The following is a 115,343-nucleotide window of genomic DNA, read 5'->3' on the forward strand; positions in this document are numbered from 1 at the left end:
CAGATCTACGTTAATAATGAAATTCCTCCTGTTGCCACTCTTAATACAGGGCAGTACTATGTAATTCCGGACAACAAATATCAACTTCAAGGCAGCGGTCATTACAATTTATATATTAAAACTTCAAAAAACGCGTATGTATATCAAATCCTGGCAGGTGATTCCGGTTCAGGAAATGAGACCGCAACCGGAGGTTTCAATTTTATACCGGCACTTAACTGTTATTTACCCAAACAGATTAATGAATTGGGTTTGATTAATGAAAACTTTGTCCACTCCAACAATAATCTCTCAGGAATATTAAATATCCCTACCAAATTAAATTTAATTACTGAACGAGGGGCAGTGGTTACCGTTAACGGATCTTTTCCTCCTGCCACAACGGGACCTTTCAATATGACCGGTACCAACAATTGGGTTACCTACGGAATTCCGAATGTGACCGGAACCATCACCATTGTTTCAGATAAAGCCATTACAGCAGGAATCACCGCAGGAAGTGATGCCGTAGGATATGGTGGTTTTTTCGCAGGTTTTCCTACACAACCCGTTATTTTACAGTCAGGTGGCAGCTGCGCTCCCGGAATTATCCTTACAGTAGATCCTATTATTTATGACACCTATCAATGGTATCGAAACGGGATTCTGATTAATGGAGCCACCAACTCGTCTATTTCTCCTACTGATTCCGGATATTATACATGTTCTGTAACTATGGGAAGTTGTGCACCACTGGTAACTGCACAATATAAAGTACTGAATTGCATGAAACAAAGTACGGCAACCTACGATGTTTGTACTGACAAAATAATCACTCCGGCATTTACAAATTCTGCCCAGACACCGGTTTCCTCTACAGTCGGAATTACTGTTCAGCCTACATTAGGAACTGCAACTGCAGATCCGGCAACAGGGTTAATTACCTATACGGTAGCGAACCCCGGAGTGACGGGAACCGATACTTTCACCTATACTTTCTGTGGGAATGATCCCGATTTTACCGACTGTGAAACTGTAACGGTCACCGTCCACATTGAAGCACTTATCACTCAAAATGCCACATTGACGGCCTGTAATATAAACGGCCAGGGAACATTCGATTTAACAACAGCAAACGTTACCAGCAGCACCGGAACCACCATCAGCTATTATCCTACTTTGCAGGACGCGCAAAATGAGAATGCCGCCGCATTGATCACAGTTCCAAGTGCCTATACAGCTCCTAACGGGACAATTATTTATGCTGTGGTGAAAAATAATATAGGATGTAAAACCATTGTTCAGATCACCTTGAATTTATTTAATCTTGCAGTCGTTCTTCCCAATTATAATGGTGTTTTTTGTGATGATAATTTAGATGGAACGGTTACGGTAGTTCTTTCAAATATCACTCCCATTGTCTTAAATAATCCGGGATTCTTCACCAATATCAGATATTACGCCAATTTAGCCGATGCGAATGCGGGTAATGCCAATGTTCTTCCCGACAACTGGAGTTACACTGCTACGACCATCATTTACATCCGCGTAGATTCGCCTGACGGATGCCCTCCTGTTGTCCAGCCACTAACCTTCAGTATCGGGGCGAGATTAACTCTGTTAAGAACCGGATTCAGTGACACTGTATGCGATGATGATCTGGACGCTGTAAAATTAGTGGATCTCATTCCTTTTATCACTCAGTTTACCACGGATCCATCCGTTACCTACAGTTTTTTTGCTACATTATCTGATGCACAGAATAATGTTTCTCCCATTAACAATCCGGTCAATATTTCTGGAAACCAAACTATTTATATCAGATTTGAAAAGCCCAATGCCTGTCCAGAGGTAGCCTCTATCACCATCCATATTAAAACTTCAAAAAAATCGGATATTCTTGTTGATAAAATCATTTGTCCCAAAACCCAAACCTCTCTGGATGCAGGACCTGGATTTGATGCCTATACCTGGAATACCGGAGCGACAACCCCCTCAATAGACAATGTAGGGGTAGGAAGCTATTGGGTAGACCTTACTTTCAATGGCTGTGTGTACAGGCAACACATAACGATTACAGAATCGCCGCTTCCGGTCATCACGCTCATAGATATCAACGGAAGCACAGTTACCATTGGAGTAAGCGGAGGAACTCCTCCTTATCAATATTCTCTCGATGGGGTGAGCTGGCAAAGCTCGAATGTTTTTAATAATATTCCAAGAGGCGGGCATACCGTATTCGTTAGAGATGCTCAGAACTGTGAAGATATTAAAAGGGAATTTACCATCATTAATCTAATTAATGCAATCACTCCAAACCTTGACGGCTATAATGACGGTATTGATTATTCGGGGCTAATGACCAAGGAAAATCTTGAATTCCGAATTTTTGATCGCTATGGCGCAGAGATATTCAGAGGAACCCCTGCCAATAATTTTAAATGGGATGGAAATATCAAAGACCGGCCGGTGAACACCGCCACTTACTGGTATTTTATAAGTTTCAGTGAGTTTGGATCATTAACCAAGGTAAAATACACCAGCTGGCTCCTTGTGAAAAACAGATAATAAAAATGGAAAATAAATATTGGAACATGAAAATTAAGGTCGATGGCCGGGCTTTCTGACAGGTTAATTATCAGATAGGTCATCAGGTCCTTGCATTCCATTTGATGATAAAAAGGAAGATGAAATCTCTTATATCCATCAAAATTCAGCGTATCACTTTATCTGATGAAGTGCTGTGAGAGATGAAATCGCCTATCATAACATTCATTAACATTTTAATTTAAAGTTTAATATAACTTTAACCACTTTTCACAATCAAATCGGGTATACAATGAAGTATTTCTGTGTAATTTTGCCACATTATATATGAATAAACTTATTACTCTACTGCTATTGACTTTTTTGATAAAAGTGAATGCACAATTATACTCCGGAGAAGTATTCTTAAGAGATAATTCCGTTTTATACCTTAACCAGGTATATGTTACCAATCTTAATACCCAGAGAACCGTTTTAACAGATTACAACGGCGACTTTAATATTCAGGCCAACGTCGGAGATGTTATCCGCTTCACTTCAATCGTCACTGAAAGAAAAGATGTAAAACTGACTCCTCAAATGATTGGCAACCGAAACTTTATAGAGCTTAAAATCGCCTATCATGACATCCAGGAAGTAGTCATCAGCAGATTCAAGCCCACCGGAAACCTGAGATACGATGTCAATGCGCTCCGTAAGGAAGATAAAGCACTGGCTATCAAAAAAGTGATTGGGCTTCCTGAACCGAAAGGAGATGGAAATCCGCCGGAACTTCCAGTAGCAGGTCTTCGGGATGGTGGTCTCACCTTCAGTCTTGAAAGTATTTACGATATCCTTTCCGGTGAAAGAAAAAAGAAACAGCGCTATATTGCGTATGAAAAGATGAACAGTTCTATTACTCAGATCAAAAATTACATGGGTAAAGATTATTTTACAAAATTTAAAATTCCGGAAAATTTAATTGATAATTTTCTACAGTTTGTCTATACCTCAGAAAATATTGAACCTTACATCATGACCGGTAATTTTGAGGCTGTAAAAATACCGATCGAAAAATATCTGCCAATTTATCAGAGAAGATTGAGAAACTCGCACCTTCAGGATGTTGCAAGATAATATACACTCATATTGTTTTAAAATGTGCATTATAATAAATTTGTAGTGCACATTTTTTTTATCTTTTAAAATTATCCTTACTTTTATCTCACAAAGCGGTGTTAAAAATAAAAATAGAATTATCCCGTTTATAAATTAATCACTAATAACCTCACCAAATTAAGAAGCCAAATACCTTAACCTAATATATTAGTGTGAATGAAAAAATTACTTTTACTGTTTAGTACCGCTTTATTTATAAACCTTTCTGCACAGTCAAGGGGGAAAGACTACAGCAATATTCTTAAGAGTAAAAATATATATGAAATTAATGCTTTCCTGAGAGACGCTCATCCGGATGATCCCCGACGTTCCGTTTTGAAGCCGAGAGTCATGGATATGATGAAAGATTATATAAAAAATGCCCCACCGGGAGATTCCAAAGTAAGGCAGATGCAGGACTGGCTTGCCATGCTAAAGAGAAGACCGTCAACAAAGATCTCTTTTGATGAAATGAATGCCATTATCAAACAAAAGCAAATTGCAAAATACGAAAAAGAACTTCAGGTAGGACAATCTGCAATTGTGTACACGCCCAGTGCGTCCCAAAATGTATATGCAGCCACTCCCTCCGTTACAAAAGCTGTGATTGCCGATACAGAAGCTTCAGAGTTCAATATGCTGATGGGAGAAAATCCTGTAGAGCATAAAAATAAAACCGTAAAAATATTGAATTCCCTCTTTGATAACGATCCGAATGCTAAAGAATGTATTGTAATGATTGAAAATAAGTCGGACTGTAATATTATTATGAGGATGGAAGGCGTAGGTACTACAAAATACAGACTCCCGGTTCCGGCTCACGGAGATAATGCCATTGTGGTTCAGAAAGGGGATTATCTTTTCACCAGTATAGTCTGTGGTGCTCAATATGCCTCTCAGAAAACAATCCAGAAACCTTTGATTGTTGCTTTAGGAAGTTCGGTGAATAAATAACGTGAACTCGATGAAAAAAACATGAGTTAAAGAGCTGGAAGATAGAAGCTGGAGGCTGTAAGTTTTATTGTCAAAAGAACGAAAAAGTAGCCTTTTAAGACCCAACAGATGAGGGTTGGTGAATTGTGAATCATGAATTTCTTCGAGTCAATGGTCAATCTTAACCGTGTGCAAAATTCACTTGTGCAGCAAAATTTACCATTCACCATTCATTAAATTTAACAAACTGAAAACAAGGGAAATACCATCGAGTTCACATTAAATAGAGATTTTCATCGTGCTATTGGTTTTAATAATGATCTTTCATTCTGTTTTTTCACCAAAGCAGTATAATATCCTCTATTTTTTACTATTTTTGCAGGATTTTATTTTTTAATCATGGGCAAGAATAAACTAGCAAGATTTGCTGAAAACAAAATACTACCAAACGTAATTCAACCAACAAGAGAACAAGCTTTAAGCGGTTTCGATTTAAAAGGAAAATGGCGAAAAAACTTCTTTAAAAATGATCATCCTATCGTATTAGAGTTGGGTTGTGGAAAAGGTGAATATACTGTGGGGCTGGCTAAAACTTTCCGTGAGAAAAATTTTATCGGAATTGATATTAAGGGCGCCCGATTTTGGTTTGGTGCAAAAGAGGCTGTTGATTCAGGAATGGAAAATGTTGCGTTCTTACGCTCACAAATTGAGCTTGTAGAATATTATTTTGCAGAAAATGAAGTTGATGAGATCTGGATTACTTTCCCTGACCCTCAAATCAAATACAGACGTACAAAACACAGGCTTACCCATCCTGATTTTCTTGATCGGTATAAAAAGTTCCTTAAACCCGGAGGTATTGTTCATTTAAAAACAGACTCTGAGTTTCTGCATGGCTACACCCTTGGTTTTTTACAGGGAGCAGGTTATGAGATTATTTCTGCTCATCACGACATTTACGGAGCTCTAGAATATGATCCGGACACCCCTCATCTTAGAGATATCAGAACCTATTATGAAGAGCTTTTTTCAGCCAAAGGAAAAACAATTACCTATATAAAATTTAGGATCAATTAAAATTGTCCGCACCATCAAGGCTGAAAATCAAAAGCCAGATGAGGAACATCTCGCCCTTCCTCCGCATGGCCGAGATCTTTTAGCGATTAAGATATCAAGAATCCTAAAAAAAATGTCAGGACACTAATCCTGCCCAAAAGATACAATTACTCACATTCACGAAATTATTTTAATTTTTTCGAACAGGGAATAGTTAACAATCAGGGAATAATGCTTATTACTCCCTGATTGTTATTTAATCTATCCCCTACTTAGATAAAGTATTAATAAAAATAATTTTCTGATGAAAAGACAGACTTTTATACTCTCGCTCTTTGTGATTACACTGAGTAATATGGCGTATGCACAAAAAAAATTTAACAAAATTCTCACTTCCGCCAGCATCCCTGAAATTGAAGAATTTCTCAGACTTGCGCATCCTGATGACCCCCGAAGAACTGTATTACGCCCCAAACTGACTGCCCTGAAGAACAAAGCCTGGACAAAAGGAGCAAGAAGTGCAAAACCTATGGAAATACGCCCGTTACGTGAACAGATCACCAAACCTGAATATGATGCGGAGGAATTTGAACGACATATGGCAACCACTTCTCAGAAACATACCGATAAAACCATAAAGCTTCTAAATACCCTATTCAATGAAGACATCACCAGTAAAGAAGCCATTCTACTCTATAGAAACAACTCAGACTGTAATATTATCGTAAGAATCCAAGGAAGAGAAATTTACAATCTTGCTGTTCCTGCTCATGGTGAAAACTTCACGGTCATTAAAAAGGGCGAATATATTCTCACCAGTAACGTATGTGACATTCAGTACAGTTCAAAAAAAGAAATCAGAAAAGGAATGCTCATTACTTTAAGTCATCCTATTGAAAAAAGACATAAACATTAAATATTTACTGAAAACCTCTTCCCATTGTTCTTTTTATTGTATTATATAATATTTTGTGTGCATTTTAGAGCATATTGTCACTTTTTTGCATTTAGATTGAACTCTCAACATCAAAGCACAGAGGACAATGGATTCTCCGGAAACATTAAAATATAAACAAATTTATCCAGACTCCGGGTAAAATCATACATTTACAAACTAAAAAATAAGATATGTCAAAGTTCTTAATTTCTCTTTCAGGAATTTGTTGTGCGCTCTTGACCAACAGCTGCAGCCCTACTTATCACAGAACCCCTTACCCTACTCAAAATAGCGGCAAGGTCTCCGCCAACACAGGGAATACCAATACTTCCGAAAGCCAGACAGAAAGAGAATATCAGACTTTAATAAAGACCTATAAATCGGAAACTGCAGAAGTATTGACAGATTTACTTAACGGTTCTGCAGACAGCCCGAAAACATCCATTACCGTAGAAAATAAGTCGGACTGCAATATGGTTTTAACGATCAGCGGAAATAACTATTTTAAGAAAATCCCGATTGGTGCGAATAAAATAGGTTCAGCCATGGTGATGAAAAACCAGAATTATACTTTATCGGGAACGATTTGTAATGCTGTTTATAACAAAACAAAATTTGTTACAAGTTCTTATAATATTACGCTTTCACACTAAATAAATTTTGAAATCCATAAAAACAAAAAACCGCTGAATCGTTGATTCAGCGGTTTTTCTATAGTAAAGAAAATTCTTTAATTATTCAGCATCGAAATCAGCATCTTTATCAGCAGATACTACTTCTCCTTCTTCTTTAGATTTTTCTTTATCAGCTTTTCTTTGAGACTGACCTTCTTTGATAGATTCTGAAACAATGCTCAGGATCATATCGATAGATTTAGAAGCATCATCGTTTCCTGGGATAACGAAGTCTACTTTTCTTGGGTCAGAGTTTGTATCAACAATACCGAAAACTGGAATACCTAATTTCTTAGCTTCAGTTACCGCGATATGTTCTCTCATGATATCTACAACGAAGATTGCAGAAGGAAGACGAACCATGTCAGAGATAGAACCTAAGTTTTTCTCTAAGTTAGCTCTTTGTCTGTCTACTTGTAATCTCTCTTTTTTAGATAAAGTTTCGAACGTACCATCTTTTTTCATTTTGTCGATAGAGTTCATTTTCTTAACAGCCTTTCTGATAGTAACAAAGTTTGTTAACATACCACCAGGCCATCTTTCTGTAATATAAGGCATATTAAGTTCTGCAGCGTGCTTAGCCACTACCTCTTTCGCTTGCTTTTTAGTAGCTACGAAAAGAACTTTTTTACCTGCAGAAGTTAATTTTTCCAAAGCTCCACAAGCTTCATCCAATTTAACTGCTGTTTTATGTAAGTCTACAATGTGAATACCATTTTTCTCCATAAAAATGTATGGAGCCATATTTGGATTCCACTTTCTAGTCATGTGACCGAAGTGTACACCAGCCTCTAGAAGGTCTTTTACATTTGCTTTTGCCATGTTTTCTGTTTTTGTTAGTTTACTTTCCGTTTTTTAAACAATCAACAACTTCTTTAGATGGGAGAAGCGTTTGGATGCTAAACGTAACGGGCAATTGGTGTATGGCTTTTTGCTTTGGGCAATTGGCTTTTCACCGAGATTAAGTTTAAAAAAAATTTAATAAATTCCTGAAGCCAATAGCTAAAAGCCATTCGCCAACAGCAAATCTTAACGTTTTGAGAATTGGAATCTCTTTCTGGCTTTTTTCTGACCTGGCTTCTTTCTCTCCACCATTCTTGCGTCTCTTGTAAGTAAACCTGCAGGCTTCAATGCTAATCTGAATTCAGCATTAATTTCGCAAAGTGCTCTAGAAATACCTAATCTGATAGCTTCTGCCTGACCTGTATTACCACCACCGAATACATTTACGGTAACGTCATACTGACCAACAGTTTCAGAAAGGATAAACGGCTGGTTTAATTTGTAAACCATCACGTCTGTAGAGAAATAAGTTGCAGCCTCTTTACCGTTTACTGTAATGTTACCAGTTCCTGGCTTTACATAAACTCTAGCTACAGAAGTTTTTCTTCTTCCGATTTTGTGAACTATAGACATAATTAATTATTTAAATTCGTTAACATTAATTGTTTTAGGCTGTTGAGCTTCATGTTTGTGCTCAGTTCCTTCATATAAATAAAGGTTCTTTAATAAAGCAGATCCTAATCTGTTTTTAGGTAACATCCCTTTTACAGATTTTTCTAATACTTTTAAAGAATCTTTCTTTTGAAGTTCAGCTGCAGTCATAGACTTCTGTCCTCCAGGATAACCTGTATGCCAGATATAAGTCTTATCGTTCCACTTGTTTCCAGAAAGAGTTACTTTCCCAGCGTTCAAAACGATTACGTTATCACCACAATCTACGTGAGGTGTGTAGTTCGTTTTGTGCTTACCTCTCAAAATCTTTGCAACCGTAGAAGCTAGTCTTCCTAACGGTTGTCCTTCAGCGTCTACCACAACCCATTCTTTATTAGCAGTAGCTTTGTTCGCTGAAACAGTTTTGTAACTTAATGTATTCACACGTTTTAGTTAAAGATTAAACATAATTTTCCCCTAAAAGGGTGTGCAAAGGTACAAATTATTTTCGGATTGCAAAAACTTATTTCATTTAATCCTCAGAAGCGGATTTAGGTTAAACGATTTGACAGATTTCATCTATAACAATTATCATTGGCATAAATATTGTTAAAGCAGTTCGGGATGAAAAATCAGAAGATTCTAAAAACACACTGCAAAAGAGTTTAGTCGTTAAGCTCTTTTTTTTATTTTCAAACCAATCTAACGAATATTTTAAATTATATTTAAACTTTCGATTAAATATTTTTCAAATTCAAACAAAATCAACCCAAACAATAAATTTTCTTCGTATAATTAATTATATTTGCTTTAAACCTTAAAACTATGAGCCACGGGAAATTACGGGAAGAAAAAACGTGTCTTAATTGCGGTTATCACGTTGAAGAAAGATTTTGTCCGCATTGCGGGCAGGAAAATATCGAAACCCGCCAGCCTTTTCATTATCTCTTCACTCACTTTATTGAAGATTTCACCCATTACGACGGGCAATTTTGGAAAACAATAAAATATCTGTTATTCCGACCGGGAAAATTATCCAAAGAATATCTTTCTGGAAAAAGACAGGTTTATGTTGCTCCCGTAAAGCTCTATATTTTTATAAGTTTTGTTACATTTCTACTTCCTGGTCTTCTGCCTCAACATAAAAATTCAGAAAAAGAAGAAGCAGAGAATATACGGGTAATCCAACAACATAACCAGACGAAGCCCATTGAGACTACCAAAAAAGCTGTTGATCATCTGGAAAAAGAAGGAATTCTTTCAAAAACTGTCGCCAGCAACACCCAAAATGCAATAGATTCTGTAAAAAAAGCAGACGAAAATGATGATATGATCGAAAATTCCTTCAAAAAAGAAGATGCCCCGATCATGAAAGCTCATAACCTGAAACAATATGATTCTATCCGGGCAAAAGATGGCAGCGGGATTTACAGTCTTTTAAGACCTGTTGCCAAGAAAATGTTTGAAATGAAAGAAAAAGGTCTCACCAAAAAACAGATGATTGCCAAGTATTCAGAAACCATTATTCATACGCTTCCGAAGGCTCTTTTCATTTATCTTCCGATCTTTGCTTTTTTTCTTTGGTTGTTTCACAACAAGAAAAAGTGGTGGTATTTCGACCACGGGATCTTTACATTGCATTATTTTTCATTCCTGCTTTTAGCCATACTGGCGTTAATTGTACTGAAAAATATCGTAAGTTTTTTACCGGATTACACTGTTTTGAGCCTACTCTGCTTTTTTGCTTTTACAGCACTTATAATCTATATGTCGATTTATTTTTTCATCGCCCATCATAGAGCGTATGAAAGCTCACGCACGACGAGTGTTTTCACAGGAATGCTTTTATTTATAGTAAATTTTATCGGTTTATTATTAATGTTCTTCCTGTTATTATATGTAAGTCTAATTACCATGCATTAATTACGCAGTGACTTATTTCCTCTGAAGCTTGCTAATAAATAATACGCCACAAACACAGTAGAAAATTTCATAATAGAAGGAATCGCTAATTTCAGATCAAACAATACAGCGCCCACAGCCACCAATATTGCCATGGCAACAAATGACAACCCTAATTTTTGCGGTAACGAGAAATTGGGAGTGTCCAGATAATAAGCCATTCCCCAGGCAATACCAAAAGCCAGGGCATAATAAATATCAAGACCCAGGTTTTCTGAACTGTAAAAAAAATAATTAATTAAAAAGCTTAAAACCGTTCCCAACGCAAAATAGAGCAATGCCTTTTTCATATCTTATATAATAGGATGCAAAAATAAAAAAATTTAATCTGAGAATATCATTAAGCTTAGCCTTAATCTCAATCTTCCTTTAAACGAATGTTTGTTATTTTGGATAAAGACCATTTAAACAAATTATTTAAATAATTAAAAATCAACCAATTAAAATCAAACAGCTATTTTTATTTTATTGTTATATTTGGAGAATTCAGAAATTCTCATACTATTTATGGAAACCCAAAAATATACTCCAACAAATAAAGTAAGAATCGTGACAGCCGCTTCCCTATTCGACGGTCACGATGCTGCTATCAATATCATGCGTCGCGTGATCCAGGGAACAGGATGTGAAGTGATCCACCTTGGCCACGATAAATCGGCAGAGGAAGTAGTAAATACAGCCATTCAGGAAGATGCCAATGCGATTGCCCTAACCTCTTATCAGGGCGGTCACAACGAATATTTTAAATACATCTACGATCTTTTAAGAGAAAAAAACTCTCCGCAAATCAAGATTTTTGGTGGCGGTGGCGGTGTAATTCTGCCTGAAGAAATCGAAGATATTATGGCTTACGGAATCGACAGAATTTATTCTCCGGACGACGGCCGTGAACTTGGTCTTCAGGGAATGATTGATGATTTGGTGAAGAGATCAGATTTTGCGACAGGAAAAGAAGTTACAGCTGAGGATCTAGATTCAATCAGTTTTGAAAATTCTACAAGCATTGCAAAAATCATTTCAGCAGTTGAAAATTTCTCAGAAGAAAAACCGGAACTGGTCGCTGCAATTGACGAAAAATCGAAAGATTTACATATTCCAATTATCGGTATCACAGGTACCGGTGGAGCCGGAAAATCTTCTTTGACAGACGAATTGGTAAGACGTTTTCTACGTTCCAACACCGATAAAAAAATTGCCATCATTTCGATTGACCCTTCAAAAAAGAAAACCGGAGGTGCGCTTTTGGGTGACAGAATCCGTATGAATGCGATCAACGACCCAAGAGTTTATATGCGTTCGATGGCGACGAGAGAAAATAACGTTTCAGTTTCTCCGTTCATTCATTCTGCTTTGAATGTGTTGAAATTGGCTCATCCTGATGTGATCATCCTTGAAACTTCGGGTATCGGACAATCAGGTTCGGAAGTTTCCGACTTTGCCGATGTTTCAATGTATGTAATGACTCCTGAATATGGAGCTTCAACACAGTTGGAAAAAATCGACATGTTAGATTATGCGGATTTAGTGGCTTTAAATAAATCTGATAAAAGAGGTGCTTTGGATGCACTTCAAGCCGTTAGAAAACAGTTCCAGAGAAACCATTTATTGTGGGAACAGCCATTGGATGAAATGCCTGTTTATGCCACAAAGGCATCACAATTCAACGATCATGGAACAACTGAATTATACAACAGATTGGTTTCTAAAGTCAACGATAAATTTGCTGATTTAAATCTACAAGGTTTTGTTGAACAGGAAATTACAGATGAAGTAACCATCATTCCTCCGAAAAGAGTTCGTTACCTTTCTGAAATCGTTGAAAACAACAGAATTTATGATGTCAACATTGAAAAACAGGCTGAATTAGCGAGAACAATGTATCATATTGATGGCGTTAAAAAAATTATATCCAACGAAACTTTAGACGCAGAATATCAAAAAGCTGAAAAAGAACTTCAACAAGAGAACATCGACTTTCTTAAAACTTGGGATGACACTAAAAAAGCTTTCCACGAAGAGTTTTATTCCTACTTTGTAAGAGGAAAAGAAATTAAAGTTGAAACCTCAACAGAATCTTTATCTCACTTAAGAATTCCGAAAATCGCGTTACCAAAATACACCGATTGGGGCGATTTGATCAAATGGAAAGGTCAGGAAAACCTTCCGGGAGGATTCCCTTTTACAGCGGGAATTTATCCTTTCAAAAGAACCGGAGAAGATCCGACGAGAATGTTCGCGGGAGAAGGAGGTCCTGAAAGAACCAACAGAAGATTCCATTACGTTTCTGCGGAAATGCCTGCAAAACGTTTATCTACAGCTTTTGACTCTGTAACACTTTACGGACAAGATCCAGCTTTACCACCAGATATTTATGGTAAAATTGGAAATGCCGGAGTTTCAATTGCGACGTTGGATGATGCTAAAAAACTATATTCAGGTTTTGATCTGGTGAATGCATTGACTTCAGTTTCAATGACAATTAATGGTCCTGCACCGATGTTGTTGGCGTTCTTTATGAATGCTGCTATCGACCAGAATGTTGAAAAATATATTGCTGAAAATAATCTTGAAGCTAAGGTTGAGGCTAAGCTTAAGGAAAAATTTGACGATAAAGGTTTAGCAAGACCAAAATATAACGGAGAATTGCCGCCTTCCAATAATGGTTTAGGTTTAAAATTATTAGGAATTACCGGTGACGAAATTATTCCCGCGGATGTTTACGCTGAAATTAAAGCTAAAACCATTGCAACAGTTCGTGGAACCGTTCAGGCAGATATTTTAAAAGAAGATCAGGCACAAAATACTTGTATTTTCTCGACTGAATTTGCTTTGAGATTGATGGGCGACGTTCAGGAATATTTCATTACACAAAAAGTAAGAAACTTCTACTCTGTTTCTATTTCCGGATATCATATTGCGGAAGCGGGAGCAAATCCGGTTTCTCAGTTGGCATTTACTTTGGCAAACGGTTTCACCTATGTGGAATATTATTTGTCAAGAGGAATGGACATCAATGATTTTGCACCGAACCTATCATTCTTCTTCTCCAACGGTATCGACCCTGAATATTCAGTAATCGGACGTGTTGCAAGAAGAATCTGGGCAAAAGCAATGAAACTGAAATATGGAGCCGACGAAAGAAGCCAGATGTTGAAATATCACATTCAAACTTCGGGACGTTCTCTTCACGCTCAGGAAATTGATTTTAATGACATTAGAACGACATTACAAGCCCTTTATGCAATTTACGATAACTGTAATTCACTGCATACCAATGCTTACGACGAGGCAATTACAACTCCTACTGAGCAATCGGTAAGAAGAGCAATGGCGATTCAGTTGATTATCAATAAAGAATTAGGGTTAGCGAAAAACGAAAATCCGCTTCAGGGTTCGTTTATTATTGAAGAACTGACTGATTTGGTGGAAGAAGCTGTTTATGCAGAATTCGACAGAATCACAGAAAGAGGCGGTGTTTTGGGAGCAATGGAAACAATGTACCAACGTTCAAAAATTCAGGAAGAATCAATGCATTACGAATGGTTGAAACATACCGGAGAATATCCAATCATCGGGGTAAATACCTTCTTAGGAAAAGATGGTTCGCCGACAGTGCGTCCGGGAGAAGTGATCCGTTCGACAGAGGAAGAGAAGCAGTTCCAGATTGAAATGCTTCATAATTTCCAGAATTCTAATCATGATAAATCTGAAGAAGTTTTAAAAACTTTACAACACGCAGCCATCAATCAGCAAAACTTATTCGAAGTAATGATGGATGCCGTGAAATATTGTTCTCTTGGACAGATTACCAATGCTTTGTTTGAAGTGGGTGGTAAATACAGAAGAAATATGTAAGTATTTTAAGATATGGAGAACGAAATTGAAGAACTAGAAAATTTAATCAAAGAAAGTGAAAAGACTTTGCAAAGTATTGAAAAGAAAGTAGACAAAAATACTGACGAAATTTCAAGATATTTTGATAGAATTAATGACAAACTTTTTCAATTAAATTCATTACTCTTAGGTATGAGTAGTATATTTTCTTATTTTAAAATAGCTCAATATCCTAAATGGCTCATCCTTTTATGCATATATAATTTGACTAGATTAATTTATTTAGAATATTTGAATATGGAAAGCAGGCGAAATTGGGCAAATTTAAAGTTAGAAAAAGGAGAAACTTTATCTAATAGATCTACAAAAGTTTCACTTGATGTTATATTGGTAACGATTATTTATATGGCTCTTACTTTATATAATATTTTTTTCAACTAATATTTATTATCTATTTATAAAGTAAAATCTCCCTATTTTTGGGAGATTTTTATTTTTACAATGAAACCAAAAGCTATCTTCAACTGGAGCAGCGGAAAGGATTCTGCCCTTGCATTATATAAAACTTTACAAGAAGATCAATTTGAGATTACTTCTTTGCTAACAAGCATCAATAAAGAATTTCAAAGAATTTCGATGCATGGCGTTCATGTCTCTTTATTGGAAAAACAGGCAGAAAGTTTGGGCATTCCTTTAATTAAAATGGAACTTCCCAAAGAACCATCGATGGAAGAATATCGCGAAATCATGAGTAAAATGATGAACGATATAAAATCTCAAGGCGTTACACATTCTATTTTCGGAGATATTTTTCTGGAAGATTTGAGAAAATACCGCGAAGATCAATTACAATCTATCGGAATGGAAGGCGTCTTCCCTTTGTGGAAAATCAACACAACACAGCTTATTCATGAATTTTTGGATCTTGGCTTTAAAACCATTGTAACCTGCATCAACGAAACTTATCTGGATAAAAGTTTTGCAGGACGAATTATCGATAAGGATTTCATAAAAGATTTGCCTAAAAATGTTGATCCCTGTGGAGAAAACGGGGAATTTCACACCTTCACTTTTGATGGTCCGATTTTTAAAAATCTGATCGATTTTGAAATTGGTGAAACCGTTAAAAAAACATATCCGAAACCAAAATCCGACGACAACGAAGAAAACGGAGAATATGTTTTCTGGTTTTGTGATTTGATTTTAAAGGGATAGCGCATGGATTATGTTTAAAATAATAGCAAAAAATTGGTTTAGCTTACTGCTAAAATTTAAAGACTGTATATCATTTCCAACCTTCTGTAAACAGATTTATATCATATTAACCCACCTCTTCATAAAAATCAGGAGGTTTTTTCTTATTTTTGAGATAACATAGGACTAAAAATTTATTTCTTACGACAAATGACTAGAAAAACACTTTATTTATTCGGCTTAATTTCAATTCTCATTAATTTTATTTCGTGCAAGAATGACATTCCTCCCACAATATCCGTCAATAAAAATGAAATTATAGATTCTACAATCACCGCTTTCGAAAAAAAACTTTTGAAACAACAGATAGATTCAGTTTTTAAAAAGTATCAATTTAACGGAAGCATTGCCGTTTTTAAAGATTCTGTCGAGTTATACCGAAAAGAAAATGGTTTTCTTGATTTTAAAGCTAAAACTACAATTGATGCCCACTCCGTTTTTGCAATAGCATCAGTCAGCAAACAGTTTACGGCAGTTCTGGTTTTGCTTCAGATGGAACAGGGAAAACTACATCTTGAAGATAAAGTTTCTGACTATTTGGATGATTTTAAATTGAAAGAATATGAAGATATCACCATTCATCAATTACTCAACCATACTTCTGGATTAAATACTTTTGGAGGAAAATTGATGTTTAAAAGTGGCTCCGATTTTTATTATTCTAATGATGGTTTTAATGCTTTGGGAAAAATCGTAGAAAAAACTTCAGGAAAGTCTTATGATGAAAATATCACGGAACTTTTTGCAAAAGTGGGGATGAGCCATTCTTCTACAGGAGATCTTTTTAAAGCCGGAAATTTTGCAGGCGCTCATGTTGGCAACGGAAAAAATGCTGAAAAAATTGAGAATATGCCCAAAAGATTAGGTAGTAAAGACATTGGAATCCCAGCTGGCGGACTTCTTTCAACCCTTGACGATCTTCATACCTGGAATAATGCATTATATGGCGGGAAAATTTTAAAGCCGGAGACCCTGAAGCTGTTTACGTCTAAAACTTCACAGCGAAACCACGCTATTTTTGGTAAAATGGGATACGGATACGGAATTATGACCAATCTTGGCAAGCCGTTATCCTTTTTCCACAGTGGTTATATCAAAGGTTCTCCTTCCCTGAATATTTATTATCCCGAAACGAAGACTTCAGTCATTATTTTATCCAATATCGCAGATGAACAGAGTGGAAAAGGTCTTATTTTCAGACCCCACAAAGAAGTTAAAAAAATTACGGATATCTTAGAAAATACGATTCACGAGATGAAAATCGATTCTTTAGATTCCCCGTTGAAAATTTAATGAGCCCTCTTTAAATAATTTTGAAGTTTTGTTACGGCCTTTTTATGTTCAAAGAAATTAAATAGGAAGAAAATGATTAAAACCTGTGCTGAAAAAGGAAAAATAAAAGTAAAAAGAGAGGGATAAATATGGTCAACATCCCCCATTCTCAACAACGAGTATGCATATTTACCATCTTGATTAATAACCTGAGCCATCGAAGTTACACATACAATTAGTAATCCTATATTTTTCTGATATATGGTATAGAATGTCTGCCCTTTAAATTTGAAATCTTTATTGATGTAAGGTCTCATTTTATAATTCGTAGCCAAAATGAAAAGCAGTGCCAATAAAAACATACAATTCTGTGCTCTGAAAAAAGAAGCATACGTTTCTGCATTATCTGCTAAAAAGATTAAGATCAAAGTAACCGCAAAAGAAATCAATCCTAATAAAAAAGATTTTTTGAGAATATCGGTATATCTCTCTTTTACGATTTTCTTTACAATCACAGGGATTTTTTCAAAATAAAAAGTGTAGTAAGAAGTCATTTTAAATTCATCTTTCCATGATTCCTTAGTCTTGCAAAAAGCCTCATCAAAACTTATATTTTCATTGATCTGAATATCCTGGATTTGCGAAATCATATGATCCTTCACTTCAAATAAAATATCCAAAGGAAGTTTTTGGGCAATGAGATAGTCTGTCATTAGAATTTCCTGTTCTACTGTAATCATCGTTTGAGTTTTTTAGATATTAAAAATAGCATTTAAATTAAAAAGATAACTTTTCATTTCATCCTCCTGGAGGCTTTGCTGCATTTTCCCCTTCTCCGTTAAAAGATAATATTTACGATCTCTTCCGTTTATTTTCTGTACTTCCGACATAATCATCCCCTCTGCTTCTAATTTATGTAATAGAGGGTACAGAGCGCCTTCCGTCATTTCTAATTCTCCCTGCGTAAGTTCTTTTGCACGCTGGGTAATTTGGTAGCCGTACATTTTAACCTCTTTAGAAAGCAGTTTTAAAATGATATTCTGAAGTGTTCCTTTATAAAGACTGTTCTTTTTCAATACTTATCTTTTAATACCTAGCAAATATATACATAATTTTCTTATGTATTTAAATTTATTTTAATTTTATTATTTTCAGATCATGAAAAAACTCTACTTCATCGCCATTTATCCGCCCCGGCAAATCATCGATGAAATCAAAATTTTCAAACAGGATTTAGCATTGAATTATGATAATTCCAAGGCTCTGAAAAATGATGCTCATATTACTTTATTTCCCCATTCAATAGAGAAACAGAATTTGAAAAGGATATCCATACCGCATTTGAAAAAATAGACACCCATATTTCACCGTTTGAAGTTACGTTAAACGGCTTTGGAAGCTTCCCGCATTCTAAGCATCCTGTTCTCTACATAAAACCCGAGCAAAATAATCATCTAAACGAACTTTATCATCGGGTACAGCGTGAATTTAACTTTATCAACTATTCCTTTAATCCGCATATTACCGTTGGTTACAGAAACTTAACTTTTGAAAATTATTGGAAGGCCTGGCAAATATATAAAGACAAGCATTATAAAACTAATTTTCTCGTTGATGAGATTTCGTTACTTAGACATGATGAAAATTGGAAAATTATGGCTCGGAAAAAACTATCTTTGTCCCAATGATTGCAGAGAAGATAATATTAGGAATAGATCCGGGAACCACTGTCATGGGTTTCGGACTTATTTCTGTAAAGAAAGGAAAAATGGAAATGGTGTCTATTCACGAGCTTTTACTGAAAAAATACCCTAATCATGAGACGAAGCTTAAATATATTTTTGAAAAAACGTTAGCCCTTATCGACGAATTTCATCCGGACGAAGTGGCTCTGGAAGCTCCTTTCTTTGGTAAAAATGTTCAAAGTATGCTTAAATTAGGCCGCGCACAGGGCGTTGCGATGGCTGCGAGCCTTTATAGAAATATTCCTATCACCGAATATTCTCCGAAAAAAATCAAAATGGCCATCACCGGAAACGGAAACGCGAGTAAGGAACAGGTAGCCGGAATGCTTCAAAACCTTTTAAAACTTAAGGAGTTTCCGACCAAATATCTGGATGCTTCTGATGGTCTGGCTGTGGCGGTATGCCATCATTTCAACTCAGGAACACTTAGTGATACAAAGTCCTATTCAGGTTGGGAAAGTTTTCTGAAACAGAATCCTGATCGGTTGAAATAGGCGTTAAGATACATGGCTTTTCTTCACTTACATCAACTTATCATGGTCAAGAGCTTCTGCTAAAGTCATAAAAAACAATTACTTTGACTTATACTCAGTCTCTGTTATTCTGAAATCTGCGGTCGGTTTCCCATTTTTATCATAATAAAAATACTCCAAAGTAACTCCGTTATCGCGAAACTCTTTCATATCAGGTGAAGTTCTTACGAGATGAGTAGCGCCTTCTTTTGCTGTTTTTTTAAATAGGTCAATTTCTTCTGCAGTTACACCTTCCTTCACATCATCCGTAAGAGTATAATTATACTTAAAGATTTTTCCCGGTTTTACAGAGACGCTATCCAACCGGATTCCTTTACTCAAAACCTGCGGTGTAAGCTTATTCATACTTACAGCGGCCTCTTTCAGTTCATCGTCTATTGTTTTTTCTTGTTTGCATGAGATTAGCAGCGAAGAAATAATAAGTAATGTACTTATGATTTTTGTTTTCATATAATGCATTTTAGATTTGATGATTAAAGATATAAATAATTTTAATAATAAATTTAACAACTGATTATCAACACATTAAACAAAAACACAGCAATACTTGGTAAAACATAATACTATCTTTTACATTGGTATGGTTTTTAATGCTAATTTTGTATAAATTTTCTATCATGAAAAATAATCAACAAACTATAAATCAAGTGAATCATAAAATAAATTGGTTCCAGAAGTTTCTGATGGTATGCTCCGGAGGGAACCTTCATATTCTGAGAAAAACGCCCAGCGAATGGAACAAATTTGCAGGAATCGGAGGCATCGTTCTCTTCACCGCTGTTTTTGCCACTCTATCTGCCGGCTATGCAATGTTTACCGTTTTCGATAATATCTGGGCTTCAGTTGGCTTCGGAATTTTATGGGGATTAATGATCTTTAATCTGGACAGATACATTGTTTCTTCCATTAAAAAAACGGGAACCTGGTGGAATCAAATTTTAATGGCAATTCCACGTCTGGTTTTGGCAACATTCCTTGGGATCATTATTTCAAAGCCTTTAGAGCTGAAAATATTTGAGAAAGAAGTTAATAAACAACTCAATACCATTATTCAGCGAAATAAAAAACAGCTTCAGGGTGAAATGAATGGTCGAATACTTCAACAAAGCGGACCATTTGAAACAGAAAAGAAGCAAATTTCAGAAAAGCTGGCCCAGTATCAGAAATCTTATGACTCTGCTGCAGTGGAGCTGGAAAAGGAGATTTTAGGAAAGCAATCAACATTAACCAGCGGAAAAGAAGGTTTTGGACCGAATGCCAAGCGTAAACAGGAACTGAAGGAACAAAGAAGAACAGATTTAGAAAACTATCAAAAACAAATCGCTCCGAGGCTGGATTATCTGGATAAAGAAATCTCAAAAGTATATACCAACCTAGAAAAGGAAAGAAAATCCACAGAAACGGTTGAAGATAAATTCAACGGATTTGCAGCGAGACTACAGGCTTTGGATGAATTGGGAAAAAACTCAGCAATTATTGCTCTGGCAGCAAGTTTTATCATGGGATTATTTATTTGCCTTGAGATTTCTCCTGTTCTGGTTAAGTTGATTTCTGCCGTTGGCCCCTACGATTATCTGCTGGAGAAAACAGAAAATGATTTCAGGCTCTATTCAAAGGAAAAAGTGGAAAAAGGAAATTTTCTTACCGATTTCAGAATTAAGGATTTCAAAGATCAATTAAAATAAAACAAACACTACCTTTCAGACCAGTCTGGAAGGTTTTTCTTTTTTAGGGATAAAATAGTTGATACATTTAGTAATTTTGCAGTATACAAAAAACTTATCAACATGAAAAAATTAGCTCTCACTTTGATGATGCTTTTAGGCGTCACGACAACATCAGCTTTAAAAGCCCAGGCAACAGAACCTTTTTTGGGACAGATTGCTTTTGTTCCTTACAATTTTGTTCCTAAAAACTGGGCAGCGTGTAATGGACAACTTTTACCTATCGTACAAAACACAGCCCTTTTTTCACTCTTAGGAACGACTTATGGAGGAAACGGAACAACAACTTTCGCATTACCGGATATGAGAGGAAGAGTGTTGGTACACGAGGGGCAGGCTCCCGGAGGACCTACCACATACACGATGGGACAAGCTGGCGGATCTGAATCTGTAACCTTGACCGTAACGCAAATGCCCGCCCATTCTCATACAGTTAATGCCGTTACCACTGAAGGAAATCAAAACATTCCCACTAACAGCCTTCCGGCGGACACCAAACTATTAGATAAGGAATATTCTGATGCTACAGCGAATACCACCATGAAATCAACAATGATTTCACCGACCGGAGGAAATCAGGCACATGAAAACAGGCCTCCATTTTTAACATTGAAGTGCATCATTTCTCTCACTGGTGTTTATCCTTCACAAAATTAATAAGCCATGAAATATCTTTACTTATTCGGGCTGGCTTTCGGAAGTCTGGCATTCGGACAGCAGACGATCACTTTTAATGGCTGTCATGAATTATTTGATGACCAAAACTTTGTCTTCAACAAAACTGGAGTAGATTCATTTAACAAAAACATCTATATTACAACCCCCGTAACCGGAGACCAGAACTGCGGAGGATTGGGAACATGTGAATTTAAAATCCAGTGGAATAACAGCCAAAACAGATGGGAATTTCTGGCAGATGAAGGAAACGGCACTTTCGCCAATCCAAATCTGATCTACTACAATTCTACAGGAAATGCAGCCGCAGCCAACCCTCCAAGCAATACATTCGGAACATGGGTTGAAAACACAGTGATTACTGAAGGAGAATGTGGCGGCAATCTTAATGCCGTTAACTCAACCATGACCGGAGATGTACATTCTACATTTTTGGGCACCACAGAAACTGTAAAGACTCAAATTCAGATTTTTCCAAATCCCGTTGCTGAAGTCATAACTATTTCAGGCATTAATAACGCTCAATCTGTTCTGATCTATAATATGGCAGGACAATTAGTGAAAAATGAAACTTTTGACAAAAAACTAAATGTTTCAGAATTAACTTCAGGTGTATATTTACTGAGAATAAAAACCAAAGATTCTCAAACACATGAGTTTAAATTTGTAAAAAAATAGATTTCAATTTATATTAAAATGATCTTAAGCTTTCGGATATACCGGAAGCTTTTTTATTTGAAAATCAGATTCAATTTATTTTTAATATTAATTTAAGACTTCCAAAAGCATTAATCAAATACTTATCCCTAAATTTAATACATTATTCAAAATTTATTTAACACAACAAACCACAATACTATGATATTAGAAAAAGGAACTCCCGCCCCGGAATTTGAACTTCATTCCACACCCGATCAAAAATTGAAACTTACTGATTTTTCAGGCAAGAACCTCATCTTAGTTTTTTATCCTGCAGACTGGAGCCCCGTATGTGGAGATCAGGTAGCATTATATAACGAAATGCTTAGTATTTTCCACAAATATAATGCAGATATTCTCGGAATTTCTGTGGACAGCGCGTGGTGTCATGATGCTTTTATGGCTGACAGAAAATTACATTATCCTTTGTTAGCAGATTTTAATCCGAAAGGTGAAGTTTCAAAAGCCTATGGAGCATATAATGAAGAAAACGGAACTTCAAAAAGAGCCTTGTTCGTGATTGATAAAGAAGGAATCATCCAGTGGAGTTATTTGTCTCCAGATGGTATAAATCCGGGAGCAGATGGTATTATTGATGCTTTGGAAGAATTAAATAAAAATGCTTAGCCATGTCTGTATTACGAATTCCCATCGGTAAAGAAGATCATGTATTAGGAAACCCGGACACTGCCAAAATCGTTTTGGTGGAATATGGAGATTATCAATGTCCATATTGCGGGCATGCTTTTCCTTTAGTTAAAAAATTTGTGGAAGAATACGGAAATAATGTTGCTTTTGTATTCAGAAATTTTCCATTGACTGATTCTCATGAATTTGCCATGTCCGCAGCTACAATTGCCGAAGGAGCGGGAAAGCAGGGTAAATTTTGGGAAATGCACGACCTCATTTATAGTAATCAGAATTTGTTGAGTCAGGACATGCTGAAAGAATGCGTAACCGCTTTGCATCTTGATTTTAACAAAATTGAAAACGATATAACAACTTCTGATATTCAGGATAAAATAGAAACCGATTTTGAAGGCGGAGTAAGAAGCGGCGTTAACGGAACCCCTTCATTTTTTGTCAATAATCAAAAATGGGAAGATTATGACGGAACTTATGATTCTTTTGTAGATCTTATTTCTTAGTTGAAGAGTTTTTAAATTGAATTAAAAATAAGTTTGGGCAAAAGCTAAATTCATTAAATCGTTACTGAAAGTGGGCTAAAGCCCGCTCCTATTGATAAAAAACAAGGCTACCTCAAAACGAGATAGCCTTATTCATTATATTTAATTTATTATTTACAAAGAATAATTCGGAGCTTCCTGAGTGATGATAACATCGTGAGGATGAGATTCTTTTAATCCGCTTCCTGTGATCATTACCATTTTAGTTTCAGTTTGTAAAGCGGTAACATCCTTTGCACCACAATACCCCATTCCTGCTCTAAGACCTCCAACCAACTGGAAAATAACTTCTTCCAACTTACCTTTGCTTGGAACTCTTCCTTCGATACCTTCCGGAACGAATTTCTTAGCTTCACTTTGGAAATATCTTTCTTTTCCACCTCTCTTCATTGCAGAAAGACTTCCCATTCCCTGATACGTTTTGAATTTTCTACCCTGGAAGATGATTTCCTCACCAGGCGCTTCATCAGTTCCGGCAAGAAGTGAACCTAACATTACTGCTCCTGCTCCACTTGCAATTGCTTTTACGATATCTCCTGAAAGTTTAATACCACCATCTGCAATTACAGTTACATTTTTAGACTGAGCATATTCGTAAACGTTGTAAATAGCAGATAACTGAGGAACCCCAACTCCAGCAACAACTCTCGTAGTACAGATAGAACCCGGACCAACACCTACTTTAAGAACGTTTGCACCAGCTTCGATCAAATCTTTTGCGGCTTCCGCAGTTACGATATTTCCACCAACGATATCCAAATCAGGATATGCCTGTCTAATTTCTTTAATTTTATTTAAAACTCCGATAGAATGACCGTGAGCAGAATCGATACCGATGATATCAACACCTGCTTTTACCAAAGCTTCAATTCTTTCCAATGTATCTTCACCTACGCCAACCCCGGCTCCAACGATTAATCTACCGTTTTGATCTTTATTAGCATTCGGATATTCAAGCTGATTATCGATATCTTTAATGGTAATTAAACCAACCAATTTATTTTCAGCATCCACGATAGGAAGTTTTTCCACTCTGTTTTTAAGAAGAATTTCTTTAGCCTGCTCTAGATTGGTATTTTTATCCGAAGTGATTAAATTATCTTTTGTCATGAATTCCTCCACTTTTACGTCAAGGTTTTCCTGATATTTTACATCTCTGTTGGTGATGATTCCGATCAATACATTATCAGCATCTACAACCGGAAGACCAGAGATTTTATATTTAGCCATTAAGCCTTTAGCTTCCCCTAAAGTATGATCTTTTGAAAGGGTAACAGGATCAGAAATCATTCCGTTTTCTGAACGTTTTACACGATTTACCTGTGCAGCCTGTTCCGCAATCGTCATATTTTTATGGATAAAACCCAACCCTCCGACTCTCGCCAAAGCAATTGCCAAATCAGCCTCTGTAACGGTATCCATTGCAGCGGAAACAATCGGAACATTCAGCGTAATTTTGTCGGTAAGTCTTGATTTTAATGAAACCTGGTTAGGTAAAACTTCTGAATAAGAAGGAACTAGAAGCACGTCATCGAAAGTGATGGCTGTCTCTACAATTTTGTTATGAATAGACATCTTTACTTTCTTGCAAAATTAAGACATTTTGACGACATACGAAAATTGATTTTAATAGTTTAAATAAAACTTAGTAATCAATAACTTAAATCGAATTACATTAAAAAAACCGTTCCAATGTGGAACGGTTTTATTGTACAAAATAATTAAGTATATGATATGAAGTTACTTGTCTTTAGCAAAATTGATCATTTTTGAGATGTCATCAGCCGTAAAACTTCCTCGTACATCAATAAAAACCAATTCCTTGTCTGAGTTCACGGTAAGAAGCATATTTTTAATGGCTTCCCCTTTTTGTTTCACCCTTACATTTACGTTATCCCCTTCATGCTTTATCGTGGCCCACTCTTCGTAATTATTGTCATTTAAATAATTGGCAAATTCTTTCAACATGGTTCTGTCGCCATTTTCAACAGTCAGAATTTTTATTTTTGAAACTTTTCTTACGAGTCGCATCGCTTCCTCATTGTCACCATCTTTTTTCAAAGCCCTTCTAATAATAGGTTTGGCTAAAAACATCGGAACATTAATGCTTGCAAATCTTGCTCCTTTAAAATCTCGTCCTGAATCTGAAAAATAAGCCATATTCGGTCTTTCTGAAACGATGCAGGACTGCATCAGAAACATCGCGCATACGATGATAACTATATTTTTTAAAGTTTTCATGGTCATAAATTTTAGTTGATTGGTTTTAAACTACCACCTGATGTCTTGCTGATTTTAGAATCAATCTCAGGATTTCCTTTATATTTTACCAAACCTCCCGATGAAGCTTTCACGTTTAGCTTATCCGAAACCGTTACAGATATTGTTCCGCCTGAAGTGGCTTCTGCATCTAATGTTTTAAGGACAAAGTTTTCCGCTTTACAAACTGCTCCACTGCTGATGTCGATCATTCCTGAATTCGCAAGTCCGTCTAAAACCGCATCCGAACCGCTGGAAGATTTCACATTAATCATTTTGGTTTTAATCGTAGCTTTTACATTAGAACCCGAACTTGTCTCTACGTTTGTAATATTTGAAACTTCAAAATTTCCTTTTAAAACAGAGCCTGACGAAGTATCAAGGCTCAGATTATTTTCTCTGATCGTATTTACTGCGGTAAAAGTTCCTCCTGAAGACGTTCTGATATCATTCAATCTTGGTGAAGAAACATTTACGCTGATGTTTTTAAACTTTAGATTCTTCTGACCTTTATTATCAATATAAACTTTTAGCATTCCGCCTTCCACTTTGGTGATGATATATTGAAGCTTGTCGGCATCGGCAATTACTTTTACGCTGGTCGGATTTTCCTGTTTGAAAACCACATTTACACCCGTACTTACCTGAATGGCTGAGAAATCACCTACATTTCTGGATTCACCACTTAAATAAGAAGAATTACTTTCTGAACTAATATTTGTTCTCGTATTGGTGGCCGGATTGAATTTTGTTTCGCTGGAATTGATGAGTTTATTCACATCATCCATTGATAACTTTCCATCAAGTTTTACCAAAATATTTTCACCGCCTCCGCCGTCGATACTCAATAACAGATCATCCAGAATACCATCTTTAGCTTCCGAGGAAAGAAATTTTATTTTCGATCCGGAACTATTCATCGTCATGATCTCGCTATAATTTAGATTCTTCAGATAAGATGAAATATCTCTATTTAATTCAGATAAATTGGCCTGAACTTTTTTCCCGTCTTTGCTGTTGGCATTTTCGGGATTTTCTGTAATCAAAATTCTTAGACCTTTGATTTTTGCCAAAAGAGGTTTAATCTGATCCAGTTGAGAATCTTCAATATTCAGACTGCTGAGCATTCCAAACATGGGCTTTGCAATTTTTATGGAAGTTACACCTTCTGCTTCCTGATATTTTTCAAGGAGCCTATCGAATTTGTCATCCTGGCCGTACACATTGAAGAAATGTGAAAAGGCCAATGCGAATATGATGAATATTTTTTTCATGAGTTAATTTTATTTTATCAATGATTATTAGTGCCTGATCAGGTGCATAATCTTAAAAAGGTTAATTAATAGTCGTCATCTACGACGGTTGGTTGGGCTAATTTATCACTAACGTTATTTGCAAATATCTGAAATGAGTATTTAGTTACATTAATGGCTTCTTCCACATTATCAATTCTTTTTCCGTTTACAATCACGTAAGAATCTTTGTAGCCTGTAGAATCTTTTGAAGCGTTTTTATAAGAAGAATTGCTTACATATTTTGGCTTTTTCTCCTTTTTCATTCTACCCCTTTTCGATAGAATCTGGTCTAAAACATCTTTCTCAGCTAAAGTATTTTCCTGAAAAATTGAATCTTTTTTCGCTCCCGCAATAGAATCTTCCACATGATTCAGAGCTACCTGCTGCTGATGTTCGTTATTTTCTTCGATAAAATCTTTTTTCTGTTGCTTGATTTGATTTTCAACCAACTGAGCCTGATCATTTACCGTTGAATTTGTATTATAATTAAAGAAAAACCCGATGCTTAAAAGCAATACTACACTCGCAGCCATCCAGAACCATTTCGGAAATGAAGGTTTGCTTTTCGTACCGATCGGGATAACCGGAGTTTCATTCTCGGCTTCACTCTCCTTATTTCCTTCCGCCTGGGTAAGGAAATCTTCAAAATCCCAGTCCATTTTTTCTTCCTTTAGCTGTTGGAAGACTTCGTCGCATTTATCTTGAAATTTGTCTTTGTTCATAATCCATCAATTGAGTGATTTGTTCTTTTACCTTTTGTCTTGCCCGCATAAGATTGACTCTTACGGCATTTTCTTCCATTTCCATCATTTCGGCGATCTCCGAAACGTCATATTCTTCTACATCTTTTAAATGGATAACCAACTTTTGTTTTTCCGGAAGCTGATTGATAAAACCTACAATATGTTCTTTCAAATTATTCACTTCCATGCTGTAAAGCTCTGAACGGTGAAGCTGCAGATCGGCAAAACCCTGCTTTACATCGTGATGCTTCAATCTGTTCAGGCATTCATTCCGGACGGCTTTCAGCGCGTAAGATTTTAAATTCCCGAACTGCTCCAGCTCCTCTTTTTTCTGCCAAAACTTGATCATCAAATCCTGAACCACATCTTCCGCTTCATCACTGCTCATGACAAACCTTTTCGCAAAGCGATACATCTCATTTTTGAGAATAAACACCGTACTCTTAAAAGTTTCTTGGGTCATAAGTTTTGTTTCTATAAGTAAGACAACCGGAATTTCAATTCTATTACATCAAAAATAAAAAAACTTCAAAATAAATTGAAGTTTCTATTTTTTATCGAGAAGCTGTTTAAGATAAGCGATCTCAGAATCCTTGTCTTTCAACCGTTGTTCGTACTGTTCTATTAATTTTTCCGAGGCATTAATTGTTGCATAGTTTTGTGCTATTGCTACATCATTATTATTTTGATTTACCGTAATATTATCTCCACTTAGGAAATCAAGCACACTTACTTCCAAAACTTTGGCGATATCTTCCACCTGATGAAAATCGGGTTTACTTTTATCATTCTCAAAATTAGAATACGTTTTCTGAGAAACATTCAGTACTTCTGCAAGATATTCCTGGGTAAAGTTTTTATGTATTCTCGCTTTTTTCAGTTTTTCACCTAAAGTCATGGCGCAACAATATTTTTATCAAAATTACATAAAATTTTCTTTTAGAAAAAAAGTACGGAAAGCAGTAAATTTTTACTTCATTGTATCACTTATTTTTTCACACCTTTGTAGAGTTATAAAAAATTAATATATTTAACCCATAAAAAACAAATGCTTATGACGAAAAGATTTATTTCGCGGTTGTGTTTCTCAGCAGTCTTTACATTTCTTGTACAGTCTTGTGTACATGATGAGGTTAATTCCAATACCCTGGAAACAATTGAAGCCCCTTCTTCAGCATATGCCAGTAAAAGTCTCTGGAAAGAAGATGAAAAGTACATTAAAAATGTGATGAAAGTTTTTAATGAGTATGCTGATAGAAATTATTTCACTTCTAATTTTGGAACTGTATATTGGGATTATGCACTTACATTCGGGACTTTTAATGAGAGCTACCTGGAGGTACCTGTGATTAAAAACAATAAAGTAAGCTTCATCATGGTAGTCTACAGAGAAAATGACCGGGTATTTTTTAAAAGAAAAGAAGATACTGCTTCTGATGAGTTTTTTAACGCTTTAGTCTTTAATGACCGAAGTAAATACAAAATAGAAGCTAACAACGGTGCCTTAAATACTGCGGCGAAAGGCTGTATCTCTACTGTGACCACATGGACGTGGACCAATGAAGACGGAAGCGCAGGCCCTACTTTTCAATACACTACGATCTCCTGTACTCCTGTCGGGCCGAAATTACCCTGTCAATCTGTGGATCCTGACGATGCCAACTGTGGAGGGTCTGTGGGAAATAATCCGGGAGGTGGACCAGGCGGCGGCGGCGGATATCCGTATCCTTCACAAGTTCTCCATCCTTGTCAGAAAGGAAAAGATTTATTAGACCCCGCAAAAGGAAATGTTAAAACCCTCATTACCAACGGAATGTATAATTATATTAATAATAGTAGCACGGGAGAAGCAGGTATATATTTGAAGAAAGATAGTGCAGGAAATATTACGACTGAAGTGGCTCCCTATACAGCGGGTGCAGCATTAGCTATTCAAGCGGGAGGAACCTATTATAGCGCCATACATACGCATCCTACTGACACTTATCCTATGTTTTCATGGAGTGATATTTATGCATTATATACATTAGAAATGAAAGCTGCGTCTTATAATAATGGACAATCTAGTCTTACATTGGTCTGTCAGGATGATAATGGAGTAAAGCAAACGTATGTGATTATGTTTGAGAACATCGGGCAGTATATGGAAGATATATTTAATAACCCCGAAAATATTGGATGTACACATGAGCAAATTAAAAAACGAATGGATGCCACATTAAAAGAAAAATATGAAAAAGAATCAGAAAAAACTAATCCAGATTATGAAAGTATATTTTTACAAATGAATTTTGGAACTAATGTCGGCTTATATAAAGCAAATAGCGATATCACAGGATTTAGTAAATTGCAAATAGCATCTAATATACCCAATGCGCTAGTACAATCTATTAATTGTAATTAAAAACTTATGAAAAATATATATTTAGTTTTAATGATATTAATATCCATTATTACAAAATCACAAACTGTGATAGATATAAATGATACCACCTATTCAACTTTTAATAATACATATCATAATTATTATAAGAAAGATCTTAACAACTTGTTAGATCCCTTTCAGGGAACTTACATATATACTAGTGGGAATACTACGTTCAAAATAGTGTTAAAGAAAATGATAAAACAACCAGAAGGCCTACATCATGAAGATATGATTATTGGAGAATATCAATACCTGGTGAATGGGGTTGAAAAAGTGAATACTTTATCTAATTTGGATATAGCTTATTCTAATCAATTATTAAGACATGGTATTGCAGGTAATTCAATTATATCAAATATTAATAATAGAGTGTGGAAATGCCCGCAATGTAATCCAAATGAAAAAAGAGCACGCCTAACGATCACTGATGAACTAACTAACAGATATGCTGATATGTTTTTAAGAAGAACAGTAATAAATGGACAACAGGTATTGCAAATAAAAATAGCTAATACAGATACTGTCTCATATGATGTAGAGCATGAAAGCCCTCCAGCAAATTTTTCGTTACCACTAGGTGAATTTACAATGATAAAGCAATAAAAAATAAAAATACTGTTATTTTCGTCTATAGAGGGACTAATTGCAATGTAGGTTTTGGAGAAATTAAATTAAAAAAGATAAATTCAACTCAAATTTCTTGGCAATATCGTCCCAATGACATTGTAACTACAGCAGCTAAATGCCCTCCGACATTGGATACAAAAATCTATTTGCCTGAGGCAAAGGATTTGATTTTTACTAAACAATAAACAAAACCTCTTCGGAGGCATTATAAATAAAAAATATCATGAAAAAAATAATATCAGTTATCACGTTTGTCTTTAGCTTAATATATTGTAAGGCACAGGAACAGATATTTCCCTTAACAACGATGAACAACGAGCTTCCTCCCAACTCCTATATAAAAGATACGGAAAATCAATTACCTGTTTTTGAAGGAACTTGGAAGGGAACTTCAGATAATAAAACATTTACTGTTGTTTTTAAAAAGGTAAAATTCTTTGATACACTTGCACAAAAAAATCCTTACTACAAGGATATCCTTTGGGGCAAATTTCAATTAAAGGATGCAGAAGGAAAAATTCTTTTTGACAATCTGTCTGTTGAAGATCAATATTCAAAAATACAAGGTATGCGTATCCATCCTAGCGGAAAGTATGAATTAGTGTATATAGATCCTGAATTATGTAATAAAGTAGGACTTATTATGATGGGTTTTACAGGTCCTTCTAAAAAAGAATTGAAATTTAGATACAAAGATTACCCACAACCTTTAGACTCCAGTTGTTTTTATTTTGGCAAACCCGTTGATCAACAACCCGACCCGTTACCCAAAGAAATTATTTTGACAAAACAATAAAATCAAAAACCTCCAAATCTGGAGGTTTTTATCTTTTAATACGTATCAAAAATATGTTTCATAATCGCCTTATCCTTATCCGTCAAAGCAACTTTTCTTCTTGCCATTGCCTTTTCGGCGACTTCGTAGGCTTTGTCCAGTTTAAATTTTTCGTCACCTTTAAAACCTCCCCACGAGAAATTTTCAATTAAATTGGGAGGGAAACCTTCTTTAAAAATATTGGAAGCCACGCCCACAACCGTTCCTGTGTTCAACTGGGTATTGATGGCTGTTTTAGAATGGTCGCCCATAATTAATCCTGCAAACTGAAGACCGGTATCTTCGAACGCTTTTGTTCTGTAATTCCAGAGTTTTACATGACCGTAATTATTTTTTAAGTTGGAAGAATTGGTATCTGCACCGAAATTACACCATTCCCCAATCACAGAATTTCCGATGAAACCGTCGTGCCCTTTGCTGGAATATCCAAAAATAATAATGTTGTTCACTTCGCCTCCCACTTTACAATGCGGACCAATAGTGGTCGCACCGTAGATTTTTGAACCTAAATTAAACTTCGATTCTTCACCCAAAGCAATCGGACCGCGAAGATGACAGCCTTCCATTACTTCCGCATTTTTTCCGATGTATATTTTTCCGGTTTTGGTATTTAATGTAGAAAATTCTACCTGAGCGCCTTCTTCAATAAACAAATCTTTTTTATCTCCTAAAAATCCGTTGGTAGAAGAAAGCTCTTGTGAAATTCTATCTTTAGTCAGCAATTCAAAATCAAAATCGATCGCTTCTTTATTATAGGTAAAAAGGTCGGTTGGCTTTTTAAAGAAAACTAACTCTTCTTTGATATCGGTCATTTTCTCTATCTGATTCAGAGAAAAACCTTCCATATTGATTTTTGCCGCCACCAATTCATCTTCATAAACCAATGCTTCCCCTTGATTCAAGTCTTTTATTTGTTGAATGACCGTTTCTGTAGGTAAAAAGTTGGTCACCAAAAAAAGGCTTTCCTTTTTTTCAGGTTCTGCAAATTTATCCTGCAAATAGGTTTCTGTGAAAAAAGAAATTTCTGTATTCTCTAAAATTTTCTGCCATCTTTCGGAGAAAGTAAGAATTCCACAACGCATTTCTGCAACGGGGCGGGTAAAAGTAAGCGGAAGAAAATCTTCCCAATATTGTGCATCTGAAAATACTAATTGCATCGTTCAGTTTTATGTTTTAAGTTTAAAATTCAAAGTTTAAACAAAAATACAAATAAAATTTTCCTCAATTAGTTTAAATAAAGAACAATATCGAAACTTAAAATCAAATGGATCAGTTTCAAAACTTGGGGAGAAATTCTTTAGATATTTTTTTGCCACGAATGCGCGAATATTTTTATTTCCCACGGATAGCACAGATTTACCACGGATGATATCGTTGATTTTCTTTGTTTAACCTTTGCGGTCTTTTATAGGTAGAACGGTTTGGTGAGACTTAAAACGGGAATTGTTAAAAAACTTGGGTTGGCTTCGTGTTCAATATGTAAAGTGTAAGGAAAAGAATCTGTATCATTTGCAAAATCTGCGAGAGCAAAAAATTTCATCTTACATGATCTTAACTTTTTTGCCTAGTCCCCGACTTTTGTACTTGATCCATCATTTTCAACCTTAAGAAAGACAATCATACACCATTATAGAGATATCCTAAATTATTTTGATAAAAGAAGTACTAATGCTGCCGCTGAACCTTTCAATGCCAAGATAAAAAACTTCAGAATGCAACTCAGAGGAGTCAAAGATAGAAACTTCTTTATATTCAGATTAACCAAACTTTTTGCTTAGCCCCCAACTTTTGCGCCTGATCCGAAAAAATCTGCATCATTTGCAAAATCTGCGAGAGTAACAAAAAACGTTCTGATGAGTTAAACTTTTTGCTTAGTCCCCAATTTTTGCGCTTGATCCAATCAAATTAATTTAAAAAACGAAATCCTCAATAGAAGCGCATAAAAAAAGTCTTCCGAAAACCGAAAGACTTTTAATATTTTGAATATCAAAAAATTACTTAGCGAATTTTTTGTATTTGTTCATGAACTTATCAACTCTACCTGCAGTGTCAACTAATTTAGTTTTTCCTGTGTAGAAAGGGTGAGAAGTTGAAGAGATTTCCATTTTGATCAATGGGTACTCAGTTCCTTCAAACTCGATAGTGTCTTTTGTGTCTGCAGTAGACTTACATAAAAATACCTCGTCGTTACTCATATCTTTGAAAACAACAAGTCTATAATTTTCTGGGTGAATTCCGTTTTTCATAATACAATTTTAAAAATTAAAGTTTGCTTTCGAAATAGTAATGGTATTTCTTCTGCTAAATTTTAGGTTGCAAAAATACAATATTTTTTTAAAATTGCAAATAACCAATCAATAATTTTTTCTTCATAAGAAATTTGAAGTATTTTCGTTACATTTGAAATCTATTTAAACTTTAATTTCGATGAAATTCAAATTATTACTGGCCTTTTCTTTCTGGATGCTTCTTATGGCTGTATCCTGTAATAAGGATGACATTAGTTTTGATCAGCCTTCGCAGGAGCTAAGATTCTCAAGAGATACTGTTTTTTGTGACACTGTTTATCATCAGGTTCGTTCGGAAACCTATGCGGTAAAAGTTTTTAATAATGAAGATAAAGACATCATTATCCCAAGAATCAATCTTGAAAAAGGGGCGGCTTCTTTATATAAGATCAATGTAGACGGGAAACCGGGCTATGATTTTAAAGATGTTCCGTTAAGAAAAAAAGACAGTCTTTATATTTTTGTTGAAATTGCACCACAGGCCACAGGCCCGGAAGCCATTGCCGAAGATCGCGTGATTTTCACGAGCCCAGCGGGTCAGCAGCATGTGACTTTATTCTCAGTGGTTCAGGATGCTGAATTTTTCATCCAAACGCCTACCAATCCGAATGTTATCAGCAATCATACCGTATGGAAGAATGATAAAGCAAAAATTATTTATGGTAATTTAACCGTGGATGAAAATATTTCTTTAGATATAGAAGAAGGTACGAAAGTATATTTCCATAAAAACAGCGGAATGAAGGTTTCTGCAGGTGCATTTTTAAATATCAACGGAACGCTGGATAAAGAAGTTGTTCTTCGTGGCGACAGAAATGATCCTTATTATGATACGATTCCTAAAAACTGGAATTCTATTAAAATGGAAGCCGGTTCTAATTTAAATATGAACCATGCAAGACTTTTCGGAGGTACAAAAGGATTGGAAATGAAGCAAACCAACGCAATCATTAATAACTCTTTCATTCACACATTTCAGGAGTATGGTATTTATGCCGTGAATTCTACGGTAAATGCTAAAAACTTAGTAATGAACAATTGTGGGGAATCGTGTATCGGGATTTTCAGAGGTGGAAGTCACAGCTATACCCATTCTACGATTGCCAATTATTCTAAAATAATGAGCTCTTATAACCGAAACGGAATTTTCGCGACCAATGAATGGAAAAATGAAAGCGGACAAACCGAACAGGGCGCTTTGCAACAGCTGAACTTACTGAACAGCATCGTTTATTCTGACCGAGATAACGGAATCAACTTTGAACAAACACCGGGGCAATTATTTAATTTCTTCTTTCAGAATAGTTTAATTAAATATTCCAACACTTCGGAAGCAGGATTCCAGTTTGATAATAACCCGAGCAGCATTGTTCAGTGTTATAAAAATGAAGATCCTCAGTTTGTTAATTATTTTACGGCGAAATTGAATTTAAGGGTTAACCAGAATTCTTTTGCCCGAGGAAAAGGAAGTACAGCCATCGCAGGCACTGTTCCTACCGATATCGTGAATGTTTCAAGAACAACAAATCCTACTTTAGGAGCTTATCAATAAATGGAAATTACAAATCTGCAGCAACAAGTTGATGAATGGATAAAAACCATTGGCGTTCGTTATTTTAATGAATTGACCAATATGGCAATGCTCACGGAAGAAGTTGGAGAAGTGGCCAGAATTATCGCCAGAAGATATGGCGAACAAAGCGAAAAGGAAAGCGATAAGAGCAAAGACCTTGGTGAAGAATTGGCAGATGTACTTTTCGTTACGTTATGTTTAGCTAATCAAACGGGAGTCAATTTGCAGGACGCTTTCGATAAAAAAATGAAAATAAAAACTGATCGCGATAAAGATCGTCATCAGAATAATGAAAAATTGAAATAAGACAAAAGATATAAGATTTCAGATTCAAGACTTTAAAAATCTGAAATCTGATGTCTAGAATCTAAAATCTGAAGAATAATGAAGAAGCTAGAAAAATCAAAATTATTAGGAAATAAAACGGTACAGATCAGCGGTTCGAAAAGTATTTCGAATCGTTTGTTGATTTTGGAAAGTTTATTTAAAAACATAAAAATCGGAAATCTGTCGAATTCTCAGGATACCCAATTGCTGAAAAAAGCATTGTCTGAGAACACAGAAACCGTAGATATTCACCACGCCGGAACGGCGATGCGTTTCCTTACGTCTTATTATTCTATTCAGGACGGTAAAACGACAATTCTTACCGGTTCCGGAAGAATGAAAGAAAGACCTATCAAAAACTTGGTAACCGCCTTGCAAAATCTGGGCGTTGAAATAGAATATCTGGAAAATGAAGGTTTTCCGCCATTGAAAATCACGGGAAGAAAAATCACGCAAACAAGCGTTGATGTTCCTGCCAATATTTCGAGCCAGTTTATCACTTCACTTCTTTTGATTGCCGGAAAACTGGAAAACGGATTGGAAATAAACTTGGTTGGCGAAGTTACGTCAAGGTCTTATATTGAAATGACGCTGGATATTTTAACCAAATTCGGTATTAAAAACAGCTTCATCGGCAACACGATCAAAGTAGAATCAACCAGCAACCAGCAACCAGCAACCATTAACTATGAAGTAGAAAGCGACTGGAGTTCTGCTTCTTACTTCTACTCTATCGCGGCCTTGGGAAGAGAAACCATTCATTTAAAAAGCTTTTATCAGTCATCCACTCAGGGAGATTCTGCGATTGCTGATATTTATGAACAGTTTTTCGGAATTAAAACAATCTTTAATAAAGGCGAGCATCAATTAACGCTTCAGCCTGATCCTAATTTTCAGTTTCCTGAAAAGATTGTTTTGGATATGAATAACTGTCCGGATATCGCTCAAACCCTTTGTGTAACGGCAACAGCTTTGAAAATTCCTTTTGAGATTTCAGGATTGGGAACATTAAGAGTAAAAGAAACCGACCGACTTTTAGCGTTATATAATGAACTGAAAAAATTGGGCGCAGAAACTGAATTTACGGATTTAACCATTAAATCAATCAGCTTTAATGAGCCTGAAGAAAATATCATCATTAAAACCTATCAGGATCACAGAATGGCGATGAGTTTTGCTCCTTTTTGCCTGATTAAAGAATTACAGATTGAAGATGAAGATGTTGTGGAGAAATCTTATCCGATGTTTTGGGAAGATCTTTCAGGCATTTTCACGCATTAATTTAAAATAAAATCTATTCAAATTGATTTTAAATGTAACCACAAAAGAGGCAAAAGATATTCAGAAGAATAATTTTAGGAGACAAAAGTACTTAAAAGGACAAAATCAAAGATTGTAAAGACTTTTATGTTCTTTTGCCAGTTTAACGATAAACTTTAATAACATATCAAAAACTTTTGTGCCTTTTGTGGTTAAATAAAAGTATACTAATTAACACCAATTTCAATGACAAAGTATTTATTATTCCTGACCTTTCTGGTCCCGGTGTCTATTTGGGCACAATATCTTCTACCTAATGAAGAAATCGTTTATTCGTTTGAAACCAAAGCGGGTAAGAAGATGGTTTTGGCGAAAGACAAAAAAAATCAATATCTGCAATATCGCTTTGGAAGCAAAAGCAAAGTGGAAATGGAATTTCCTGCTGAAAGAACAAAATCCAGCTGGAAGAAATTCAAATACAAATCCTATATGAGAGGCGGAGGTAAGCAGAATTCGGGAATGGAACTGAATTACCTGACGTTTATCAATAAGGGCTATACATATCAGCTTCACAAAGCCTATTACGCAGAAGATGGCTCCTACTCCACCGGAATTACCATTACCGATGCCAAAGGCAAGGAGACCGATATTTCAGGAATTTACAAATCAATAAAAGGTTGTCTTTGTGATCTTCCAGATATAGGATTAGTTGAAATAGAAGATACGGGAGGTTTGTAATTTTATTAGCTAAACAGAATAAAAAAATGTAGTCTTTATTAATAAGGACTACATTTTTTTATTTGATTTAACTGCGAAAAGCACTGAAATTTTATAACCTATTTAAATTTCTTTTAACATTAAGAAGTTAAGATTGTTTTCCTTAAAGATCTTAATAAAAATCAATTTATGGATTTCTTAATCTTATTCAGCTTAAAGAGCTTAAAATCTTAATGTTAAAAAAAAGAATAAACAAAGTTTATTTTGATTAAGAAAATTTAGAACAAGCAATAAAAAGTCTTAAAATGCAATATTTATTATTTCTGAATTCCGTATGCCTTCATTATTTTATTGAAGATCTCGGTATTTTCAAACAATCCCGTAAACTCTTTTGAATTCGGACCATAGGCGAAAACACTCGAAGGAATAGAAGTATGATCGTTGGTACTGAAGTTTCCGAATATCCAACCGTCCTGCAGACTTCCGTCGAGAAGCGTTAATCCGCCTGTTTCGTGATCGCCAACGACAACTACCAAAGTTTCTCTATTCTCGTCAGCAAACTTCATCGCTTTTCCGACAACATGATCGAAATCTAGCAATTCAGTCACCAATTGTCCCAGATTATTGCTGTGACCGCCACCATCGGTTTGAGAAGCCTCGATCATCATGAAGAACCCGTTTTTATTGTCTTTCAGATTATTTAATGTAAGATCAAAAGCGTCTGAAAGCCAGTTTCCTCTTCCGTCCGTAATCCTTTTTGAAGCCAATGGATCGATCACCAGGGTTCTGTTTGCCATTTTATTCGCAGATTTCAAATCTTTATAGAAATCAATTTTAGCCTCTTTTATTTTCTGAGCATTTTCTGAAGTCAGACCACTTGTCGGGCCGCCGATCAGAATCTTTGTTTTAGAACTGATAAAGTCTTTTAAAATAGTTTCCGAACTGTTTCTGTTGTCCGAATGGGCATAAAAATCAGCTGGAGTCGCATCCGTAATATCTCCTGTAGAAATTAACCCTGAAACCATTCCCTTTTCAGCAATAATATCTGGAATCTGTGCTAAGGCTTTTCCAGCTCCGTCAACGCCTACAAATGTGTTTTTTGTTTTTACTCCTGTCGCAAAAGCCGTAGATCCGGGTGCAGAATCGGTAATATACGCGTTGGAAGAATTGGTTTTCGACAATCCGGTGGCTTTCATATTAAAGACATTCAGTTTCCCTTTATTAGCCGTAAAAGCAGCGTAATATTGAGGCAAAGAAGTACCATCCGGAATCAGAAGAATGACATTTTTCACTTTCTTAACCACTCCGTCTGTTTGGTAAGTGGGCGAATAAGTTTCGTAGTTTTTTGTATTCTTATAAAAATTTTTCGGAAGAGTTGTTAAGAATTTTTTCAGATCAGGAATATGATCGGTATTGATATAATCTACCCCCAGATCAATCAGATTAATCCATGCATTGGTAAAATCCGGAGCGCCATAGAAACGAATTGCCTTTTTTTGCGCATGAGCATTGTCCACCGTTTTTTTGATTGCTAAAGTTTCCTCGTCTCGCGGGATGCCTTTTCCGTTCCATTTAATAAAATCCTGAAGATCGGCACTGAACAATCCTACTCTTTTCAACTCATCAGCCGTATATTTTTGGTTGATATCGCCATCAAAATACAGATAATTGGGATAATTTTTAAAATCCGAAGGTTTCGGACGACCTCCCGTAATAACGATTTTAACGCTTGAACTGTTGGTGATTTCAGGATATTTCTTCAATATATCCGTCAAGGCAGCTAAGGTCGTTTTGTACTCCTGTTTAACATCAATCAACAATTGCAGTTTTTTATTGGCATCAGGATAAACGCTTCCTTTATTCAGTTTAATTTGTTTTGAAATATTATCCAGATAAAGACTTTCCAACGTTCTTTCTGCCGACAGTTCCTTTTCAGAATGAGCCACCCAAAGCTTACCTTTCACTAAAAAAACATCGGCTTCAATAGAACCGAAATCAGCATAATACGCTTCCCAAAACGGAACTTTTTGTTCGTAATCATTGTGTGAATGAGCGTTGTTTACGCTATAATTCAAATAATTCTGTGCCTGATTTTTAGAAAAAACAGCCAGAGCCAATAATGCCCAAATTTTTGCTTGCTTCATATTCTCTGTATAAAAAACCCTATCACTACAGAATTTTCAGTAGTGATAGGGTGTATATTAATAGTTTATATTCAATGTTTACCAACCTTCATTTTGCTTGATGATTCCGTGGCTGTTTACGATTTCTGCCTGCGGAACAGCCCACACATTGTGGATTGCCGGATTGAAATTTCTCGGAGCCCAAACCTGTTGATTGCTGCTTCCGTGAAGTGCCTGTGCGTACGTTGCCTGCGCATCGCCCCAACGGACAAGATCTCTATGTCTGTCGGACCACTCGCCTGCCAGTTCGCAACGTCTTTCATGCTTAAGATCGGCTTATGTGCAGCCATTTTTTGCAGGTAATCCGGCGCGGGTTCTGATCATATTAATTTCAATATCTGCATTTTGTCCCAGCATGATTTTAGCTTCCGCTTTGATCAGAATAACCTCAGCATACCGCATGATCGGAACCGAAAGATCAGTACACGGATAATCTCCGTTGGCACTTACATGGCCGCTGCTTAAAGGATATTTAAAAGCATCCATGTATTTGTTGAACTGATAGCCCGTTAATGAATTCGTAGAAGTATAGGTTCTCTGCGTTCCGTTAAAAGTAAATGTATCTCCCAACCTCAGCAAAGTCGTACTTCTCCTTTTATCATTGGCCTCAAACTCATCATACAACTCTTTTGTTGGCTGAAAATATCCCCAGCCGTTATATTCCCCCCAACCTTTATTTTCCAGCATTACTCCAGGAAGAATACTTCCCCAAGAGGTAAATTTCGGAGTCCCTGGAATAGACCAGATATATTCTGTACTGTAATTATTTTCAGATTTAAAAACATCGGCATAGTTGGCAAGTAAAGCTCTTCCGCCCTGCGTCATCACTTCATTGGCGTAATATTCTGCATTCTGATAATCTTTCATAAAAAGATATACTTTAGCCAATAATGCCCAAGCCGCCGCTTTGTGAGGTCTGCCGTAATCTTTGGCAGGAAGTTCTTCCTGTTTTGGCAGTAAATCCGCTGCCTGTTTCAGATCATTAACGATGTAATTGTAATTGGTCATCACATTCGCCGCTCTCGGAATTGGGTTAGGATCTGGCTCCTGAGTTCTGTCAATGATCGGAACACCTGCTTTTTCATTCCCATAATTTGAAGCCAGTTCAAAATACATTCTGCTGCTCATGAATAAAGCTTCACCCAGATATTTATTTCTAACCGCTGTTGAAGTCTGAATATTATCGATATTTCTGATCACACGGTTGGCCACACCAATAACCGTGTACCTTTTATTCCATTGCGTTTCCAGATCACCTGCTGCGATATAGTTGCTGCTAAAGTTTTTAGCATTATCAGCCTCACTTCTCGCTCTTCCCGTCACCATATCATCACTCGCATTGATGAACCAGAACAACCCTCTTCCGTAAAATTCACTGTCGAATAAAGGTTTATACATCGCGTTAGCTCCCGTAATCAAATCGTTTTCTGTTTTCCAGAAACTGGCTTCTGTAGGCGTGCCTTCCGGCTGAACATCTAGTTCGCTGGTACAAGATAAAAGCGTGGCTGCCAATCCTGTTGCTATGATTATTTTTTTGAAATATTTCATCTTTTTTTGTTTTAAATCATTATTAAATTATAATCCCGCTTCAATTCCAAAAATAAACGAACGCGCCTGAGGATATCTTCCCGTATCTACTCCATAAGAATCCATTCCCACTTCAGGATCGAAACCTGTATATTTTGTAATGGTGAAAAGGTTGTTGGTCGTTACATAAATTCGTAATCTGTTGACATTTATTTTCTTGTAAAGATCTTTAGGCAAAGAATAGCCGATGGTAAGGTTTTTCAATCTCAAATAAGATCCGTCTTCCACATAAAAATCTGAAACTTTAGAATAGTTCCCGCTTGGGTCACCATGCATCAGCATCGGAATATCTGTATTGGTATTTTGCGGCGTCCAGGCATTCAGAATATCTCGGTCCATATTATAATTTTGTCCTGTTCCACCTGGGTTTAACGAAACGAATTTCATCCCGTTAAAGATTTTATTTCCGTAAACGCCCTGAAGGAAAATATTCAGATCAAAATTCTTCCACGTCATGTTGTAAGACAATCCGTAAGAGAATTTAGGATAAGGATTTCCCAAGTTGACCATATCGTTATTGTTCAGTATTCCTACGTTTCCGTCTTTTTTAAGGAATTTAATATCTCCCGGTTTTGCATTAGGCTGAATTAAATTTCCATTAGCATCTTTGTAATTATTAATTTCCTCCTGAGATTGGAAAATTCCGGCTGTTTTGTAGCCATAATAAGAATATAAGGATTCACCGGTTCTGATGCGGGTAGGTTTCAAGACCCCTCTCACGCCATTGGTATTGATGAAAATCTCGTCTACATCCGCCAATTGCTTCACCGTATTTTTTAGTTGACTAAAAATTGCACCTACTGAATAGGTAAAATCACCTTTGCTTTTGCTGTTGTAATTAATTCCTAATTCATATCCTTTATCCTGAAACAAACCAGCATTGATGTACTGACTAAGATAGGTCGCTGTACTTGGAAGGCTCACATTAAAGATCTGATCTTTTGAGTTTTTAACGAAATAATCAAACTGCAAAGACAAACTGTTTTGTAAAAATGAAGCATCAACCCCGAAATCGGTCTGTTCAGATTTTCCCCATTTCAAATTAGGGTTTGGTCTTATTGTAGCGTAATAGGCAATATTCTGAGAAGGATCTTGTCCGAAAATAATATTGTTATCTCTGATCATTAAAGGATTAACCGACTGTGGAGAAATTCCGCCAAGATTTCCCAAGATACCGTAGCTTCCTCTTAATTTTAAGTTGGAAAGCCAAGAAACATCATTCAAGAAATTTTCTTTAGACACGACCCAAGCTCCCGAAACCGAATAATAATTAGCAAAACGATTCTGCTTGGCAACTAATGAAGAACCATCTCGTCTTCCCAATACACTCAAAATATATTTTCCAGCGTAATCGTAATTTACTCTCGCTAAATACGAAACTAAAGCATTTTGATAACGGTAGCTGGAAGCTTCTCTATTGGTATCAGCTGCATTTTGAAGGTGTTGAAAAACCTCAGCTTCACTTCGGAAATCGTATGTTTTTGCTGTAAAGCCTTCTTCAATATTTTTCTGGAAGGTAAAACCAGCCAGGAAATCAAAATTATGTTTACCCGCTGATATTTTATAGGTAAGGAGCTGCTCGGCAAGAGCGGTTGAAGAATTATTCGACTGATATTCCAGATTATTGGTATCAAAAATTTTCCCTACTTCCAATACTCTGTAAGTAAAATTCTTTACGTTCCCCAGTTTAAAACTTTGTGAAAAGTTGGATCGGAATTTTAAGTCTTTCGCTAACGTAATTTCAGCATAAGGATTAATTAAAATTTCATGAGTAGGGTTTCTGATGCTGATTCTTTTAAGATAAGCCACCGGATTGATCATATCTCCGTAACCACCCGCCACGCTGATCGGTAATCCTGAATAAGCTCCCGTTGGAGTATACACCGGCACATTGGGCGGATAGTACATCGCCGCAATCAAAGCTCCCGTGTAGCCACTTTGAGTATCTGCGGTATTTCCATCGGAATAATTATAATACATATTTTCCCCGATCGTTAACCAGTCTTTCACCTTATGTTCTGAATTTACTCTGAAATTATATCGTTTTGCCTGTGTATTCAATAAGATTCCTTCTACATTTCTGTGGTTCATTCCCACAAAGAATTTCGATTTCTCGCTTCCTCCGCTTAAATTCACATTATATTCCTGAAGTGTTCCCGTTCTGAAAATCTCGTTCATCCAGTCCGTTCTTGTCACTCTTCCGTCGGGATATTTTTCTGCGTTAAAGGCCAATGGTAAACTGCTCAGCTTTCCTGCATTTTCAAAAGCGGCATGCATCACGTCCTGAAATTCAGCCGCGTTTAATGATTTTTTCAGCCTCCAGGCCTGGTTGATTCCGTATTTAACATCAAAATCAACCGTTAAAGTTCCTTTTTTTCCTCTTTTAGTCGTAATTAAAATAACCCCTCCGGAAGATCTTGCTCCATAAATGGCAGCAGAAGCATCCTTCAGCACAGAAATATCCTGAATATCATTCGGATTGATGGATGGCGTTCCGTTGAAGACAACTCCGTCAATAACATACAGAGGAGATTCTCCGTTAATACCTCCCAAACCACGAATATTCACCCTTGGGGTACCATTCGGATCTCCACCTTCATTCACCACCGTAACACCGGGAGCTTTACCCTGAAGTACCTCTCCGACTCCTGATAAAGATCTTGAACTGAGTTTGTCTAATGATGCTTCTGTAACGGCTCCTGAAATTTTGCTTTTCTTTTGCGTTCCATAGCCTACCACAACTACCTCGTCTATAGATTTCTCTTTTACGCTGTCCTGCTTTTGCTGTGAAAGCGTGAGTGTAGAAACTGAAACTGCGCTTAACAACAGCGCACGACCTGTGAAATAAGATAGAGAAACAGGCATTTTAAGTACATTCATATCACCTCTTAATTAAGACGCAAAAATAGACTGCATCATCTCCTATCTTCATGAATGTTCTCTTATCCTTTTATTAAAAAACCATTAACAAAAATCTCGTGAAAACCCGTAAATACGATGATTTTCAGCATTTTTACCTTTTAACAAATCATTAATTCATACAGAACCCATTAAGAATTTATTATGTTTTAAAATAATACTTACACGAACTTAGCCTTACGATTCAAATTGATGACGGGAAGAGGAAATTTTTTCTCAAAGTATGATCCTATCATATATTCATATGACTCGCTATTAAATATCTCTATAAGGTTTCCATTCACTATGATCGTTTCACGTACCTGCTATTATTTCTTTTAATTTATTAAAAAATATCACCAATATTAGTTGATTTAAGTTGTTCTATTGCAAAAATCCATTCATAATATAATGGGTTCACACAAAAGTAGCCAATCTGTTATTGTTTTGTCAATATAATATCTTTAGGAAAATTAAAAGGCCAGTCTTGTCCCTGTACCATTATCTGATTATAGTATGGACAAGATTCGTCAATCCCGTGCGGATTATATTCATAATGAAGCTTCATCTGTGTTTTTTGTGCATCAAGGAAAGTAATATCTACATTAGCCGTTTTATTACACATATTTTTAGGCTGAAATAATAAATATTTCTGAGCAAAGTTTTTATACTGACCGAAAATACCTAAAAATTCAGAGGATGTTTCATTAAAGTTTGAAATCCTGTCAATCTCAACAGTTCCATTTTAAGAAATTATTTTGCGTTCCGCTACTATTTGATCAGAATCAAAATAATTACCATTGCTCATCGTAAACCTTTTCTTTACTTTTCTCAATTGCAGATATAAAATTTTCCCTTTCCATGTTCCTTTCCATGTTCCTTTCCATGTTCCAATATATTGATTTAGTTCCCCATCTAGATCTTTATAGTAATCTCCATTAGAATAATCGATTTTACTTGCATTCAAAGGAAATATTTGCTGTGCAAAAATTAAATTAACATTTAAAATTAGTAATATAATTGATATTTTTTTCATAAGTAAAATAAAGCCTCATTTCAGAGGCTTTACCATTATTGTTTTGTCAATATAATATCTTTAGGAAAATTAAAAGGCCAGTCTTGTCCCTGTACCATTATTTGATTATAGTATGGACAGGATTCATTAATCCCGTGCGGATTATATTCATAATGAAGTTTCATCTGTGTTTTTTGTGCATCAAGAAAAGTAATATCTACATTAGCATTTTTATTACACATATTTTTAGGCTGAAATAAAAGGTATTTTTGAGAAAAATCTTTATACTGACCGAATATTCCATTAAACTCTGGAGCATTCTGATCAAAATTACTAATTCTATCAACTTCAATAGACCCATTGTACGATACTATTTTGCGTTCACCAACTATTTTATCGATATCATAATAATTATTATCATTTCCTGTACGTCGTATTTTCACCTTTTTTAGTTGTAGATATAAAGTTTTTCCCTCCCAAGTTCCTTTCCAGGTTCCAACATATGGATTAAGTTCTCCATCTAAATCTTTATAGTAAGCCTTGTTAGGTCTATCAATTTTTGACGCATTTAATGGAAATATCTGTTGTGCGAAAATTGAGCTTGTATAAGCTATGACTAGGATAATTAATATCTTTTTCATTATATATATTTTTTTTATGGACAATTGGGGGTTGATAAATTATTTCCGTTCAGGGTTAATTGTTTACTGTTTCCATCACCATCAGTTTCATAGAGCTTAGCTCCACTGATGTTCATATGTTCTTTCATAAATTTTAGAAATCCCTTCTGTAGATCAACTGATGAAATATTAGCATTACCAATATTCTCTACATAAATCGAGTTTAAAGCATCAATTTGTGCACCAGTAAACATACTTAAGTTAGCAACATTAATTCCGTCTCCTCTAAGCTGATATACTCCACTACTGGTAATCACAGAAAGAAACACGTCACTCAAGGGAATGTTATTGGCTTGTGCATTCTTAAGAAGTTGAATAAACAAATTAATATCACCTGGTGAAAATATTGGAACTAAACCGTCGTAATGAGAATGCATAATCCCGTGGGTTGTATTAAATATTTTAAAATCAAGTTCGCTTGTTCCCGGTTTATTACTCAGTTCCTGATACTGAGTTCCTGTTTGTCCGGAACCTGAAACGGGGCTTCCCACTCGGTAACCACTTTCGGAGGTATTTTCAGTCTTTTTTTTCAGGTCATTAATCTTATCCTTAAAGTTTTTATCTGCATTTTGCATTTTCAGCTTAGCACATGGATTTTGCTGCGTTGGTGGCTGAACACCCCCTCCTGCTCCAGGACCTCTAGGTCCTCCGCAATTTCCAAATGCACCGCAAGGACCTCCAGGAAGTCCCGGAAAAGGTGTTACCGGCTTGGGGATGGTAATGGTAACTCCCGGAATATTTCCATTTCCAAAGCAGGGTCCTCCCGGCGGCCCAGTACCATCAGGACATTCATTCCTGCTAGCCATTTCTCGCGAATAGAACGGCTCAAAAAATCTTTTTACCGGCGCATACTCGTTTCCACTCAACTCTGAAAATCGAACATAGGTTTCATCCTGCTCTACAATCCCCATGAGTAAAGTTTCAATTTTTCCATCCTTTATCACAGGATAGATAATCGCCTTATCCGTACTTCCGTAATCGATCACCGGAGTGTGGACATTAAAATCTACAAAATAATCTTTAGCAAAAGGGCTGCTTTTATTAGCATCGACGTAACTTTTATACAAGTCTGCAAATGCAACAGCATAATCCTTTTTTCCTGGATCGCTGAAAATATAAAATTTTTCAGGGGGTAATGGTTGATCAGCAAAGTCATTCTCTGAATGACAACCGAATAATAGACTACAAGCTGCAATGACCAGCAGCTTGTAGACGAAATTAAAATTCATCATATATTAAAAATTGTATTTTTTTCAAAAATATAAAAAAACACAACAAATAGATTGTGTTTTTCTTAGATTTTTAAATTTTATTTTTAATCGTTATAAATAAGAATAAATTCATTTTTCTTTTTTTACATTTGCTAAAAATTAACAAGAAACGTATTATAGAAGAATTCAAGATCACCATTGATATTGAAATCTGCAAAACATATAATTCTAACAGCGTATAGTACATGACAATAATCATCACAGGAACCTCATCAGGAATCGGTTTCGTATTAGCAGAATATTTCGGAAAGAAAGGCCATAAAGTGTATGGTCTGAGCAGAAAACACACCGAAAGCCAGTATTTCCAATCTATTCCGACGGATGTTACAGATAATGAAGCGGTTCAGAATGCCATTGCCGAAGTATTAAAGACTGAAACCAGAATTGATGTTTTGATCAACAATGCAGGAATGGGAATGGTAGGCGCGGTGGAAGATTCAACAAAAGAAGATATTCTGAAATTATTCAACTTAAATTTGGTTGGAGCTGTGCAGATGATGAGTGCCGTGATGCCGAAAATGCGTGAACATCAATTCGGACAGATTATCAATGTTTCAAGTATAGGAAGTGAGATGGGACTTCCTTTCCGCGGATTTTATTCTGCTTCAAAATCTGCTTTGGACAAAGTAACGGAAGCCATGAGATATGAAGTCTACCCTTGGAATATTCACGTTTGTTCGCTTCATTTGGGGGATATTAAAACCAATATTGCTGAAAACAGAGTAAAAACACACGTTTCTGAACCTTACAAAAATGTGTTCGATAAAGTATATGCTTTAATGAACTCTCACGTAGGCGACGGAACTGAACCTTTGGAAGTTGCAGAATATGTAAATACCCTTTTAACCAAGAAGAAGTGGAAGGCACATTATTATTTCGGAAAATTCGGGCAGAAGATCGGAGTTCCTTTGAAATGGATTCTTCCGCAGGGAACTTATGAGAATCTGATGAAGAAATACAATAAAATGAACTAGTTTCAGTTAAACGTACTAAGTTTTACTTTTTATAAATTAATTAAAAATAAAACAGCACTTTTGTCATTCCTTAGGAATTTCGGCAAAGAGTTTAACAGAAATCGTTTAGATTCCTACGGAATGACAATATTGATTTTTAAACTTTATTGAGTTGAAATTAATTTTAAAAATATTTTTTGTACTGTTTTGCGTTTTCATCCAAGCGCAAAAGAAGCATTATTTTCTTATAGATTCAGAAACGAAGGTTAAAAAAAAGGTAAAAGATTCTACGTCGGCAGTTAAATTTCTGGATTCCCTGGCTCAGAATAATTATTTTTTCACTCAGCTGAAAGACGTAAAAATAAAAGGCGACAGCACCGAAATCTTTTATGATAAAGGGAAAAATTTCAATGAAACATTTGTCAGCATTTCAGATTCTATTTCACAAAGAGTAAAAACTAGCAAAGAATTTTTCACCAAAAATTTAGATTCAACAAAGAAAAGTATCAATAAAGCTTATATAGATGATGGCTTTGCATTCAGCAGAATAAAATCTAAATACAAAGGTCAGAAAAACGGCTATCCGGTGGTTGAACTGGAAATCAATAAAAACGATAAAAGAAGAATCGATGCTTTTGTGGTGAAAGGCTACGAACGAGTTCCTAAAAGATTCATGAAAAATCTTGAAAAGGAGTTTAAAGGAAAAAACTACGACGATAAAAACCTGATTGCCATTAATAAAAACTTTCAGGGTCATCAGTTTGTATCTTTAGAACGGCCGCCACAGACACTTTTCACTAAAGATTCCACGAGTATTTACCTTTTCATGGAAAAGAAAAAGACAAATACGTTTGACGGGGTGATTGGTTTCGGGAACGACAAGACAGATAAATTTACGCTGAACGGAACACTGAATGTGAATTTCAGGAATATGTTCAATGGTTTTGAGACCGTTAATTTGTATTGGCAGAGAAACCCGGATAAAGGTCAGACTTTCGACTTACAAACGGATATTCCTTATCTTTTCAAATCGAATGTCGGGTTGAATATGAAGGTGAATATTTTCAGACAGGATTCAACCTTTGCCAATGTAAAAGCACTTCCTGCATTGTATTACCACATGAACAGCCGAAATAAAATCGGTCTTCGAGGGACTTTTGAAAGTTCGAGTATTATTGACACTTTATATGTTCAGGGGAAAGATTATAACAAAAAAGGGATCGGGGTCTGGTTTGAAATGGTAGATCCTACTGACATCGACCTGTTTTTATACAAAACAAAAATAAGTGCCGGATATGATTATCTGATGACCACTTACACGAAAGATAATATCAGTGCGCCACAAAATCAGTTTTACTTTTTCGGGGAACATAACTATCACATCAACGGAAATCATTTTCTGAATATAAAAGCAGAAGGAGCCATGATGGATTCTAAAGTGGAGTTTTCAGCCAATGAATTGTATCGTTTCGGAGGCTGGAATTCGATGCGGGGTTTCAATGAAAATTCCCTCGCCGCCGATTTTTATTATTACGGAAGTTTAGAATACCGATACCTTATCGGAAATCAGGCATTTTTTGATGTGTTCGGGCAATATGGACAGCTCAATAACAAATCCCTGAATGTAAAACCTAAACTCTACAGTGTCGGGCTTGGTTTCAATTTCTTCATTCCGATCGGATTAATGAGTTTCCAACTTTCTAATGGGAATGAGTTTGGAAATCCGTTTAAGTTCAACGATATTAAAATCCATTGGGGAATTCTGAGTAGATTCTAGCCTGAAAGGCGATTTATAACTATCTATAATATTATTTAAAAAAGCGGAAAATTTCTGAGCTTATCATCATTTTTGTGGTTATTATTTCATTAAATTTTATCTTTACCTTATCATAAAATCATATTTTTATGTTAATAAAACCTTAAAACCCAGGTAATAATGCAGGTCTAAATTTGCCTTCAAAAAAAATGAAGAAGACTTTAGCTACTTTTGCAGTTTTTTTACTCCCCCTTTATCTTACTGCCCAAGAAATTAACATTTCCGGAAATGTAAAATCCGAAAACGGCTCCAGTGTTTCTGGTGTTAGCATCACCGATAAAAACACCGGAAAAACGGCTACTACGGATGCCAATGGTAATTTCACCATTTCTGCCAATCCGAAAGATATTCTTGAATTTTATTCACCCGAATTTTCGATGTATACTGTAGAAGTTTCAAACAGAAAAAACTATTCTGTTGTTCTAAAGAAAGTATCTGAGAAACAAATTGAAGGCGTAGTAATTACCGCATTGGGAATTACCAAAAAGAAAGAAAAGATTGGGTATTCTACTCAGGAAGTAGGAACCAAACAATTTGAAACTATTACGACACCAAGTATTGGGAACTTATTCTCCGGGCAGGTTGCCGGTTTGAACGTTTCTAACCCAACAGGAATGCAGCAGGCTCCTGAATTTACTTTGAGAGGAAACTCAAACTTAGTTTTCGTGATCGATGGGGTGATTGTAGAAAAAGAAGTTTTCCAGAATTTAGATCCCAATAATATCGATAATATCAACGTATTGAAAGGAGCAACCGCTTCTGCCCTTTACGGATCGAGAGGAAGATATGGTGCTGTTTTAATTACGACAAAAAGTGCTAAAAAGAAAGGTTTCTCTGTAGAATTCTCTCAGAACACGATGATCACAGGTGGCTTTACCAATCTTCCGAAAACGCAAACAGAATACGGAAACGGTTCGCACGGAAAATATGAATTCTGGGACGGTGCCGATGGTGGTGTAAACGATGGTGATATGATTTGGGGACCGAAATTTGTTCCCGGAACTAAAATTGCACAGTGGAACAGCCCGATCAGAGACAGACAAACCGGAGAAGTGATCCCCTGGTACGGAACGGTTGCCGGAAGTATGTACAACGATAAATCGAGATACGAAAGAGTACCGATCGACTGGGAATATCATGATAACTTAAAAACCTTCATGAAACCCGCGGTTATCAACAATAATAATTTCTCCATCAGCTACAGAAACAATAAAGATGTGTACCGACTGTCTGGGAATTTTATGAATTATGATGACAGAATTCCGGAAGCGTATCTTCAGCGCTACGGAGTAAATTTTTCATCAGAAAATCATATTACCGATAAATTAATTTTCAACACTAAATTTAATTTTAATCAAACCTTTACGCCCAATATTCCAAACTACGATTACAATCCGAGTGGGCACATGTACACCATTCTGATCTGGATGGGTGGCGATGTAAACGGAAGAGATCTCAGAAATCACCTTTGGGTTCCTGGTCAGGAAGGCAGAACGCAGGCCAACTGGAACTACGCATGGTACAACAACCCTTGGTTTGGATCTGAATATTATAAAAATAAAAACAGAACCAATATCATCAATGCGCAAACCGGTTTAGAATATAAAGCAACGCAAGATTTTTCGATAAAAGGTAAAATGTCGATTGTTGAAAATCATAATAAACAGGAGATTTTCAGTCCGTATTCTTATTTCAATTATGATGCACCGAGAAGCGGCGGATATATTTTGAATGATACTAAAACCTGGAACCTCAACTATGATGTTTTAGCGACTTACAAAAAGAAAATTTCAGAGGATTTCGGATTTACGATCAACGCGGGAGGTTCTGGTTTTTATTATAAAAACAATCTCAATAAAGCTTCCACAGACGGTTTAATAATTCCGGAGGTTTATAATTTTGATAACTCCATCGGTGCTTTAAAAAAATATACTTATTTAAAAGAAAAGCTTATTTACAGTGCCTATTCTACGATTGATATTGATTTGTTTAATGCTTTCTTCATTAACGTTTCAGGGCGTAACGACTGGTCTTCTACCCTTCCGAAAGCCAACAGGTCTTACTTCTACCCTTCTGCTTCGGTAAGTGCAGTGATTTCTAATTTGGTTAAAATGCCGGAATCTATCAATTTATTAAAGCTTTCTGCTTCATGGGCGAGAGTGGCGTATGATTTCCAGCCTTATTCCATCAGAAATTATTATCAGAACAACAACGGAGTTGCTTACAACGGAAACCCAACTTTCCTGTATCCGAAAATTTTAAATGTTGAAAATTCATTAAAACCCGAACAGACAAAATCTTATGAATTGGGGTTAAGTGCAGGTTTATTCAACAACAGAGTGACGTTGGATGCTACTTATTTCAGAACATTAGATTACAACAACATCCTTGAATTCCCAAGTGCTGAATCTTCAGGTTTCACTTCTCAATATGTAAACGGAAACGAATATACAACCAAAGGTTTTGAAGTTTCCCTGGGCTTGGTTCCTGTGAAAACGGCTAATTTCACGTGGAGATCATTAATCAACTGGAGTACTTACGAGCAGAAACTGACATCCATCTACGCAGGCATGCCGAATTATAACAATATTAAATTGGGCGAAAGAATGGATAGCTATTACGATACCACTTGGCAAAAATCTCCGGACGGAAAAGTAATTCTAAATGCCGACACGGGAATGCCGACAAGAGCAACCACGCCCACCAACTTAGGACATTTTGCGCCGGACTGGACCTTTGGTTTCAACAACACCTTCAAGTATAAAGAATTATCACTAAACATCGGGATCGACGGAAGTATCGGCGGAGTGATGAGGTCTCAGGTCGTTGAGAAAATGTGGTGGGGAGGAAAACATCCAAACTCTACACAATACAGAGATCTGGAATATGCTAATCCGGGAACCTATTATTTCGTACCAGACGGTGTAAATTATAACGCAACAACAGGAGCTTATACGCAGCACACCAAAGCCATCAGCTTCCAGACGTGGGCACAGAATTATCCTTATCAGGCTAGGGTAACAGAAGATGAAAATGAAATGTTTGCCAATGTTTTCGACAGAACTTTTATCAAGTTAAGATCTGTGGTTCTGGAATATGATTTCTCTTCTTTGCTGAATCCAAAAGGGATGATCAAAGGATTTACCGCCAATATTTCAGGATACAATCTTGTCATGTGGAAAAAATCTAAAAACCTTTACTCAGATCCGGATTTCAAAATTGGAAATGTTGAAGACGGATCAGGAAACGATATTCAGGATCCTTCCAGCAGATGGTTCGGAATCGGGTTTAATCTTAAATTTTAATTAAAAAGCATTTAATCAACATGAAAAATAGTATAAAATCATTATTTGTTGTCGGATTATTGGCATTAACTTCTTGTGAAAGCAGCCTGGACACCATCAATGAAAATCCAAACGATCAGGCGAGTATTGATCCTAAATTTCTTTTAACCTATGTTTCAAAAGAGGTTTTTCCGGTGAATGGAGATAATATGTATGCTTCGCGAATGCTGATCGGAACAGACGGTGAAAATGTTTACCAATACATGAAATGGAATGACACTTCATTCGGAATATATGCCGGCGGGCTTCTGAACACCGTGAAAATGATGGAAGAAGCCGCAAAAATCAATAATAAAAACTATCAGGCCATCGGTAAGTTTTACAGAGCCTATTATTTTTATAATTTAAGTTTAAAACTGGGAAGCATTCCTTACACGGAAGCGGTAAAAGGAGAATCCGGAATCACTCAGCCAAAATATGACAGTCAGGAAACGGTAATGGCAGGAATTTTATCTGAATTAAAAGAAGCCAATGATCTTATTAACACCACTGATAAAATTGAAGGCGATATTGTATACAATGGCGATGCGACAAAGTGGAAAAAGCTGATCAACTCTTACCGTTTGAAGATCTTACTATCACTTTCTAAAAAATCGACAGTCGGAACTTACAATATTGCGACAGAATTTGCGAATATTGCAGGAAATCAGCCATTGATGGCCTCTGTTACCGATAATGGAGAACTGAAATTTGCCGATGCTGCGGACAGCAGGTATACGATGTTCAACAACAGTGGTTACGGTTCGAGTTTATATATGGCAGATTATTTTATTAATCTATTCAAAGACAGGCAAGATCCTCGTTTGTTCACTTTTGCTGCGCAAACTACGGGAGCCAAAGAAGCGGGAAAACCGCTTACTGATTTTACGGCTTACAACGGAGGAAATCCTACGTCTTCGTACTCAGATAATGCCGCATTGATTACCGCTAAAAATATTTCTAAAGTAAATGACCGTTTCTATAAAGACGCCACCAATGAACCATCGAATATTTTAAGCTATTCTGAATTAGAATTTATTATGGCAGAAGCTGCTGCAAGAGGCTGGATTTCAAGTTCTGCAAAAACGCATTATGACAATGCCATTAAAGCAAGCTTCACTTTCTATCAAACCTATGTCAAAAATCCTAATCAGTATTTTGCAGGCTTTGATGTGAATCAATATTTAGCAACTCCACTGGTTGTGTATAATACATCTGCTTCTTTGCCAAATCAGTTGGAAAAAATCATGACGCAAAAATATATGACAATGTTTCATCAGGGACAATGGACTTCCTATCAGGATTATCTGAGAACGGGATATCCTAATTATCCTTTACAAAACGGAGTTTCAGCGCCATTCAGATTCAGATATCCACAATCGGAATACAATTATAACAGCGCCAACCTTCAGGCGGCCGTAGCCTCTCAGTATGGAGGAAATGATAATATCAATTCAAAACCTTGGTGGTTACAGTAAAAACTTTTTAATTTTAATACTTTCAAAAGAAATCGCAGGTCAATTTATTTTACCTTGCGGTTTCTTTATTATTACGATTGGATATGAAAAGAAGAGAATTTTTAGAAAAATCGAGTTTGCTTTTAGCGGGATTGGGAACTTCTACCATGTTGCACCCTTCTATTTTAAAAGCATTAACAATAGAGCCCGACGCTCAGTCTACCTTTTATGATGCCGAACATGTGGTGATATTGATGCAGGAAAACCGTTCTTTCGATCACGCTTTTGGGTCGTTGAAGGGCGTAAGAGGTTTTTTAGACAAAAAAGCTTTTACCAAACAGGATGGTCATTCTGTTTTCTTTCAAAAAAATGATGATGGAAAATATGCAGCTCCGGCGCGTTTAGATTTAAGAAATACAAAATCTACGTGGATGAGCTCGCTGCCGCATTCCTGGGACAATCAGCAGCATGCGTTGAACAAAGGTAAGTTTGATAAGTGGCTTCAGTCGAAAGCTTCAGGAAATAAAGAGTATAAAAATATTCCGCTAACGTTAGGTTATTATAACCGCGAAGATCTTCCTTTTTATTATCAGTTGGCAGATGCATTTACGATTTTCGATCAGTATTTCTGTTCATCGTTAACGGGAACCACACCCAATCGACTTTTCCTTTGGTCGGGATCGCTTCGTGAACAGCAAAACGGTAAAGTGAAAGCTAATGTTTATAATGAAAATATAGATTACGATAAAGCAAAACAGGCTAAATGGAAAGCATTTCCCGAGATTTTAGAAGATCAAAATGTTTCGTGGAAAATTTATCAGAATGAAATCAGTCTTCCAAAAGGAATGTCTGGTGAACAGGAATCGTGGTTGAGTAATTTCACGGATAATCCGATCGAATGGTTTTCAAAATTCAATGTAAAATTCTCGAAAGGATATCATGAGAATATTCCGAATATCATTTCTCAGTTAAAAAAAGAAATCGAGAAAAACCCTAAGGAAAAAGAGCGATTGGAAGGAATAATTGCTGAACTCAACAGTGATTTGGAACAATATAAACCTGAAAATTTTGCTAAACTTTCTCAAAAAGAAAAGAATCTGCACGAAAAAGCATTTACCACCAATATCAACGATCCTGATTATCATCAAATTGAAATCGGAAAAGACGAACATGGCGAAAGGCTGGTTGTTCCGAAAGGTGATGTTTTGCATCAGTTCAGAAAAGATGTTGAGGATAAAAAGTTGCCTTTGGTTTCCTGGTTGGTGGCTCCCGAACATTTCTCAGATCATCCCGGTTCGCCGTGGTATGGCGCATGGTATATTTCTGAAGTTTTGAATATTTTAACCAAAGATCCTGAAACCTGGAAAAAGACGATCTTCATTATTAATTATGATGAAAATGATGGCTACTTCGATCATGTTTTGCCTTTTGCACCGCCAATGAACCCAAGTCAGCCAGTTGATCTGAACGGAAAAGAAGGCGTAGAATATGTTGACAAAAGCCAGGAATATATGTCGAAGGAAAATTTGAGAGATTACGAAAAAATCGAGGGAACGGTTGGTTTAGGTTATCGTGTTCCGATGATTATTGCTTCGCCTTGGACGAAAGGAGGTTTTGTAAATTCTGAAGTTTCCGATCATACTTCGGTATTGCAGTTTTTGGAAAAATTTATTCAGAAAAAATACAAGAAAGACGTAAAGATCAATAATATCAGCGATTGGAGAAGAGCAATTTGCGGAGATTTGACATCAGCATTTAATTCATCAAGCGTAAAAATTCCGCAAATGGATTATTTAAATCAAAAAGATTATGCTAAAACCATCAATTCTGCGAAAAATAAACCGGTTCCTAATTTGAAATGGTATTCAGAAAATGAATTGCACGATAATTTACTGGAAATTCAGGAAAGAGGTTTAAAACCATCCAATTCTCTTCCTTATAATTATGAGGTGAATCTTGAAGACGGTACAATTAAAATGAGCAATTTAGCTGAGGTTGGTGTTCCTTTGTTGATGTATGATAGAACACAATTTGATTCAGGTAAATATCATTTCTCTTATGCTTTATATTCAAAAAAAGAATTGTCACACGCTGTAAATTCAGGGAAATATGACTATGAAGTTTTCGGTCCCAATGGTTTCCACAGAAGCTTTAAAGGAGAAAACAAACCTGAACTAGAAATTTCGTTAAAAAATAATCCTTCTAAAAATGAAGTAGAACTGACATTTAAAAAGATCGGTAAAAATAATATTACATTAACGATTGAAGATTTTTATCTTAAAACGCAGAAGAAAATTTCATTAATGAAAGCAGAAGAAAAAATCACGTTTAATCTTGATAAAATGAAAGGCTGGTATGATGTAAAAATTAATGCAGGCCAAAATATCTGGCATTTTTCCGGCAGAATAGAATCTGGAAAACCGACCGTTTCTGATCCGCATTGGGCCTAATTATTCAGATTAATTTCATCAAAAATAAATTAAAGTCTTATACAAAATAGTATAAGGCTTTTTTAATGAAACAAAGGCTTATTTTAAGCTGTCACCTTCCTCTTCTGTGCCGTCAAAAGAGCCACACAAACGATTAACCCACTGAAATATAATGAGTAGCAAAAAAAATATAATTAAAATTATTTCATATTAGCTTGAATTTTATTAACTTCACTTTAACTAACCAAATAACAATAACATGAAAAAATTAAAATTCACATTAGCTATGTCTTTCGTTGCTACGGCTTTTTCTGCTACTTTATATGCACAAGACACGAACACTGACAATCACACAATCACGATTTCTATTCCGGAAGTGGCCTTGGTTGACATCGAACCTGCTGCAACCAAAAACATTACGTTAGGTTTTACTGCCCCCACGGAAGCGGGACAACCTCTTGTTGCCAATGCATCGAACACCACGCTTTGGCTCAATTATTCATCGATTAAATCTGTTGCCGACCCCACACGTAATGTATCTGTAAAGCTCAATGCCATTATACCTGGTGTTGATATCCATCTAACAGCAGCGGCAGCTACCGGATCTGGAGGCGGAACATTGGGAACTCCGGCTGCTCAGCTAACTTTGAGCGCAGCAGACCAAACCATCATTTCAGGAATCGGAAGTGCTTACACAGGAAATGGAGCCAATAACGGGCATAACCTAACCTATGCATTAGCGCCTGGAAGTGGGCCTGGTGGTGTCGCGGTATATGCTGATCTGCAGGCAACTGCCACTACAGTAGCAACGGTTACGTACACGATATCAGACAACTAACTGTTCCTATTCCATCTAAAGTACAGGCAAGAAGAAATTGAGATCCGTTTCTTCTTGATCTTGTATTGTTATCGTTTTAACTCCAAACTTTACATATATTATGATAAAGCGCATACTCCTATTTCTCACTTTCATCCTTCAAATTAGTTTTTTGAAGGCAGGTATTGTGGTTCTCAATGGGCTTTCCCACACTTATAAAGTAGAAAACGGAAAGGTTTACAAAGGAAAAATAGCCTTAGAAAATACAAGCAGCCAGCCCCAAAATGTAAAAATATTTCTTCAGGATTTTAGTTATAAATCAGACGGAACAATTTATTATTCTACGCCACACACCAATGATCGAACTAATATTGACTGGATAAAATTCAACACCAATTTAGTGACGCTTAAAGGTAAAGAAAAAACGGAGGTTTATTATGAAATCACCATTCCCAATACCATTTCAGATCCTGGAAGTTACTGGAGTGTCATTATGGTAGAACCTGTGGAAGATATTAAGCCTAATGATAATAAACAAGGAGTAAATATTACCTCGATCATACGATATGCAATTCAGGTTATCACCGATTTTGATACTGAAAAAGCAAAGCCTGACCTTCAATTTGAAAGTGTAAAAATTGAAAGAGAAGAAGGTTATAAACTTGCTAAAATAGCCATTGCCAACAATGGGAATTTATATTGTAAACCTTCCGCAACCTTAGAAATTTATACCCGAAAAAACGGAAACAAAATCGGAACATTTACCAGTCTGGAAATGGGTTTGCTGCCAAACACCTCAAAGTCTTTTGCTATCGACATCAGTAAGGTACCTCCGGACCAATACAATGCGGTGATTATTGCCACTGATGAAAATGAAAATGCCTTTGCGCTAAATGTGGAACTAGAAATTAAGAATGATTAAATTTTGGACTTTATATATTTCCTTATTATTCCCTGTACTTACTTTTTCCCAACAACAATCGAGAGAAATTGTTACTAAAAAAGATAGTCTGCTGCCGGGAACGTCTACCTCTATTTCGTTTATTTTAGAAAATTCAAGTTTAGAAAACAAAAAATTTACGATTGAGGTCGCCACTTCCAGTCCTAATATTATTCCGATTTTATCTAAAAGTGAATTCAGTATTTCTGCCGGGGAAAGCAAATCTTATATTGTTCCGCTGAGAATTTCGGCAGAAGCACCACAAGGAATGTATTCTGTGATCATCTATGGAACCGATCAAGCGAATGGTAACCGCTTTACCAAAAAGGAAAATATTATTATTTCCGGAAGTCGAAAACTTTCAGTTACCGCCCTTGATTCTCCTGAATTTATCCGAGCAGGGGAAACCATACGGGCCTCATTCGTTGTAAAAAATGGTGGCAATGTTGTGGAAAATCTTATACTTGAAAGTAAAAATGCCATTGTAGATCATATACCCGACCTTATATTACAGCCAGGTGAAACAAAGTTGATCAGCATTCATAAACCAACCAATGCAGATTTGAGACAAAATGAATATCAAAATCTGAATCTTTCGGTGTATTCCCGAGAAAATCCTGCGGAAAACCAATCGGTATATGTAAGTACAAAAATCATTTCTATAAAACCTGTAGAAGAAGACATTTATCACAGGCTTTCCGTTGCGGCTTCTCTATCTTTTATCGGAATGCAGAATATGGGGAGGTATGAAGATGGTTTTCAAGGAGAAATTTATGGTAAAGGAAGTTTAGATAAAGAAAATAAAAATAATATCGAGTTTCACGCCATCACAGAAAACCCTGTAGAATTCAACTCGTTTACACAATATGAAGAGTATTTTATCAATTATAAAAGAGAAAACTTTTTTATTCATTTGGGAGACAAAAATTACTCAGCATCTTATTTAACGGAGTTTGCAAGATATGGTCGTGGCGCAGAAATCAGATATGATTTCAAAAAAATACGTTTGGGAGGTTTTTACAATCATCCGAGGTTTTTCCGAGATATTAAAGATGAATTTAATGTGTATTCCACTTTTAAAATTCGTAAAGAATCTGAGATCACGGCAGGTTATCTCCATAAAATTCCGAGAGCCGGAGAACGTAATTACGGAACCATTCGTCTGGATTCTGAGGCCCATCTTCCTTATGCTGCAGGAAAATTTACCCTCACAAAAAACATAACGGTTTCAGGAGAAGCAGCTTACAGCAAAACTCAGGAATTGGAAGGAAATGCCTATATGATTCAAGGGCAGGCTACTTTTGACCGATTAAACGGAAATATTATGTATATGAGGGCAAGTCCGCAATTTGCAGGTTACTTTACTAACACAAGTACTCTCAACGGAAATATTCAATACAAAATTTCGAACCGATTGAATGTTTTTGCCAATTATATGCGGGATGCACGAAACTTTCAACGTGACACTTTATTTCTAGCCGCACCTTACAGAAATTTCCTGCAATATGGTTTGCAATATAAATATTTGTCGAGCGGCTCCATTATGTTGTATAATGGATATCAGAAATATCAGGATCGTTTGGAACCTAAGCAATTTGATTATTACGAACGTTTTTTTAAAGTAAGTCTGGATCAGAAAATCGGGATTTTTAATGTAAATCTTGAAGGACAATTTGGAAAAACGGAGAATTACCTTACAGGATTTACGGGAAATACGAGTTTCTATACAGCCAATCTAGCTTTTGAATATTTTAAAACTTCCTTTACAGTTTTTACGAGTTATGCCATTACCTCACGCTATCAATTAGAAAACCAAAGGCAGATCTATTACGGAGCGAGAATCATCAGCCGACTTTCGGATAAAACGAATTTTAGCCTTTTTTATCAGAATAATTATATGCCTGAGGAATATTTTAAAGATCGAAATCTCTTTGAATTGCTTTTTCATCAGCAGATTTTTCAGGGACATGAACTGGATCTTTCGGGAAGATACTCACTTCAGCGCGGCGAACTAGGAAATAAAGATTTTATTTTTTCCCTTCGATATACCTTGAGAATGCGTGTACCTGTTCAGAAAATAGCAGAATATACAACGCTGTCGGGTAACATTCAAAATTTAGGCGTCAAAAAAACGGAAGGTATAAGGCTCATGCTGGGAAGTTATCTTTCTGTTACGGATTACAACGGAAACTATCTATTTAAAAATATCATTCCCGGAGATTATTATCTGGAAATAGACCGTTCCACCACTCATATTAATGATATTACCAATGTCTCATTACCCGCTTCTTTACATCTTTCAGATAAAGAAAATATTTTCAATTTCGGATTAACCACCGCTTCCGGTATTGAAGGAACCGTTCAGCTGAGTGAAAACGAAAATCAGTACAGTTTTGCGAAATTTCCGTCCAATCGGGATAAAAAGAAAAAAGAAAGCATTATTATCGAGGCAACCAACGGGGATCAGACCTATAGAAAAATGGTTTCCATTGGAGATACTTTTGATTTTACGTATTTAAGACCGGGAAACTGGAAAGTAAAACTTTACCGAAACGGTCTTGATAAACGCTATAAGATCTCTGTTGAAAATTTTGAATTGAATTTAAAACCTTCAGAAAAACATACGATAGTCATCCACATCACCAAACAGCAAAACGAAATAAAATACCAAAAGGAAAGCATAAAAGTAGGATATAATGAAATAAAGGCAAGAAAATGAGAATAATTAAATATTTAGTATTGATAATTTCCTGTATGATATTTCATTTTACCTATTCACAAACCACAGGAAATAGAACGGTAAGTATCACCTTGCCCATTGTTACTTTGCTGGACATTGAGCCTACAGGAACAATAGCGATGAATTTTACTGCCCCCAGTGAAGCAGGCCAGCCATTGATTGCCCCGACAGCCAACACAACAAAATGGATAAACTATACTTCAGCCATTGCATCAGGAGGCCTTACCAGAAGAGTGACTGCCTCTGTGAATCAGGTTATTCCGGGAGTCAATATCAGATTACAGGCAGCAGCAGCTTCAGGAAGCGGGGGCGGAACTTTAGGAGTACCCACCGCTCAGGTTACCTTAACCACCACGGCAGTTAATATTATCACAGGAATTGGCGGAGCATTTACCGGAAATGGAAATGGCAATGGACATCAATTAACGATCAGCCTTGTGGTTAATAATTATACGAATCTGAATGCCCGGACGAATACCCCTATTGTGATTACCTATACCATCACCGAATAAAAAATGAGCAAATGAATCCAACCCCTATTTAGTCGCTCCTTAAAAAGCTGTTTTTTGACTTTGAAAATTATATTTGCCTAAAAAGATTCGGAGAACAAGTTCGAGCCAAAGAAGAATTTGTTGTTTGATTTGATTCAATCTCATCTTCAAATTGTATCCAATCCCTGCTAATAATGCATTATTAATATCTCCAGCCACTCCTTTCAGGAAGTTTAATCCTAAGGAGTGGTTTCTTTTTAAATGAGAGATACAAGGTTCTATGGCTGCTCTTGCCCGGAATCTTAATCTGGCTACTTGTTGCCCATATTTTGTTTTTTCTTTTTTTGCGGGAAGCAAAATTGCTGTTCCTTCCACTTCTTTGATTCCTTTAAATCCTCTGTCTGTAGTGGCTTTCGTAGGTCTTGTTCCGCCAACGGATTTTCTTACCCTCTCACTCTGTGCCAATGATTCTTCAAGAGTTTTACTATCGTGAGGATTGCCAGAAAATCTCTTTACCGAGCTGATGATCCCTGTTTTCCGACCTCTTACTACTGCTACTTTTGTCCCAAACTCGTATGCTTTTCCCGATTTTCCTTTCGCAATACACGCAACTTGTGGCTCGTGAAGACTGTAAATTTTATCTTTCGTGGTACGTTCTTGGGTGAGTGCTTTAAGGTAAATTTTAAAAACGTCTTCGTAGCCTTTCAAAACATCTTTAGGAAGTTTTCTTTCCAATTCCCGAAGAACTCTTTTACCAATCGTCCTGAGCTTTTTCCTCGCCATTTTTGCCTTCTTCTGTCTTCTGGGATGATGTCCAAAAAAAGCGTCCCGCAATAATTGTTTGCTCACTCTTCTGTAGCTTTGTCTTTGTACAACGCTCTCTTTTTCTGCTATTTTTCTACAATTGTCGATTACTTTTTTTGCTAATTTGGCATCGGTAGGAAAGGTAATGTTCTTCTCCTGAACCGTCGTATCTACCTGAACTTCATCTTCTGTTTTGGCTTTGGGATGGAGAGAAACGCTTTGTCCCAAAAGAAATTCCAAACCCTTATCTCCAATTCTTTTTCTGAAGTGTACAAAATTGCTCGGATCGAAAGGCTGCTCTGTCTGGAAAAAGGTTTCTCCGGTAAAATATTGCCAATACGCATTCTCAATCCATCTCTCTATTACACTTTCATCACTTTCTTTAAACATTTCCTTGAGCAAAAGCATTCCTGCTATTTTACGGATAGCAATAGAAGGTCTTCCGTTTTCTGAAAATAATTTCTCAAACTCTGACTCCATTTTATCCCAGGAAATCTCCCCAGCTAATTTTACCACCGGATGCTCCATATTAATAAGCTCCGTAAGCCTGGTCTTGAATAAATTCTGCTGTAAATCCTCTCTTATTTTGCCTAACATTTTGCCACTTTTTATATCCTAAAAATACAATTTATTGCAATTTTTTACAACGATTTTTTACGAAATATAAGTGCATAAAAACTGATAATCAAAATATTACTTGGTTTTTAAGGAATGACTATTTATTACCGTACATTAGTATTCACTTTCCTAACGATATTTTTCAGCAGCCCTTATTATCAGTCGCAGACCATGACGGTGGGAGGCAGCAACTGGGCAGTAGCTGTGCCATCTATTACGGAAGCGGGAAATAATTACGCGGGAACGTACGAAAGTGCAACCAACCAGGTCATATTGGCTGTGAGTGTACCATTACTATTAGGAAGTGGCAAAGTATCTGTACACTACGAAGCAAATCCTACGTGGAATAGTGCACTTATCTTATCCGGAAGAAGAACAAATAACGGTACTACTACCTGTGTACTGTGTACGATTACCGGGGGAACTGCTTACCAAACCATTACCCAAACGGCTATTGAATTATTCAGAATACAAGCCGTTTTGGCTTTGGGGGCTTATACAGGAATTAATATTCAGCTACAGTTAAGTGGTGTATCTGTAACCGTACCTGCAGCAGCCTACAGCAGCCGAGTGGTATTTACTGTCGGTCCCTAATGAAAATAAAAATTCCTTTCCAAAAAAAATGAAAAGGAATTAAAAAGTGCATAGTTTCACTATTATGTTCTTAATGCTGTGCCCACCACAATGGTGTTAAAACGGCATCTTCACCTCCCAAAAGCTGTACGGCTTTAGAGTATCCTGTCTGGTCTGTATTTCTAAACGTACTTGGATATCTTAATCTCTGTGGAAAATTTTTAATTGAATTTGTCATATAATTTCCGGGACTAAGATTTGGCAAATTCACCAAGGGAGTTTCTACTGCCGGATTTTCGAAGAACGGCAAACCTAATCTTCTGTGGTCATTCCAGGATTCTAATGGGAGCCAAGGTGTATTTGCTAAATATTTCTGGGTAATAATCTTCGTGAGCTTATCATTTTTAAATGCTCCATTTTTATAAATTGTATTAACCGGATAATTAATGGCTACAGAAACCAAATTATTCGTTGTCGGATCTTTATACTGCATGGTATGAGTTGCTCCCGGCTCAGCAGTATGGCTGTAAGAAACAGAAGTTCCGTCTCTGTTATAATCCGTCGAGTTTATATATTGACCATAAAATTGAGAAACACCATTATAATTAAAGCTATCTTGGATTCCCTTATTATAAGCAGCTACATCACTCATAGGAACATTCCAACCTTTTAAAGCAGCTTCCGCAATAAGGAAATAAGATTCCCAGCTGGCAAAAAATATTCTTGAATTGGTACTTTCTCTATATTGTTTTCCTAAAGCAGGCATACACCCTACCACATTTCTCAATCCATTTCGTTGACCTTTAGTTCCCCAATTTCCTACTGTGTAAGCATTCCAAGTATTTACTGTATTAACGGTAACCTTAGAATTATCCGCAAAAGTAAGGTCACCCTGATTGGTTGTTGCCTGATTAGTATACGTGGGATATAACGAATAAACCGGACTGGTAAGATCCCCAGGAATATAAAAGGTTTTATATGCTCTTGGATCTATTTTATTTGGAAGCCCATCTAACCAATATCCGGCGCTAGGATCATTTGTCATTGTTGTAAACTGCTGATCGTATTTTATCCCTAAATAATTTTCGGCTTTTACCGATGAAGCCTGAGACGAAGGGAGCTGATCTGTAGAATTAATTCCGCCCAACCCAATATACATATTATTAAGAGTTGCAGATAAAATCTGAGAATTCCACTCTCTGGACATTACTCCTGAGAGGGCATTCCAGCCGGTATTTTCAGCTACTGTAAAATTATCTGCGCTGGTTGCTATAAACATATCTGAATTAGCAGCATCCTCAAATTCTGCTTTTGCTTTGGCGGGATCTACTTCGGCAATTCTCATCGCCATTCTCATACGAAGAGAATTGGCATACTTCACCCATTTAGACCAGTTAAAACCGTATACCATATCATAAGCATTAGCATTTGAAGGGGAGCCCTGGCTGGTGTCCATTTTAGCCGTCGCATCTTTTAATTCATCTAAAATAAAATAATACACTTCTTTTTCAGAATTAAAAGTAGGATTCGTCCCCTGAAAAGCCTGAATAGGCTGCGGACCAAAATTATCAGAGAATTCGCTCATTAAATAAGCTCTCCAGATCCTGGACATTTGAATTACATTATCATAGTATGGCTTTCCCTGTCCCAAAGCTGTTTTTTCATTAGCAATCTGAATGGCTGCATTCGCATTATTCAACCATTCGGAAACATATTTCCAATATTCTGAAGTCCAGGAATCATCATAGGAACCTCCGGCAATGCCTGTCGATAAATGTTGTCTCGATGCCGTTTTCCAATATAAAACAAAAACACGTTCTGCAATATTAGGATCTTGCTGGGCTCCAAGAATAGAGTTATTTAAAAAATATTCGGGTTCAGATTTATTAATATCTACAGCATAAGGATTTTTATTCACTTCTTCAAAATCACTACAGGATACAGAAAACATTGTAAGCGTAAGAACAGATAAAATATATTTTTTCATTGTTTTAATTTTTGGTGATGTTAAAATCCTAAAGTAATGGTAAACAGATATGATCTTGATGTAGGAAAAGCCATATTTTCGAATCCTACTGCATTTGAATTGATGGCAAAAACAGATTCAGGGTCTATTCCTTTTGCTTTACTATAGATCATCCATACATTATTTGCTGTAAATGCCACTTTAGCGCTCTGTAAGGCAACTTTTTGAAAAATACTTTTGGGAAAATTATATGATAACTGAACATTTCTTAAACGAACATTGGTAGCATCGTAGATATTCTGTTCATTAATTCCTAAATTTCCACCACTTGTTGTCACTGCAGTCCAATAATCCTGTTGTGTAATTTCTTTTGTATTGTCTATATAGTTACTTCCATTCTGCACAACTGCATCAAGAACAAAATTATCACGTCTGCCTCCCGGGGCAGTATCCGCAGCAAGCCCGGCATTCTGCAATGCATGTTGTGATGATGAGAAAAATTTACCTCCGATTCTTCCATCAATTAAAAAAGAAATTCCGAAATTTTTGTAGGCAAAGCTATTGGTAAATCCGAATAGTGCTCTTGGATTCTGATCGCCTAAATATTGACTATCCGGAGTAGAAATTGGCAATCCATTGGTATCTACAATAAGTTTTCCAAAATGAGGACTATTCTGATCTTCTACTCTTAAAAATTTAGTCCCGTAAATAGCTCCGTAAGGTCTTCCTACTTCTGCAAAAATGCCCACCGTGTCATATCCTCCCAAAAGATATTTTGAAACCTTTCCGTCAATTTTATCAATATTACTTTTTAATGTGGAAAAATTTACATTCACGTTCCAGGTAAAGCTTTGCTTTTTAAATATATCGGTATTGAATACAAATTCAAAACCTTTATTATGAAGTCCTCCCGCATTAATCATCATTCTTTCGTATCCTGAAAGTGGATTTACGGGAATAGCAATAAGTTGCTCGGTTGCATTATTATTAAAATAACTAATATCTAAAGAAAATCTATCAAAAAATTTCAGATCTACACCCACTTCAAAAGTTTTGAGTTTTTCTGCATGTACATTAGAATCAAAAAGTATCTTATTTCTAGTTAATGTAATATGTCCTGTAGGATCTGTAGAAGCAAAATACTCATTCTCTAATTTTTGGGGATCTAAAGAATTTCCGGTAGATGAGTATGCAGCCCGAATTTTTGCGAATGTTAAAACATCAGACTTTGTACCATTCAATTTTTTCAGCATATCCGTTAAGACTAACGACGTACTTAATGATGAGTAAAAATAAGAAGCGTTGGATCTTGCTAAGGTAGAGGACCAGTCGTTTCTGGCAGTGGCATTTAAAAACCAGTAACCATCATAATTAATTTCTGCCGCAGCAAATACCGAATTAATCTTTCTCCATAGGTCTACCTCTGTTGTGCTTAATGAAGCCAGATCACTGGTATTGGTTGTACTGAATACATTGGGTAAAATAAGATTTTGAGTCGTAAAGTAAATAGCTTTATTTCTACTCTCCATCATTTGCCCATACACAGAAAGCGAGCCTCCCCATTTTCCAATAATATTATCCTTTTTAGCATTAAGACTTAAAATATAATTGTTTTCATAAAATTTTTCCTGATTCGTTGCATAAGAATTTCTACGAACAGACCCTGTCCAAACTCTTGCATCGCCATTTAATGAATAAAAATCGGTTCCTAATCTGATATCCGAACTTAGCCAATTGTTAAATTGATATTTTAGGAAACCATTTAATAAAATTCGGTCTTTCTTATCTGCATTAAGACCATTATAGGCAGACCAGTAAGGATTTATTCCGTTAGAGGTAATCCATCGTGAATTTACTTCATTCTGCATTTGTCCCTCACGATAGTCTCTTATATCAATATTTTGTGGAGTGAGAAGGATATTAGGATAAAAATTTCCGTCTCCTCTTCCTGCTGAAGGTCTGTTTGTACCTCTTATACTCATATACTGAGCTTTCACTTCAGTAGTCCATCTTTTATTAGCTCCAAAATTAGAATTCATTTTAGCCATAAAATTGAATCTTTCATACTTGGAATTAGGAATTTGACTGTTACTATTCAAATAATTTGCAGAAGTATATAAACTTGATCCTTCCCCCAAATTCTCCTGAAAACTTAAAGTATGCTGTGTATTAGTCCCTGTTTTGAAAAAATTCTTCACATTATCATGAATGCTCATTCCGGAATTCTCAAAAGTAGGTCCCCAAGATTCTGTTGTGGGATTAGGATCACTTGGCGTATTCGCAATACCATTTCTACCTTGAGCAAAAGTATTTTGCATATCAGGTTTCATGAAAATATTTTCGAATCCTAAACTTGTAGAATACATAATTCCTATTCCTCCTTTTCGTCTCCCAGTTTTTGTGGTTATTAAAATCACTCCGTTTCCACCTCTTGAACCATAAAGCGCAGAAGCGGCACCTCCTTTTAAGACAGATACACTTTCAATATCATCAGGATTGATATCACTCAAACCATTTCCCATGTCTACATCCGGATTCCATACATCATTGTTGAAATCTCTACCATTCTGTTTAACCTTTGATCCAAGACTGTTGCTTAAAGGAACGCCATCCACAACAATTAAAGGTTGATTGTCTCCACTGAAAGAATTAAATCCACGTAAATTAATTTTAGATGAAGAACCAGGTCCGAAACCGCCTTTTATAACCTGAAGACCGGCAACCTTACCTACCAAAGCATTGGTAACATTATTTTCTTTAGCATCCACTAAAGCCTGACCTTTTACATCCTGAAAAGCATATCCTAGTGCTTTTTTTTCTTTTTTAACTCCATAGGCGGTAACCACAACTTCATCAATTTTGGTCGTTTTGAGAGAATCATTCTTTTGAGCATGTAAACTACTAAACGAGAACAAGGCGGCCGGTAACAAACCGACTTTAAAAATTACTTTCTTCATATAAAAGTGCTAATATCAACAAACTTAATAAATTTCTTATGGATAAATTAAAATATTTACAAACATAGAGTGAATTATACACTATATTAGTACTATTACCGCACTAGCTTTATAAATATATCAAATTTGACTATAAAAATATATTTTTTTCTAAAATGAATTAAGTTCGATTAATAGAAATTATTTGAAAAAGTCAAGGTTAAACGTTAGACCTTATAAGTATATAAGAAATAATAACATCATAATGCCTTTACGCTATCTCTCCTCTAAAGCTTCTGGCTTCTAGCAAAAATACAAGTATCAAATGGGAGACATGACAATTTTTTATTGCCACGAATACACGAATATTTTTATTTCCCATAGATCATAGAGTTGGTTTGCTTCTTTAGGCTTTCGGAGATTGTCTTTGATTTTACGGTCATAAAAAGGATCGGCGGAACCTAAAATATAATCTCATTTATTAAGATTGCTAATTATTTGCGATTGGAATTTACCTTAACTATTCGCAGATTTCTTTATAGTAACAGGTCGCTCCTACGGAGCTTTTTCGCCGGGTCAACATCTGGAGCTATTAACAGATCGCCCCTCCGGGGCTCTCCCGCTTCTGGCTTCTGGCTTCTGGCTTCTGGCAAAAATACAAGTATCAATGGGAGACATGACAATTTTTTATTGCCACGAATGCACAAATGATATTTTCATTTCCCATAGATCATAGAGTTGGTTTGCTTCTTTAGGCTTTCGGAGATTGTCTTTGATTTTACGGTCATAAAAGGACCGGTGAAACCTAAAATATAATCTCATTTATTAAGATTGCTAATTATTTGCGATTGGAATTTACTTTACCTATTCGCAGATTTCTTTATAGTAACAGGTCGCTCCTACGGAGCTTTTTCACCGGGTCAACATCTGGAGCTATTAACAGATCGCCCCTCCGGGGCTCTCCCGCTTCTAGCGTCTAGCGTCTGACATCTGGCATCTGGCATCTGGCATCTGGCATCTGGCAAAGGTAACTTTGTTTGAGTTTCGAGCAAAAAAAAGTCTCATACTAATTAAAGTATGAGACTTTTTAATAAAAACTGGCGGCGACCTACTCTCCCGCGTTAGCAGTACCATCGGCGCTGGTGGGCTTAACTTCTGTGTTCGGAATGGGAACAGGTGAGCCCCACCGCTAAAACCACCCTAAATATGGTTTAATATAACAATGTAGTTAATGTAACAGTGTAACAATTAATTTTATTTCTTACAATTATTGTTACATTGGTTAAATGGTACATTCTTAAATTATATGTATCGGTAAATTTCATCACAAAGGCAAAACCAGTGGCGCACTTATAAGGCTTGTTTAATAGCAACCAATAGGCTATAAATCTACGGGTAATTAGTACTACTCGGCTATGCTGTTACCAACTTTACACCTGTAGCCTATCAACGTGGTCATCTCCCACGACCCTTAAAAGATGTCTCATCTTGAGGCGAGTTTCGCACTTATATGCTTTCAGTGCTTATCTCTTCCAAACGTAGCTACTCAGCGGTGCACCTGGCGGTACAACTGATACACCAGAGGTTTGTTCAATTCGGTCCTCTCGTACTAGAATCAAGCCCTCTCAAACATCTAACGCCCGCAATAGATAGAGACCGAACTGTCTCACGACGTTCTGAACCCAGCTCGCGTGCCACTTTAATGGGCGAACAGCCCAACCCTTGGGACCTTCTCCAGCCCCAGGATGTGACGAGCCGACATCGAGGTGCCGAACCTCCCCGTCGATGTGAGCTCTTGGGGGAGACTAGCCTGTTATCCCCGGAGTACCTTTTATCCTATGAGCGATGGCCCTTCCATACGGAACCACCGGATCACTATGTCCTGCTTTCGCACCTGATCGACTTGTTGGTCTCACAGTCAAGCACCCTTATGCCATTACACTCTACGCACGGTTACCAAGCGTGCTGAGGGTACCTTTGAAAGCCTCCGTTACTCTTTTGGAGGCGACCACCCCAGTCAAACTACCCACCACGCAATGTCCTTCTAAAAGAAGTTAGGCTCCAAGTAAGTAAAGGGTGGTATTTCAACGTTGACTCCACAAACACTAGCGTGCCTGCTTCAAAGTCTCCCACCTATCCTACACATTACTTACTCAAAGTCAATACGAAGTTATAGTAAAGGTTCACAGGGTCTTTTCGTCCCATTGCGGGTAATCGGCATCTTCACCGATACTACAATTTCACCGAGCTCGTGGCTGAGACAGTGCCCAGATCGTTACACCATTCGTGCAGGTCGGAACTTACCCGACAAGGAATTTCGCTACCTTAGGACCGTTATAGTTACGGCCGCCGTTTACTGGGGCTTCAGTCAAACGCTTCGCTTACGCTAACGCCCTTCCTTAACCTTCCAGCACCGGGCAGGTGTCAGACCCTATACAGCATCTTTCGATTTAGCAGAGTCCTGTGTTTTTGATAAACAGTCGCCTGGGCCTCTTCACTGCGGCCACCATTGCTGATGGCGTCTCTTCTTCCGAAGTTACGAGACTATTTTGCCTAGTTCCTTAGCCACGACTCACTCGAGCACCTTAGGATTCTCTCCTCGACTACCTGTGTCGGTTTTGGTACGGGTTGCTTCACTTCGGCTTTTCTTGGATCCGAGTTCACTACAGCAGCTTCGCCCGAAGGCTAGGCCTTGACTATTCCGTCAGTCTCCAGTAGCTACATCGAACCGTCCCCTTTTTAATGTGAGCAAGTATGGGAATATTAACCCATTGTCCATCCACTACCCCTTTCGGGTTCGCGTTAGGTCCCGACTAACCCTCAGCTGATTAGCATGGCTGAGGAAACCTTAGTCTTTCGGTGAGGGGGTTTCTCGCCCCCTTTATCGTTACTTATGCCTACATTTTCTTTTCTGTCCGCTCCACAATACCTCACGATACTGCTTCGGCGCAAACAGAATGCTCTCCTACCAGATGTAATAAATTACAAATCCATAGCTTCGGTAATATGTTTATGCCCGATTATTATCCATGCCGGACCGCTCGACTAGTGAGCTGTTACGCACTCTTTAAATGAATGGCTGCTTCCAAGCCAACATCCTAGCTGTCAATGCAGTCCAACCGCGTTGCTTCAACTTAACATATATTTGGGGACCTTAGCTGTTGGTCTGGGTTCTTTCCCTCTCGGACATGGACCTTAGCACCCATGCCCTCACTGCCGCAGAACATTTATTAGCATTCGGAGTTTGTCAGGAATTGGTAGGATTTGACTCCCCCGCATCCAATCAGTCGCTCTACCTCTAATAAACTTTTTTACGACGCTGCACCTAAATGCATTTCGGAGAGTACGAGCTATCTCCCAGTTTGATTGGCCTTTCACCCCTACCCACAGGTCATCCGAAGACTTTTCAACGTCAACCGGTTCGGTCCTCCACTTTGTGTTACCAAAGCTTCAACCTGCCCATGGGTAGATCACAAGGTTTCGCGTCTAATCCTACTAACTATGCGCCCTATTCAGACTCGCTTTCGCTCCGGCTCCGTAACTTAATTACTTAACCTCGCTAGTAAAATTAACTCGTAGGCTCATTATGCAAAAGGCACGCCGTCACCCAACTTGTGGGCTCCGACCGCTTGTAGGCGTACGGTTTCAGGTTCTATTTCACCCTTCTATTCGAAGTGCTTTTCACCTTTCCTTCACAGTACTTGTTCACTATCGGTCTTTCAGGAGTATTTAGCCTTGGAGGATGGTCCCCCCATATTCAGACAGGATTTCACGTGTCCCGCCATACTCATTTATCATCTTAATATACCTTTCGAATACCGGGCTATCACCGTCTATGGCTGTTCTTTCCAGAACATTCTTCTAAATATATAAAAACTTTTGGGCTAATCCGCTTTCGCTCGCCACTACTTACGGAATCTCTTCGATTTCTTTTCCTCAGGGTACTTAGATGTTTCAGTTCTCCTGGTTTGCTCCTCTTACGAGGTGACAGGTCTTCAACCTGCCGGGTTGCCCCATTCGGACATCTGCGGATCTATTCGTGTGTGCCAATCCCCGCAGCTTTTCGCAGCTTACCACGTCCTTCTTCGCCTCTGAAAGCCTAGGCATCCGCCATACGCCCTTAACGATTTCTTTCCTATTTTTAGGTTACTCAAGCACTTATAAGTGCTCGGTTTTCTCTTTGTGATGTCTTTACCGTTAATGTCAATGATCTTAATTTCTTCTCTTCCGTTTGATGAACAATTGTTGTTTTTGGCTCCAATCGTAACTTTTAAATCAAACTTCCAAAACTGTGGAGAATAAGGGAGTCGAACCCTTGACCTCCTGCGTGCAAGGCAGGCGCTCTAGCCAGCTGAGCTAATTCCCCCTCTAGTTGAGTGTATGAGTAGTAGTGTGGGAGAGTTTGAGCGTTAAACTCATATTCCCTTATACTCTAAAACTCTTATACTCAAAATTAGTAGTCTCGGGCAGGCTCGAACTGCCGACCTCTACATTATCAGTGTAGCGCTCTAACCAGCTGAGCTACGAGACTTTGTTATAATTTTAAATTTTAAATTGAAAATTTTAAATGCTTTTTAAATCTAAAATCTATAATTTATAATCTAAAATCTCTCTATCCCTATACCAATTTCTAGTGGGTTTTGTATTTTTATATAATCAACCAAACAAAAAACTAAAGCTTTACTTTAAGTAAGTACTTGTGTATCTTGCGATACTAATTTTGTTTAACGTCTAAAGACGCTCTAAAATGAGATGTTCCAGCCGCACCTTCCGGTACGGCTACCTTGTTACGACTTAGCCCTAGTTACCTGTTTTACCCTAGGCAGCTCCTGTTACGGTCACCGACTTCAGGTACCCCAGACTTCCATGGCTTGACGGGCGGTGTGTACAAGGCCCGGGAACGTATTCACCGCGCCATGGCTGATGCGCGATTACTAGCGATTCCAGCTTCATAGAGTCGAGTTGCAGACTCCAATCCGAACTGAGACCGGCTTTCGAGATTTGCATCCTATCGCTAGGTAGCTGCCCTCTGTACCGGCCATTGTATTACGTGTGTGGCCCAAGGCGTAAGGGCCGTGATGATTTGACGTCATCCCCACCTTCCTCTCTACTTGCGTAGGCAGTCTCACTAGAGTCCCCAACTTAATGATGGCAACTAGTGACAGGGGTTGCGCTCGTTGCAGGACTTAACCTAACACCTCACGGCACGAGCTGACGACAACCATGCAGCACCTTGAAAATTGTCCGAAGAAAAACACATTTCTGCGTCTGTCAATTCCCATTTAAGCCTTGGTAAGGTTCCTCGCGTATCATCGAATTAAACCACATAATCCACCGCTTGTGCGGGCCCCCGTCAATTCCTTTGAGTTTCAAACTTGCGTTCGTACTCCCCAGGTGGCTAACTTATCACTTTCGCTTAGTCTCTGAATCCGAAGACCCAAAAACGAGTTAGCATCGTTTACGGCGTGGACTACCAGGGTATCTAATCCTGTTCGCTCCCCACGCTTTCGTCCATCAGCGTCAGTTAAGACATAGTGACCTGCCTTCGCAATTGGTGTTCTAAGTAATATCTATGCATTTCACCGCTACACTACTTATTCCAGCCACTTCTACCTTACTCAAGAACTGCAGTATCAATGGCAGTTTCACAGTTAAGCTGTGAGATTTCACCACTGACTTACAGATCCGCCTACGGACCCTTTAAACCCAATAAATCCGGATAACGCTTGCACCCTCCGTATTACCGCGGCTGCTGGCACGGAGTTAGCCGGTGCTTATTCGTATAGTACCTTCAGCTACTCTCACGAGAGTAGGTTTATCCCTATACAAAAGAAGTTTACAACCCATAGGGCCGTCGTCCTTCACGCGGGATGGCTGGATCAGGCGCTAACCCATTGTCCAATATTCCTCACTGCTGCCTCCCGTAGGAGTCTGGTCCGTGTCTCAGTACCAGTGTGGGGGATCACCCTCTCAGGCCCCCTAAAGATCAATGACTTGGTAGGCCGTTACCCTACCAACTATCTAATCTTGCGCGTGCCCATCTCTATCCACCGGAGTTTTCAATATTAATTGATGCCAATCAATATATTATGGGGTATTAATCTTCCTTTCGAAAGGCTATCCCCCTGATAAAGGCAGGTTGCACACGTGTTCCGCACCCGTACGCCGCTCTCTCTGTCCCGAAAGACAAATACCGCTCGGCTTGCATGTGTTAGGCCTCCCGCTAGCGTTCATCCTGAGCCAGGATCAAACTCTCCATTGTATGTTTGTTCTGACTCACTCAAAGTTTTGACGCTTTAGTTTTTCCTTACTTGGTTGTTATATTATATTTCAATGAACTTCGTTCTTTCGCTTTTTTACCAGGACAATCTTTCTGTCAGTGTCGTCCCGTATTTGCGAGTGCAAAAGTAATAACTTATTTCTTATTGACCAAATTTTTATGAAGAAAATTTTAAAGTTTTTTGATGACCTTAACTCTTCGTTTATTATTTATCAACCTCACTCCTGCTCCCCGTTTTACCGGACTGCAAAGATACAAACTTTTTCTAAACTCGCAAGCTTTTATCTAATTTAATTTTGAAATTATTTTAAATTAAAAACTGGTAGTTTTTATTTGTTTATCTTAAAGTGATCTTTAATTTATTGCTTATTCAAAAGCTCTTCTGCGCTTACTGATATACTCTCGTTTTCAGTGGGGCAAAGATAGGAGCTTTGGACAATACAATCCTAATTTATTTAACATAATGTTTACTTTGAGTTCATATTTGAGCGTAACGAGCTGATTGATTGGGATATTTTTTTTTGATTGAAAGGTTTTCTGTGCGAGGGGTTTTGTATGCGAGGGTTGTAGAGTTTGAGGGGTCGGTGGGTTTGGGGGGAGTGGGGACCATGAAGTTGAAGATACGTGGAATGGGATTATGTTCTATTAGATAAGGAAACCTTATAGGTTTTGAAAACCTATAAGGTTGGGGGGTAAATGGTGGATGATGGCAAGGTTATGTTATCATATAGATGGGAGCAGCTTCGGAAGAACCACCTCGTCATAAATTCTTTGAATTTTTGACACTCCTCCAGAGGAGGAGAATTTTTTAGAGTGGGGATCTGAGGGTGGGAAATGCTTCAATTGAACGTTTTTTAAGTGATGTGAACTTGAAGGGCAATTCGGGTAAATCAGTACTCTGTCTTGTTGGATCTTTTTACTTCTTACTTCCTGCTTCCTGCCTCATGTGAAAAAAGGGAGACTCCCCTAGCCCCGATTGCAGCGGCATCCTTTTTTGGCGAAGGATTGAAAAAAGAAGGGGGAAAAAAGATACAGCGGAAAGCGGGAAAAAGCTACTTAGTCGCTCCTTAAAAAGCTGTTTTTTGACTTTGAAAATTATATTTGCCTAAAAAGATTCGGAGAACAAGTTCGAGCCAAAGAAGAATTTGTTGTTTGATTTGATTCAATCTCATCTTCAAATTGTATCCAATCCCTGCTAATAATGCATTATTAATATCTCCAGCCACTCCTTTCAGGAAGTTTAATCCTAAGGAGTGGTTTCTTTTTAAATGAGAGATACAAGGTTCTATGGCTGCTCTTGCCCGGAATCTTAATCTGGCTACTTGTTGCCCATATTTTGTTTTTTCTTTTTTTGCGGGAAGCAAAATTGCTGTTCCTTCCACTTCTTTGATTCCTTTAAATCCTCTGTCTGTAGTGGCTTTCGTAGGTCTTGTTCCGCCAACGGATTTTCTTACCCTCTCACTCTGTGCCAATGATTCTTCAAGAGTTTTACTATCGTGAGGATTGCCAGAAAATCTCTTTACCGAGCTGATGATCCCTGTTTTCCGACCTCTTACTACTGCTACTTTTGTCCCAAACTCGTATGCTTTTCCCGATTTTCCTTTCGCAATACACGCAACTTGTGGCTCGTGAAGACTGTAAATTTTATCTTTCGTGGTACGTTCTTGGGTGAGTGCTTTAAGGTAAATTTTAAAAACGTCTTCGTAGCCTTTCAAAACATCTTTAGGAAGTTTTCTTTCCAATTCCCGAAGAACTCTTTTACCAATCGTCCTGAGCTTTTTCCTCGCCATTTTTGCCTTCTTCTGTCTTCTGGGATGATGTCCAAAAAAAGCGTCCCGCAATAATTGTTTGCTCACTCTTCTGTAGCTTTGTCTTTGTACAACGCTCTCTTTTTCTGCTATTTTTCTACAATTGTCGATTACTTTTTTTGCTAATTTGGCATCGGTAGGAAAGGTAATGTTCTTCTCCTGAACCGTCGTATCTACCTGAACTTCATCTTCTGTTTTGGCTTTGGGATGGAGAGAAACGCTTTGTCCCAAAAGAAATTCCAAACCCTTATCTCCAATTCTTTTTCTGAAGTGTACAAAATTGCTCGGATCGAAAGGCTGCTCTGTCTGGAAAAAGGTTTCTCCGGTAAAATATTGCCAATACGCATTCTCAATCCATCTCTCTATTACACTTTCATCACTTTCTTTAAACATTTCCTTGAGCAAAAGCATTCCTGCTATTTTACGGATAGCAATAGAAGGTCTTCCGTTTTCTGAAAATAATTTCTCAAACTCTGACTCCATTTTATCCCAGGAAATCTCCCCAGCTAATTTTACCACCGGATGCTCCATATTAATAAGCTCCGTAAGCCTGGTCTTGAATAAATTCTGCTGTAAATCCTCTCTTATTTTGCCTAACATTTTGCCACTTTTTATATCCTAAAAATACAATTTATTGCAATTTTTTACAACGATTTTTTACGAAATATAAGTGCATAAAACTGATAATCAAAATATTACTTGGTTTTTAAGGAGTGACTACTTATGAATTACTCGAAGAGAGAGGTAAAGGGGTTTAAGATTGTCGCATTGTTACGCTTACCGCAATGGCAAAATAAAAAGCAGAGTTAATTACTCTGCTTGTCTTTAGTGTATATTGTGCTTAAAAACTCTGCGTATGATTTTTCGAGACCTATAATATCACCACTTTTAAGGTTTAGTCCACCTACTCCGCTATCGTCGGGCTTTATTTTGGTGGCTGAAATTTGAAAATACTGGTTTTGTTCTCCTAATTTCGGCTGTAATCTGATCGTGGAGCCTAATAATTTCTTGGTTGAAATCGTATAAACGTCTCCCGGAACCGTTTTAATCTTTAAATAAGTTCGCGAAGGTAGGATGTAATTTTTTCTGTTAATACTTATCGTCTGAGGTTTATCAGAGGAAGCGAACAGATATAGGTTCCCTGTTTGATCTTCCAGTTTTTCTTTTGGCAAGTAATAGAGATTAAATCTGTAGTTGGCCGGATTAAAATTTACCGGTGAGCCATCTACGTTTTCAAAAGGTTTCAATGAAAAAGCATTGGCTCCAATTTCCTTTGCCTTTTTGTATATTAATGAAAAAACTTCTGCATCATACTTTGAGAATCCCTGAATTTCTACTTCTCCCAAGTATTCTGCATTTTTTGCTTCGTCAATTCTGTAGAGAAATTTATCTGTGTTGTCATGTGTTTTTGCAACTTTCGTCATGTACACATTTTGGGCATGAAAAAGTTGGGTAAAAACGGCAAAAACAGCGATAATTAAATTCTTCATTTTCTATTTATTGTTTTGAAAGGATCTCAACACATTCCTCCAGGCTATTTTCCCAATGTTTTGGTTCTATTTTGTAGATTTCTTCGATTTTATCTAAAGACATCGTACTTCTTTTGGGTCTTTTTGCCGGAGTTGGATACTGTTCTGTTGTTAGCGCATTCAATTTAACTGAAGATTTAGAGAATTCAGCAATTTTTTTAGCAAAATCAAACCAGGTTGTTTCCGGATAATTTGAAAAATGGAACACTCCGAAAGTTTTAGTTGAAGCAACGATGATATCCATGATAGCTTCCGCCAGATCGTTGGCATTGGTTGGCTGACCAAACTGATCGGCTACAATTCCCAGCTGGTCTTTTTGAGAAAACAGATTCAGCATTGTCTTCACGAAGTTTTTGTTGAATTCAGAATACAGCCAGGATGTTCTTAAAATAATCGTCTTAGGATTGATCTCCAAAGCAAGCTCTTCACCTTTTAGTTTTGATTCACCATACACACCAATCGGGCTTGTAAAATCGTCTTCGGAATAATCAAGATTAGTTTCTCCATCGAAAACATAATCTGTTGAAACATGAATAAGAGTTGTTTTGTATTCTGCACAAGCTGTTGCCAAATTGGCAACACCGTCTGCATTGACAGCAAAAGCTTTTTCTTTTTCGGTTTCAGCTAAATCTACAGCTGTATATGCTGAAGCGTTGATACAAAATTCAGGTTTGTTATCGTAGAAAAAACTATTGATCTGATCTTCGTTAGTAATATCTAAAGTTTGTGAATCTGTAAAAATAAATTCGTAATCCAGTTCAAAATCGGGTGCAATTTTTCTGATGCAGTTCCCCAATTGACCATTGCTTCCTATGACTAAAATTTTCTTCATTATGAATTTTTTGCGTTTTGTACTCTTAAAAATTTAACTCGAGACTGGAAATCTTTTTGTTCTAAATCTACGTAGAACTTACCAAATGTTTCTATAATATCCTTTGGATGTACTTCTGATCTTCTTGTTTTAATATTAAAATAAATAACCGTAACCCATAGAACGGCATGAATTGTTTTTTCGTCGAGACTTTTCATAAGAATTTCGACTTTCGCCGTCCGTTCTCCCACTTCGATGGTTTTACTGCTGATGGCCACCTGAGTATTGTATCTTACTTCCTTTAAATAGGCTATTTCATTTTGAATAGCGATCCAGGTACATCCTGTTTTTTTTGTATATTCCTCATAGGTAAAGCCATAAAATGTTTCTACGTGATCTTCTCTGGCATTGAACATATAATCCAGATATTTCACGTTATTCAAATGACCTATCGGATCACAATCACTGAAACGAACTTTTACCGTCGTTGACACTTCTCTTTCCATAGTGCAAAAATAAAAAAACCACCTCGAAGGGAGATGGTTATTTTATAAATGTTTGCTAATTTTTAAAAATTATTGAACACCTAGAACTTTTTTCACAGCTGCAGTAGCATCAGGACCTCCTTTGAATACAAAAGCAGAAGAATTTGCATCCATAATATAGTCATATCCATTGTCTTTCGCTACTTTAGAAACCGCTTCGTTCAGTTTTTTCTCGATTGGTTCGTAAGCTGTATCCTGCTTAGCCACAAAATCTTTTTGAGCCTTATCGTTCATTTGCTGGATTTCTTCCTGCATTTTAGCTAATTCAGCTTCTCTTGCCTTATTTTCGTCGGCCGATTTCTTAGGAGCCTCTTCAGTATATTGCTTTAATTTAGCTTGTCCGGCATCTGCTTTTTTCTTAATTTCAGCTTGTTTAGTATCTAAGAAAGTTTTTAAATCAGCGTCAGCTTTCTTTTTTTCAGGCATTACATTCAGTACACCTGCAACGTCTAAAGTAGCTACTTTTTGTGCCTTCATCATACCCACAGATACAACCATCATTGCAGCTCCAAATAATACACTTAATTTTTTCATAATTGGTAAATAAATAATTTAATTTGTTTTTAGATTTAAAATTTGGGTTAAAGTTAATTACTTTTTCCCTTTTGTATTAGTTTTTTCCTTTTTTTCGTTTCCTTTTAGTAAAATATCTAATACTTTGTCTGTATAATCAAATCTTTTCTGTAGGAAAATGACATTGGTAGTTGTTTTATCAATAACCATGCCCAATCCGTTTTTCTCAGACATTGTCTTGATAGCCTCCCAAATCTGGTCCTGAAAAGGCTGAACTAAATTTGTTCTCAGTTTTTTGATCTCGCCAGTTGCTCCAAAGCGTAAGCTGGTAGTGGTTTTGATGTTTTTATCCAAATCCATCACCTCTTTTTCTCTCAACTTAAGCTGCTCGCCCACCAGCAAAACTCTTTCGTTTTCGAAAGCTGATCTTTTTTTCTCATACTCAGCCTGCATATTCTGTAGTTCTGACTGCCAGGTATCGATTTGCGAATTTAATCTGGCTTCCGCTTCTTTGTATTGCGGAAGTTTATCCAGGATATATTCCGTATCTACCACCCCAACTTTTTGAGCATTTCCGAATCCGAAAAGCAAAAGTAATACAAATGTGAAAACAACTTTAAAATTCTTCATATAATGGATTATAATGATTGGTTCATTAAGAAGTGGGTTCTGTTTCCTGAAACCTGACCACTGATTGTTTTATCAAATCCGTACGCAAAGTCAAATCCGATCAAACCAAATGCTCCCATATAGACTCTCACTCCGACCCCGATTGATCTTTTCAACTGGAAAGGGTTATAATTTCCCCAGGAGTTCCAAACATTACCTCCTTCAGCAAATGTTAGTGCATATATTTTAGCGGTTTGATTTAGGGAAATAGGATATCTTAATTCTAAAGTAAATCTGTTATAGATTGTTCCCCCTCCTCTTTGAGTAATATCATCCGCTTCACCACCATAACTTGATGCATTTTCATATCCTCTTAAAGGAATCAGCTCTCTACCATCGAATCGGCCACCGAATAAACCGGTACCCCCTACGTAGAATCTTTCAAATGGCGGAGCTCCCAATTCTTTGTTATATCCGTCCATGAATCCCATTTCCGCAGAAGATCTAAGCACCAATTTACCGATGATTTCGTTATAAACGTCAGCTTTAAACTTCACTTTATAGAATTCCATCCACTTGTATTTGTCAGTAGGAGTCATGGTTGAATAATCCTTGTGTCCAAATAAGGAATAGGGAGGTGTAAATTTCGCAGAAAGTTCGATATTGGAACCTACTGTCGGGAATATAGGATCTATACCCGCCGAGTTTCTGCTCAATCCTACGTTTAAACTGAAGTTATTGGCTGAACCGTAGTTTTCTGTTGTATTTCCAAATTCAAAAGGATAATTCTGGAAATCATACTTTTGATACTGAACTCCTGTATATAATGAGAAATAGTCATCCGGCCACAGTAATTGTCTGTTCAGACCTACGGATGCGGAGAAAATATTCAATTTTGATGCGTCCGTACTTGTAGACGTCAGTGATGAGCTATATCTTACTCTTGAGTTATTAATGCTTACCGAAAGCGCTGTAGGTCTCGTTCCGAACAACCAAGGTTCTGTGAAAGACACACCGTAATTTTGGAAGTACTGTCCGGCCTGTGCCTGAATAGACAGGGTCTGGCCATCTCCCTGAGGAACCGGTTTGAAATCTTTAAATTTCAGGAAGTTTCTAAGGGAGAAGTTATTAAACGTCAATCCCAAAGTTCCGATAAAGCTATTACCTCCGTAACCTGCCTGTAACTGCACCTGAGAAGAACCTTTTTCTACCAGTTTCCAGTTGATATCCACCGTATTATCTTGCTGATTAGGCTGTATATCCTGACCTACCTGCTGCGGGTCGAAGAATTGCATCCCGGCCAGGTCAAAATAGGTTCTTTTAATATCACTTTTTGCGAAAAGGTTTCCTGGTTTTGTTCTTAATGCTCTAAGAATAACGTGGTCATGCGTGGTCACGTTACCTTGCCAGGTAACTTTATTCCAAGTTGCTTTTTCTCCTTCCGTAATACGGATCTCAAGATTGATTTTATCTCCGTCTACCGACTTTTCAACCGGTGTTACGTTAGAGAAAAGATATCCATTGTTCATATAGACCGATTTGATATCAGAATCATCTTCCTTACCTCCGTCTTCACCCACTTTTTTGTTGAAACCTACTGCATCATAGATATCTCCTTTTTTATATCCTAAAAGTCTTTGTAAATATTCTGTAGCAAAAACAGTATTCCCGGTGAATGTAACATCGCCGATATAATATTGCTTACCTTCTTTTAATTTGACATTGATCTCATAATTGTTTCTCTTGTTTCTCCAAACAGAATCCGAAACAATAATAGCATCTCTGTACCCCAAAGAGTTGTAGTAGTTAATAAGGTTTTGCTTGTCTTCCTGATATTTGTCTTCAATAAATTTTGACGATTTCAGGATTCCTCCGATACCAAACCTTTTTTGTTTTGTTTCTTTGAAGGCTTTATTTCTAAGTTTGCTGTCGGTAACGTTTTCGTTACCTTCAAACTCTATGTGATCGATTTTTACTCTTTTTCCCTTTTCTACGTTAATAGTCCAGTCTACCAGGCTAGGATCTCCCGCATTCACTTTATCCTGAATGGTAATCTTAGCATCAGCAAAACCTTTCTTTACATAATCTTTAGGAATATTTGTTTTAAGGCTTGAAACTAAATTTTGAGTGATTTTGGTTCCGGGCTTTAAGTTATTATCCTTCGCCAGTTTTTCGTTTTTAGATTTACCAATCCCTTTCCCGGTAAATTTCACTTCCCCGAGTTCTTTAAGATCCTGAAGATAGAATCTCAACACGATTGTTTCACCTTCAATACTCTGTACATATACCTCTACCTCCGAGAAAGACTGGGTATCCCATAGTTTCTTAACCGCATTACTGATTTTCTGTCCGGGGATATCCACACTTTCTCCTTTTGATAGGCCCGTAAATCTTAAGATTTGTGCCGGTGTATACTTTTTCACCCCATCTACAACAATGTCTTTAAGAACATAAGTTCCTGTCTGGCTATCTGCGTGTACAGCAGCATTATTCACTTTCGTGCTGTCTTGTGGCGTTGCCTGTCCATAGAAATGTGCAGAAGCAGCAAACATAACGATGGGTAATAGTCTAAACTTCATTTTATCGTAGTCTTTCTTTTCTTAAAATTATTGGATTTTTATTTGTTCACCGGTAAGGCCGTATCTTCTTTCCTTGTTCTGATAATTTACGATACACTGGAAGAAAATATCCTTACTGAAATCCGGCCAAAGAACATCTAAAAACTGTAGTTCAGCATAAGCGATTTGCCAAAGGAGGAAATTGCTAATTCTTACTTCACCACTTGTTCTGATAAGGAGATCAACAGGAGGAAAATCTTTAGTATAGAGATAGTTTTCAAATAATTTTTCATCTATATTTTCTACATCCACCTTGCCCTCTTTCACATCAGAACTTATATTTTTTACGGCATTCAGTATCTCATTTTGTGAGCCATAGCTAATCGCTAACACCAAATTACCTTTTGTGTTTTCTTTTGTAAGTTCTACCACGCGTAATAATTGTTCCCTTACCAGCGTTGGTAATTTTTCTAAGTTACCAATGACATGCATTCTCAAACCTTTGCTGAAGATCTCTTCTGCTTCCAGCAGCAGGGTCTCCACCAACAAGCTCATCAAAGTGTTTACTTCTTCAGTAGGACGGCTCCAGTTTTCCGAAGAAAAGGTATAAAGCGTCAGATACGGAATATCAATTTCATTACAAGCATTAATCGCATTTCTTACTGCATTAATGGCATTCCTGTGACCGAAAGTTCTTTCTTCGCCACGAGACTTTGCCCATCTCCCGTTACCATCCATAATGATGGCTACATGTTTTGGTAAATTCTCAGAATTTATTTTATTTTTAATCAATGACATATTTAATTAATCACAATAACACGGAGGTCTTCCAAACGAATACGTTAACCCTAAGCTGAATGTATTGATCCAATCTTTGGAGTTACTGTCCCCCACATTTCTCTTATTTGTAAACTCGGCTTCTCTTTCCTTCGATACAACATAATAAGCACCTGACTGCAGCAAAGACCCGTTTGTAGCAGGATCTTTAATATCAGCATTATAGGAAGACTTCACATCTTTTGAAAGAATATTGCTATAATCCAGCTGATCAGTCAGCGTATATCTAAAGGTAGCTTCCGCAAAAATCCCCCAGTTGTAGTTAAATTTATATTTTAAACCAATTCCAAAAGGAATATGCACGGTAGTTTTCGTTCCTGTAGAGTACTGCGCTGTAGTCACAAAGTCCAATTCATTGATTGGAGCCTGTGCCACCCCATCGGCATCCCTTCTAAAGTCATGACTGAGGGTTGCTTTGGGTGCATCGTACACTAACGCTCCGATACCTCCGAAAATATATGGACTTACCATACTCACCTGTTCGTTATTCACTGGGAAGAAATTATATTCAAATACTAAGCTTCCTTCATATACATCATTCTTACCATAAGAATTTCTGTGTCTTCTGTAATCTTCCTTTGCAACTTTATCACTAAACTGAATCTGGTTATATCCAAGATCCAATCTGATTGTTTGATAGGGATTAAAATTAAATCGGTATAATAAACCTCCATAAAACGGCACTCCCCAATCTGATGCTCTACCTAAATCCAATGGCTCTTGTAAAAGATAATTCGTTTTTCCTATATCCCCCACTAGGTTACTCATACCTAGACGAACACCCAGTTCGTTTCTTTGAGCTTTAACACTTACCACAGTTCCTAATGCGGCAAGGAAGCTAAACAATAATTTTCTATTCATAAAAGAATATGGATTTATGGTTATTTTAAAATTTAATTTTTGCAAATATAAAACATTTTTATATTAATGATAATCTTAATGTTTAGTTAAAAATAAACAAAAAAACATAATTTGTTATAAAGTAAACGATAAAGTAGCAAAAATATTCTTTTTTTAATAGATTTCGCATTCTTTCTATAAGACAAACCCCCATTATATGAGGGTTTGTTCTGTTATTTTCTGCTTAAGAGTGCCTGCACCCTATTTCGTAGCCTTATCAGCATTGGTTCTTTGTAATTTTTATCTTCATCAAAATATCCGTAACCATAGCCGTAGCCATAGCCGTAACCGTAGCCATAACCATAGCCCTGCTTCGTATTATAATCATTATATACAAGCCCCAAATGCTCAATTTCGTTGTTATGATACTTTTCGGTAATCATCTTCAGCATATACTTTTCCGTGTACTCATGTCTAACAACATAAATATTGGCATCAGAATATTTCATGAGTTCATAAGAATCTGCTACCAGCCCTACAGGAGGCGAGTCAATTATAATAAAATCATAGATTTCTCTAAGCTCTTCAATAAACTTGATATTTCGCTGACTCATTAACAGTTCTGACGGGTTGGGAGGAATAGGTCCCGAAGTGGCTACATCAAGATTAGGAATATTGGTTTTATTGATCACCTGATCAATATCCACTTCTCCGGTAAGATAATTTGAAATACCATATTTGTTGTCAATTTTAAAATCACCAAAAATTTTAGGTTTTCTAAGATCCATTCCCAACAAAATAGTTCTTTTATCACTTAACCCAAGAACTGAGGCAAGATTTATGGATACATAAGTCTTCCCTTCTCCACCAATAGACGATGTTACCAGGATTACCTTACTCTTACCGTTCTCATTGGAAAGAAATCTCACGTTGGCACGAACTCCCCTGAATGCTTCGGAAACAGATGACTTAGGCTGCTCCAATACGGTAAGCATATTTTCGTTGTTATTATTACCAATAACTCCCAGCAACGGAATACGTGTTGCGCTGAGAAGCTCTTTGATATTTCTTATTTTATTATCCAGTAATTCTCCTACCAGCATAAAAATCAAAGGCATACAAAGAAGAACCCCGTAAATTCCGATTTTCATCGCTTTTACATTAGGACCGATTGGTGATTGTCCTACGTTTTTTGCCGGGTCAATCACTGTGATATCAGATTGATTGGTCGCCATCCTCATCTGCGTATCATTCTGTCGGGCAAGTAAGCTGTTATAGGTGGCCTCAATCATATTATATCCTCTTTCGGCATCCAGATATCTTCTCTGTTTTTCGGGATATCCCACCAGATCAGAATTGGCATCGCTTACCTCTTTATTGATTTTCTCAATCTCTTCATAGAATTTCGCATAGTAATTTCTCAAAGAACCATTAGAGGTAAAACGGGCATCCTTAATTAACCGGTCTATTTCTTTCATAGGCTCAGAATCAGGCCTGTAAATAGATGCCATTTCTCTTCTTTTAAGATACAGTGCTTTAAGCTCCGTAACAGAAGCGGTGAACAATCCATCCTGAAATCCTGCGGCATCTGTACTGATCATATTATCAAAACTCTGGGCTTCAAGACTTCTCTTTATTTCATTTAAAGAAGAAAGTTTACTTTCGAGATCCGCTTTTTTAGCTTCCAGATCTTTGATTTTTGTTAAGGACTTTTCGTCCCTGTCTTTAATATCGTATAACTTTTCAGTTGTTTTAAGATAGTTCAATACGGCAGCACTTGAATCAAGTTTTTTTCTGATCGCACTTAAATTACCCTGAAGATACTCCTGCGTATTCTTATCGACAGTATTTTTATCAACAAGTCTTTTCTTCTGAAGTTCACTCACAGATTTATTCAGAAAATTAACAGTCCCGTTCAGGTTAAAACCTGTTTTACTGATAATCATTATGCTTCCTATCTCTTTATCAAATTCGATATTAATGGTAGACACAATATTGTTAACCGTCTGATTAACGGTTCCTAATGTCACAATGATATTATCAAGCTTGAGTTGTGGTACCACAGGATTCTGCAATAACCTAAATCTTAAATTGGGCGAATTATACCACTCCCCCACCTTAATAATCTTATTGGCAGGCCTTGAGAAAGGTTTTATCGACTGATATCCTTCGACCTCATAGCTGTAAAGATTAGTTGACTGCCCTTCCTCCGGCAAAACAACCTCATACGTACCGGCACTTTTAGGGATGAAGGTAATTGGATAATTTACCTGTTGAAGATGTTTTTTATCAACCTGCACAAAAACAGGAGAATCATCTTTATCAAGATAAGTAGATTTTATAGCCCCCTTAGTAGAATAATTTATAAAAAGATCAAGTTCCTTTACCAAAAACTCGTTATGAGACCTGGAGACTAACATTTTTTTTAGAAAAATCCCGTCCTGATTACCATTTTGTCCCCAAATAAAGTTGATAGACTGGCTCGGCGTGAAATAGCTTGCCGTATTACTGGAAACACTTAAAGAAAGGTTGGAAGAATAGATATTCTGCGCATAATACTTGCCATATATATAGGAAACGATATACCCGATAAACAGCATAAAGGCAAACCAATACCAGTTTTTAAGGATCCTTCTTATAAAGTGCTCGACATCGAATAAGGCAAAAGAACCGTATTTTTCTTTAACCACTGTTTTTTCTACTGTAGCGTCTTTTTCTGGGATCATTTTGAAAGTGATTTAAAGAGTAAATAAACAGTAACTACAGTCGAAAGCAGGGAAATACCTGTTGTAAGCGTCTGAGATGGATCTTTTCCAAATCCGTTCAGATTCTTTGTTCTCGTATTGAGTAAAATTTCATCTCCGTTTTGTACATAATAGTAAGGAGAATTCATAACATCTTCACGGGTAAGATCAATTTTAGCAATCTTAATTCCTTCAGGAAGCTTTCTGTGAATCACGATGTTTTTTCTGTCAACGGTTCTGTTCAATCCTCCGTTAATCGCTAGAGCTTCAGTAATGGAAAGTGTATTTTTATGAACCACTTTTTCACCGGTAAGACCTGTTGTTTCAACATCTCCCAGTATATAATAAGTAATTCCGTCTGTATTGAGTCTCACCTCGGTTTTTCCTTCCTGGAAATTTTCATTCACTTTATCCTGAATTTCCTGGCGTATATCTTCAATTGTTCTTCCCTCCGCTTTAATATAGCCTATTCCGAAAACATTAATGTCTCCTTTAGAATCCACTTTAAGTCCGTTGAAATAAAAATTGATATTTCCTCCCCTTGGGCCTCCCCCACCTGTATTTCCTATAACAGCACCGCCTACTGCAGAACCGGTAACGGGATTGCTTGTACCGGGAGCCACTGTACTTCCGGATGTATTCACAGAAGCATAAAACTGCGCGGCGTCTCCTTTGGGGGTTGTAATAATATTAAGATTTAAAATATCATTTTTGGTAATTCTGTAGATAGGAACATTATAAGGTACCAATCCCTCCTCATTGATAACAAGGGACTCATTAGGCTGCATATACCTCACATCTTTTGTACTGATACAAGATGCTAAAAAGAAAGGTAGTGCTAAAAATAAATACTTCGGGTTTTTCATCATATTTTCAACGTTGTTTGCAAAAGTAAAGATTTAATTGGTTGTCTCCCTATTATTTTTAAAAAGATAAATAATATCGGGCAGATAAGCACCGATAAAGCCCAGCACAAGAATAATAAATAATAATAAGTTTATATTTAAATGTCTGAAATAATAGGCTGCTGCCACTATAAAAAGATAATAGCATATAATATAAAAACTTGACCTTCTGTGTGTTAAGTTTAATTTTAATAATTTATGGTGAATATGATTTTTATCTGCTACAAAAGGTGATTTTTTATTGGACAGCCTAATGATGATCACATTCAGGGTGTCCACGATCGGAAGTATGAGAATCGCAACAGCAACGGCAGGAGCCGACTGCAAATGATATCTCGGTACATTCGGAAGTGCTTTATCTATAAAAATATCGATGAAACAAACTGAAGTAAAGGCAAGTAGAAAACCCAGCAGCATAGAACCGGTATCGCCCATAAATATTTTATTGGTCCTGTAATTGGATAGATTGTAATATAAGAAAGCCAGCACAGCTCCAATAATTACTACCGAAAGCACGACCAGAGGGTAATTATATTCACCAAGACGGTAATAACTGATCCCAAACAGCGCACTGCATATCACAGAATATCCACCGGCAAGGCCGTCAATCCCATCAATAAGATTGAAGGCATTGATAAGAATAATAAACGTAACAATACTGAAAATGAGACTTACCCAATATTCCAGCTGATACACTCCAAAGATACCGAACAGATTCCGGATTCTTATATCAGAACCAATCACAATAAGAGCGGAAACTACAATCTGTGCGACAAGTTTTTTATAAGCCCTCATCACGACAATATCATCCATCACTCCAACATACAGGAGGATGACCAGTGAAGCAAAAAGGAATTTATACAGATCAAAAAGCTCATATGCAAATATCGACGTGCAGACCCCTATTGAAAAAAATATGGCAATCCCACCTAGATTGGGTATTTTCCGGATATGGGAACTTCTAATCCCAGGCTCGTCCATCAGGTTTTTTCTTCGGGAAATTTTTACAATTGTAGGAATCGAAAAAAAGGAGATTAAAAAAGAGAATAAAAATCCCAGTCCTATTTTTACATAAAAAATAGAAACATCCATCTCACGCAAGAACAATTCAAAATTTTTCATTTTTTTTCTTATCAAGTATGTGTTTAGATACTGTCAACGATATCACCTTCACTCAAGGTTTACAGAAACCGAAATAATCGAACGCTCATTTGTATTTACAATATTTTTCTTAATAGTTTTTGCTGGCCCGCAAAAAATAACAGATAAAATATCTTTTTTTTCAGAGGCAAATATAACAGATAATTTTTATCAAAACGACTATACTGCAATATATCTTTAATTTTAATATTTCTCCGATTACGGAAATCCTCTAATTTTTCAGACATTTTATAAAATAACTCCTCATTCTTCACGAATGCTAAATAGGCCAGAAAAGAATAAACCCCCTCAAAAATCTGGAAGTTTTTAAGCTCTTTCTCTTTATGCGCATATCGTGAATTCTCAAAAACAATTTCTACATCTTCAACAGCTTTTAGTATATCCAAGCCCCGCTCTGTATGGGTTTTGGTGATAGAATCACTGCGTTCAAGATATTGATAATGAAAATTCTGGGTCTGAGCGATCGTATCACATTCCAACAAAAGCTGTGGAATAAGCTGAATATCCTCAAAATGAGCGGCTTTCTTAAATCTTTTATCTTTAAAAAGGTCCTTACTAAACAGTTTATTGCATGCAAAATAGCTTACATCTGAAAAAACTGAAAAATGGCTGTTCAAATCTATTTTTTCCGGCATATTAGGAATCTGGGTCAGTTTTTGGGTAATTTTCCCATGCTGGTCTACTTTCTGAATATTACAGATAACCATTTTACACTGATGTTTAAGTGCCAGAGCAGTCATTTCTTCAAACATGGAAGGCGACACATAATCATCACTATCCACAAAGCCGATATAGTCTCCTGTAGCTCTGTCTATTCCGTAATTCCGGGCATCACTCAGCCCACCGTTTTCTTTAGAAAAAGATTTAATCTTATCAGGATATTGGCGGGTATATTCCTGAATAACATGTTCCGAATGATCGGTGCTTCCGTCATTTACCACTACAATCTCAATATTTTTGTGTGTCTGATTCAGTAAAGAATCAAGACATTTCCCCAGGTATTCCTCTACATTGTAAACCGGAACGATCACAGAAACTTTAGCAATATTCCTCATATATCAGAATTTGGTAAGTCTCGTATTAAGCCAGCCCTTTTTGGCTTCGTCAAAATCTTTCCTCGAACACGGAATACAATTTTCTATATTCTCATCATCGCCAAAATACCAGAGATTACTGAATGTATCCCTTTTAAAGGCGTACTGCCGTTCATCCACAAGAACGTAAAAGATCTCATATTGTCTTTCCTTAGGATGAGACCTCTGGATATTAATCCCCTCCGTAAGATACCATATCATCTGGGCGAGCAGCTGGTGATTCAGCTGATTATCCGAGTAAATATTATAATTAAAAATCCCGACTGATTTCAGATTTTCACTTAATCCTATTTCTTTCATATAGGCACAGATCTCTCTTCTGTTAAGCCCATTTACCTGAGGGTTCATCGAGATAGGCTCGCCGAAACTCTCGATAGCATCGCAATTAACGGTCACCAAATCTGCTTTTCTAAAAAAAGGTTCTGTTTTCTCGGTGGAGTTCATCATCTCTGCCAGACGGATGATATCAAATTCAACTTCTTTAATCAGTCTTACAGAATCAACTTCATTCAAATGCTTTTGATATCCTAAATGATGATAATTCTTGATTCCAAAATCTTTTGCTCCAAAAATCTTACTTAAAAAAGTATGTTCATTAATCATCTCTCCCTGCTGAAGAGAGATGGTATTACTTATCTGTGTATAATTAATGCTTTTGGTATGAAGATTTAAAACCGAAAAGAGCGAAAATGCAAAATCATTAGATCCACCGATCACCACCGGAATTGCCCGCATAGAATGACATACAGAAAGTACTTCCTGCAAGATATAGTGGGAATCCTGAACAGATTTCCCCGAAACAAGATCTCCCAGATCTACCATGGGGATTTCAAAATCCAGCTGCGACAATTTATAAAACTCTTTTCTCACTCCGGCAAAGTTCTGCACTTCGGCATCTCCACCGGCTCCTCTGTAATCCGAGACAAAGAGCAGAACAATGCTGTCCTCCTTTATCTGCTTTGTAATTCCCCTGCCAATTTGCCAGCTTTCAGTTTTGAAATTTCCAGGTGAAATGATAAAATCTTCAAAATCCATTCTCTTACTTTAATATTTGTAAAGAAACATCCTTAGGTATATGCCTGGAAAACTCGGTCAGCTGAGCCCTTAACTTTCCGGCATCCTGACTCCGTATGGCATAAAAAGTAACCGTGGGACCACCGCAAATATAGTTATTCTGTATAGATAGTGTCGCCACTTTGATAAAATCATCAGGCATCTTCACCCAGCGTTCGTACACGATCGCAAGTTCGAAATTTTCATCTATGGCTGTTTTCTTAACATAGTCTTCCAACGGCTTATTTCTGATAAATTTTCCATGGTCATTTTTACGCAGTTCAGCTACTTTAATACTTCCTAAACCAAATGTATCGAGCAAATAAATATTATTAAAATAAGAAATTGCACCGATATCGTTAACGATCACCCTGGAGTTAGGGTAATACTGGTGTAGAAAATCTGCCAGCTGAATCTGCTGTTCATAGATATTTTTTGAAGCTACTTTCTGGTAATGAATCATCCTAATAAAACGGATATAAAAAGACGCTGCAAAGACAATAATAATACCGGCAAATACATATTTCATCTCTTTTTTTCGCTCAAAAACCATTTCTAAAAACGGAGCAATGGCCAATAAAACCAACACAGCCAGATACGCCTCATAGCGAATCATCCAGCCAAAATTGGCAAATAAAACATGAATTCCAAATCCTCCAAAGACCACTAAGCCAACCGCATTTTTTACAATTTTATCCGAAATCGATTTTCCACTCTTTGAAAATACAAAAATCTGAACCAATAAAATCAAGAAAAGAATCATCACTGAAAATCCCCGGTATATATTCCCGCCAATCCTTATCAGAAATGCTCCCAGCCCCGTGAACGTATTGCCTTTTAAGATCAATGAATTGGGTAAAAAGAATGAACCTTCCCGAATCGATAACCAGCCATATATTACCACGGGTAATAAAGAAACCACCCCTAGTAGAATACTTTTGGAAAATTCTCTTTTCATAAAGAAGAGATAGATACAGATAAAAAGAATAAAAAACAGGCTTTCATATCTAAAACCTGTCGCCAAAAACGAAAACAAGACCATCATCCAAAAGGTTCCGGCCTCTCCTTTTTCTATATACTGCCTGAAAAAAAATAAAATAAGTACCATGGTCAGGGTATGAAAAACATGCTCCATCCCGGAGATGATCATCAAATGTAGTGGCATAAGAAACAGAACGCCCAAAAGTACAACACCGTAAGTAATTAAAGAATATCTTTTTAAGTATTGATGGAGGACAACTAATAAAAGCACGCCGGCTATACTGTTTAACACCAGAGGAATATACTCCCAGTCTCCAAATACCCTGATGACAACTGATAGTAAAAAAGTAAAAAATGGAGAGGAAGTAGTAGATGAAAACTCGTGTTTGGTAATTCCCCAAACCCCTGATTCGGCAAAACTTTTTGCCATCGAAAGATGAATGTAGCTGTCATCGAGCGGATAAATAAATCTTCCGGCAAAATCAGTTACCGATTGTATACTCAGCACAATCAAAATTCCCAGCACTCCGAACACGGTGAAAAGTAATAGCTTTTTTTTCATCTTTTTCATTTATTGAACAAAATAATAATCGAATCTCCATCACAAAAATCTCCCGTAAAACGACAGCACGGTCATCATTTATTATCTTGTTACTTCTTTATGGGAATCAAAAGTATTAAAATAAAATTATTTAACCACCATAAAAGTCCGTTTGTTAACAGCTTCTTATCATAAGTTTAAAGAATTCAACCTGTACACCATTCTATAAAATCTCAAATACAAAAGTAGTTGACGTTCCAAATGCTCCTCCCTGCGTGGCTCCGAATAAAAATTGAGGAGCTTTTCCCTCCTTATCCAGCAAAACCATAGGTCTTTCTAACCTTCCGAAACGGGTTAGATGCTGAGGAGGCTTTGCTTCACTGATACAATGAGCCATATTCAGGTAAGCAATTTCGGGCTTTGTCCAGTGAATACCGTCTTTGGATGTTAAATGTAAACCATATTCATGATTAAAAAATCCCATATCACGGGCTATCATGTGAAATATACCTTTGTGTTCCCAGACAAAAGCATCTTCCAATTGTGCATTATTGGGTAATGATGAAAAATCAATCACAGGATTTTCTGACACTTTTTCGTAAGGTCCAAATGGAGAATTTGATTTTGCCAATCCGTATTTCCGATTTCCTCTCACAGGTCCTTTTTGTGTTTCGTATTCTTTTGTGTTCCAGGATTTGTAAAACAGCCAGTATTTTCCGTCGTTTCCTTTTACAAAAGCAGGGTTCGTTGTGCAATGATCATCCCAAGCGCCTTCTTTTCCGGGAAGAAGTAATGGTTTTTCCGGCCTGTTCCAATCTCCGTCAAGACTTTTCGATGTTGCCAGCCCTATTCTTTTGGTATTTGTTTTCCCGTTAGAAGTTCCCATGAAGAATAACAGATAGTCTTTACCAACTTTTTTAATTAAAGGATTGTGACAAGTGGTGGCATCCCAAAAACCTTCGCCACGTGGAGCTAAAACAACCTGCTTGTGTTGAAATTCATCAAAAGGCGAATTAGCTTCTGCGCGACAGATTTCAGAACCGTTCAACCAACCGCCCATTCCTTTTTCTTTTTTCCATCGGGAATAAAAAAGATGAATCTTTCCGTCTTCACCCCAAATCGGAGAACTGCACCAGATATAATAACCTTCCAAAGCCAAAGATCTTCCAATAGGTTTTAAATTGAAATAGGGTTTTTCTTCTGAGGATAATAAACCTGTAAATGATGATCCGAAAAATACAGCAGCAATACCTAAAGCGGAAATTTTTAGAAATTCTTTGCGGGTGAAGGGTTTTTCCATTGGATTTATTTGAAAGCTAATTTAGAAGAAACGGGAGTAAGTAGTGTCCTGAGGTTTCAGGTGGTATCACATGTACTTTGAAATAAATCCGCACAAAGAAAAGGCTGCCCTTTTTCGGACAGCCTTTATATCTATTATTTCAAAACTTATTTATTTCTTCGCTGCCGGTTTCTTCGCCGCCGGCTTTTTCACTGTTGTTGTCGCCTTTTTAGTAGCCGTTGTTTTCTTAGTAGCTGCTTTTTTAGCCGCTGGTTTTTTCTTTTCTGCAAAAGCTTTAGGATCCTGATCGGTGATCCATTTTTTAACCTCATCAAGAGAAATACCTTTCAGCTCCTCGCTTTCGTATTTGGTATCATCTTTCTTCTTTGGAATTTTATAAATATTCTTCCCATGCTTTACAATAGGACCCCATCTTGCATTTTCAATGGAAATTTTTTCGGCTTCCCATTGCTGAATATAACGGTTGGCCTCTTTTTCCAGCTTAGCCTCTACCAATTCATTGATGTCGCTTTGAGAAAGATTTTCGAAGTTATATTTTTTCGGAACATTAATGAAAATACTTTGATACTTAATAAAAGGACCAAATCTTCCCGTTCCCTTTGTAATTGGCACACCTTTGTACGATGCAATCGGTGCATCTGCAATTTTCTTTTCGCTAATGATCTCTTCGGCACGTTTTTGATCTACAGAAAGCGGATCTTCTCCTTTTGGAATACTGATGTACGTTTCGCCCCACTTTACATAAGGTCCAAATCTACCTACACCGACAGAAACAGGCTGCCCGTCTACTTCGCTAAGATCAAATGGAAGTCTGAATAACTCCATGGCCTCCTCAAAGGTGATGGTTGCTATATTCTGTCCAGCCATTAATGATGCGAAAATAGGTTTTTCTTCGTCGTCTGTTTCACCAATCTGAATCATAGCGCCAAATCGTCCGATTCTTGCGTGAACATTTTTACCTGTGCCCGGATCGACCCCTAAAAGCCTATCTCCCGTGGCACGGTCTGCATTTTCTTCCACATCTTCAATTCTCGGATGGAATTTTGAGTAGAAATCCGTCATCATTTCTTTCCATTTCTGGTCACCGTTGGCAATTTCGTCGAAGCTTTCTTCTACTCTTGCCGTGAAACCGTAATCTAAGATTTCTTTGAAATTATCTGTTAAGAAATCACTTACCACCTCACCCGTGTCCGTAGGAACGAATTTATTTTTATCCCCTCCGAATTTCTCGTTAAGGACTTCTTTTTTAATTTTATCTTTTACTAAAGACATCTTCACCACTTCTCTGGTCTGTGGATCGATCTCTCTTTTATCAACATATTCACGGTTTTGAATCGTCTGGATGGTTGGTGCATAAGTCGATGGACGACCGATTCCCAATTCTTCCAGCTTTCTGACCAAACCAGCTTCCGTATATCTCGCGCTTGGCCTTGTGAATTTTTCTGTAGCGGTAATTTTTTTATATTCTAAAACTTCACCAACTGTTACTTTCGGAAGTAATTTATCGTTGTTTTCATCGTCATCATCTTCCGCTTTTACGATTCCGTACGCTTTTAAGAAACCATCAAAAATGATCACTTCACCTTGCGCTTCAAAGTTTTGAGGAAGCTTTGTGTTTCCGATTTCGATTACTGTTTTCTCAATTTTAGCATTGGCCATTTGAGAAGCCAGTGTTCTTCTGTAAATTAACTGATAAAGTCTATTTAACTGAGAATCACCGATACTTTTCACTGCAAAATCAGTGGGACGGATTGCTTCGTGAGCTTCCTGTGCCGATGCAGATTTTGTAGTATAGTTTCTTGGTGCAGAATATTCCGCTCCGTATTCTGAAGTAATTTGTTTTTTTGCACCTTCGATAGCCTCCTGAGAAAGGTTTACCGAGTCGGTTCTCATATAGGTAATGTACCCTTCTTCGTACAATCTTTGTGCAAGACGCATCGTGTTGGTCACATTATATCCTAATCTTGAAGAAGCTTCCTGTTGAAGTGTAGACGTTGTAAACGGCGCAGAAGCAGATCGTGTCCCCGGTCTGGTTTCAACATTTAACACTTTAAACTCCGTTGTTCTTGCTAATTCTAAGAACTTTTCTGCGTCTTCTTCGTTTTCGAAATCCTTTTTTAGTTTCGCAGCAATTTCCTGCTCTGTTGCGTTTAAGAAAATACCATCTAGTTTGAAACTTGCTTTCGGAGTAAACTCACGAATCTCTTTTTCTCTTTCAACGATTAATCTTACAGCAACTGACTGTACTCTACCTGCCGACAAGCCCGGTTTCACTTTTTTCCAAAGTACAGGAGACATTTCGAAGCCCACGATCCTGTCTAAAACTCGTCTAGCCTGTTGAGCATTTACCAAGTTCTGATCTATATCTCTGGGGTTCTCAATAGATTTTAGAATGGCATTTTTAGTAATCTCATGGAAAACAATTCTTTTTCTGTTTTCCGGTTTCAGTTTCAGCTCTTCCGCCAAGTGCCATGCAATAGCCTCTCCCTCGCGGTCTTCATCGGAAGCCAGCCAAACCATTTCGGCTTTTTTCACGGCGGCTTTCAACTCAGTTACCAATTTCTTCTTGTCTGCAGAAACTTCATAATCCGGACTGAAGGTGGCCAAATCAATCCCCATCCCTTTTTTAGGTAAATCCCGGATATGTCCAAAACTGGATTTTACTTCAAAATCCTTCCCTAAATATTTCTGAATAGTTTTTGCTTTTGCCGGTGACTCAACGATTACTAAATTTTTCGACATTCTAAAATTTTTGCAAAAGTAAAGCTTTTTTATTATATAGGTTTTGAAATCTGAGTTTTATTTGAAAATGAATATCATTTAATTAAGATTAATTAAAAACACAAAAACCACAACAAACCCCTTCACAAAAACCATTCGAGTTACAAAATAAAACACAGAAACTTGAAATCAGGAGATCGATATAGAAATTTTCTTCATTGATGATAGATGAATAAATTTCATGGATATTAAAAAAGAGATGAAATACCCAAGGGCATTTCATCTCCGAATAGCATTCATCTAATAAAGTTATTGCTTGATGATCTTCACCATTACCTCTGAATTTACTTTCAAAAGGTATACCCCGGAAGGCAGTGCAGAAAGATCGGTTTTCCCATTTTCAAACTCTCCGGCTTTTATCATTTGTCCGGACATATTATAAATTTGAAAAAAATACCCTTTGTTCTCTGAAGCTTTTATGTGAAGCATATCCTTCACCGGGTTCGGGAAGAAAGAAATTTTATTATCTTTAACCCGATCTGTCACCTCAGCAGCCTTTAAAACTGCGGGCATTTTTGTTACTGGCAGTGAAGTGATCTGCAGTGTAGGAATAGGACCACTTTCGTTACCGTCCGCCTCGAATTTCATTTTTACACAACGGCAGTTCATTCCGAAATACGGATCATTATTATCATAATAGGCCACCATTCTGTTCGCAGAAGAAGCAGCATCAAACATGATATTGACAGGCCTTCCCAGATAGTTTGAATTTAAAGCGTCCGTCCAGATTCCCGGATATTGAAAGTTGATGACATTGTAGGTTCCCTGAGCTGTCTGATTTCCGGTAACATTCCTAATCCCTCTTGAACCGGCATTCGGATAATTCCCCACGCTATAAGATGAGTTATCATACATATAACCAATTGTAGTAGAGGTACTGTTCCTCACTCTTACTCCTAAAAAGTCATTAATCACGCTCCACCACCCGGAAACATTCTTGCCTTTTTTATACCAGGGCGAAAATCCAAAATCCATACCAGAAACAATAGAAACACTGGTTACATCAGGTATTCTCCATCCTTCAGGACAAGGATCGAAAGGAGATTTTGGCCCCCCTCTTCCCCAACGGTCATAGGCCAGATTAGGTTCCGTCGCCAGCCAGTCCGTTCCATTGGTATACAGAGGCTGAGACGAATTGTAGGCAGCAAAAGTACTCGGAACCATAAACACAAGAGGTTTCTGCACAGAGTAAGATAAAACTTTACTTATTTTTTCCGAAGGTTTATCAGTAGACAATACATTAGCATTGGCTGCATTTGCATAGGTACTGTACGGAATGATATAGTTTCCGGACAGATTATTGTACGTTGCATAAGACAATGTCGTGTAGGTGAGTGTACCACTTGGAGACATACTTCCTAAAAAGACACTGTTAGAACTGCGGTTGTCTGTATTTTGAAAAATAGGTATAGGGTCTTTTCTGCCCCATTGATAATGCATACCCGCCGACGCCCGGATTTGAGCCAGCTCAGCCGAGGTAGGGGTTAAAGGATTTGCCACCATCGGGAAAACATTTACAGCCCCAAGATTCCTGTCCATAAATTCTGTTTGAAGCGGAGAATATCCCTGCGTAATATAATTCACGTAATTTACAACCCCATCCAGAGGCAGCTCTGTGGTATAAGGTCTTGAATCAACAGGAGTATCTGTCACCCAGATATGCCAAGACCAGTACACAGGGTTTACAATACTCCCATTATGTAGGGTAACTACAGCATTCCCGCTCTGACCAGGATTAACCGTTACCCTGATCTTTGAATTGGTAAGACCCACGAGGGAGCTGGGAGAAGAATCTGAAATATTTAAAGCACTGATTAATGCCGTATTTGTAGTCCACAAAACATTCACCCGCAAATCATTGAAACTCGAAGGATCGAGAATCTCTTTATTGTTCAGCAATTCACTTTGTACAGAAAATGCCTTACTGACAGGAATTTCTATTATAGAAGGTGTTGTACCCTTTACTATCTGATAGGTATTAGGGTTATTAATCCCTTCTCTGTATTCTAAGGAATCGGTAAAATATTCTGTTGGAAAATTATATCCGTTCACCAAATACAAAGGATCCTTAATACAACGACAGGCATTAGCATCAGAGGTTCCTGCTGTCATTAAGGGCATATAAAAAAAACGCCCTTTTGCATTCGGAATATTAGGATCCTGTACGTCCGGCTGATCTTTATCAGGAATCATCCACAACATCCTTGCTCCAACAGCAGGAGAGGCATCAAAGTGTCTTGGCATTGTCGCTGTCCAGACAGCGGTATGATGCTCATCACTGTATTGTCCTTCATGAGCATTTCTGATCAGCTGACCGGATCCTGGAAAAACCCCCATATTATAACCTCCTACATTCGACATGTCAAATCCAAAATTGGCATAGACGCGAAACCCCGTCATATATGAAGGAACTCCGTTATCCGTAGGTTTTATAAGATGATATTTATTATTTTCAAAGGTACTCTTCCCCAAATTGGTTCTTACCCCAAACGGCGAATAGTCGAGGCGGATATCATCAATATAAGAAGTTGAACCCTGATTGGCGACTAATACAGAAGGAATACGCCATCCGTTCGGACAAGGATCAAAAGAAGATTTATCCCTATAAGGTTTAGCATTTGCATCGGCATTATAATTCGTGGTGATAATCTTACCCTGAGAATTGTCTGACCATAAATTAAGTTCTCCCAGCTGGGCATCAGTAAAACCAGGGGATCTTCCAAACCAGTTGACCGGAGAATTCAAGTTATTATTATAATAAGCCTGCCCCGAGTTATCATCTTTATTAATATAGATCAGACTCAACGGATTTTTAACCGACAACTGCAGATTATTGCTAATTAAAGCGTTCGAAAAAGTAACATACTTTGTAAGATTATCAATTGTGACGGCATTAGTCATGTTTTTAGCCTGTCTGTGCCGAATCCTTCCAATCGTTCCGCTAACCTCGTAAAAGTCATCCGATTTAGTAACCAGAGCAGGTATGGGATCCTTTCTTCCCCACTGATAAAGCAGCCCACCGCTTCGGTTCCATTCCGAAGAAGTCATAGAACTGCTGATGGCTCCTAAGTTACGATCCATCCACTGCCAATCCGAATCCGGAATAACTTCAATGGTTCCGTTTGTTCTTTGTCTTGTGACCCCGGGATAACTTTTATACGTAGAACCATTGGTAGGATCATCGGTAACCCATATATGCCAGCTCCAATAAATTTCACCATCAATACGCAGGGCTATTACCGCATTCCCTTCTTTCGCCTTATTAACACCCACTCTTATTTTTGCATTCTCGCCCGAACCGGTTATTTGCAGCAAATAATCCTCTCCCGTATCTATTAATCCATGAACATCCTCCCAAAGAACTTCAGCAGTTGTTTTACCAGAAGGCACTTCCGCCCCCAGCCATTTGTTCGTTTTCCATATCGCATATACTTTCTTCACCGGAATAACAAGACCCGTACTGGCCAGAGACGGATCAAAGATATAACTGTTAGGAGCCTTAGTCCAATCTAAAGCCGGCTCACGATTTGCGGATCCATAAGAATTAAATTGAGTAGAGTTTACATTGCCATTCTGAACATTTACTTGTAGAGTTGTAGAATTTTTATTATTCAGGTTAAGATCACCTGAGTACTGAGTCATCAGTCGGTTTTTTTCATGTACCTGATCTTGAGAATACAGGAAAACCGAGGCTAGGCAACAAATTGCCGCTAAATGTTTTTTGTAATTTTTCATATTCCTTGTTTTGCGCTCTTTGTCACAATACAATTTTTAAGCCTTCTGTAATAAATTATCATTTATTATATAAATCGTTTTTCAATATTTAAATTATATAATGAAAAACATATATTTTTTACATTATAAATACAGATACCACATTTTATATGTTAAGATTTGCAAAAATACAAGAATATTGATTAAAAAAATTATTATTCAAATCAATATGAAGAAATATTAAAACTAAAAACTTTTATTTTGGTTTAAATTTTAAAGATCAATCTTCGTCAAATTATTCAATATAACCACGCCCTTTATTATAAATTTTCATCTTTAGAAGATAAAATCAAGAATAAATTCAATGTAAATCAGACTACCTCAATCCACATGAAAGGTCAATAAAAAAAATGAAAAAGAATCAAAAATATTTTGACTAATAAGAATTAAAACGGCTTCATTATAAGAAATCTCCAGGACATCGAAAAGGAAAGCTCCGGACTACCTCATCACCCGACAGATATTCCCTCATTTTTAATAAAAAAAGACAGCACATTCGCACTGTCTCAACTTCACAACAACATCGCAATCCATCACCTATTAAACGGACATAATACCTCCTGAACCGTAAAAACATTTTTATCCAACTGATCTAAAAAAGACCTTTTTGCAAAAATTCTTAAAATTTTATCATACCCTATTCTGCTAATCAGACAATTGACATAATGCTTTTTAAAACGAGAATCATCCTGTATCTGCTTAAATATCAATTTATTAAAATTACTCACCTCCAGAACTTTCAGCAAATCACCCGGTTCTGAAAAATCTCCTGCAATCCAAAATAAATCCGGTTCCTCTTCAAAAAAAACACTTTTACTGAAGCCCGCATGGTTTTTCATCAAAATACCATCATTACTCTTATCTGCATGCGCCATTTTCACATAATTCAACCCGAGCATATCCATCGTTTTACCTTTATATACAAAACCACAGCCTCCCGCCGCCATAACTCCCTGGGTTGGATACCTCATACATCCTGAAAAAAGCTTATTAAGCTCTGACGAATGATACCGCTCATTCTTGGCAACTTTAAACTCGTGAGCAAGCTTAGACTCCCGTTTATAAAGGAGATTATAATTGTAATAAGAAGAAAAAAATACAGCCACAGCAAGAGAAATAATATGCTTACCCGTAAGCTTCACTCTCTGCGCATAATCAGTAAAGAAAAAAGAGAGAAGAACAAGAGGAATCACAGGCTGCATGAAGCGGTAATTTGCGAAATAGTCCCCACCCGTATACAATGGAACAAGCAACGCCAACAAAAACAGAGAAAACAGAAAGAGAAAATTAAAATATTTCTTTTGTGTAATAAATTTTAGTTTTTCTGCCATAAAGAGCCTTATAAAAAATAATATATTCAGCACCAGAATTATCAAAAACAAAGGATTATACAACAGAAAGCCCACAATATATTTGCCTCCCAAAAACAAATTACGTGTAAAACTTGTTGAAACTTTAGCATAATAGGTGTTAGGAAAAGGATACCCAAAATAGCTGATCCTCCAGACAATAAGAAAGACCAAACTCGTAACAAATACCGCTAACAGGGAGAGATTGTAAAAAAATATGCTTTTTGTTTTCCTGTTCAAAACATATTCTTTACTGGCATTAAAAAAAATAAAGAAAGGAACCCACACCATTGACTCCGGCCTCGTCAACACCATAAAAAAAACAAGAACTCCGGCTATTGTGTAATATCGGATTCTATGGGTGGAAGAACTTAATTCCAAAATCATCAGAGAGAATATAATCAGTAAAAAACACCATAATCCCGTTTCAAGCAGAGACAAAACCGTCCATTCAAAAAAACCGGGGATTACAGGAAGAAGTGTGATAAGAAGAATCCAACGATAGCTATCTGCCTTACAATCGTGCAATGACAATCGTACAAAAAAAAGATTGATCTTATAGAAAACGATCGTTATCAAAACGATATTCAACAACAAAAGAGCTATATTGGGATATTCAAAAAAATAAAAAAACACTCCCCCGATTAAAGTCCAGAGTAAAGAAGTAACCCCCTCAACCCTCTCGCCATCAAGATTAAATACAAAACCATGGCCAGCTGCCAGATTCCGCATATAAACAAAATAGATATTTGCATCATCAATTCCGATCCATGAAGAATCATTTAGCCAAAAATAGATCAGCGTGCATCCTGTAACATAAAACAGAATCCATAAAAAAGTCTTTAATTTCATCGTTGTTTTCTTCTAAATATATTAAAATATATCCAGATCCTTTGATAAAATCTCATCGAAAAATGCATTTCAAACACCCATTTAACCCATAATTTCTTTTAGGGTCTCATCATCAAAATTTCTGACATCTTTTGCTAATTTACTTCATCTGATATTAAAATATAGCGTAAAAAATAAATCAGAAAAAATAGCCAAAAACAACATAAAATAGATTTCCAGCCCCTTTAAGATCCATAAACCTTTAAAATACAGCTCCCGATTAAGGCAGTAAGAAATTGTTATAAAGATCAATTGTAAATCTACCCGCTACGATATTTCTGAAACTCGCAAACACAAGGAAGTTAAATACAACCATAAAAACAATAAACACATAGACCATGATCTTACTCTGCTTGGAAATCACGTACATCGAATTCGGAATAATAACAAGCCCCAACCCGGTGAACGCCCCCACCAACCTTGATGAGAAAACCGGATTATTTCTGAAAATAAAGAAAAAACAGATCCCCACAAGTGCATAATTTCGGTGGTATTCATAGTAAGGATATTTTTCCTTGAGCTTTGTATCATAGAAAAAGAGAAAAAATGTCAAAATTGCGGTCATTGCTTCCGGAATCCCCACTCCACCATTCAGCCTCTCAACAGACTCTTCCATATAGGCATTAAAACCACCAATAACAGTACTGTCTGAAGCCACACTGTCTAGAAAGCTACCAAAAACCCTATACACCTCAAACGGAGACAGAATAATCGATATGATAATTGCAGCGAGCATTATGGTTTTATTCACCGGAATTCGCGCGATCCAATACATGGGAATAAAAGCATAACATATATTATGAATTCCACCTGCCAGATAAATACAGAGTAAAAAGTAAAAGAGCTTCCTGTCTTTTATAAACCTTACCGCAAAATAGCCGATGGCTACCCCCAAATTCTGCCGAATCTGCCCACATTCTCCAATAAAGAAGCCGGGAATAAACATAAAAAGAATAAAGGTAAAGGGATAAAACGTATTATCCTCAACGTACTGTAATTTAAAAAATATCGCCACCGCCGCAATAACGAGCGTTAGCATATAATAAGGTGAATCGAAAACGTTCAGAAGAATTTTATTGATGAGCACATACAGCCATTCCACCGAAACAGACTCTTTGGAATCCATGTGCAACCCTTTCAAAATAATACTGGAATAATCTACGGTATCAGAATAGATATAGATCCCTTTATAACTTCCGTAATCAGGGCCCACACCATTTCGAAGGCCTGCTACGAGAACCATAAAACCTCCCAGCATATACAGATACTTTCGGTCTACCTTAGCCCTAAAAACTTCCTGGTAACTAAATATGAATAGGAAAAAGATTATGATCAGAAAATATGGGTGTAATAAACTCATTATTTTTTATTGTAAATCTCTAATAAATTATTTTTTTCATCATCGGAACTTTGCAAAAGTAGATTATTTTTTATTCCTCCTGAAATATTTTATTGATTTTCAGATAAACTTATTGTTAAAAACCTTTGAACTCCTTCCGAAAAAATTAAATTTGCAAACCTGATTTTCATAATGCAATGCATCGTTTTTTTATATTTTTATATTATCTGATCGCCAGAAACAAGATTTCATCTGTATTTTTCGCAGTAGGAACCTTGCTTTTATGTGTATTTTTTGCTTCAAAAATAAATTTTGAGGAAGATATCAATCAGATTATTCCAAAAAATGAAAAGTCGGATCTTACGGCAAAAGTCCTGAAACAGCTCAACTTTTCAGATAAGGTCATTGTTATTATTGAAAACAAATCCAAAGAAGAAAATTTTCAGCTTTCGGAAACGGCTGATACTTTTTTAACCAAAATTGAACCTTTACAGAAATATATTGGTTCCGTTCAGGGAAAAGTAAACGATAACGAAATTTCAGAGACCTTCGATTTTGTAAATCAGAACCTTCCCTTGTTTCTGAATGAAAACGATTACAAAGAAATTGAAAGAAAGCTACAAAAGGACAGCATTGCGAAACAGGTCGAAAGCAATTATGTTTCACTGGTTTCCCCTACAAGTCTTGTTACAAAGGAATTTATTAAAAAAGATCCGCTGGGAATTACTTTTTTAGGGATCAAAAAACTGAGTGCCTTAAATATCAGCAAAGATTTTAAACTTGAAGACAATTACATCGTTACCAAAGACGGAAAAAACCTTCTTCTTTTCATTGACCCGAAAAACAAAAGCAACGACACCAAAAACAATGAAACATTTGTTAATCAGCTAAATGAGATCAAAGACGGAATCAATATACAATTCAAAGGAAAAACCGAGATCAGTTATTTTGGCTCTCCGGTAATTGCCGTTGCAAATGCCCAACAGATCAAAAAAGATATTCAGAATACAGTCATTATTTCCATGACGGTGCTTTTGATCCTGCTTATTTACTATTTCAGGAATATTTTTACGCCACTCATTGTTTTTCTTCCCACCGTTTTCTCAGTTTTACTAGCGTTGTTGATTTTATATTTTATTAAAGATAAAATTTCAGCCATTTCATTAAGTGTCGGAGCCATTCTAATTGGAATCACGATCGATTATGCGCTTCATATTTTAACTCATTACAAGCATAACAACAATATTGAAGAGCTTTACAAAGAAATCACGAAGCCGATTGTTTTAAGTAGTGCCACTACAGCCGTCTCATTTTTGTGTCTGGTTTTTGTCCGTTCGGAAGCCCTGAAAGATTTGGGACTTTTTGCCGCGATAACAGTTATTCTCTCTTCGGTCACAGCTTTGATTATCGTTCCGCAATTATATAAACCAAAGAAAAAAGAACACAACTTAAACACCAATTTTATTGATAAAATCGGGTCTTATCCTTATGAAAAAAACAGACCTCTGATTATCGGATGTTCGGTGATTATTTTGGCTTGTCTTTTTGGCTTCAGGCATGTTGGTTTTAATGAAGATATTGGTGATCTCAATTATATCCCGAAAGACCTGAAGATCAGCGAGGCAAAGCTTGAAAAACTTTCTGACATCACTTCAAAATCTATTTATACGATTTCTTACGGGAATTCAGAAGGGGAAGCACTGGCAAGAAACTCTCAATTGAGTCAGTTTTTGGAAAAAGAAAAACAGGAAGGAAAAATCCTGAGTTATAACTCTCTCGGAAATATTGTCTTATCTGAAAAAGATCAACAAAAGAAGATCGAAGAGTGGAAAAAATTCTGGGACGAAAATAAGAAGCTCCAAACGGTTGCTGAGTTAATTAAAAACGGAAACCAATTTGGATTCAACAGCTCAGCCTTTGATCAGTTTAATGAAAATTTAAATAAAAACTATTCTACACTAACTTTAAAGGACTATGAAAAGGTGAAAGCCCTACAGATTTCGGAGTTCTTAAGCAATGAAAATGGGTTTTACACCGTTTCTAATGTGGTAAAAGTTGATGAAAAGAAAAGAGACATCTTCATTACAGATGTTGAAAAAAAGCACGACGCTTTAGCGATTGATCGCCAACAGATGAATGAAAACTTTTTAGGTTTATTGAAAAACGACTTCAATACATTAATCAATTATTCTCTTCTGGCGATTATTTTAACCATTATCGTCTTTTTCAGAAATTTTGAACTGACGGTCTTAACCATGTTCCCAATTGTATTAACAGGCGTTGTGACAGCAGGAATTTTGTATTTCTTAGGGTTAGAATTAAATATTTTCAGCACCGTTGTCTGCACCTTGGTGTTTGGAGTGGGCGACGATTTCAGTATTTTCCTGACACAGGCCATGCAGAAAGAGCATACGAATGGTAAAAATGAACTTCCGACGTACAGGACTTCCATTATTTTGGCAGTTTTTACAACGATTTTATCTATCGGTTCTCTAATTTTTGCAAAACATCCGGCTTTGCATTCATTAGCTTTGGTTGCATTGATCGGAATGTTCTCGGTCATCATCATTACCTCTACATTATATCCGTTTTGGTTCAGATTATTAATTACCAATAGAGCAAAAAAAGGACTTTCTCCGATTACATTTCGCTTGTTTTTAAATTCTGTGATTTCATTTTTATATTACGGATTAGGAGGCTTACTATTTTCCGCGATTGGAAGCATCTTTGTGAAAAATTCCAAGGGTAAAACATTAAATATTATTAAATTAATTCTAGCGAAGTTTTTAACTTCTGTATTATATTCCAATCCATTTGTAAAGAAAAGAGTCATTAAAAACCCAAATGAGGATTTGAGCAAACCGGCCGTTATTATTGCCAATCATACTTCATTCCTGGATACACTGGCTTTGGCGATGACAACGCACAAGATTATTTATCTGGTGAATGACTGGGTCTACAACTCTCCTATCTTCGGAAAACTGGTGAGGGCATTAGGTTTTTATCCGGTTTCGCAGGGAATAGAAAACGGGATGCATCAGCTGAAGGAAAAAATAAAACAGGGATACTCTTTGGTGGTATTCCCTGAAGCGGAGCGCTCTTATACAAACGATATCAAACGATTCCATAAAGGAGCATTTTATATTGCTGAAGAATTCGGACTGGATGTGGTTCCGGTTTATATCCACGGGAATTCTGAAGTACAGCCTAAAGGCGATTTTATCATTTTTGACGGAAGCATCACCGTAAAAATCGGGAACAGAATTCATAAAGATGATATAAGCTTCGGAAAAAATTATTCTGAAAGAACGAAAAAAATAAATGCCTACTTCAGAGAAGAGTTTACCAAGCTGAGAAATGAGCTTGAAGATGAAAATTATTTTAAGAAAAAATTGTTTTTAAGCTATCTATATAAAGATAATGAAGTTGTACAGGAAGTACAAGAGGATTTTAATCAGAACAAATCCGTTTACTTTGAACTGAATAAGCATCTTCCGAAAGAAGCGAATATTCTACATTATGCGAATGATTACGGCCAGAAAGATGTTTTATTAACCCTTCAGCAGCCAAGCCGGAAAATGTTCACCATTATTAAAGATGATGATAGAAGAGCAACTGCCGAACAGACCTATTTAGTAAAGAGAAGAAAAATTAATTATATAAAAGATACCACAGAAATCACCAAAAAAATTGATGTCCTTTTGGTTTCGGATGAGAATTTTGACATCAACACTGTTGCTCAGCTGCCTGAGATGATCATTTTTGTAAATGTTAAAGAAAATTCGTTAAATCATACAAATTTTTCTTTAAAATTCAGCTCCGAATCATTAAAAGTATTTAGTCTTAAATAATAAATATGAAAAGCATATTTTTGTAAACCCTTAATAAAAACTAATGCAAAAAAATATACTCGTTATATACTACACACAGACCGGACAGCTGGAAGACATTGTAAGGAATGTGGCGAAACCTTTTGAAGCAAAAAAGGATGAATATAACGTAACTTATTACAACATCAGGATGAAGGAAGATTTTCCTTTCCCCTGGCCGAATGATGTGTTTTTCAATACATTTCCGGAGTCTTATTTGCAGATCCCCAGTGAAATCGTTCCGCCATCGGAAGACCTACTGAATAAAAAGTATGATTTAATTCTCTTCGGATATCAGGTTTGGTATTTAACGCCTTCTATCCCGATTATTTCATTTTTGAAGAGTAGTTACGCCGCGAAGATATTCAAAGACACCCCTGTGGTGACCATTTCCGGGACTAGAAATATGTGGATGCTCTCTCAGGAAAAACTGAAAGTATATTTGAAAGATTTTAATGCCAAATTGGTTGGAAACATCGCTTTGGTAGACCGACATGACAATTACACCAGTGTGCTGACGGTAATCCGATGGATGATTGGCGGACAAAAGGAAAAATCCGGAATTTTACCCGCAGCGGGCGTTTCGGATAAAGAAATTAATGAATCCGGAAAGTTTGGCGAAATTATTGAAAGACATTTCCGCAATAATAAGTTGGGGACTTTGCAACCCGAGCTGGTAAAAAACGGAGCCGTGGAAATCCGTGCCTTCTTGGTAAGAGTGGAAAAAGTGGGAAACAAAATTTTCACCATCTGGTCCGGTCTTATCATGAAGAAAAAAGAAAAACGACCATTGCTTATCAAATTCTTTAAGGTATATTTGATGGCCGCGATATGGATTATTTCACCTATCGTATTGGTTTTACACTTATTGACAACACCTATCTTTTGGTTTAAAAGAAAGAAACAAAGAGAATATTTACAAGGAATTAATATAAAATAGAATGTACGACGTATTTATAACAAAAGCATCAAAATACCTACCCAATGAGCCGGTTTCAAATGATGAAATGGAAACGTATCTTGGTTATATAAATGACGCAAAATCTAAAGCAAAAGCACTTATTTTAAGAAATAATAAAATCACTACAAGATATTACGCTTTAGACAAAGAAGGAAACCCAACGCATACCAATGCCCAGATAACGGCAAGAGCGATCGAGGGACTTTTTGATGAAAATTTCAAAAAGGAAGATATGAAATTACTGTCTGTGGGAACCACTTCTCCGGATCAGATTCAGCCTTCACATGCTTCCATGGTTCACGGTGAATTAAATATCGGAAAATCTATTGAAATTAATACCGCAACAGGACTTTGCAACTCAGGGATGAATGCCCTGAACTACGGATTCCTTTCCATCAAAGCAGGGGTTCAGGATGCTGCCGTTTGTGCAGGATCTGAAAGAATGTCCGCATGGATGACCGCAGATAAATTCAACCACGAGGCAGAAAATTTAGTGTTGCTTGAAGAAAGACCAATCATCGCTTTCAAAAGAGAATTCCTGAGATGGATGCTTTCTGACGGAGCCGGTGCTTTTTTATTGGAAAATAAGCCAAGAGAAAATGAAACCAATTTAAAAATAGAATGGATTGATTTTTATTCTTATGCTCACGAAATCGAAGCCTGTATGTATGCAGGTTGCGAAAAGCAGGAAGACGGAAGCCTGAAATCTTGGGCAGATTACCCATCAGACGAATGGCTGAAGCAGTCTATTTTTGCCTTAAAGCAGGATACAAAAATTTTAGATAAATATATTTTAGTAAAAGGTGCTGAAAGTTTAAGATCATCTTTTGACAAACATAATCTTGATCCTGAATCTGTTGATCACGTTTTGGCTCACATTTCTTCTGGCTATTTTAAAGAAGGTCTAAAAGAAGAATTTGCCAACGTAGGATTAGATTTCCCTTGGGAAAAGTGGTATTACAACCTTTCTGAGGTTGGAAATATTGGAGCAGGTTCTATTTTTGTGGCTTTAGAAGAATTAATAAATTCCGGAAAGCTGAAAAAAGGAGAAAAAGTACTTCTTTGTGTGCCGGAAAGCGGAAGATTTGCTTATTCATGTGCTTTATTAACGGTTTGCTAATGGAAAATAAGTTACCAACATCTGACCAGAATTTTGTGGAAAGCTTAATTCCGCAAAGATTTCCTTTTGTCATGGTAAACAGTATTGCATCATATTCTGAAACGCAATTAGTTTCAGGATTTGAAGTAAAAGAGGAAAATATTTTTGTTCAGGACGGAATTTTTCAGGCTTCAGGCTTGGTAGAGCATCAGGCACAGAGCGTTGCTTTGCACACCGGTTACAAATATTATTTATTAGGAAAAGAAGCTCCCACAGGTTATATTGGTGCTATCAAAACTTTTGAAGCAATACAATTACCGAAGTTGGGAGATAAACTAACTTCTGAAGTTTCTATTATTAATGAAATGATGGGAGTAACTTTGGTTGATATTGTAACGAAGCTGAATGATGAGATTATTGCAAAATCTCAAATGAAAACAGTTGTAATGTAATTATAAAACTGAAATTAATATCCAAGTTAAACCTCATAGGTTTTCGAAACCTATGAGGTTTGTTAAGATAAAATTGAAATTTTAATGGAAATCAAGGAAGAAAATATCATCAATATTCACAACTTTTTGCCGCATCGCGAACCGATGCTCATGGCAGATTATATTCTGGAGCTTACTCCGGAAAAAGTGATTACTTCCTTCGAAATAAAAGAAGATAATGTTTTTGTTCATGATCATAAGTTTGTTGAAGCGGGCTTGGTTGAAAATTTAGCTCAAACCTGCTCATCCATTCTCGGACAAAGTTTTTTCGAAAATCCTGATGCAGATACCAAAGTGATTGGTTTTATCACCAACATTAAAAAAATCGAAATTTTTGCATTACCGGAAGTGGGCAATAAAATTATTTCAAAAGCATCTTTGATTTCTCAGTTTGAAAACATCTGTAATATCTTCTGTGAGACCTTTATTAATGACGAGTTATTGATAAGAGCTGAAATTAATTTGTTTATCCAGGAAGTAAAACCTTAACCGATGAAAAAACAGGACCTACCTCAGGACGAAAGCAATCTGAAGTCTGCCAATATGACGGAAGTTTTGTATGTGACTGATGAAAACAACAACTATACAACGGCAAACAGTATTGGTTGGGATATTAAAAAAGCGGCTTTAGATGAATCTTTAGCGCTGATTAACGAAAGAATTGAAGAAGCCAGGCAAAATGTTGCCCATCACATCGTAAGCCCGATTATTTATTTCATGGAACTGAATAAAATGGATCTACAGGTTCTTGCAGCCTATGTCGGAATGTGGCAATGGCGCGTTAAAAGACACGCAAAACCAAAAATATTTAAAACATTAAGCGATTCTGTACTGAAAAAATATGCCGAGGCTTTCGGTATTTCAGTGGATGAACTAAAAAACTTCACCGGAAAATAATTAAACCTCATAGGTTTAGCAAATTTATCCGGGATAAAAAGAGAAAGCTAGGAATGAAACTTAATTTTGAACACCATCAAACCGCGCATTGCGAAAACGGTGTTGCCTCCAATCTATTATTAAACAAAGGGTTAAAACTCAGCGAACCAATGATCTTCGGAATTGGTTCCGGGCTGTTCTTTGTATATCTCCCTTTTTTAAAAGTAAACTTTGCTCCGGGTTTCAGCTATCGTCCGATGCCGGGTGCTATTTTCAGCAAGGCAGCAAAAAGACTGGGAATTAAAATTAAAAGAGAAAAATTTTCAAATCCCGCTGAGGCTCAAAAGGCTTTGGAGAGAAATTTAGATCAAAATATCCCTACAGGTTTACAGGTTGGTGTTTTCAACCTAACCTATTTTCCTGAAGAATATAAATTCCATTTCAATGCCCACAATTTGGTGGTTTACGGAAAAGAAGACGGTAAATTCCTGATCAGCGATCCTGTGATGGATTATGTGACGACTCTTTCCGAGGCTGAACTGGAAAAAGTAAGATATGCCAAAGGCGCACTGCCTCCCAAAGGTCATATGTACTACCCTACTTACATTCCTGAGCATGTAAATTTGGAAGAAGCAATAAAAAAAGGAATTAAGGATACCTGTAAAAATATGTTGGCTCCCGTTCCGATCATTGGGGTAAAAGCCATGCGTTGGGTCGCTAAAAACATCCCGAAATGGGCCGATAAAAAAGGAACGAAAGTTACCAATCATTATTTGGGGCAGCTGATCAGAATGCAGGAAGAAATAGGAACCGGCGGTGGCGGTTTCAGGTTTATTTATGGTGCATTTTTACAGGAAGCCGCTGTGATTCTTAAAAATGATCAATTGAAAGAATTATCCAAAGAAATTACAACAATTGGAGATCTTTGGAGAGATTTTGCGGTGGATATCGCAAGGGTGTATAAAAACAGAAACTCGAAAAGTGACATTTATAATCAACTGTCAAAAACGATGCTTCATATTGCAGATCTGGAAGAAGCTTTCTATAAAAAACTGAGAAAAGCGATCTAAATGGAAAACTTAATTGAGATTAAAAATTTATATAAAAAATATAAAAGTGCAGAAGAATTTTCTGTAAATGACATCTCGCTGACTATTGAAAAAGACGAAATCTACGGAATTCTTGGTCCCAACGGAGCAGGAAAAACAACATTGATTTCCATGCTTTCAGGATTGGTAAAACCGACTTCCGGAAGCTTTAAAATCAACGGATTATCTCCTCAGAAAGATGGTTTTAAACTAAGACAGATCATTGGAATTGTTCCTCAGGAATACGCTTTATATCCAACTTTAACAGCTAAAGAAAATTTAATGTATTTCGGCAGTCTTTATGGTTTAAGTCATAAAAATTTAAAGAAAGCCATTGACGAATCTTTGGAGATCATGGGTTTATCAAAATTCGCTGACAAAAAAGTAGAACAGTTCTCAGGAGGAATGAAGCGCCGTTGCAATCTGATTGCCGGAACGCTGCACAATCCGAAAGTTTTATTTTTGGATGAACCCACGGTCGGCGTTGATGTTCAGTCTAAAAAAGCTATTATTGATTATCTTTTCGATCTAAACAAACAGGGAACCTGCATTATTTATACTTCTCACCATCTTTCGGAAGCGGAAGAATTTTGCACCAAAATTGCCATCATCGATCACGGGAAAATCCATGCAGTCGGAACCCCTGAAGAATTGGTGAACAGAGTGGCAAGTGCCGAAAACTTAGAAGATGTTTTCATTTCATTAACCGGAAAAGAATTAAGAGATGTTGTGGTATAAATTGTGGAGAAGTTTCGTTAAGGAAGTCCTATTGCTTAAAAGAGATATCGGAGGAATTGTGATTATTTTCGTGATGCCTTTATTGTTAATTGTCACGATAACGTTGATTCAGGACTCCACTTTCAGAAACCTTGAAGGCTCAAAAATTCCGATTATCTTCATCGATAAAGATCAATCTGAAATTTCAAAGAATATAAAACAGGAGCTTGAAAACAGCAAAACGTTCGAGCTGTTGACCAATTATAATGAAAAATCAGCCCAGGAAGCTGTTTTCGGAGGAGATTATCAGATGGCCATTGTCATCCCTGAAAATTTAACTAAAGATTTAAACTCAAATATAGAATCCAAGGTTCAGACCATCGTAAGCTCGTTTGGCTTGGAAGAAAATTCAGGAAAAGTTCAGATTCCGCCTGTAAAAGCTAAGGATATTCATTTATATTTTGACCCTGCAACAAATATAGGCTTCAAAAACAATGTGATGAATTCCGTGAACAAAATGGTTTTTGAGATCGAAAATAAAAAGATTTATAAAGCTTTTCAGGATCAA

Annotated in this window: 89 protein-coding genes, 2 tRNA genes, 3 rRNA genes and 2 pseudogenes (2 of these 96 running past the window's edge); 45 read left to right on the top strand and 51 right to left on the bottom strand. The window is 36.8% G+C overall.

The features are described from left to right. From VUJ46_RS12855 to VUJ46_RS12880, 6 genes are all read left to right on the top strand, one after another. Positions 1 to 2,547: the 3' portion of a T9SS type B sorting domain-containing protein gene (locus VUJ46_RS12855; protein WP_326981159.1), read on the top strand. 852 nt of this gene lie to the left of the window's left edge; the window shows 2,547 of its 3,399 coding nt (coding positions 853-3,399); its start codon lies off the left edge, out of view; its stop codon occupies positions 2,545 to 2,547. Between the two features lie 306 nt (positions 2,548 to 2,853). Further along, on the top strand, positions 2,854 to 3,642 hold the full coding sequence (locus VUJ46_RS12860; protein ID WP_326981160.1) for a hypothetical protein: 789 nt from the start codon (positions 2,854 to 2,856) through the stop codon (positions 3,640 to 3,642). Between the two features lie 198 nt (positions 3,643 to 3,840). Beyond that, positions 3,841 to 4,617, top strand: a complete 777-nt coding sequence (locus tag VUJ46_RS12865) for a DUF6759 domain-containing protein (RefSeq protein ID WP_326981161.1) — start codon at positions 3,841 to 3,843, stop codon at positions 4,615 to 4,617. Positions 4,618 to 4,995: 378 nt separating this feature from the next. Then, the gene (gene trmB, locus VUJ46_RS12870) at positions 4,996 to 5,673 is read left to right on the top strand and encodes a tRNA (guanosine(46)-N7)-methyltransferase TrmB (RefSeq protein ID WP_326981162.1); all 678 of its coding nucleotides are present in this window, start codon (positions 4,996 to 4,998) and stop codon (positions 5,671 to 5,673) included. A 283-nt stretch (positions 5,674 to 5,956) separates the two neighbouring features. After that, the gene (locus tag VUJ46_RS12875; protein WP_326981163.1) at positions 5,957 to 6,568 is read left to right on the top strand and encodes a DUF6759 domain-containing protein; all 612 of its coding nucleotides are present in this window, start codon (positions 5,957 to 5,959) and stop codon (positions 6,566 to 6,568) included. Positions 6,569 to 6,780: 212 nt separating this feature from the next. Next, the gene (locus tag VUJ46_RS12880; protein WP_326981164.1) at positions 6,781 to 7,242 is read left to right on the top strand and encodes a DUF6759 domain-containing protein; all 462 of its coding nucleotides are present in this window, start codon (positions 6,781 to 6,783) and stop codon (positions 7,240 to 7,242) included. A gap of 81 nt (positions 7,243 to 7,323) precedes the next feature. Here the strand turns inward: VUJ46_RS12880 and rpsB are convergent, their stop codons facing one another. From rpsB to rplM, 3 genes are all read right to left on the bottom strand, one after another. Continuing rightward, positions 7,324 to 8,085, bottom strand: a complete 762-nt coding sequence (rpsB, locus tag VUJ46_RS12885; RefSeq protein WP_267406930.1) for a 30S ribosomal protein S2 — start codon at positions 8,083 to 8,085, stop codon at positions 7,324 to 7,326. 207 nt (positions 8,086 to 8,292) lie between these two features. Then, positions 8,293 to 8,679 (bottom strand): 30S ribosomal protein S9, encoded by a 387-nt coding sequence (gene rpsI / locus VUJ46_RS12890; RefSeq protein ID WP_079465666.1) that lies wholly within the window; start codon positions 8,677 to 8,679, stop codon positions 8,293 to 8,295. 6 nt (positions 8,680 to 8,685) lie between these two features. Continuing rightward, a complete protein-coding gene (gene rplM, locus VUJ46_RS12895) occupies positions 8,686 to 9,141 on the bottom strand; it encodes a 50S ribosomal protein L13 (protein ID WP_007843275.1) in 456 nt (151 codons plus the stop codon). 381 nt (positions 9,142 to 9,522) lie between these two features. Between rplM and VUJ46_RS12900 the strand changes: the two genes are divergently transcribed. Further along, the gene (locus VUJ46_RS12900) at positions 9,523 to 10,620 is read left to right on the top strand and encodes a DUF3667 domain-containing protein (protein WP_326981165.1); all 1,098 of its coding nucleotides are present in this window, start codon (positions 9,523 to 9,525) and stop codon (positions 10,618 to 10,620) included. Here the strand turns inward: VUJ46_RS12900 and VUJ46_RS12905 are convergent. Next, a complete protein-coding gene (locus VUJ46_RS12905) occupies positions 10,617 to 10,949 on the bottom strand; it encodes a hypothetical protein (RefSeq protein ID WP_326981166.1) in 333 nt (110 codons plus the stop codon). The genes VUJ46_RS12900 and VUJ46_RS12905 overlap by 4 nt on opposite strands. Before the next feature lie 217 nt (positions 10,950 to 11,166). Between VUJ46_RS12905 and VUJ46_RS12910 the strand changes: the two genes are divergently transcribed. The 4 genes from VUJ46_RS12910 (at position 11,167) to VUJ46_RS12925 (ending at position 17,040) form a co-directional block, all read left to right on the top strand. After that, on the top strand, positions 11,167 to 14,514 hold the full coding sequence (locus VUJ46_RS12910; RefSeq protein WP_326981167.1) for a methylmalonyl-CoA mutase family protein: 3,348 nt from the start codon (positions 11,167 to 11,169) through the stop codon (positions 14,512 to 14,514). A 12-nt stretch (positions 14,515 to 14,526) separates the two neighbouring features. Then, complete coding sequence (locus VUJ46_RS12915; RefSeq protein WP_326981168.1) at positions 14,527 to 14,934, top strand: hypothetical protein; 408 nt, start codon at positions 14,527 to 14,529, stop codon at positions 14,932 to 14,934. Positions 14,935 to 14,994: 60 nt separating this feature from the next. Further along, positions 14,995 to 15,708 (top strand): diphthine--ammonia ligase, encoded by a 714-nt coding sequence (locus tag VUJ46_RS12920; RefSeq protein WP_326981169.1) that lies wholly within the window; start codon positions 14,995 to 14,997, stop codon positions 15,706 to 15,708. Between the two features lie 333 nt (positions 15,709 to 16,041). Beyond that, positions 16,042 to 17,040 carry a serine hydrolase domain-containing protein gene (locus tag VUJ46_RS12925; protein ID WP_326981170.1) on the top strand — a complete coding sequence of 333 codons (999 nt, stop codon included), beginning with the start codon at positions 16,042 to 16,044 and terminating at the stop codon, positions 17,038 to 17,040. Here the strand turns inward: VUJ46_RS12925 and VUJ46_RS12930 are convergent. Together VUJ46_RS12930 and VUJ46_RS12935 are read right to left on the bottom strand one after the other, a co-directional pair. Further along, a complete protein-coding gene (locus VUJ46_RS12930; RefSeq protein WP_326981171.1) occupies positions 17,037 to 17,759 on the bottom strand; it encodes a hypothetical protein in 723 nt (240 codons plus the stop codon). The two genes, VUJ46_RS12925 and VUJ46_RS12930, sit on opposite strands and share 4 nt — an antisense overlap. 12 nt (positions 17,760 to 17,771) lie before the next feature. Next, positions 17,772 to 18,095 (bottom strand): PadR family transcriptional regulator, encoded by a 324-nt coding sequence (locus VUJ46_RS12935; protein ID WP_326981172.1) that lies wholly within the window; start codon positions 18,093 to 18,095, stop codon positions 17,772 to 17,774. 273 nt (positions 18,096 to 18,368) lie between these two features. On the opposite strand from VUJ46_RS12935, the gene VUJ46_RS12940 reads away from it, so the two are divergent. Together VUJ46_RS12940 and ruvC are read left to right on the top strand one after the other, a co-directional pair. Then, positions 18,369 to 18,707, top strand: a complete 339-nt coding sequence (locus tag VUJ46_RS12940; protein WP_442784955.1) for a 2'-5' RNA ligase family protein — start codon at positions 18,369 to 18,371, stop codon at positions 18,705 to 18,707. Continuing rightward, positions 18,704 to 19,258, top strand: coding sequence for a crossover junction endodeoxyribonuclease RuvC (gene ruvC, locus VUJ46_RS12945; protein WP_326981173.1), 555 nt, complete (start codon positions 18,704 to 18,706; stop codon positions 19,256 to 19,258). The genes VUJ46_RS12940 and ruvC overlap by 4 nt, the downstream gene beginning before the upstream one ends. A gap of 78 nt (positions 19,259 to 19,336) precedes the next feature. Here the strand turns inward: ruvC and VUJ46_RS12950 are convergent, their stop codons facing one another. Further along, positions 19,337 to 19,747: a hypothetical protein gene (locus VUJ46_RS12950; RefSeq protein WP_326981174.1), complete on the bottom strand. Its 411-nt coding sequence runs from the start codon at positions 19,745 to 19,747 to the stop codon at positions 19,337 to 19,339. 167 nt (positions 19,748 to 19,914) lie between these two features. Here VUJ46_RS12950 and VUJ46_RS12955 point away from each other — a divergent pair, with 167 nt between their 5' ends. From VUJ46_RS12955 to VUJ46_RS12975, 5 genes are all read left to right on the top strand, one after another. Continuing rightward, positions 19,915 to 20,982 carry a DUF4407 domain-containing protein gene (locus VUJ46_RS12955; protein WP_326981175.1) on the top strand — a complete coding sequence of 356 codons (1,068 nt, stop codon included), beginning with the start codon at positions 19,915 to 19,917 and terminating at the stop codon, positions 20,980 to 20,982. A gap of 102 nt (positions 20,983 to 21,084) precedes the next feature. Beyond that, the gene (locus tag VUJ46_RS12960) at positions 21,085 to 21,678 is read left to right on the top strand and encodes a phage tail protein (RefSeq protein WP_326981176.1); all 594 of its coding nucleotides are present in this window, start codon (positions 21,085 to 21,087) and stop codon (positions 21,676 to 21,678) included. A 6-nt stretch (positions 21,679 to 21,684) separates the two neighbouring features. Further along, the gene (locus tag VUJ46_RS12965) at positions 21,685 to 22,374 is read left to right on the top strand and encodes a T9SS type A sorting domain-containing protein (protein ID WP_326981177.1); all 690 of its coding nucleotides are present in this window, start codon (positions 21,685 to 21,687) and stop codon (positions 22,372 to 22,374) included. Positions 22,375 to 22,554: 180 nt separating this feature from the next. Next, positions 22,555 to 23,022 carry a redoxin domain-containing protein gene (locus VUJ46_RS12970; protein ID WP_326981178.1) on the top strand — a complete coding sequence of 156 codons (468 nt, stop codon included), beginning with the start codon at positions 22,555 to 22,557 and terminating at the stop codon, positions 23,020 to 23,022. Positions 23,023 to 23,024: 2 nt separating this feature from the next. Next, complete coding sequence (locus VUJ46_RS12975) at positions 23,025 to 23,543, top strand: DsbA family protein (protein WP_326981179.1); 519 nt, start codon at positions 23,025 to 23,027, stop codon at positions 23,541 to 23,543. A gap of 153 nt (positions 23,544 to 23,696) precedes the next feature. Here the strand turns inward: VUJ46_RS12975 and guaB are convergent, their stop codons facing one another. The 6 genes from guaB to VUJ46_RS13005 form a co-directional block, all read right to left on the bottom strand. Then, a complete protein-coding gene (gene guaB, locus VUJ46_RS12980) occupies positions 23,697 to 25,157 on the bottom strand; it encodes an IMP dehydrogenase (RefSeq protein ID WP_326981180.1) in 1,461 nt (486 codons plus the stop codon). 165 nt (positions 25,158 to 25,322) lie between these two features. Further along, positions 25,323 to 25,823, bottom strand: coding sequence for a DUF4252 domain-containing protein (locus tag VUJ46_RS12985; protein ID WP_326981181.1), 501 nt, complete (start codon positions 25,821 to 25,823; stop codon positions 25,323 to 25,325). 11 nt (positions 25,824 to 25,834) lie between these two features. Further along, the gene (locus VUJ46_RS12990) at positions 25,835 to 27,115 is read right to left on the bottom strand and encodes a DUF4252 domain-containing protein (RefSeq protein ID WP_326981182.1); all 1,281 of its coding nucleotides are present in this window, start codon (positions 27,113 to 27,115) and stop codon (positions 25,835 to 25,837) included. A gap of 65 nt (positions 27,116 to 27,180) precedes the next feature. After that, positions 27,181 to 27,858, bottom strand: a complete 678-nt coding sequence (locus VUJ46_RS12995; protein WP_326981183.1) for a hypothetical protein — start codon at positions 27,856 to 27,858, stop codon at positions 27,181 to 27,183. Continuing rightward, positions 27,833 to 28,342: an RNA polymerase sigma factor gene (locus VUJ46_RS13000; protein ID WP_326981184.1), complete on the bottom strand. Its 510-nt coding sequence runs from the start codon at positions 28,340 to 28,342 to the stop codon at positions 27,833 to 27,835. The genes VUJ46_RS12995 and VUJ46_RS13000 overlap by 26 nt, the downstream gene beginning before the upstream one ends. Positions 28,343 to 28,426: 84 nt before the next feature. Then, the gene (locus VUJ46_RS13005) at positions 28,427 to 28,777 is read right to left on the bottom strand and encodes a helix-turn-helix domain-containing protein (RefSeq protein ID WP_326981185.1); all 351 of its coding nucleotides are present in this window, start codon (positions 28,775 to 28,777) and stop codon (positions 28,427 to 28,429) included. A 156-nt stretch (positions 28,778 to 28,933) separates the two neighbouring features. Between VUJ46_RS13005 and VUJ46_RS13010 the strand changes: the two genes are divergently transcribed. The 3 genes from VUJ46_RS13010 to VUJ46_RS13020 all read left to right on the top strand — a co-directional run bounded on the left by VUJ46_RS13010 (position 28,934) and on the right by VUJ46_RS13020 (position 31,730). Further along, on the top strand, positions 28,934 to 30,283 hold the full coding sequence (locus tag VUJ46_RS13010; RefSeq protein WP_326981186.1) for a hypothetical protein: 1,350 nt from the start codon (positions 28,934 to 28,936) through the stop codon (positions 30,281 to 30,283). Between the two features lie 6 nt (positions 30,284 to 30,289). Beyond that, the gene (locus VUJ46_RS13015; RefSeq protein WP_326981187.1) at positions 30,290 to 30,910 is read left to right on the top strand and encodes a DUF6705 family protein; all 621 of its coding nucleotides are present in this window, start codon (positions 30,290 to 30,292) and stop codon (positions 30,908 to 30,910) included. Positions 30,911 to 31,157: 247 nt separating this feature from the next. After that, the gene (locus tag VUJ46_RS13020; protein WP_326981188.1) at positions 31,158 to 31,730 is read left to right on the top strand and encodes a DUF6705 family protein; all 573 of its coding nucleotides are present in this window, start codon (positions 31,158 to 31,160) and stop codon (positions 31,728 to 31,730) included. Positions 31,731 to 31,765: 35 nt separating this feature from the next. Here the strand turns inward: VUJ46_RS13020 and VUJ46_RS13025 are convergent, their stop codons facing one another. Both VUJ46_RS13025 and VUJ46_RS13030 read right to left on the bottom strand, forming a co-directional pair. Continuing rightward, positions 31,766 to 32,926, bottom strand: a complete 1,161-nt coding sequence (locus tag VUJ46_RS13025; protein WP_326981189.1) for a GlmU family protein — start codon at positions 32,924 to 32,926, stop codon at positions 31,766 to 31,768. A gap of 248 nt (positions 32,927 to 33,174) precedes the next feature. Continuing rightward, complete coding sequence (locus tag VUJ46_RS13030) at positions 33,175 to 33,309, bottom strand: hypothetical protein (RefSeq protein ID WP_326981190.1); 135 nt, start codon at positions 33,307 to 33,309, stop codon at positions 33,175 to 33,177. 61 nt (positions 33,310 to 33,370) lie between these two features. On the opposite strand from VUJ46_RS13030, the pseudogene VUJ46_RS13035 reads away from it, so the two are divergent. Continuing rightward, positions 33,371 to 33,547, top strand: a pseudogene (locus VUJ46_RS13035) (transposase); the annotation flags it as partial. A 216-nt stretch (positions 33,548 to 33,763) separates the two neighbouring features. Here the strand turns inward: VUJ46_RS13035 and VUJ46_RS13040 are convergent. Further along, positions 33,764 to 34,015 carry a type B 50S ribosomal protein L31 gene (locus tag VUJ46_RS13040; protein ID WP_034678914.1) on the bottom strand — a complete coding sequence of 84 codons (252 nt, stop codon included), beginning with the start codon at positions 34,013 to 34,015 and terminating at the stop codon, positions 33,764 to 33,766. Between the two features lie 181 nt (positions 34,016 to 34,196). On the opposite strand from VUJ46_RS13040, the gene VUJ46_RS13045 reads away from it, so the two are divergent. The 4 genes from VUJ46_RS13045 to VUJ46_RS13060 all read left to right on the top strand — a co-directional run bounded on the left by VUJ46_RS13045 (position 34,197) and on the right by VUJ46_RS13060 (position 37,955). After that, a complete protein-coding gene (locus tag VUJ46_RS13045) occupies positions 34,197 to 35,609 on the top strand; it encodes a hypothetical protein (protein WP_326981191.1) in 1,413 nt (470 codons plus the stop codon). Next, on the top strand, positions 35,610 to 35,936 hold the full coding sequence (locus tag VUJ46_RS13050) for a nucleotide pyrophosphohydrolase (protein ID WP_225690424.1): 327 nt from the start codon (positions 35,610 to 35,612) through the stop codon (positions 35,934 to 35,936). 78 nt (positions 35,937 to 36,014) lie between these two features. Continuing rightward, entirely contained in the window at positions 36,015 to 37,238 is a 1,224-nt protein-coding gene (locus tag VUJ46_RS13055; RefSeq protein ID WP_326981192.1) for a 3-phosphoshikimate 1-carboxyvinyltransferase, read from the top strand. Positions 37,239 to 37,463: 225 nt separating this feature from the next. Then, positions 37,464 to 37,955, top strand: coding sequence for a hypothetical protein (locus tag VUJ46_RS13060; RefSeq protein ID WP_326981193.1), 492 nt, complete (start codon positions 37,464 to 37,466; stop codon positions 37,953 to 37,955). A gap of 296 nt (positions 37,956 to 38,251) precedes the next feature. Here VUJ46_RS13060 and VUJ46_RS13065 read toward each other — a convergent pair whose 3' ends face one another. From VUJ46_RS13065 to VUJ46_RS13095, 7 genes and pseudogenes are all read right to left on the bottom strand, one after another. After that, positions 38,252 to 40,078: an alkaline phosphatase gene (locus tag VUJ46_RS13065; RefSeq protein WP_326981194.1), complete on the bottom strand. Its 1,827-nt coding sequence runs from the start codon at positions 40,076 to 40,078 to the stop codon at positions 38,252 to 38,254. Between the two features lie 78 nt (positions 40,079 to 40,156). Further along, positions 40,157 to 41,665, bottom strand: a pseudogene (locus tag VUJ46_RS13070) (RagB/SusD family nutrient uptake outer membrane protein). Positions 41,666 to 41,692: 27 nt separating this feature from the next. Then, positions 41,693 to 44,584, bottom strand: coding sequence for a SusC/RagA family TonB-linked outer membrane protein (locus VUJ46_RS13075; RefSeq protein ID WP_326981195.1), 2,892 nt, complete (start codon positions 44,582 to 44,584; stop codon positions 41,693 to 41,695). Positions 44,585 to 45,041: 457 nt separating this feature from the next. Beyond that, positions 45,042 to 45,227: a hypothetical protein gene (locus VUJ46_RS13080; protein WP_326981196.1), complete on the bottom strand. Its 186-nt coding sequence runs from the start codon at positions 45,225 to 45,227 to the stop codon at positions 45,042 to 45,044. A 120-nt stretch (positions 45,228 to 45,347) separates the two neighbouring features. Next, a complete protein-coding gene (locus tag VUJ46_RS13085; protein WP_326981197.1) occupies positions 45,348 to 45,638 on the bottom strand; it encodes a DUF6705 family protein in 291 nt (96 codons plus the stop codon). 35 nt (positions 45,639 to 45,673) lie between these two features. Continuing rightward, the gene (locus VUJ46_RS13090; protein WP_326981198.1) at positions 45,674 to 46,258 is read right to left on the bottom strand and encodes a DUF6705 family protein; all 585 of its coding nucleotides are present in this window, start codon (positions 46,256 to 46,258) and stop codon (positions 45,674 to 45,676) included. Between the two features lie 14 nt (positions 46,259 to 46,272). Continuing rightward, on the bottom strand, positions 46,273 to 47,529 hold the full coding sequence (locus VUJ46_RS13095) for a hypothetical protein (RefSeq protein ID WP_326981199.1): 1,257 nt from the start codon (positions 47,527 to 47,529) through the stop codon (positions 46,273 to 46,275). Between the two features lie 224 nt (positions 47,530 to 47,753). Between VUJ46_RS13095 and VUJ46_RS13100 the strand changes: the two genes are divergently transcribed. From VUJ46_RS13100 to VUJ46_RS13140, 9 genes are all read left to right on the top strand, one after another. Further along, a complete protein-coding gene (locus VUJ46_RS13100; protein ID WP_326981200.1) occupies positions 47,754 to 48,542 on the top strand; it encodes an SDR family oxidoreductase in 789 nt (262 codons plus the stop codon). 151 nt (positions 48,543 to 48,693) lie between these two features. Next, the gene (locus VUJ46_RS13105) at positions 48,694 to 50,298 is read left to right on the top strand and encodes a hypothetical protein (RefSeq protein WP_326981201.1); all 1,605 of its coding nucleotides are present in this window, start codon (positions 48,694 to 48,696) and stop codon (positions 50,296 to 50,298) included. Positions 50,299 to 50,486: 188 nt separating this feature from the next. Continuing rightward, positions 50,487 to 53,642 carry a SusC/RagA family TonB-linked outer membrane protein gene (locus VUJ46_RS13110; protein WP_326981202.1) on the top strand — a complete coding sequence of 1,052 codons (3,156 nt, stop codon included), beginning with the start codon at positions 50,487 to 50,489 and terminating at the stop codon, positions 53,640 to 53,642. 20 nt (positions 53,643 to 53,662) lie between these two features. Further along, positions 53,663 to 55,138 carry a SusD/RagB family nutrient-binding outer membrane lipoprotein gene (locus VUJ46_RS13115; RefSeq protein ID WP_326981203.1) on the top strand — a complete coding sequence of 492 codons (1,476 nt, stop codon included), beginning with the start codon at positions 53,663 to 53,665 and terminating at the stop codon, positions 55,136 to 55,138. A gap of 83 nt (positions 55,139 to 55,221) precedes the next feature. Beyond that, positions 55,222 to 57,567, top strand: a complete 2,346-nt coding sequence (locus VUJ46_RS13120; protein ID WP_326981204.1) for a phosphocholine-specific phospholipase C — start codon at positions 55,222 to 55,224, stop codon at positions 57,565 to 57,567. A gap of 238 nt (positions 57,568 to 57,805) precedes the next feature. Next, entirely contained in the window at positions 57,806 to 58,384 is a 579-nt protein-coding gene (locus VUJ46_RS13125; protein WP_326981205.1) for a hypothetical protein, read from the top strand. A gap of 151 nt (positions 58,385 to 58,535) precedes the next feature. Next, positions 58,536 to 59,285, top strand: a complete 750-nt coding sequence (locus VUJ46_RS13130) for a WxL protein host-binding domain-containing protein (protein WP_326981206.1) — start codon at positions 58,536 to 58,538, stop codon at positions 59,283 to 59,285. Then, positions 59,278 to 62,022 (top strand): COG1470 family protein, encoded by a 2,745-nt coding sequence (locus tag VUJ46_RS13135; RefSeq protein WP_326981207.1) that lies wholly within the window; start codon positions 59,278 to 59,280, stop codon positions 62,020 to 62,022. Before VUJ46_RS13130 ends, VUJ46_RS13135 begins: the two co-directional genes overlap by 8 nt. 35 nt (positions 62,023 to 62,057) lie before the next feature. Further along, a complete protein-coding gene (locus VUJ46_RS13140; protein WP_326981208.1) occupies positions 62,058 to 62,555 on the top strand; it encodes a hypothetical protein in 498 nt (165 codons plus the stop codon). Between the two features lie 39 nt (positions 62,556 to 62,594). Here VUJ46_RS13140 and VUJ46_RS13145 read toward each other — a convergent pair whose 3' ends face one another. Continuing rightward, on the bottom strand, positions 62,595 to 63,935 hold the full coding sequence (locus tag VUJ46_RS13145; RefSeq protein ID WP_326981209.1) for an IS5 family transposase: 1,341 nt from the start codon (positions 63,933 to 63,935) through the stop codon (positions 62,595 to 62,597). Positions 63,936 to 64,049: 114 nt separating this feature from the next. Between VUJ46_RS13145 and VUJ46_RS13150 the strand changes: the two genes are divergently transcribed. After that, a complete protein-coding gene (locus tag VUJ46_RS13150) occupies positions 64,050 to 64,550 on the top strand; it encodes a hypothetical protein (RefSeq protein ID WP_326981210.1) in 501 nt (166 codons plus the stop codon). 70 nt (positions 64,551 to 64,620) lie between these two features. Here the strand turns inward: VUJ46_RS13150 and VUJ46_RS13155 are convergent, their stop codons facing one another. The 27 genes from VUJ46_RS13155 to VUJ46_RS13285 all read right to left on the bottom strand — a co-directional run bounded on the left by VUJ46_RS13155 (position 64,621) and on the right by VUJ46_RS13285 (position 105,695). Beyond that, positions 64,621 to 66,516 (bottom strand): SusD/RagB family nutrient-binding outer membrane lipoprotein, encoded by a 1,896-nt coding sequence (locus tag VUJ46_RS13155; protein ID WP_326981211.1) that lies wholly within the window; start codon positions 66,514 to 66,516, stop codon positions 64,621 to 64,623. 20 nt (positions 66,517 to 66,536) lie between these two features. After that, positions 66,537 to 69,452, bottom strand: coding sequence for a SusC/RagA family TonB-linked outer membrane protein (locus VUJ46_RS13160; protein WP_326981212.1), 2,916 nt, complete (start codon positions 69,450 to 69,452; stop codon positions 66,537 to 66,539). A gap of 1,074 nt (positions 69,453 to 70,526) precedes the next feature. Next, positions 70,527 to 70,634: ribosomal RNA gene (gene rrf / locus VUJ46_RS13165) — 5S ribosomal RNA — on the bottom strand. Positions 70,635 to 70,810: 176 nt separating this feature from the next. Next, a 23S ribosomal RNA gene (locus VUJ46_RS13170) occupies positions 70,811 to 73,565 on the bottom strand. A 158-nt stretch (positions 73,566 to 73,723) separates the two neighbouring features. After that, a tRNA-Ala gene (locus VUJ46_RS13175) sits at positions 73,724 to 73,797 on the bottom strand. A gap of 91 nt (positions 73,798 to 73,888) precedes the next feature. Further along, a tRNA-Ile gene (locus tag VUJ46_RS13180) sits at positions 73,889 to 73,962 on the bottom strand. Between the two features lie 214 nt (positions 73,963 to 74,176). Next, positions 74,177 to 75,693, bottom strand: a 16S ribosomal RNA gene (locus tag VUJ46_RS13185). Together the 16S, 23S and 5S rRNA genes with 2 tRNA genes alongside form the textbook arrangement of a ribosomal RNA operon. A gap of 1,085 nt (positions 75,694 to 76,778) precedes the next feature. Next, positions 76,779 to 78,119 (bottom strand): IS5 family transposase, encoded by a 1,341-nt coding sequence (locus VUJ46_RS13190; protein WP_326981209.1) that lies wholly within the window; start codon positions 78,117 to 78,119, stop codon positions 76,779 to 76,781. Positions 78,120 to 78,325: 206 nt separating this feature from the next. Beyond that, complete coding sequence (locus VUJ46_RS13195; protein WP_326981213.1) at positions 78,326 to 79,009, bottom strand: hypothetical protein; 684 nt, start codon at positions 79,007 to 79,009, stop codon at positions 78,326 to 78,328. A 7-nt stretch (positions 79,010 to 79,016) separates the two neighbouring features. Beyond that, complete coding sequence (rfbD, locus tag VUJ46_RS13200) at positions 79,017 to 79,880, bottom strand: dTDP-4-dehydrorhamnose reductase (RefSeq protein WP_326981214.1); 864 nt, start codon at positions 79,878 to 79,880, stop codon at positions 79,017 to 79,019. Next, a complete protein-coding gene (locus VUJ46_RS13205) occupies positions 79,880 to 80,365 on the bottom strand; it encodes an acyl-CoA thioesterase (RefSeq protein WP_326981215.1) in 486 nt (161 codons plus the stop codon). The genes rfbD and VUJ46_RS13205 overlap by 1 nt, the downstream gene beginning before the upstream one ends. A 69-nt stretch (positions 80,366 to 80,434) precedes the next feature. Further along, on the bottom strand, positions 80,435 to 80,938 hold the full coding sequence (locus tag VUJ46_RS13210; protein ID WP_326981216.1) for an OmpH family outer membrane protein: 504 nt from the start codon (positions 80,936 to 80,938) through the stop codon (positions 80,435 to 80,437). Between the two features lie 57 nt (positions 80,939 to 80,995). Beyond that, positions 80,996 to 81,547 (bottom strand): OmpH family outer membrane protein, encoded by a 552-nt coding sequence (locus VUJ46_RS13215; protein ID WP_326981217.1) that lies wholly within the window; start codon positions 81,545 to 81,547, stop codon positions 80,996 to 80,998. A gap of 8 nt (positions 81,548 to 81,555) precedes the next feature. Continuing rightward, positions 81,556 to 84,105 (bottom strand): outer membrane protein assembly factor BamA, encoded by a 2,550-nt coding sequence (gene bamA / locus VUJ46_RS13220; protein ID WP_326981218.1) that lies wholly within the window; start codon positions 84,103 to 84,105, stop codon positions 81,556 to 81,558. Between the two features lie 27 nt (positions 84,106 to 84,132). Beyond that, a complete protein-coding gene (locus VUJ46_RS13225) occupies positions 84,133 to 84,882 on the bottom strand; it encodes an isoprenyl transferase (protein ID WP_326981219.1) in 750 nt (249 codons plus the stop codon). 6 nt (positions 84,883 to 84,888) lie between these two features. Continuing rightward, entirely contained in the window at positions 84,889 to 85,782 is an 894-nt protein-coding gene (gene porG, locus VUJ46_RS13230; RefSeq protein WP_326981220.1) for a type IX secretion system protein PorG, read from the bottom strand. 212 nt (positions 85,783 to 85,994) lie between these two features. Then, positions 85,995 to 88,487, bottom strand: a complete 2,493-nt coding sequence (locus VUJ46_RS13235; RefSeq protein WP_326981221.1) for an exopolysaccharide transport family protein — start codon at positions 88,485 to 88,487, stop codon at positions 85,995 to 85,997. Next, positions 88,484 to 89,374 (bottom strand): polysaccharide biosynthesis/export family protein, encoded by an 891-nt coding sequence (locus VUJ46_RS13240; RefSeq protein WP_442784931.1) that lies wholly within the window; start codon positions 89,372 to 89,374, stop codon positions 88,484 to 88,486. The genes VUJ46_RS13235 and VUJ46_RS13240 overlap by 4 nt, the downstream gene beginning before the upstream one ends. A gap of 30 nt (positions 89,375 to 89,404) precedes the next feature. Beyond that, a complete protein-coding gene (locus VUJ46_RS13245; protein WP_326981223.1) occupies positions 89,405 to 90,532 on the bottom strand; it encodes an MraY family glycosyltransferase in 1,128 nt (375 codons plus the stop codon). A gap of 95 nt (positions 90,533 to 90,627) precedes the next feature. Then, positions 90,628 to 91,626, bottom strand: a complete 999-nt coding sequence (locus tag VUJ46_RS13250; RefSeq protein WP_326981224.1) for a glycosyltransferase family 2 protein — start codon at positions 91,624 to 91,626, stop codon at positions 90,628 to 90,630. Positions 91,627 to 91,629: 3 nt separating this feature from the next. Beyond that, positions 91,630 to 92,700, bottom strand: a complete 1,071-nt coding sequence (locus tag VUJ46_RS13255; RefSeq protein WP_326981225.1) for a formimidoylglutamase — start codon at positions 92,698 to 92,700, stop codon at positions 91,630 to 91,632. 4 nt (positions 92,701 to 92,704) lie between these two features. Beyond that, on the bottom strand, positions 92,705 to 94,261 hold the full coding sequence (locus VUJ46_RS13260) for a hypothetical protein (protein WP_326981226.1): 1,557 nt from the start codon (positions 94,259 to 94,261) through the stop codon (positions 92,705 to 92,707). 202 nt (positions 94,262 to 94,463) lie between these two features. Then, on the bottom strand, positions 94,464 to 95,540 hold the full coding sequence (locus tag VUJ46_RS13265) for a glycoside hydrolase family protein (protein WP_326981227.1): 1,077 nt from the start codon (positions 95,538 to 95,540) through the stop codon (positions 94,464 to 94,466). 150 nt (positions 95,541 to 95,690) lie between these two features. Beyond that, the gene (topA, locus tag VUJ46_RS13270; protein ID WP_326981228.1) at positions 95,691 to 98,282 is read right to left on the bottom strand and encodes a type I DNA topoisomerase; all 2,592 of its coding nucleotides are present in this window, start codon (positions 98,280 to 98,282) and stop codon (positions 95,691 to 95,693) included. Between the two features lie 288 nt (positions 98,283 to 98,570). Then, a complete protein-coding gene (locus VUJ46_RS13275; protein ID WP_326981229.1) occupies positions 98,571 to 102,056 on the bottom strand; it encodes a T9SS type A sorting domain-containing protein in 3,486 nt (1,161 codons plus the stop codon). Positions 102,057 to 102,628: 572 nt separating this feature from the next. Beyond that, positions 102,629 to 104,296, bottom strand: coding sequence for a hypothetical protein (locus VUJ46_RS13280; protein WP_326981230.1), 1,668 nt, complete (start codon positions 104,294 to 104,296; stop codon positions 102,629 to 102,631). 259 nt (positions 104,297 to 104,555) lie between these two features. Next, on the bottom strand, positions 104,556 to 105,695 hold the full coding sequence (locus tag VUJ46_RS13285; protein ID WP_326981231.1) for an EpsG family protein: 1,140 nt from the start codon (positions 105,693 to 105,695) through the stop codon (positions 104,556 to 104,558). A 176-nt stretch (positions 105,696 to 105,871) separates the two neighbouring features. Between VUJ46_RS13285 and VUJ46_RS13290 the strand changes: the two genes are divergently transcribed. The 9 genes from VUJ46_RS13290 to VUJ46_RS13330 all read left to right on the top strand — a co-directional run. After that, positions 105,872 to 109,525, top strand: coding sequence for an MMPL family transporter (locus VUJ46_RS13290; RefSeq protein ID WP_326981232.1), 3,654 nt, complete (start codon positions 105,872 to 105,874; stop codon positions 109,523 to 109,525). A gap of 43 nt (positions 109,526 to 109,568) precedes the next feature. Further along, entirely contained in the window at positions 109,569 to 110,483 is a 915-nt protein-coding gene (locus VUJ46_RS13295; protein ID WP_326981233.1) for a dialkylrecorsinol condensing enzyme DarA, read from the top strand. Position 110,484: 1 nt separating this feature from the next. Continuing rightward, positions 110,485 to 111,624, top strand: coding sequence for a beta-ketoacyl-ACP synthase III (locus VUJ46_RS13300; protein ID WP_326981234.1), 1,140 nt, complete (start codon positions 110,485 to 110,487; stop codon positions 111,622 to 111,624). After that, positions 111,624 to 112,055 carry a hypothetical protein gene (locus tag VUJ46_RS13305; protein WP_326981235.1) on the top strand — a complete coding sequence of 144 codons (432 nt, stop codon included), beginning with the start codon at positions 111,624 to 111,626 and terminating at the stop codon, positions 112,053 to 112,055. Before VUJ46_RS13300 ends, VUJ46_RS13305 begins: the two co-directional genes overlap by 1 nt. An 84-nt stretch (positions 112,056 to 112,139) precedes the next feature. Then, a complete protein-coding gene (locus VUJ46_RS13310) occupies positions 112,140 to 112,583 on the top strand; it encodes an ABC transporter permease (RefSeq protein WP_326981236.1) in 444 nt (147 codons plus the stop codon). Positions 112,584 to 112,586: 3 nt separating this feature from the next. Then, positions 112,587 to 112,991 carry a hypothetical protein gene (locus tag VUJ46_RS13315; protein ID WP_326981237.1) on the top strand — a complete coding sequence of 135 codons (405 nt, stop codon included), beginning with the start codon at positions 112,587 to 112,589 and terminating at the stop codon, positions 112,989 to 112,991. A gap of 53 nt (positions 112,992 to 113,044) precedes the next feature. Continuing rightward, positions 113,045 to 114,040, top strand: a complete 996-nt coding sequence (locus VUJ46_RS13320; RefSeq protein WP_326981238.1) for a BtrH N-terminal domain-containing protein — start codon at positions 113,045 to 113,047, stop codon at positions 114,038 to 114,040. Continuing rightward, a complete protein-coding gene (locus VUJ46_RS13325) occupies positions 114,041 to 114,796 on the top strand; it encodes an ABC transporter ATP-binding protein (protein ID WP_326981239.1) in 756 nt (251 codons plus the stop codon). Then, positions 114,783 to 115,343 carry the 5' portion of an ABC transporter permease gene (locus tag VUJ46_RS13330; RefSeq protein ID WP_326981240.1) on the top strand. Its footprint extends 708 nt past the window's final position, so 561 of the gene's 1,269 nt are visible here — the first part of the coding sequence; the start codon lies at positions 114,783 to 114,785; its stop codon lies beyond the right edge, outside the window. The genes VUJ46_RS13325 and VUJ46_RS13330 overlap by 14 nt, the downstream gene beginning before the upstream one ends.

The sequence above is a fragment of the Chryseobacterium sp. MYb264 genome (assembly GCF_035974275.1).
Classification (GTDB): Bacteria; Bacteroidota; Bacteroidia; order Flavobacteriales; family Weeksellaceae; genus Chryseobacterium.

Bases quoted from the DNA above. Each gene is read 5' to 3' on its own strand.
- VUJ46_RS12860 (WP_326981160.1), top strand. From the start codon at position 2,854: ATGAATAAACTTATTACTCTACTGCTATTGACTTTTTTGATAAAAGTG.
- VUJ46_RS12865 (WP_326981161.1), top strand. From the start codon at position 3,841: ATGAAAAAATTACTTTTACTGTTTAGTACCGCTTTATTTATAAACCTT.
- trmB (WP_326981162.1), top strand. From the start codon at position 4,996: ATGGGCAAGAATAAACTAGCAAGATTTGCTGAAAACAAAATACTACCA.
- VUJ46_RS12875 (WP_326981163.1), top strand. From the start codon at position 5,957: ATGAAAAGACAGACTTTTATACTCTCGCTCTTTGTGATTACACTGAGT.
- VUJ46_RS12880 (WP_326981164.1), top strand. From the start codon at position 6,781: ATGTCAAAGTTCTTAATTTCTCTTTCAGGAATTTGTTGTGCGCTCTTG.
- rpsB (WP_267406930.1), bottom strand. From the start codon at position 8,085: ATGGCAAAAGCAAATGTAAAAGACCTTCTAGAGGCTGGTGTACACTTC.
- rpsI (WP_079465666.1), bottom strand. From the start codon at position 8,679: ATGTCTATAGTTCACAAAATCGGAAGAAGAAAAACTTCTGTAGCTAGA.
- VUJ46_RS12900 (WP_326981165.1), top strand. From the start codon at position 9,523: ATGAGCCACGGGAAATTACGGGAAGAAAAAACGTGTCTTAATTGCGGT.
- VUJ46_RS12905 (WP_326981166.1), bottom strand. From the start codon at position 10,949: ATGAAAAAGGCATTGCTCTATTTTGCGTTGGGAACGGTTTTAAGCTTT.
- VUJ46_RS12910 (WP_326981167.1), top strand. From the start codon at position 11,167: ATGGAAACCCAAAAATATACTCCAACAAATAAAGTAAGAATCGTGACA.
- VUJ46_RS12915 (WP_326981168.1), top strand. From the start codon at position 14,527: ATGGAGAACGAAATTGAAGAACTAGAAAATTTAATCAAAGAAAGTGAA.
- VUJ46_RS12920 (WP_326981169.1), top strand. From the start codon at position 14,995: ATGAAACCAAAAGCTATCTTCAACTGGAGCAGCGGAAAGGATTCTGCC.
- VUJ46_RS12930 (WP_326981171.1), bottom strand. From the start codon at position 17,759: ATGATTACAGTAGAACAGGAAATTCTAATGACAGACTATCTCATTGCC.
- ruvC (WP_326981173.1), top strand. From the start codon at position 18,704: ATGATTGCAGAGAAGATAATATTAGGAATAGATCCGGGAACCACTGTC.
- VUJ46_RS12950 (WP_326981174.1), bottom strand. From the start codon at position 19,747: ATGAAAACAAAAATCATAAGTACATTACTTATTATTTCTTCGCTGCTA.
- VUJ46_RS12955 (WP_326981175.1), top strand. From the start codon at position 19,915: ATGAAAAATAATCAACAAACTATAAATCAAGTGAATCATAAAATAAAT.
- VUJ46_RS12960 (WP_326981176.1), top strand. From the start codon at position 21,085: ATGAAAAAATTAGCTCTCACTTTGATGATGCTTTTAGGCGTCACGACA.
- VUJ46_RS12965 (WP_326981177.1), top strand. From the start codon at position 21,685: ATGAAATATCTTTACTTATTCGGGCTGGCTTTCGGAAGTCTGGCATTC.
- VUJ46_RS12970 (WP_326981178.1), top strand. From the start codon at position 22,555: ATGATATTAGAAAAAGGAACTCCCGCCCCGGAATTTGAACTTCATTCC.
- VUJ46_RS12975 (WP_326981179.1), top strand. From the start codon at position 23,025: ATGTCTGTATTACGAATTCCCATCGGTAAAGAAGATCATGTATTAGGA.
- guaB (WP_326981180.1), bottom strand. From the start codon at position 25,157: ATGTCTATTCATAACAAAATTGTAGAGACAGCCATCACTTTCGATGAC.
- VUJ46_RS12985 (WP_326981181.1), bottom strand. From the start codon at position 25,823: ATGAAAACTTTAAAAAATATAGTTATCATCGTATGCGCGATGTTTCTG.
- VUJ46_RS12990 (WP_326981182.1), bottom strand. From the start codon at position 27,115: ATGAAAAAAATATTCATCATATTCGCATTGGCCTTTTCACATTTCTTC.
- VUJ46_RS12995 (WP_326981183.1), bottom strand. From the start codon at position 27,858: ATGAACAAAGACAAATTTCAAGATAAATGCGACGAAGTCTTCCAACAG.
- VUJ46_RS13000 (WP_326981184.1), bottom strand. From the start codon at position 28,342: ATGACCCAAGAAACTTTTAAGAGTACGGTGTTTATTCTCAAAAATGAG.
- VUJ46_RS13005 (WP_326981185.1), bottom strand. From the start codon at position 28,777: ATGACTTTAGGTGAAAAACTGAAAAAAGCGAGAATACATAAAAACTTT.
- VUJ46_RS13010 (WP_326981186.1), top strand. From the start codon at position 28,934: ATGACGAAAAGATTTATTTCGCGGTTGTGTTTCTCAGCAGTCTTTACA.
- VUJ46_RS13015 (WP_326981187.1), top strand. From the start codon at position 30,290: ATGAAAAATATATATTTAGTTTTAATGATATTAATATCCATTATTACA.
- VUJ46_RS13020 (WP_326981188.1), top strand. From the start codon at position 31,158: ATGAAAAAAATAATATCAGTTATCACGTTTGTCTTTAGCTTAATATAT.
- VUJ46_RS13025 (WP_326981189.1), bottom strand. From the start codon at position 32,926: ATGCAATTAGTATTTTCAGATGCACAATATTGGGAAGATTTTCTTCCG.
- VUJ46_RS13030 (WP_326981190.1), bottom strand. From the start codon at position 33,309: ATGAAATTTTTTGCTCTCGCAGATTTTGCAAATGATACAGATTCTTTT.
- VUJ46_RS13040 (WP_034678914.1), bottom strand. From the start codon at position 34,015: ATGAAAAACGGAATTCACCCAGAAAATTATAGACTTGTTGTTTTCAAA.
- VUJ46_RS13045 (WP_326981191.1), top strand. From the start codon at position 34,197: ATGAAATTCAAATTATTACTGGCCTTTTCTTTCTGGATGCTTCTTATG.
- VUJ46_RS13050 (WP_225690424.1), top strand. From the start codon at position 35,610: ATGGAAATTACAAATCTGCAGCAACAAGTTGATGAATGGATAAAAACC.
- VUJ46_RS13055 (WP_326981192.1), top strand. From the start codon at position 36,015: ATGAAGAAGCTAGAAAAATCAAAATTATTAGGAAATAAAACGGTACAG.
- VUJ46_RS13060 (WP_326981193.1), top strand. From the start codon at position 37,464: ATGACAAAGTATTTATTATTCCTGACCTTTCTGGTCCCGGTGTCTATT.
- VUJ46_RS13065 (WP_326981194.1), bottom strand. From the start codon at position 40,078: ATGAAGCAAGCAAAAATTTGGGCATTATTGGCTCTGGCTGTTTTTTCT.
- VUJ46_RS13075 (WP_326981195.1), bottom strand. From the start codon at position 44,584: ATGAATGTACTTAAAATGCCTGTTTCTCTATCTTATTTCACAGGTCGT.
- VUJ46_RS13080 (WP_326981196.1), bottom strand. From the start codon at position 45,227: ATGTGTAATAAAACGGCTAATGTAGATATTACTTTCCTTGATGCACAA.
- VUJ46_RS13085 (WP_326981197.1), bottom strand. From the start codon at position 45,638: ATGAAAAAAATATCAATTATATTACTAATTTTAAATGTTAATTTAATT.
- VUJ46_RS13090 (WP_326981198.1), bottom strand. From the start codon at position 46,258: ATGAAAAAGATATTAATTATCCTAGTCATAGCTTATACAAGCTCAATT.
- VUJ46_RS13095 (WP_326981199.1), bottom strand. From the start codon at position 47,529: ATGATGAATTTTAATTTCGTCTACAAGCTGCTGGTCATTGCAGCTTGT.
- VUJ46_RS13100 (WP_326981200.1), top strand. From the start codon at position 47,754: ATGACAATAATCATCACAGGAACCTCATCAGGAATCGGTTTCGTATTA.
- VUJ46_RS13110 (WP_326981202.1), top strand. From the start codon at position 50,487: ATGAAGAAGACTTTAGCTACTTTTGCAGTTTTTTTACTCCCCCTTTAT.
- VUJ46_RS13115 (WP_326981203.1), top strand. From the start codon at position 53,663: ATGAAAAATAGTATAAAATCATTATTTGTTGTCGGATTATTGGCATTA.
- VUJ46_RS13120 (WP_326981204.1), top strand. From the start codon at position 55,222: ATGAAAAGAAGAGAATTTTTAGAAAAATCGAGTTTGCTTTTAGCGGGA.
- VUJ46_RS13125 (WP_326981205.1), top strand. From the start codon at position 57,806: ATGAAAAAATTAAAATTCACATTAGCTATGTCTTTCGTTGCTACGGCT.
- VUJ46_RS13135 (WP_326981207.1), top strand. From the start codon at position 59,278: ATGATTAAATTTTGGACTTTATATATTTCCTTATTATTCCCTGTACTT.
- VUJ46_RS13140 (WP_326981208.1), top strand. From the start codon at position 62,058: ATGATATTTCATTTTACCTATTCACAAACCACAGGAAATAGAACGGTA.
- VUJ46_RS13145 (WP_326981209.1), bottom strand. From the start codon at position 63,935: ATGTTAGGCAAAATAAGAGAGGATTTACAGCAGAATTTATTCAAGACC.
- VUJ46_RS13150 (WP_326981210.1), top strand. From the start codon at position 64,050: ATGACTATTTATTACCGTACATTAGTATTCACTTTCCTAACGATATTT.
- VUJ46_RS13155 (WP_326981211.1), bottom strand. From the start codon at position 66,516: ATGAAAAAATATATTTTATCTGTTCTTACGCTTACAATGTTTTCTGTA.
- VUJ46_RS13160 (WP_326981212.1), bottom strand. From the start codon at position 69,452: ATGAAGAAAGTAATTTTTAAAGTCGGTTTGTTACCGGCCGCCTTGTTC.
- VUJ46_RS13190 (WP_326981209.1), bottom strand. From the start codon at position 78,119: ATGTTAGGCAAAATAAGAGAGGATTTACAGCAGAATTTATTCAAGACC.
- VUJ46_RS13195 (WP_326981213.1), bottom strand. From the start codon at position 79,009: ATGAAGAATTTAATTATCGCTGTTTTTGCCGTTTTTACCCAACTTTTT.
- rfbD (WP_326981214.1), bottom strand. From the start codon at position 79,880: ATGAAGAAAATTTTAGTCATAGGAAGCAATGGTCAATTGGGGAACTGC.
- VUJ46_RS13205 (WP_326981215.1), bottom strand. From the start codon at position 80,365: ATGGAAAGAGAAGTGTCAACGACGGTAAAAGTTCGTTTCAGTGATTGT.
- VUJ46_RS13210 (WP_326981216.1), bottom strand. From the start codon at position 80,938: ATGAAAAAATTAAGTGTATTATTTGGAGCTGCAATGATGGTTGTATCT.
- VUJ46_RS13215 (WP_326981217.1), bottom strand. From the start codon at position 81,547: ATGAAGAATTTTAAAGTTGTTTTCACATTTGTATTACTTTTGCTTTTC.
- bamA (WP_326981218.1), bottom strand. From the start codon at position 84,105: ATGAAGTTTAGACTATTACCCATCGTTATGTTTGCTGCTTCTGCACAT.
- VUJ46_RS13225 (WP_326981219.1), bottom strand. From the start codon at position 84,882: ATGTCATTGATTAAAAATAAAATAAATTCTGAGAATTTACCAAAACAT.
- porG (WP_326981220.1), bottom strand. From the start codon at position 85,782: ATGAATAGAAAATTATTGTTTAGCTTCCTTGCCGCATTAGGAACTGTG.
- VUJ46_RS13235 (WP_326981221.1), bottom strand. From the start codon at position 88,487: ATGATCCCAGAAAAAGACGCTACAGTAGAAAAAACAGTGGTTAAAGAA.
- VUJ46_RS13240 (WP_442784931.1), bottom strand. From the start codon at position 89,374: ATGATGAAAAACCCGAAGTATTTATTTTTAGCACTACCTTTCTTTTTA.
- VUJ46_RS13245 (WP_326981223.1), bottom strand. From the start codon at position 90,532: ATGAAAAATTTTGAATTGTTCTTGCGTGAGATGGATGTTTCTATTTTT.
- VUJ46_RS13250 (WP_326981224.1), bottom strand. From the start codon at position 91,626: ATGAGGAATATTGCTAAAGTTTCTGTGATCGTTCCGGTTTACAATGTA.
- VUJ46_RS13255 (WP_326981225.1), bottom strand. From the start codon at position 92,700: ATGGATTTTGAAGATTTTATCATTTCACCTGGAAATTTCAAAACTGAA.
- VUJ46_RS13260 (WP_326981226.1), bottom strand. From the start codon at position 94,261: ATGAAAAAAAAGCTATTACTTTTCACCGTGTTCGGAGTGCTGGGAATT.
- VUJ46_RS13265 (WP_326981227.1), bottom strand. From the start codon at position 95,540: ATGGAAAAACCCTTCACCCGCAAAGAATTTCTAAAAATTTCCGCTTTA.
- topA (WP_326981228.1), bottom strand. From the start codon at position 98,282: ATGTCGAAAAATTTAGTAATCGTTGAGTCACCGGCAAAAGCAAAAACT.
- VUJ46_RS13275 (WP_326981229.1), bottom strand. From the start codon at position 102,056: ATGAAAAATTACAAAAAACATTTAGCGGCAATTTGTTGCCTAGCCTCG.
- VUJ46_RS13280 (WP_326981230.1), bottom strand. From the start codon at position 104,296: ATGAAATTAAAGACTTTTTTATGGATTCTGTTTTATGTTACAGGATGC.
- VUJ46_RS13285 (WP_326981231.1), bottom strand. From the start codon at position 105,695: ATGAGTTTATTACACCCATATTTTCTGATCATAATCTTTTTCCTATTC.
- VUJ46_RS13290 (WP_326981232.1), top strand. From the start codon at position 105,872: ATGCATCGTTTTTTTATATTTTTATATTATCTGATCGCCAGAAACAAG.
- VUJ46_RS13295 (WP_326981233.1), top strand. From the start codon at position 109,569: ATGCAAAAAAATATACTCGTTATATACTACACACAGACCGGACAGCTG.
- VUJ46_RS13300 (WP_326981234.1), top strand. From the start codon at position 110,485: ATGTACGACGTATTTATAACAAAAGCATCAAAATACCTACCCAATGAG.
- VUJ46_RS13305 (WP_326981235.1), top strand. From the start codon at position 111,624: ATGGAAAATAAGTTACCAACATCTGACCAGAATTTTGTGGAAAGCTTA.
- VUJ46_RS13310 (WP_326981236.1), top strand. From the start codon at position 112,140: ATGGAAATCAAGGAAGAAAATATCATCAATATTCACAACTTTTTGCCG.
- VUJ46_RS13315 (WP_326981237.1), top strand. From the start codon at position 112,587: ATGAAAAAACAGGACCTACCTCAGGACGAAAGCAATCTGAAGTCTGCC.
- VUJ46_RS13320 (WP_326981238.1), top strand. From the start codon at position 113,045: ATGAAACTTAATTTTGAACACCATCAAACCGCGCATTGCGAAAACGGT.
- VUJ46_RS13325 (WP_326981239.1), top strand. From the start codon at position 114,041: ATGGAAAACTTAATTGAGATTAAAAATTTATATAAAAAATATAAAAGT.